Consider the following 115343-nt stretch of genomic DNA (forward strand, 5'->3'; position numbering starts at 1 on the left):
AGAGTCTTTAAAATTGAACGATCCAATTAATTCAAAATAATTGTTTATTAGTTCTTCATTAATAGAATTAGTCGTTAAATCTGTAAAATTAAGATCTGGTAAACCGTACCAATTATAAAGATTTCTTTCAGAATTTAAGGTTACTTTCCAATCGAAATAACGGTCTTGCTGCTTGTAGAAAGCGCCAATATCTAAGTTTGAAAAATTACTGTTAAGCACTGAGTTTTTAACATTGTCTAGAGATGTTAAATATTTTGCATTAAAACCAAACTCGTTTTCAAAGCGAGTACTATAATGTAAATTGGTTTCTAAATATGGTGTGTTGTAATTACCATATCCGGCTGCTAAATAATTTTGGTAAACTCTTTCTTTTATACCAACATTAATTCCTTTTACAACACCACTTTTAGGAATAAAAGTAGAGGCAACAGGAGCAGAAAAAATAGTGTATGCTAGTTTTTTCTTTTCATTGTTTTTAAGCAATTTTATTGTTGGGTTTTTATTAATCTTTTTAGCATCTGCAATTTTAGGGTTGTATTTTGTAACAATATTTACAACTTCTGTTTTTACGGTGTCTATAGCTTGTTCTTTTTTTTGAGCGTTTAAACTTAAAAAAGAAAAATAGAGTAGAAATAATGTGAAACCTTTTTTCATTATTTTTTATTGTTTTTAGTAGTGTTATCCTCTTTTATAGGAGTTACGGAATTATTAGTTTTGGCTTCGTTTTCTTTAATTATTTTTAATTCTTGTTTGGCTTCTTCAACAATGTCTTTAAATTGAGTAAAGTTTTTAATAATGTTTTCTAAAACAAAAGTAGCTTGATAAACATCTTTTAATCCATAATAATTTTTCCCCATTATAATATAGCTTTTTACGGCCCAATATTTATAAGAAGAATAGTTTGCTATTAAATTTTGAACAGTTTTATTAGAGTCTGCATATTCTTTTTGTTGATTTTTAAAGTATGCATTATAATACAATGCTTCTGCTTTTAATTCGCCAGAAGCCTTACTCTCTAATTCTGTATAATATTCTTCAGCAGTGTAAAAATCTTTGTTTATAAAAGAAGCACGAGCAATAATTATTTTTGCATCATTTTCTAGCTGGTCGTTTAATTTATCTTTAGCAAGAATTTTTTTAGCGTATGTTATTGCTTGTTCATAGGCTTTTGTTTCATAATACCCTTTCATTAAATTACTTTGGGCAAATAAAACATTTTCTGTTGTATAAGCTTCTAGTTCTAATCTGTCTAATATTTGGATTGCATTTTCAAACTCATTTTTTTCAAGAAATATTTGAGCTAATTTAGCCAGTGAATCTTCACTATATTCATTTTGTCCTTCTTCTAATACATTTTGATAATAAGGAATTGCTTTGTCAAATTGTTTTTCTTTAAATAAAATATCTGCCAAGTAATAATTTGCTTTTAGTTTGTGTATTCCTTCAGGAAAAGAAATTGTGTATTTAGAAATCGCTCTAATAATTTCATTACCATCTTTTGCTTCAAAATATTTTTTTTCTGCTACTGCAAAAGTGGTGTTGTCTAAATCGGAATTTGTAATGTTTATAAATTTTAAACCAGAAACCCAACTAACATAATCATTTAAATTGCCATTATCAATATAAATATTTCTGGCATTTGCAACAGCTTCAAAGGCATCTGGAGAATTAGGAAATTGACTGGTAGTTTTTTTGAATTTTTCTAAAGCTTTTTCATTCTCATTTTCACTATAATACAATAATCCTTGACGGACTAAAGCTTTTGGTAAAAAAACACTGTTTGGGTGTTTCTCAATTAACCTTTCATAGGCTAAATGTGCTTTTTTATTATCTTTTATTATAGTATATGTGTTTGCGAGCTGAAATAAGGCGTCATCTTTTAAATTAGAAATTTGGTATTCATTTACAACATTGGTAAGCGCTTTTATTTTAGCTTGGTTATCTTCAATAAAACCATAACTCATTCCTATTTGATATTGGGCGTAATCTGCATCTGCACCATAAGTTTTAACTACGTTAGCGTAGGTTGTAATTGCTTTTTTATAATTTCTAAGAGCAAAATAACTATCTCCTAAACGGATAAAAGCATCGTCTTTAATCTCTTTTTCTATAGATTCTTTTTTTATAAAATTTTCGAAAGATACAGTAGCATTTTCATAGTCTTTTAGTGTAAAATAGCTATAACCAATGTTGTAGTCTAGTAGTTTAAATTCGCCACCTTCTATTTTTAATTCCTTTTTTAACGCCGTAAATTTAGTGAGTGCTTCTTTTGTATTATCTAAACGATAAAGAGTTTCGGCTTCCCAATATTTAGATTTTTCATTAATAGATACGTCTGTTGCTTTTTTGCCTTCTACAAAGAAAGGTAACGCTTCTTTTAATTTTTGATCATTAAATAATTGAATACCTCTATATAGAGAAACTTCTGAAATTAAAGAATTATTTTTTATAGATTTTTTTTGACTTAAAAATGCTAAAGCCCCATTATAATCTTGTTGATGTAAGAATGAAGAAATAACTAAGTCATTAATTTCTTCGTATGCTTTAGATTTTGGATAAGCTTTTAAGTAATCTTGCAAAACTTCTGCAACGCTCTTAAAAGGATTACCTGCTTCATAACTTAATTTTGCATAATTTAAAGCGGCATCTTGTTTAATATTTGTATCAAAATCCATTTCAGAAGCTGTTTTAAAAGCATTTAGAGCTTCCGTTTTTTTATCTAAATTAAGGTAACACTCTCCTAAATGGTAATAGGCGTTTTGAGCAACAAAGTTATTCTCATCAATAATTTTATTAAAATTACTAATGGCATTTTCAAAATCGTTTTGTTTGTAATACGCAAATCCTAATTGATAATAATCTGTATTATTCCATTTTCCTTTTTTACCTGTATACCCTTTTAAATAAGGAATTGCTTCACTATATTGTTTTAAATTAAAATAGCTCTCACCAATTATTTTAGAAATTTCTGATCTATCTTTTTTCTTAAATGTATTCATTAGTTTTTTACCAACGGTAATACAACGTTCAAACTTACCGGCCTGAAAACTAATGTCTAATAAATAGTAAGAAATCTCTACGCGATAGGTTTCATTATCTGCAATTTCTTTAAACGTAGATTCTGCAATTTCATAATCTTCTAATTTGTAAGCAATGTATCCATAATAATATCTAGAATCATTACCATACTTAGCATCATTAATTAATGGAAGAAATTTTTCTTTAGCTAAAGTTAAATTTTTGGTTACTACATAAGCGTATCCCATTTTAAAATTTAGTTCTTTTCTATCTTCTTTAGAAAGTTGATCTGCATTCACTTTTTTGTACCATTTAAGAGCATAAGCAGCTTTTTTATTGGCAAAATAATAACTAGCAACTGTAAAAAAGGCCTTGTTTTTTTTACTGCTATTAGGATTTTCTTCAATAAAAGTTAGTACTTTTTTATCTGCTTCTGGTTGTTTTAATCGTACAGCACACATGGCATCATAATAGGCGGCATCTGCTTTTAAATTAGAACTTACGGTTGCGGTTTTGTTTATAGAAATAAAACTAGCTTGCGCGGCAGCATACGCTTTGTCATTAAATAACTTTATGGCATTATTATATTTTGTAAAAATATTTGTGTCTACAATTGTTTGTTGGCTAAAACCTGCAAAAGCAACTAAAAAAAAGAAACAAGTAATAAAACGTTTTTTTATAAAAATAAACTTCATATAATTATTTTTGATACTTAAAATGAATAACGAACATATTTTAATTTTGTTTGATGGAGGAAGAAATATTATGAAAATATTTTGAATCAAAAGTAAGAATTGTTTGTAATTCATAGTATAAAATCGTTCAAAACTTTTAAGTTTGTAGAAACAAGTTTTTTTATGGAAAAACCAGTCTTATTTTTAGAAAACGCAGATATATATCAAAGAGAAAATTTGGTGTTGTCTAAAGTTAATCTTTCGATACAAAAAGGAGAATTTTATTATTTAATTGGTAAAACAGGAAGTGGGAAAAGTAGCTTAATGAAAACGCTATATGGCGATTTAAAGCTGCAAAAAGGTGCTGGAAGTATTGTGGATTTCGATTTAAAATCGATTAAAGAAAAAGACATCCCTTTTTTAAGACGAAAAATAGGAATTGTTTTTCAGGACTTTAAATTGTTAAGTGATCGTAATGTTTTTGGTAATTTAGAGTTTGTATTAAAAGCGACTGGTTGGAAAGATAAAACTAAAATTAAGGAGAAAATTGATGCCGTATTAGATAAAGTAGGCATGAAAGCACATTCTTTTAAGAAAACGTATGAACTTTCTGGAGGAGAACAACAAAGAATAGCCATTGCTAGAGCGTTGTTAAATGATCCGGAATTAATTTTAGCAGATGAGCCTACAGGTAATTTAGACCCAAAAACTTCTTTAGAGGTAATGGAACTTTTAAATGACATTCATAAAAGTGGTAAAACCATTTTAATGGCAACGCATGATTACCAATTAATTGTAAAGTTTAAGCAAAAAACGTTAAAGTGTGAAGGTGGAGAGTTGTTTGAAGTAGCTCAAAAAGCCACTGTTTAGATTATAATCTTATAATATTGAAAAAAAAAAATAAAGTTTTTGTAGCTGTAACTAATGATATTTCAACAGATTATAGGGTGCATAAAATATGCAGTTATCTTATTAAATTAGGTTTCGATGTTGTTGTGTATGGTAGAGTTTTACCAAATACAATTACTGTAAAAAGAGCGTATACAATTATTAGAAAAAAACATTTTTTTAATAATAATTTTTTATTTTATGCAGAGTATAATATAAGACTTTTTTTTTATATCTTATTTAGAAAATTTAATTATATAGTATCTAATGATTTAGATACTTTACCTGCTTGTTTTTTTACTAGCAAGTTAAAAAATATTGATTTAGTTTATGATAGTCACGAGCTTTTTTCTGAAGGACCAGAATTACAAGGTAGAGCATTTGTGCAGAATTTTTGGAGAAAATTAGAAGATTTTTTTTTACCGAGAATAAAAAAATCTTATACCGTTAGTCAATCTATAGCCGATTTTTATGATAAAAAATATCAGAATAAAATGGGTGTTATTAAAAATGTTCCTTTAATGAATGCTTACTCTAATTTAAAAGAAGTAAAGTTTCCAACAGATAAAAGGACTATTCTGTACCAAGGAGTTTTAAATCCTGGTAGGGGAATTAAACCAATGATTAAGGCTTTAAAATATATAGATAACTTAGATTTAGTTATTATTGGTTATGGCAAAGTAGAACAAGAATTAAGAATGTTTGTTGCTAAAGAAAAAATGGATGAGAGAGTTCATTTTTTAGGTAGAATAGATAGAGGTAAGCTTATTAATTATACGAAGTTAGCAACTTTGGGTATGGTTTTAGAAGAGCCTTTAGGTTTAAGTTTTACGTATTCTTTACCAAATAAATTATTCGATTTTATTCATGCAGAAATTCCTATTATTGCGGGTAATATGCCAGAAATATCAAGAATTATAAATGAATATAAAGTTGGTGTTACAGTAGAAGATTATTCTCCAGAAAAAATAGCTAGCAAAATTAATGAAGTATTAAACGATGCCGCTTTATTAAGCTCTATAAAAAAACATCAACAAGAAACAAAAGAAATACTTTGTTGGGAGATAGAATCTAAAAAATTAGATAATTACTTTAAATAAATAGATATCAAACCGAAAATATCCATAATAATACCAGTTTTAAATAATCTTAAAGGATTAAAAAAAACGGTAAAAAGTATTCAAAATCAATCTTTAAATAATTTTGAAGTTTGGATTATTGATGGTGGCTCTAAAACTAAAACTCAAGAATATTTAAAAACATTAAGACCACCTTTTAACTATATTTCTGAGAAAGATAAAGGGATTTATAATGCTATGAACAAAGGTGTTCTTAGATCTAAAGGAAAATGGTTGTATTTTTTAGGAAGTGGAGATTTATTAGCTTCTAATTGGGTTATAGAAAATTTATCAAAAGAATTGGACCTTAAATTTGATTTAATAATTGGTGAAATTAGTTACTGTTTTAAAACAATTAGTAAAAATTTTAAATCGAAATGGTCTTCTATAATGTGGGTGAAAAATACGGTTCATCATCAATCTATATTTTATAATAAAACTATTTTTAACGAAAATTTATATAACACAAATTATAAAATTTTGTCTGATTATGATTTTAATTTAAGCTTATTTGCTAACAAAAGTAAAGTTAAAACCGTATCTACTGTTATTGCTTTATGTGAACCTTATGGTGTTTCTAAAAACTATAATTGGTCATTATATAAAGAAGAAATACTCTTAAAAACAAATAATTCTATTATTTTTTTAAAACCAATATTTTCAATTATTGCTTTACTTAAATTTTTAATTAGAAAAATTGCTGGTTAGAGGATATTTGTTTATTTAAAAAAGTCAAATTTTGTGTACTACCAATACTTTAAGAACAGTGTTTTTTTAACTTAAGCATCTTATTAAAACAATTTCGAATCCATTTTTTTGTAACGTACAGCAAACTTTATCAACACGTTTATCTGTTGATAAATCATTTGTAACAGTAACTATTATTTTTTTCAATGTTTAGCTTGTAATAAAAAACAAAAATATACTTTTAATTTTTTAATAGATTTTAAATTATAGTAAAAAAGAAAAGTAAAAGGCAAATTTGTATAATTGATATTCTACAAAATCTATAAATAAAAATTAAGAGATTTATATTAATTATTTTGGCAAGATCTTCTTAATGTCTTCACCTAGTATTTTTGTAAATATCTCAGCTCCTTTTTTATTTAAATGTTGCGAATTATAGAAATAGTCGGTAGAATATACAAGGAAATTAGTTGAATAATCAATAAATGGTACATCATATTTTTTAGAAATGCTGGTGTAGTATGAAATAATATCATCTTGATTTTTGATATACTTGTTGTATTTATAATAGGTAGGAGGGTAGATAAGTAAAATATTTATTTTATTCTTTTTACATTCAGCAATATAATTTTCAAATATTTTCATAGTTTCAGCATCCATTTTTATTACTGTCCCATTCTTATGGGTACTTGTAAATTTATCAAAAGAATCAGTCCATTTTATATCTTGTTCAAAATAGCCTTTATATCCAGTTGGTTTTCTTAATTCCAAACCAAAAAAACTAAAAAAGCCATCCATAATATTAAAAGGACTTCCAGTATATTTGAAAAATGGAATATTATAATCTAAAAATGAAATTCCTTTATATTTTTTAGCTACTTTTTTAACCATATCCATATCTAAATAGGGCGTGAATGCCATATTTCCGGATATTTTTTCATTTTTAAACATATCAAAATCACCTACTAATTGAATCACTGTTTTTGGTTTCTTGTTATATTTTAAATAAAGGTCATATTGCAATTTTTGATCAATAAAACCTGCTCCTGCTATTCCAAAGTTGTAAGAATTTACATTTAAAATAGAATCTATTAAGAAAGGTGATATTTGAAATAAGGCAATAGAACTTCCATTAATTATTAAATCAGAATTTAACTCACTATTGTATATTTTGGTTAAATTATTAAATGTATGAAAATGACTCTTTCTTAATCCTTTTGTAGCCGTATAGTCTAATAAATATAAAATGGAGATTATTATTAAGCAAAATAAAACCGTTTTCCCGATAAATTTTTTCATTTAATTTTTTGTTTAAAATTGAAAATAAATAAAATCTTGTTTTCCTCCCGCAAATATCATTATTGATATTATGATGATAATATAGATAGCCCAACGACTATATTTATTGCTGGTTTTTTCTAATTGAGATATAGCATATTCTTTTTCTCTACCAAACCATTCAATCAACATAAATATAATTATAAAAAAAATGATTGTAATAATTACACCTAGGTCGTGATGATTAAACTTTGGTATCGTAAAAAGGGAACTTGAAAAAATTTTGGAAAAATAGCTCCAAGATTGATTGATGTTGTCTGCTCTAAAAATTATCAAACTTAAAGTCCAAAGTAAAAAAGTTACATTAATTTTAAAAAAATCTTTTAATGATGGTATCCCATATTTATTCACTATTAATTTTTTCTTTTTAAAAATAGTACCTGTAAGAATTAAAGGGATAAAAAGTAAACCATGGTAAAGGCCATAAATAACAAATATCCAATTAGCTCCATGCCACAAACCAACTAACATAAAATTAATAATTATAGCTAGAATTATACCCCAATTACCAAAAGAACGAAACTTAAAATTTAATGGCATAAAAACATAATCTGTTAACCATGATGTTAAAGAGATATGCCAATTTCTCCAAAACTCTGCAATATTTCTTGAAAAATATGGATAATTAAAGTTTTTAGTAATTTGGAAACCTAGAATTTTACCAACTCCAATAGCCATATGTGAGTACCCAGAAAAGTCTGTGTATATTTGATAACTATATAGAATTGCCATAAACAATAACATACTTCCTGATTGGTTAGGGATATCGCCCCAAACTCCATTAATATATACGGCCAAGTTATCTGCTATGACTACTTTTTGAAACAGACCCCAAAGTATTTGACGACAACCATCTACAACAAGGTTGTAATTAAACGTTCGTTTACCTACAAGTTGAGGAATAAAATTATTAGGTCTGTCTATTGGGCCAGACAAAATTGTAGGAAAAAAGGCTACATAAGTTGCAAAGATTACAAAATCTTTGGTTGGTTCAATTTGTCCTCTATGTACCTCAATAATATAACTAATAAGCTTAAAAGTGAAGAAGCTTATACCGAGAGGCATAATAATGTTGAAAGTTCCAATGTTTGATTTTAAACCGATAACGCTTAAAACAGACGAAAATGAATCAATAAAAAAATTGAAATACTTGAAATAAAATAAAAGTCCAACACATAATACTATCCCTAAAGTTGCTAATCTTGAAGACTTCTTTTCATTTTCTTCTGAGGTATATATTGCAATACCCAAAAAATAAATAAGTATGGTTGCAATTAAGAGGATTGGAATAATTTTCCAATTTACATATCCATAAAAGAAATAACTTGCTAGAAGTAGTAACCAATTTTGGTATTTGGTGCTCTCTTTAAAAACAAAATAATATATAAAAAATACAGCAACAAAAAATATTATAAAAGTGAGAGAATTAAATATCATACCCTAATTATTCTGTTTTTAGTACTAGAAGATCTATCATATCTCCAACATTCTTCATTTTGTTTAAGTCTCTTAATTTAAACTTAATATTAAAAGTATTCTCCACTTCAACAATTAGTAACATGTGGCTTAAAGAATCCCAATTATCAACATCATTTGCCGTCATTGTCATATTAATTTCTAATTTGTCATCTTCAAAAACTTTTTTGAAGATAGCTTCAACTTCTTGTGTTATTTTATTCTTATTCATTATTTATTTTTCTTTAATTAGTAATAGCAACAATGTAGAGGGATTCTAGATTTTATTTTGTTTAAAATTAAGTGTATTGTTGAATCCTCATTTAACTCTTTGTAATGCTTATTCCTTATACAGAGAACAGCTTCGTGTCTTTTAAGAAGTTTCCATCTGTATAATCTAGTATCATTTTTAAATACTAATACACTGAAATTTATAGTGTAAGTTCATAATATTCATTATTTTATTAATAATTTTAATTTAAGTCTATCAATTTTTCCATTCGAGTTTAATGGAAATTGATTCAAAAAATATAGTTTCGAAGGGAGCATATAAGGAGGCAATTTAGTTGACAAATAATTTTTTACATCATCACTAGACATTTCTGTACTTTCTATAAACAATGCAAGTTCTGTATTGCCCATTTTATTAGTAAAGGATGCTGCTACTGCATTTACTCCGTTAAAATAATCTCTAACCTTATATTCTATTTCTCCAAGTTCTATTCTATATCCTTGTATTTTTACTTGGTGATCAATTCTTCCATATAATAAAATATCTCCATCATGATCAAAATAACAAGAATCTCCAGTTCTATAAAACCTTAATTCCTTATCACTGTTTTTTATTTTTATAAATGAATCTTTATTCTTTTCATCATTTTTCCAGTAACCCGGTGTAATTTGTTTTCCGGCTATACATAATTCGCCTTTTATTCCAGGCTTTTTCGTAATATCACCATCAACAAGAATTACAGCCTCTAAACCTTTCATGACTTTACCAATAGAATACATTCCGTTTAAAGTTTTATTGCTAGCATCCTTAAGAATCTCATAATACGTACTATATATAGTAGCTTCCGTTGGTCCATAAAAATTAAATAATTGTGCATTTGGCACACATAGTTTCCATTCATCTACTAATTCTACTGGGGAAGCTTCTGCCGTAAGAATATTATATCTCATACTAGGTATTTCAATTTCATCAAAATAAGGTCTAAGATATCTTAACATAGAAGGAGCCATAGCACCAAATGTAATTTTATGATCTTCTAATAGTCCGTATACATAGCTGAATTTTATTTGATCATGGGGTATGGTATATGTACAAGCTCCTTTAGTTAGTGGAACTAAGAAAGACTGTACAGAAACATCAAATGTTAAATCAAAAGCTTGTAAACATCTATCTTTTTCGGTAATATCAAATCCTATTTCAAAAAAAGATTTCATAAAAGCACCTACATTTTCTCGGGTAATAGAAACACCTTTAGGTTTCCCGGTACTTCCAGAGGTAAATAAGATATATGCTAATTCACTATCTCCTATTTTATTTATTTCTAAATTATATTTAATAAATACTAAACCGGTTGTGTTTATTTTCCGAAACCCTTCATATTTGCTATCCGATGAAGAGTCTAATATGAAGCTTATTTCTGCTTGACTAATTATTTCGAGATTCCTTTCAATTGGTTGATTAGGATGAAGAGGCACATATGCCAAACCCTCTAACCAAACTGCAAATATTGAGGCATACGTTTCTAAATCGTCATTTACAACGATACCTATATTTTTAGAAACAATTTTTTGTTTTTGTAAACTATCTCTAATTTTAGAAATTGTTTTAGCAAAGTATTCATATGTAAAAAACACTTCATTTATACAGAATGCATTTAAATCTTTATGAATCTGACTAATGAATGGCTCTATTACATAGTCATTAAAAATCATTTGCACCAGATCTTCTTTGTCTTTTTGCATATATTTTGTTTTCTATTAGGTGTAGCATTTTCTGTTAAGTTTGCTTTAAAATAGTTTAACTTATTGCGTTAGGTTACTGAATGAAGGGGGAGTTTTTTAATAGGGGGATATATTATCTTATTAAGGAGGTCGTAATTTTGTCAGTTAGGGATTTCTGAATAAAATTCAAAATTTCGCAAAAATACAAGAACCTTTAGATAAATCAAATCTAGTAAATTTTTTAATACTATGTTAATTTTACCTTTTTTTTTATATAAAAAAAAGGTGCGTTTATACAATTTTTATATCTGAGTTAAAAGTATCTTTAATTTTTATTCGTTTTTGAATATAGTGCTATAGAAGGATTTGTGAATAAGAATTTATTAAATTTATATTGATGAAGTATTCCTATTGCTAAGTACTTTATAAACAATTAAAGACTGAAATACATTTGTTAAACTGTATTAATAATTTACTGGGAGGTTTATTATTTTATTTATAAAATATTCTAAATAAGAGTATAAATTATAAGTTTAGATTTAGATCATAAAAAATAAAACCCGTAAATCATTGATTTACAGGTTTTTAAGTGGAGACGCCGAGAATCGAACTCGGGTCCAAACAAGCAGCCAAAAAGCTTTCTACATACTTAGTTCTTTCTTGGTTTTCGACCAAAAGCTGATTAAGAACAATCTGCTTTTAGCTTATCTTCTTTAGTTTCAGAAATTTGCCGAAGCTTCAAATTTCCTATATTTACTTTTACGATATCCAAAAGTGAAACGCCGTAAATCAGGGCTTTCCGTGGACATAAAGCTTGCACACCTAGTGTGCCGAGGCCAATCCTACTATAGTTCGGATTAAGCAGCTAAAGCGTAGTTATCTTCGCCGTTTAAAAAGTTGAAATTAGGTTTTACGAGTGTTATTTCATAACTCGGTATGCTTACAAATTCACTGTCCTCGCTGTCAAAACCAGTCGTCCCCGTTTTAATAGTTTGGGCGTTACCACGTAAAAAAACGTGGTCAGGCTTTCCGTTATATCTTTTTTAATTGAAAAAATTAAAAAAGGATGTCACTTCAATCCTTAACGCGGTCTGCAAAAGTATAAAAAATACTGTTGCTTATCATCATAAATTCTAATATCTTCGAGCAAATATTATACCAATCCTGCTAAACTAGTTTTAGTAGGCCTAAAAACCTTAATATTATGAAGTTTGGCATTATCAAAGAACGTAAAAATCCACCAGATAGAAGAGTTGTTTTTTCACCAGAAAAGCTACAAGAGTTTAAAGAAAAGTATCCAGAAGCCTCGATTAAGGTGGAGTCTTCAGATATAAGAGTATTCTCGGATGCAGCTTATAAAGCAGCAGGATTAGAAGTTACTGAAAATGTGTCAGATTGCGATGTTTTGTTTGGCGTAAAAGAAGTGCCAATTAATGCATTAATCAATAATAAAAAATACTTTTTCTTTAGTCATACCATTAAGAAACAGCCTTATAATAGAGAGTTGTTATTGGCTATTTTAGAAAAAAATATAGAATTATACGATCATGAAACCATCGTAAAAGAAAACGGATTGCGCTTAATCGGTTTTGGGCGTTATGCCGGTATTGTTGGTGCTTACAATGGTTTTAGAGCTATTGGTTTAACAAACGAAACTTTTAATTTACCAAAAGCAGAACATTTAGACAGTCAGCAAGAATTGATAGCCGAACTAAAGAAAATAAAGTTACCCAATCTTAAAATACTTCTAACAGGAAACGGAAAAGTTGCCTACGGAGCAAAAGAAATGTTAGATGCCATGAGTATTAAAGAAGTTTCTGTAAATGATTATTTAAATAATTCGTTTAACGAGCCTGTATATTGTTTGGCAGATGTGTTAGATTATAACAAACGCAAAGACGGACAAACACTAGATAATTTCGATTTTTATGATCATCCAGAAAAGTATGAGTCAGATTTTATGCGTTTTGCAAAAGTATCCGATTTCTTTATTGCGGGACATTTTTATGGCAATGGAGCACCTTATTTATTTACCAGAGAAGATGCAAAATCAGCAGATTTCAATATAAAATATGTAGCAGATATTTCTTGTGATGTAGACGGTCCTGTGGCATCAACATTAAAAGCATCTACCATTGCAGACCCTATTTATGGGTACAATCCTCAAACGGAAGCTGAGGTAGATTATAAAGACAAAGATGTAATTGTGGTAATGGCAGTAGATAATTTACCTTGTGAGTTGCCAAAAGATGCAAGTGAAGGTTTTGGAGAAATGTTTTTAGAAAATGTAATTCCTGCTTTTTTTAATGATGACAAAGACGGCGTTTTACAACGTGCAAAAATGACAGAAAATGGAAAACTAACAGAACGTTTTTCTTATTTACAAGATTATGTTGATGGGGTAGAATAGGGGGTAAGTTTAACGTTTCAAGACTTCAAGTTTCTGGTTTCAAGTGTTTCCTAGAGCGCAGTCTAGAGGTTTAATTCAATTACAAAATAATGTTACAAGACAGACAGTTTCTAATAGATTTAGCAAAAATGAAAATGCCTTTTGGTAAATATCAAGGCAGATATTTAATTAATTTACCAGAACATTATATTGTTTGGTACAAAAACAAAGGGTTTCCTAACGGTAAATTAGGGAAACAAATGGAGTTGGTTTATGAACTTCAATTAAATGGTTTAGAAGATATTATTAGAAAAATTCAACAAGATTTTACTTAATAAATGATTATATTTGGTAGGAAACTGTCTCACTTCTACAGTTTCCTTCAAAAAAGTGGATATTCAACAATTATTAAATAACGAGATATTTACAAAAACCACTTCCATATTATTTCTTTTTGTAATTATTTACGCGTTGGTGAAAATTTCACAAAAAGCAACTTTTAAAATTGCAAAAGACAACAGTGCTAAATACAAGTTTAAAAAGCTCATAAATTTTATTGGGTATCTCTTTTTTGTTTTCGGAATTTTATACATTTTTAATGCAAAACTTTCAGGTTTAGGTACAGCGTTAGGTGTTGCAGGTGCTGGTATTGCGTTTGCATTACAAGAAGTAATTGTAAGTATTGCAGGTTATGTAACCGTTTTTTCTAGTAATTTTTATAAAGTTGGAGATCGTGTTAAATTAGGTGGTACAAAAGGAGATGTTATAGATATTGGTCTGCTAAGAACTACTTTAATGGAAATAGGAGACTGGGTAAATGGCGATTTATATAACGGAAAAATGGTAAGAGTTGCCAATAGTTTTGTTTTTAAAGAACCTGTTTATAATTACTCGGGCGATTTTCCTTTTCTGTGGGATGAAATTACGATTCCGATAAAAACAAATGGCGATTATAAATTTGCGAAAGATACTTTTACTAGAATTTTAGAAGAGGAAGTAGGAGATTTTGCAAAAACGTCTCAAGTGGCTTGGAATAAAATGATAGGAACTTATAGCATAGAAAATGCCAGTGTAACACCTATGGTTTCTATGTCTTTTGATGAAAACTGGATTACTTTCACCTTGCGTTATGCGGTAGATTACAAATCTAGAAGAGGTACAAAATCTGTACTATTTGATAAAATTTTATCAGCAATTAAGGAATCTAAAGGTAGAGTGGAAGTAGCCTCTGCGGCTATTGAAATAACAGCTTTTCCAAAGAAATAAATTATAAGTTAAGCATAAATATTGCTGATGTAAAAATTAGGGTTAACTTTTAGATTATTAAAATTCAATTTTAGATTCAAACGGAAGTGACCATTTTGAAGCTCTCCCAATAGCCGGAGCAAGCGTAGCAAATACTTCTGTTTTTTTAGAGAAGTGAGAGCTCCTATTTGTTAATTTACCAAGTTTTAAACTCATCGGTACTTCAAATAATTCTTTTTTAGACCTAGCAGTTATCATCTTTATTTCTTTTCCTAGGTATTCATCTTTTCTATCTTTAGATATTGGTACTACTTTGCTTTCATCCCAATTAGAAATAATAAGAGGAGCGTCTAATTCTCCATGAACTTCATAAGCAAATAAATGTAAACAATACTCCATTTTTAGTTGCAAGTCTATATCATGGAATTCAATATCTATAAGCACTGTAAAATCATTATTGTCATCATTAACAACAATTACTTCTGGTATAGAAACTAGTTTTACGGATAAAATTTTTGCCATTGTAAAATTTTTAATAGAGTTATAATAATTCTCAGTTATTCTTTGGTTAAAATGAGTTTGTTCTATTCCTTTTAAATTTAACAGACATTAAAACACCTACTAAAATACCAATAGAAAAACTACCTATAATCACCAACACTCTAGATATTGAAACCTTCCAAAATAAAAAGTTCACATCGGTTGTTGCTGCATTCTGCAAAGAGAAAACAACGATTAAAACAATAAAAAGGAACGAAATAATATTTTTTAACTTCATAAGATTAATGTATTTGACTCATATATACAACACATTAAAATGGAAAAAGTCACTTTTTGCTACAGTTTATAAGTGAGGTAATTAGCTGTAAAAATGAGAAATAAAAGTGTATCTTAATATCCTTAAAATTTGCCAATGGGATATCGCTTTTTTTTTACTTAAAAAGTGACTTTTTAAAATTCTTAGTGTTCTAACTATAAAGACAAACTTAGATGAATGTAGCGTCGTATAAAAAATTATCCGATGATGAAATTATTAAAATCATATGTGATTCTAATAACTCTCTAGTTTTTGGTGTTTTGTATGATCGGTATTCTCAAATTGTTTACAATAAGTGCTTGGGATTTACTAAAGATAAAGATGATGCTAAAGATTTAACGCAAGAAGTTTTTATAAAACTTTTTTTCAAACTAAAAGACTATCAGTCTCAATCTAAGTTTAAAGCTTGGTTGTATGTGTTTGTCTATAATATTTGTATAAACTATGTTAATAGAGATAAGCATCATAATCAATTAAAATCTAAAGCACCTGTTTACGAATTAGAATCTCTAGCAGTAGAAGAGGTAAGTGATTCTGTTGTTTTTGAATTAAAAGTAGAAGCGTTAGATAAATTGTTAATGCAAATAAGTCCAGAAGATAAAACGATATTATTATTAAAATACCAAGATGAGCTTACGGTTAGTGAGCTTTCTAAGGTATACGGTATTGGTGAAAGTGCTATTAAAATGAGGATAAAAAGAGCAAAAGAAAAGTTAGTGAAATTAAAGAATTTAAACGACTGATATAAAATGGAAAACCCTTTTAAAAAATTATGGAAACCTTACCATGAAGTTCCTGAAGAAATAAAGAGTGAGGTGAAAAACGAAATAGCTTTACGTTTGTTGTTTAGTGATTTGGCGAATTTATTTACGGTTAATTATGGAGAAGCTGCAAAAAGTATTATAGAAAGAAAACCAACTACTAAAAAAACGAAAAATGGATAAATTAAACGCGTGGAAAGAAATATCAATAAATTCTTTTAATAATTTGTTTGATGTAATTACAGATTTATTGCCTAATATTATTGGTGCTATTTTTATCCTTTTTCTTGGATGGTTGATCAACAAAATGATTGCTTTCTTTTTAAAGAAAATTTTAAAGTTGATAAAAATTGATCAGTTATCAGATAGAATTAATCAAAAAGGAGTTTTAGGGAGAGAAATTAAGAATTTAAATATTTCTAAAATAATACTACTTTTTATAAAGGTTACCCTTTTCTTAGTAACCATAACTTTAGCTTTCGAAATTTTAGAATTACAAACCATTTCTACTGTAATTGGTAATTTGCTTTTATACTTGCCAAAATTATTTGGAGCAATTGTATTGTTTATATTAGGTTTATATATTGCTAACTTTATTAAAAGTTCTTTAAACAATGTCTTTGATTCTTTTGATATTATGGGAGGTAATATTATAGGTAATTTGGTGTTTTATGTAATTGTTACCATTGTTACTGTTGCAGCCATTAATCAGGCAGGTGTAGATACCAGTATTATTTCTAACAACTTAACTGTTATTTTGTTTATTGTGTTAACTTCTATAGGTTTGTCTCTTGCATTGGGCTCTAAAGAGGTAATTAGTCAGCTAATGAGAGCTTTTTATGTAAGAAAGAAATATAATATTGGTCAGAAGATAAAAGTTAAAAATTACACAGGTTATATAGAATCAATTGATGGTATTTCTCTTACCTTAAATACTATGCCAAATAAGGTGGTTTTGCCTATATCAGAAATTGTTACCAATGATATTGAAGTACTAGATTAGAATATTTCTTATTATTTAAAACCAAAGAGAGTGCATTGCAAAATGCGCTCTCTTTGGTTTTATAATGGTTTTAAAGTGATATATAATATACTCTTGGTGAAGCTGTAAAATTAAAGAAACTTGCATACACCTGGTTTTTTCTTGCAGAGAATGTTATGCTCTATGTATTGATCAGTAAAAGAAGTAGAACTACTGCTGTATTTTTTTCTTTTTGAATATTCTAATGTTATAGTAAACCAGAGTTATGTTAATTTGTGTTATTTTGGATTAACTACTTATAGTCAAAAAATAATATTAGAATCAACCTAAAGGTGATAAAATGTAAGCATGTAACACTATCTTGTCAGATTGATTATCTAAAATCTTTGAATGCTTATTTTAAGGAAGTAAAAACCAGAAATAGTTTGATTTATACACAAAAAAGCTGTTCTTATAGAAGAACAGCTTTTTAGCTAATGGAGCTCAATATTTATAGGCTTTGAGCTTTAAAATCACCTTGTAAATTAGATTTAAGTTGTCTTATTCTACTTTACAAATGGCATTTTTAAAATAGAAAAAATTATATTTTTTCAAATCCTTCTGTTCTAGTACTACTTACTTCAGATGTGAATTTTGTAAAATCATCATGAAAAGTAATGTTTAATGATGTTGATGTACTAGACGTTTTATTTGGCGTTAATTCATAATCGTTATCACTAATATTTGTCCAAGTTCCACTTGTTACAGTGGCAGTTTTACAATCTTTAGAAGATGAACCTGCATACGTAGTTTCTGTGTAGTTTCCGTTTGAAGAAAACACATATTGAATCTGATTATCACAGATTATTTCCTCTGTTAATTGTCCATCTTGAACAAAGTAATCTAGTTTCCAAGTACCTACTAGGTCTTTAGAGCTAGAAGATATAGAATCATCATCTTTAGAACATCCTACGGCTAAAACTGTAATTAAGATTAAACTTGCTATGGTTATTAATTTTTTCATAATCGTATTATTTGTTAATTTATTTTTTAGTAGTTATTAAAATTTAAGTGTATATCCTATTGCAAATTGGTTGTATTCAAATGAATTACGTATTGTATAATCAAAATATAAGTTTTTATGTATAAATGGTAATTTAGCACCTAATACAACATTATAATATCCAGTGATTCCATCTACTAAGTCACCAAACCCAAGACCAGCACCTACGTAAGGTTCAAATTTTTCATTTTTAAGATTTATTGGATAAATCACATTTCCAGACACTGTCCAAGCATTCGCTTCACCAATTCCGTAATATGCTTCTGGTACAAACTCTAAATTTGTTTTACCAATAGCATAGTGTAATCTTAAACCTAAGTTAAAAGTAGAAGCACCTCCATAGTTAAATCCTGCAAGCAACGATGAGTTTTTGTATGTTAGTAAATTACCACCTTTTAAAGTTGAAATATTTGTTATTTCTCCCTTATCATTAATTGTAGAGACTACTGTTTTTCCATCATTATTTTGATTTGGAGAAACAATAACTGTTTTTCTATTGTTTGTTTGATCCTTTTTATCGTTAGATCCAATATTTTTATTTAAATCGTCTAATTTATTAAGAATTGTACTGTTCATATCTTGTACACGCTCATCTTTATTAGGTGTATTACTGTCTTGTGTATTATTATTAGTACCTTGTTTAGTGTTTATTTGTAATAATAATTTTTCTAATAATTCAATTCTATTGTTTAACTCCTCTATTTTTTGATCCTGTGGAGTTAAGTTATTCTCTAATTGTATAGATTTAGTTTCTTCTAATTTAGCAGGAATTGGGTTTTCGTTATCAATATTCTTAAGAATTCTATCTATTAGAGATTCAAATTCCACAGGTGTCATTTGAATTAATCTAGATTTTTCTTCTAACGGATTAGAAACAGTTGCTGTTTTAGGAGTAATAACTTCCTTATTAGTAGAAGTAATAGTGTCTACAGTAGTAAAAGGAGTAGCTGGTTGTTGAATTGTTTGTACTTGTACTTTTTCAACTTCTTTTACTTCGTTTAATGCTTCTTCAACTTGTTTTTTCTCTTCAAGAATTTCAACTGCTTTATCAACATCTTTGGTTTCGTAAGCTAATTTAAGATCTTTGTTTAGAGCATTAATTTTAGATTGATATTCTTTTTTAAGTTGATCAATCTTTTTATTATTTACTTCATCTTGTGCAGTTAATTCTCTGTCTAAATTTTCTTGATATACAGCACTAGGCGCTTTAGATTTTTTACCTAAAGTAAATTTAATTCCAGCATTGTAAAAGAAATGTGTTTGTATGTCATCTGTAGTAGCAATATCTTTTGCATCTTCTCCAGAAGTTATTATTGCTCTTGCAGCAGCTGTAATTAATACGTTTTTACCTAATGGAATATTTAGTCCTAAACCACCCATAGCAAATTCGCCACCTTCAACATTAGAAAAAAGACCACTTTCATTAGGAGCAGAAACGTAATTATCACTTGTACTTAAATAACCACCACCTAAAGTTAAGAAAGGAGTTACCCCATTTCCATCATTTAATCTAGCTCTAAACTCACCACCATACATTGCCATTTTGTCAAAGTTTGTAGAGATTTCTTCATTTTCGGTTGCTTGAAAATAGAAAGCTCTAATTCCAATATATTCATTTAAGTCTAAACCAGCATAAGCACCTAGCATATAGGTGTCTTTATATAAAGATTCTCCTGCAAAGTTTACGTAAGCAAGACTTGGTTCTATAACCCATTGTAGGCCTTTAAAACCTCCTTTAAAGTTTTGAAGATAAGCTTTGTCTAAATCAGATAAAGTTCCAGGTTTTCTTCCTCCTAAATAAAATTGTAAAGAACCTTGTGCAGACCAGTTAGATAAACGTTCACTACCAAAGTCTGCATCTGTTACTGCAAAATCTGCTTTATCTCCATTAGATAATAAACTTGCACCAGAATTAAATTTATAAGTTGTATTTTTTGCTTCTAAAGCAAAAACAATTCTTTTTGAAAGGTTAAATTTAACACCTAAACCTAGAGAAGCATATACTTGTTCGTAATCTCCACTAGTATCTAAATCTATATTTTGAACACCAGCACCTAATGTAAAGTAAGGCTTAATACCTTTTGTACCAAAGTTAGCTTTAAATTCACCACCATAACGAGATATAGTTACATCTTGGGCATCAAAAAGAGTAGGGTTAAAACCTGTAATACCAAAGTTACTGAAATCTGTTTTTTGATCTAAAGACTGTAAATAAATACCTCTAAGCTCTATAAACTCCCCAAAACCAAAACCTAATTTTCCACCAACCATTACATTGTCTTCCAATCCTGCTTTATCATCCCACCAAGTATATTCTGCGGCTGGAGATACGGTGAAACTGATATCTTTTACCTGAGCCTTACCTACGTATGCACATAGAATAAGAAGCATAGTTGTTAATTGTATTTTTTTCATTTTATTTCTTTATTAACTTTAATTAGTTATAGCTTTCAATATTATAAACACACTTTTTATCGGTAAGTCACATTTTTGTGTAAAATAATGTGTTTATAATGTGACTTATAGCAACTTTATTGTGTTTAATAAATAAGTGGTAGTTATTACTATTCTAATTTTTTAAAAAAGTCAAAAATGAATTCAGTAAAATATATTAGTGTTTCTTTTCTTCTGTTAGGATCTTTAACCATGAGTTATGGGCAACAGCATAGTACTACAGATTCTAAAGAGAGTATGGTGGTAATGAGTGAAGCCGATATTATATCTTTAACTAGTAAATTAAGGATTTACAAAAAAGAAAAAGCATTAAGAAAGAATGCTAAAATACAATTAACTAAAGTAAAGGATACTGTTTTGTTGAGTGGTAAAGCGTCTGATTTTGAATTAGATAAGTTAAGAAGTAAGATGGCACAATTAGAAAATCGCTTAAATAACCAAAATAATAGTAACCAAAATTCTAATACTACTGATTTACAATCTTCAGAATTAGGAAATCTTAGGTTAGAGGTTAGTCAATTAAGACTTGCATTATTGCAGCAACAATCTAGTAATGGTAAAAATAATATAGTTTATTTACCATCTTCTAATAATATTAAACCGATTGTACAACCTATTGTGCAACCAATTGTACAGCCTTTTTTACAACCTAAAAAAAATGTAAGAGAACAAACTTCTGTTAATTCTGTTATTGTACAGCAAAAACTAGATTCACTTTATGGCGTATTAGATGGTCTTAAACAACCAGAAAATAATAATTATACTAATAATTTTGATTCAATTAAATTAAGAATACAAGAGCTGAAAAACGAGATGGCTAAAAATAATGAGCTACCCACTACTTATGAGAACTTAGTTGCTAAGTATAAAAATTATACACAAGACATTTATTTTGCAGATAACTCAAAGGATTTAAATAGTAAATCTTTACAAGTGGTAGAAGATTTGTATGCTATTTTAGAGGTAAATGAAAATTTAGATGTACTGGTTAAAGGTTTTGCTAGTAATAAAGGCAATGCAATCTATAACGAAAACCTATCTATGCAACGTACAGAAGCCGTTAAGAAAGCTTTAATGTTAAGAGGAGTGCACCCAACTAGAGTGTTAACTCAATATCATGGTATTGACTATAGTACACAAAACAATTCTAAAGCAAGAAGGGCAGAGGTTTCTTTTTTGATAAGAAAATAATAGCAGTAAAGGCTAAGTGTAATTTGTACTTAGGATCTTTTTCTTTTCTGAATATATTTTTCGATAATTAAGATGGTGATAACTCCAAAAGTATAAGCTACTAAATCGCCAATACTAAAAGAAGTACCCATTATAATTTTTAGCATTTTTGAATATGCAGCGGGAAAGTTGTTTTGTAAATCTGATAGTTGTAGAAATTCAATCAAAAAAGACATAGCGAACGTTACTAAGATTGCTTTTTCTAGTGATATTTTAAGGATTGCTTTTATAAAGGTATATACTAACATAACTGCTAGATAATCGCCAATAGTATGTCTTAAAAAACCAGAAGAATACTTTGCAATGAGTATTTCTGTGATGAATAAGATTGAAAAATAGGTAAAATACTTTAGATTGAATTGTATCATGATTTTATTTTAATAAGAGCAAAGCCTCTAATAGTTAGAAGCTTTGTTCAAATGGTTCCATTTCTAATTATTTTCCCAATCTATTTTTCTTGAAGCATACATTACAGCTGCAAGAATTGTAAATAAGCCTATACTTCCCACTAATAACGCATAATTCTCTAGTTGAATAATAACAAAAATAAAGGTGTATAATGCTGTTAAAGAAACTCCAATAAAAACAGGGAACTTAATGTTTTTTAGGATAGATTTTGAGTATAAAGTAATCAATGTTACTACGGCTACTCCCGCAATTAAATATGCTTTTAAGTAACTACTATGTTCAGAAATGGAGATTAATAGTGTGTAAAACATCGTCAATGCAATACCAATCATTAAGTACTGAAACGGATGGATGTTTATCTTGCTCATAGATTGTATTAAAAAGAAAATTAAGAACGTTAGCCCAATCACTAAAAAGCCATATTTAGCAGAACGCTCGCTTTTTTGATATTCATCTACAGGAATTAAAAAATTTACACCAAAAGCATAGTTTTTTAAATTAGGAATACCGTTAAAGTATTGTTGAGAAAAGGGTCTGTTAATATCTAAAATTTTCCATTTTGCATTAAAACCTGTTTCCGTTATTTTATCTGAATTATGGGGTAAGTATTCTCCAATAAAATTAGCCGTTTTCCAATCAGAATTTATGGTTACATCGGTTTCTTGTCCTATCGGAATAAAACGAATCTGTTTGCTTCCTTTCATATGTATAGTCATAGAAAAAGGAGTTTCTTTTCCGTTAGGCGCATCTAAAAGTTGTAAATTATTACTCTCTAACTCGTTTAATTCTACATAATTGTTGTTGTATAATTTTTGCGAATTAGCATCTTTAAAATTCTTAGAGGTTAACTGATATTTATTTTTATTAAACTGAATTTCAAATAAGCTCGATGCCCCTTTTAAGTTAGAAGACTGCATAATAACCCTTGTTTTATTCCAAAGAATATCTTCATCTTTAATTTCTATTTCAGAAAAATCAGGTTTAGAAAAACTACCGTTTAGCGCAATGCTACTTTTGTAGACTGCAGTTTTATAGATTCCTCTGGTTTTTTCTTCTGGATTGATCGTCGAATTAATTACCAATTTTTGAGGAAAAAAATGGGCATATTTTATTTTTGTAACCGTTTCTTTCTGTACTTCTTTAGTTGTTGGATTTGTAATTGTTTTTTCGAAATAAGTTTTATATGGTACTTTTAAAATAGGACCATAAATCATCACTTCTTCTCCCCATTTTTGATTGATCTCACTCACAACTTCTTGTTGTCTTAACTTCCTTTCATTAATTAAACTTTTAATATAAGAAAGCGGAATCATCAAAACCACAATTAAAACTCCTACCATTAGCATTCTTGCCGTAATTGATGTTTTTGCCCATCTACCAAATTTTCCTTGTTGTTGATTGTTCGTTTCCATAGTTATTGAATTTTTATAATTTGTTGTTTTTATATTGATTAATTTTTGTTCCGATTACATAAACAAAAGAAGTTATGATACCAGAAAAAAGAAGTCCTGTTATAAATGAAAAATTTCTACCAGTATCTGAAATAACATTTCTCATGGCAATATTAAATTCAGGAGTGATTTCTGCTGTATTAAAGTTTCCATCTTTGTTTAAATCAAAACTTTGTAAAAGTATATTCGTGGAATAATGAGTATACGTTGCATTGCCAACAATGAGTAAATAGATGCAAAAAAATAGAATGACACTGATCCAAAACACTTTGTTTTTATCATTTATAAATAGTTTTTTCCTTTTATAAAAAAGTATTCCCAAAATTAGAATAGAGATTATTGTGGGAATAATTAAATGGTATGGTAAGCTTATTTCTTTCATGTTATTATGTTTTTAAAAGAACTTTGAAATTCAAAGTAAGTATGTAAAAAAATAGTTTTATTTGTTTTTAATTAATTTTTCTAGTGCTTCAATGTGTTTTTTAAACTCCATTCTTCCTAAATCGGTAGCCAAATATTTGGTGTTTGGTTTTCTGCCAATAAATTGTTTCTCTACTTTTATAAAATCGACTTTTTCTAATGCTTTTGTATGACTTGCTAAATTTCCATCTGTGGCACCTAATAATTCTTTTAAAGTATTAAAATCCGCATATTCATTCACCATTAAAACAGACATAATACCTAGTCGTATTCGATGATCAAAAGCTTTATTTATATTTAGAATAATATTTTTCAAAAGAACTTATTTAGGTTATAAAACTATTGTTTTCTGTCGTATTTAAAATACATAATTGTACCATAAATAATATGCATTACTCCAAAACCAATTACCCAAAACCAAAAACCGGAACCAGGATATAAAGCCGCTAGGAGGCCTAAAATTATTTCTGAATATCCTAAGTATTTTATATCACCTAAAGTATATTTTGATGCGCTTACTAGTGCCAATCCATAAAAAAGTAACATTAAAGCACCTGTACTGCCATACTTTTGTTGATTTAAAATAATGATAATGTATATAGCTCCAGTAACTAATGGGGTTATAAAGTTTAGTAACAATCTTTGGGTTAATGGATTCCAAATTTTTTCATTATTATGTTTCGCTTTTCTTGTGGTTAAAAAAATTGCGGTACCAACACTTAGAGCACCAACCAAAAGCAAGTCTATAAGAACCAACCGAAAAACTTCTCCATCTAAAATGAGGTAATTTCTTTCACTTTTTTCTACCAACCAATATGCGTAACCTGCACCAATTAAAGCGTAAATCCCTGCTAAAATACCAGACAAACCACTTAATGAAATAAATTTTGATGATTTACTCATTAAGTTTTTAATTTCTGATAGGTCTTTTAAATAATCTTTTTGACTCATTTCTTAAAGAACTTTGAATTGCAAAGTAAATTATAAAAATTATAGTACGCAATTAAAATTGTAAAAACTTTTAGAATCAGTTTAAAAAATAAAAAAGGATGTAAAATTACTGAAACATTATTTTGCTATAAATCCATATGTAACATGAACTATTGCAATAATAGATATCGCAGAAGACCAATAACTAGGGATTAAAAAGCATAAAACGCCTAAAAGAATACACAAACTTGCCAATACTAATAAGTCTTTACTTTCTTTATTTTTAAATAAAAACAAGAAAACACCATATAAAACTAGGAAAGTAGAAGTTAGGTAATTGATAAAGCCTAGATTCATTAAAATAATTAATATAGTAGTGATGATTATAATTCCAAGAATATATTTTTTAAAAGCAGCTTTTGTTTTTGCATTCCAAAGTTGATGTTGTAACTTTTTAGCATTCCTTTTTCCGAAAAAAAATAAGGTAAAAGAAGAAAGGAGAAAAACCAAAAATAAAATCGATATTACTATAGTTTTTATGCTCTCTGGAGACGTTTTTGCCAACGGACTTTCTTCAATAATAGTACTATCTAAAATTGTCTTTATAAAATGATTGCTTATAAAAAAGTAAGCTCCAATAAGGATACTTGTATATCCTTTTAAAGAGAAATTAATTTTAATATTATCGTTCATATAACTTTTATTTACCTGTAATTTTTTAACTTCCGCGAATATACAAAAATGAAACCTGCAGAAGAATACATTTTAAAGCAACAAGAACCTTTCAAATCCATTTTAATGCATTTGCAGATTTTAATTGAAACTAATTTCCCAGAAGTAGATTTACAATTTAAATGGAAAATGCCTTTTTATTATTTAGATGAAAAGCCATTTTGTTATTTAAATCCTTCAAAGAAAAAAGGGTATGTAGATGTAGGTTTTTGGGTTTCTGCTCATTTAACAAAATACAATGAGTATTTAATTTTAGAAAACAGAAAAGTTATAAAGTCCTTACGATATTGGACTATAGATGATATTAATGAAGAAATTTTACTATCAGTTTTAGAGGAAGCGCATCAACTTAAAGAAAAAGGGTTTTATAAGAGAAAATAATTTTAGAAAGGATTAAAAAATCCTACAAGATCAAAAAATGACCTTGCAGGATTTATGTAATTATTTTTTATGGATACTGAGTAAGCGCGTTAGGGATTGAACCTTTCGACTACGCTCAAGACAGGCTCAATGTTTGAGCTCTTTTTTGAGATGCTGATTTTTATCAGCACGAAGAAAAAGCGAGTAGTGAAAGCCTGTTAAAACGCCCAAAAAAACAGCTCTTTTATAAACTATTTACCGTTTTTCTAATAGCAACTAGATTAGTTAACAAACCTTCTAAATTGTCTAAATGTAGCATGTTTGCTCCATCACTTTTTGCATTTGCAGGATCAAAATGAGTTTCAATAAATAATCCATCCACGTTATTTACAATTCCGGCTCTAGCAATCGTTTCTATCATATCTGGTCTTCCGCCTGTAACACCTGCTTCTTGATTTGGTTGTTGTAAAGAGTGTGTAACATCTAAAATTGTAGGTGCAAATTTTCTCATTTCTGGTATTCCTCTAAAATCTACAATCATGTCTTGATAGCCAAACATGGTACCTCTATCGGTAATCCACGCTTTTTCAGAACCAGCATCTTTTACTTTTTGAACTGCATGTTTCATTGCTCCAGGACTCATAAATTGCCCTTTTTTAAGATTGACAACCTTACCCGTTTGTGCAGCAGCTACCACTAAGTCTGTCTGACGAACTAAAAAAGCAGGAATCTGTAAAACATCTACATATTCTGCGGCTTTTATAGCATCTGAAACTTCATGAATATCGGTAACAGTGGGTACATTAAAAGTCTCAGAAACTTTACGTAAAATTTTTAAGGCTTTTTCATCTCCAATTCCTGTAAAACTATCAATTCTACTTCTGTTTGCTTTCTTAAAACTTCCTTTAAAAATATAAGGAATTTCTAATTTATCTGTAATCGTAAGTACTTTTTCTGCAATTCTCATTGCCATTTCTTCACTCTCTATGGCACAAGGACCTGCAAGCAAAAAAAAGTTATTTGAGTTTAAGTGTTTTATGTTTGGTATTAGAGATAAATCCATTTTATATATTTTCAACAAAAATACGAAATAAATTTAGCTATATTTAAACTTTTAAAACTCAATTAGAATGAAGAAAATCAACTTAGTTTATGTCCTTTTATTTGCAATTATTTTTTCTTGTAAAGAAAGTGCAAAAGTAGTTAAAACGAATAAAAAGGTTGCAATTATAGATTCTATTACAGTAAAAAAACATCTTTATACCTTAGCGGCTGATAATATGGAAGGTAGAAAGACCGGAACTGCTGGAATTGAAATAGCCGCAAAATATATAGAAAATGAATTTAAAAGAATTGGGTTAGCTACTTATGATACTTTAAAAGATTACAGACAGACTTTTACATTTACATACAAAAGTTCTAAAAAAGAAATAACAACTAGTAATATTATTGGTGTTTTGGAAGGGAAATCTAAGAAAAATGAAATTGTAATTATTTCTGCGCATTACGATCATTTGGGTGTTAAAAGTAAAGAAGGGCAATTAGATAGTATTTATAATGGTGCTAATGATAATGCTTCTGGTGTAACCGGAGTTTTAGCTTTGGCAGAATATTTTAAAGAGAAAGCAAATAATGAAAGAACGATTCTTTTTGTTGCTTTTACTGGTGAAGAATTAGGCTTAATAGGTTCTACTTATTTTGGAAAAGGAATTGACGCTACTAAATTTGTAGCAGGTATTAATTTGGAAATGATAGGGAAAGTACCAAGTTTTGGTCCAAATACGGCGTGGTTAACAGGTTTTGAAAGATCTGATTTTGGTAAAATTATTCAGAAGAATTTAGAGGGAACCGGCTATCAACTATTTGCAGATCCGTATAAAAAGTTTAATTTGTTTTTTAGATCAGACAATGCTTCCTTGGCAAGATTAGGGGTGCCTTCTCATACTTTTTCTACAACACCAATAGATGTTGATAAAGATTATCATCAGGTTTCTGATGAAGTAGAAACTCTAGATATGGCTGTAATTACAGAAACGATTAAGGCTGTTGCAAAAGGAACTGAGAGTATTATTAGTGGAAAAGATACTCCTACGAGAGTTGTAATTAAAGAGAATAAATAAAATTTGTTATGAAGAAAGTACGATACTTCTTTTTGTTTTTATTGATGAGTTGCTCAACTTCTAAAGTAATTACAGATTATGATGATAATATGAATTTTAAGCAATACAAAACCTATGCTTTTTTTGATGATATTGGCGCAGGTTTAAATGAGTTTGATGTAAATAGAAGCGCAGACGCCATATTTTCAGAAATGGAATCACTTGGTTTTAAAGAAACAGAAACGCCTGATTTTTATATCAATTTAAAAGCAAAAACTACTGAAGCTAAAGTTACAAATACCATAGCAATTGGTTTAGGAAGTGGAGGTAGAAATGGTGGTTTAGGAGTTTCTGGCGGAATTCCGATTGGTGGAAAAAAGCTAGATGAAGAAATTACTTTAGAGTTTGTAGATGCTAAAACCAATGAATTATTTTGGGAAGGTATTTTAACATCTACCATAAAGGAGAAAAGAAATCCAGCAAAAAGAATACTTTATTTTAAAGAAATAGTGCATAAAATATTACAAAGTTATCCTCTCAAATAAATAATTAATGGCATTTAGTGAGTATTTAGTAGATAGAGTTTCTCAATTTTTAACTGAAAAGAGTATTGCTTTTATTACAAAAAAAATGATGGGAGGTTTATTATTTATGGTAGATGATAAAATGTATGTTGCTGTAATGAAAGAAGAAATTATGGCTCGTATTAATCCAAATATTTATGATGAATCTATAGAAAAGGAGGGGTGTAATAAAATGAATTTTACAGGAAAACCGATGAAAGGTTTTGTGTTTCTCTCTGAAGAAGCGGTAGATTTAGATGATGATTTAAACTATTGGTTGCAATTAGCTTTAGATTTTAATCCGCTTGCCAAAGCGAGTAAAAAAAGAAAATCCTCTAAAAATTAATTTAGAGGATTTTTTAATATAATAAATTTCCTATTTAGAATTGATATCTAACAGCTAAAGATATATCAGAATTTACACCGCTTAAGCCACCTGCAATACCTACTTCTGGTCTATAATCTAGAGATACTAAAATTGGTACATCAAAATTATATTCAATACCAACAACCCCAGCACCATAAATTCCGGTACCACTAGCAGAAACAATTCCACCACCAAAACCAGCGTACCAATTAAATTTATCTTCTAGATTCCAAACCCATTGATATAAACCAGTAGCTTTAAAATCAGCAAATTCGTTAGCTAAACCTAAATCTACTTCTAAACGGTTGTTGGCTCCTAATGCTTTTTGATAAGAGATTTCTCCACCCACTCCATTTCCTCCACTAAAACGAAGTCCAATTGCATTATCTGAAATGTCTTGAGCATTTACAGAAAATGCTCCTACTATTAAAAGACCAATAATTAAAAGTGTTTTTTTCATGTTTTTATGTGTTTTTTATTGAAGGTCAAAGTTATATTTATTAATTCATCTTTATGATCTTTATCTATTGAAATATGAACTCAAAAGATATTTTTACCAACAAAAAATAATTGCGTAAAAAACCCTTCTAATAGTTAAATTAGAAGGGTTATAAAGTAAAATTTATGTTTTAAAACTGATACCTAACTGCAATACCCATGTTAGATACTAGGCCATTTATATTGCCAGTAAAACCAACTTCTGGTCTGTAATCTAGGGCAACTATAATGGGTGCGTTAAAGTTATATTCTATTCCTATAACTCCGGCACCGTATATCCCTATTTTATTAACAGAAGCAATACCACCGCCAATACCTGCATACCAGTTAAATTGTTCTTCTATGCTCCAAAGCCATTGGTATAAACCTGTTGCTTTAAAGTCATTATACTCACTTCCAAAACCTAAATCGACTTCTAAACGATTGTTATTGTTTAATGATTTTTGATAAGAAATTTCTTCTCCGGTACCATTTCCGCCACCAATACGAATACCAATTGCGTGGTCGGATATATCTTGGGCATTTGATGTTAAACTTACTGCAAATATTAAATTTAGGGCTAATAATATTTTCTTCATTTTATGATATGTAATTAAATTAGGGATGCCCAAAATACAACCATTTAGCAAGTGAATCAAAATAAAAAGCTTGTTATTTAGCTAGGTAAAATGCTTAATTTTCATCCACAATAAGTCTTACTCCTTTAGAATGACTGCTAAATTCTGGAGCATACATACTTTGTATTGTTGTAATTCCGTTACTGAAATTCCCTGCATTATTAACTCTTACATCATATTCGAAAACATAAACGCCTTTAGGAAAACGATCAAAAAAGAAGTTTGTTGCAGCATCTTTAGTGCTTTCATAATAACCTATATTGTCTTGCCATTTATAGCTAGATAAAACATTTACAGGTTCTACACCAGAAGCTCTCATATCTTTCATATGGATGAATTCCATATCTCTATCACTTCGCAGTTCAATTCTTACCGTAATTAAATCGCCAACTTTTAACTTTGTGTTTTTTGTTATTTCCTGTAACTCTTTTCCTGTATCTGAATTTACTTTTAAGAATAATTTCTTATCCAATTTTAAAGGTGTTCCCGCAGAAGTGATTTTGTCTAAATCTTCAAAATATTGCCAATACAAACCTCCCCATGCAATTCCTTCTCCTTTCTTGTTGATGGTCACTTCTGCCATTTTTGGTGTAATTTCAGATCCATTCCAAGAAGTTTTAAAATATCCAGTTCCTGCTTCTACTTTTACATTATCCAACTTTGCTGGATTAATTTCATTGTCACCAACTTTTATAGCTACCATATCAGTTACACTTCGACTTCGCTCAGTACTGGCTTCAATCCAATTAGTTCCATTTAACAATAATGCATACACCGCTTCAGAAGTTGACTTGGTTGTATTCCAACTATTGGTTTGCTTGTTTTTTAGCAACCAAATTTTTAGGTTGTCAATGGTTTCTGTATTGTTTTCTATTTCAGAAAATGTTTCAATCATTAATGCTTGAGTTTCTATAGGAGCTTGATAATAATAGTAACCAGCAGCGTTTTCTTTCCAATACATTCCTAATTCATCAGAAGTAATTGAATTTTCTTTTAAGGATTTTAAAATCTGACTTGCAGTTATTTTTTCATCGCTTCTAAAAAGCGATAAAGCAATTTGTCCTTTTGCATATAAATTATAGTCATTCCAATAGGTAACAGTTTGATTTATGTAATAATCAACCGCTTTTTGCAAGTTGTTATTCATAGAAATGGAAGAATAAAAACTACGCATATATAAATACTGAATGGTAAAATAGGTCAGATTGTTTTTAGCCAAATAGTTGTCATAATCTTCTTTACCTTTTTTTTCTGTTTTGGCTTTCTGTTTAATTTCTTCTGCTCTTTCTATGAGTTTATTGTATTGTTCTAATAATTCTCCATCTAAATAATTAACAGATTTTTCTATTATTTTTTTAGTTGATGGTTCGAAATTTTCTACACCTAATTTTGATAAATGTCCAAAACCAGTTGCAATATGTTGTGTAATAAAATTACTTTCATATCGTCCGCCTTTAAACCAAGGAAATCCACCAGAATTCATCTGAATGTCTTCTAATTTATTGATGGCCTTTTCTTGCTCATTTTTCATCTTATTCAAGTCGAATAATAAAGCGATTCTCTTTTTTTGCTCGGTTTCAGATTGCGCATCTCTTAACCAAGGAGTTTCTTGAATTATCAATGATTTTAATTCTTGATTCTTCTCTAAATTAGATAATAAAGCATCAGAAGATTTCCAAGCATTAAATACTTTTTGAATTCTAGGATTAGAATTTGCGACAAAACTTGCCAAGGTATTTGCATAATATCTAGAGAAAACTTGTTCTGCACATTCATACGGATATTCCATTAAATATGGCAAAGATTGAATTGCATACCAAACTGGGTTTGACGTCATTTCTAAAGTCAATTTGTGGTTTTTTAAAGTAGAAGACGAGCCTGCACTGAGCGTAGACGAAGTGTTCTTTAATTTATCTAACGTAAAAGTCTTGGTTTCGTTAGATCTTACCCAGATTGGTAAAGTTTCTGTAACCAACATTCTGTTAGATAAAACAGGTAAAACATTTTGTTCACCATCAGAGAAATCACCAGCTTTAGCCACAATTTTATATTGTACCGCTTGCACCGTTTCTGGAATTGATAATTGCCAAGATACATTGGTATTTCCGTCTTTATTTACTGTAAAGTTTTTAGTAGAATTAGTGTTTTCTAAATCAATATTAATTTCTTTGTTTGTAATTGCGTCCGTTAACATTAATTTTGCGAAACCACTTAATTGGTTATTTGTTAAGTTGGTAATTTTTGCACTTAAAGTAATTTTATCTCCTTCACGTAAAAATCTTGGTGCATTTGGCACTATCATTAATTCTTTTTGCGTAACCGTTTCTAATGTTTTAGTTGCCGATTTTAAAGATTTAGTATGTGCTAGTAATTGTAATTTCCAACGTGTTAATGCTTCTGGCATTGTAAAAGAAAAACTGACTTGTCCGTTTTTATCTGTTCTTAATTGTGGAAAAAAGAAAGCGGTTTCTTTAAAGTTTTTTCGTGCTTCTATTTGTGATAATTGATTGTTTATAGCTTTTTTGGTATTAATTATAATTACGCCATTTAAACCTCTTTGTCCATATAAAGAAATGGCAGCAGCATCTTTTAGAATATCCATTTCTAAAATTTCATTAAGGTTTATACTTTCAACCTCTAATTTTGTCATTACTTTTCCATCAACCACATATAATGCCTCTGTAACGTTGTCTAAACTACCTATGCCTCTTATTAGAATATTTGCAGAGCCATTATCAACATTTATACCTGAAACTTGTCCTTGAAGAGCTTCTTCTAACTCAATTCCAGGAGCCATTTCGTTTGCTGTTTTTACACTCCATTTCATAACAGCGCCAGTCATGTCTTTTCTCTTCTGAGCTCCATAACCAATTACAACAACTTCGTCTAAAGAATTTAGGCTTTCCTTTAAGGCCACGTTAAGTATAGAAAAGTCTTCTACTTTTATATCTATATCATTAAAACCTAAATAATTAAACGTTAAAATATCTCCTTTTTTTATTTTAATGGAATAGTTTCCATCAAAGTCTGTTACTTTTCCTGTTAAACTACCTTTAACTGTAACATTAGCCCCTGGTATTGGTTCATTATATTTATCAGTTACAATTCCACTAATAGTACCATTAAATTTACCCGATTTTTTAAATATAGCTTTGAATTTTATGTTTTTTAATTTATTAGTTATATCTCTTAAATATTGTTGATTTGTCCACCTATTATTTAGCAAACTAAACCCAAACCAGTTATAAGTATCATAAGAAATAGAAGGAAAACCGTAATAGCTACGTTGATTATTTCTGATATTAAAATTAATATTTCCAAAACTATTACTAGCGTTACTTGTATTGTAAGAACTGTAAGTTGCTTTAGGTGTATTAGGATTAAATTGCCAATTATGCGTCTTAAATTGATCTAAAGAAGCATCGTACATAGAAGCTAAAACTTCCGCAGAAATTTTATCATCTTTGTCGTTTTTTATGGTGAAACTCCAAGTTTCATCTTGTCCTGGTTGTAATTTATCTCTAAAAATATTGGTTTCAATGGCTATTTTTGCTTGTTCTTCAATTACATTAATTAGCAAACTTCCACTTTTAAAATAATTGTAATTTACAAAGTGATATTTAACAGCAAAACCACCAATATCTTCTTTGTTAACCGGTATTTTTAGTGTTTTTGTTTTATTATTTAAATGAATTAAATGTGTTTCTATAATTTTATGATTCTTTTCAATTTGTACAATAACCGTTATGTCTTTTGATGCAGAACCAATAGTTACTTCTGCAATATTATTAACAGTATAAGAAGTTTTGTTGGTATTAATAACAAACAATTTATTGTCTGCAACTTTATTTTCTTTGGTATTAAAAAGAGAGAATTTTTGCTCATCTTTTACAGGGTTTCCAAATTTATCTTTACTTTCTAAAACGGCAATATATTGTCCGGAAAACCATTTTTTAATGTTTTTAAGTTGCAGTTCTTTTGATGTTTCTGTATCAAAATCACTTAAAAAAACCATTTCACCTTTTTTCCACTCTTTTTCATCAGCTTCATTTTCAGAATAAGGATCATTAGGAAACAGTTTTCTAAATTCAGTAATAGAAATATCTTGATAATCTGGCGAGTTCCACGGACTTTTTCTCAGCGGATTCTTTGGTGAAATTAATTTGTATATTTTAATGTTTCCTTTTGCAGGAACAAACTCGCCGTTTAAATTCTTGGTAGCAATAGTTAAAGTGGTTTCTTTTTGGTTTTTATCAATTTTATCATCTAAAGAAATAGTTGCTAATAAAGAATGGTAACCTACTTTAACATTGGTTGTAACGCTGTGGCTTTCTCCATTTACATCCGTAATATCTGCCGTAACTTCATACGTAAAAATGGGTAAATCTTCTTTAGAAACATTTTCATCTGGCATCGCTTTAAATATAATTTTAAAAGCACCATTTTCATCCGTTTTGCTTTCTCCGTGTGTAATTTCTTGCGGACTAGAAGTAGTATTTGGTCTTCTCCAATAATACCAACTCGGGTATTGTACTTTTCTGTGGACACGGTACACCACTTTTGCATCTGTAATATTTGCACCAGAAAAGGCTTTTGCAAAACCATTTACCGTAATAGAATCGTTAATTTTAAAACTTTCGGTAACGGGTTTAAATTGGGCTTCAAATTTTGGTCTTTTGTATTCTTCTACAGAAATGTGTGTTCTGCGAGTATGAAAATCATAATCTTTATTGTCATAAAATTTACTGTCATGCTCTGTACTTTCATTAATTTGGATACTAAATTTACCTGTTAAACCATTGCTAGGTAAAATAAACTCCCCTGCTACAGAACCAAACTCGTTGAGTATTAAATTAAGTGTTTTTACTTTTTGATTATTAACATCTCTTAAAATAATTTCTATATATTCATTTTTAAAAACTTCAGATTTTTTTCCTTGTTTTTTAATAACAATTGTTTTAAAATAAACGGTTTGTCCTGGTCTATAAATACTTCTATCTGTAAAAATAAAAGGGACAAGACTTTCTTCGACTTCTTCAATAGATTTTCTATTGTTTTTATGTAAATAAAAATTACCAAAACGGGCAAAATCAGTATCCGTTTTTACGGTGATTTCTACCTTACTATAATTAGTGTCGCTTTTAAAAGAAGCAAAACCATTTTTGTCTGTAATTAGTTTTCTATTGATAGATGAACCTCTGTTATTTTTTTTGCTTTTTAAATGAATCTCTGCATTTTTAATTGGTTTTCCGTTATTTCTATCAACAATTTGATAATTATGTTTGTTGTCAAAATTGTTTTCAATAATTGTTAAATTTGTTACTTGAAAAGAGGTAGTTCCAAAGAGTTCATTTTCTTTTAAAACAGTGTTTTCTGAAGTTATAATTAAGTAAGTTCCTTTATTAGCTTTAGGTACAATTACTTCGGTAGAATGTTGTAAGTAATCATTTTCGTTACGTAATTTTGAAGTCCAATTACTTACGTTTTCTAACGTATTTATTAATTTTATTTTTTCTTTTAATTGATAGACTTTGTTAAATTGATACAACTGCTTATTGGTTATTTTATAGACCTTAAAATTTAAAGTATCAATATTTTTATAGTTGATTAATAATCTAGAGTTTTTCTGAATTGGAATACTTTTTTCTGCCGTAATAAATAGTGTTTTTTCTAAAATTAGATTTTTAAGTATTGTGCCTTTTTTAGCACCTAAACTTTTTGGAAAACGTTTAATTATTGAATTGCAAATTTCTAAAGCTTCCTTATTTTTATACCTGTCTTTTTCGGCTGTGTTAGCAAGATAAGAATTGGCTTTGTTATTGTATGTTTTAGCAATTTCAAAAGCATATAAACCACTAGCTTCATTTGTTTTAGTTTTTTCTTTTGATGCTTTTAAGGTTGATACTAAAATTGCTTCTTTATCATTAAAAGTAGCATGATTATTTACAAAGTTTAATCTATGAATATCAATATCTACCAACGCGTCTAAATTGTTGTTTTTTAAATGAAACAGTATTAGTTCTTGATAAATTTTTAGGGCATTAAATTCTAAAGATAAAGTGTCTTTTGAAGTAATATTTAGTTTAGAAAAAGTGTTATAATTCCCTAAAAAATCAGGGTTATCAATACTGAATTTATAAGACGGTCTTGTAATAGAGGTTTCTGAAGATTTATAGAATTCTAAAGCATTGTTTGCAAGAAAATCATATAAAGTAGGTCTGTATGTTTTAGACTCTTTAGAGATTTGTAAAATATCTGAATAATCATAAACACCTGTTTTCTGCAGTTCTTCTGCATTCTCTAAAGAACTCTCAAAATGACAATGTATTTCTTTAAAAAGCGTTTCTAAACCCCAAGTTCTAAAATCGTTATTATCTACTTTATTTGCGGTTTTTGTTCGGTTGTAAAACTTGTATCGATTTACATTAAAATATTGCCAATATAAATTACCTAGTATGTTTTCTAACACGTTTTTTGTTGGAAATGTACTAGTAGCAATATGCTTTTTGAAATTTTCTATTACTTTTAATTGAGCATCTTCTTTTAGCGTTAATGAAAATTTACTTTTATAAAAAAGTGATTTAATTAGCTGAGGAGAATTATGTTCTTTCTCTGCCTCTGTGTAAATTTTGTCTACAATTTTTAAAGCAGACTGTGGTAAATTGTCTATTTCGAAACCTTCTACTTGTAACCAAAGGTTCTCAAAAGAGTTTTGGGCGTTAGAAATAGAAGCGAATGCTAGAATCATTATTAATGTTGATGTAATTTTTTTCATTATCATAAGATTTAATGCTGTAAAGCACGTTTAAATCGATTTTAAAAACAACCTAAAATTAGTTAACAGGGTGTTTTAGTGCGTAAAACTATTTTTAATTGAGTTTAGTTATAAAGATACTTTATATTGTGTAAAGCTTTTGTATTTTTACTTTTCTAAATTTTGTTCGATGAAAATTCACTTTATTGCTATTGGCGGAAGCGCCATGCACAACTTAGCAATTGCTTTACACCAAAAAGGATACCAAGTTTCTGGTTCTGATGATACAATTCACAATCCTTCTAAATCTCGATTAGAAAAATATGGTTTGTTACCAGAAGAATTTGGCTGGTTTCCAGAAAAAATAGGGTCTAACCTAGATGCAATTATTTTGGGAATGCATGCTAAAAAAGACAACCCAGAATTATTAAAAGCACAAGAATTAGGATTGAAAATTTATTCGTATCCTGAGTTTTTATACGAACAATCTAAAGATAAAACGCGAGTTGTTATTGGAGGTTCTCATGGAAAAACAACCATTACTTCTATGATTCTACATGTATTAAATTATCATGAAAAAGAAGTAGATTACATGGTTGGTGCACAACTAGAAGGTTTTGAAACCATGGTACATTTAACTGAAGAAAACGATTTTATTGTTTTAGAAGGTGATGAGTACTTGAGTTCGCCAATAGATATGAGACCAAAGTTTCATTTATACAAACCAAATATTGCGTTATTAAGCGGGATTGCTTGGGATCATATTAATGTTTTTCCAACATTTGAAGGGTATGTAGAGCAGTTTAAAATCTTTACAGATTCTATGGTAAACGGAGGAAGTATGGTTTATAATGAAGAAGATGCAATTGTAAAAGAGGTTGTAGAATCATCAGAAAATCATATTAAGAAGTATCCTTATACGACACCTAAACATTTTATTGAAAACGGAATTACCTATTTAGAAACATCAGAAGGAAACTTACCATTAGAGGTTTTTGGAAAACACAATCTTCAGAATTTAGCAGGAGCAAAGTGGATTTGCCAACACATGGGAATTGATGAAGATGATTTTTATGAGGCTATTGCTAGTTTTGCAGGAGCAAGTAAAAGATTAGAGAAAATTGTAGAAACTCCATCAACAGTAATTTTTAAAGACTTTGCACACTCACCAAGTAAAGTAGAGGCAACTACAAAAGCCGTAAAAGAACAGTATTCTGAGAGAACTGTTTTGGCTTGTTTAGAGTTACACACATATTCTAGTTTAAATGCTGAGTTTTTAGCAGAATATAAAGGAGCCTTAGATGCAGCTGACAAAGCGGTAGTGTTTTATTCTCCGCATGCCGTAAAAATTAAACAATTATCAGCAGTTACTGCGGAACAAATTGCAAATGCTTTTGAAAGAGATGATTTGGTTATTTATACGAATCCAGATGAATTTAAAGCATTCTTATTTAGTCAGAATTTAGAAAAATCAGCAGTAGTTTTAATGAGTTCGGGTAATTATGGAGGTTTAGATTTTGAAGAGGTTAAGGGGTTGGTTTAGTTTTTATGAAACCAAAATGTTTTAAATAAAATGGAACACTTTTAAAACGCCTAAATGTATATGATCGATACTCTTTATCAGTAAAAGAATATTGTAGAATTTTTAGCTTATCTTTTAATTTTATATAAGAATTAATTCGATTAATTTTTTTGATTTCCGCTTGGGAGTTTTCTAAAATTAAAAGGTAAGATTCTAAATATTTACAAGCTTCTTCATTTTTGATAAAAGTTAAACTCTTTGGTTGATTTAAAATTTCTGATGCAACAATTGCATAATTATTAAGATATTTCTCTAACTTTTTATTATTTAAAACTCTCTTTCTAGAGGTTGTTTTGTTAGCTAATAAGTAGCTGTCATAGACATTTCTTAAAGTAATTGTTTTAGAAAAATATAGATTATCATTAATCTGTTTTTGTAAAACGGTAATTAAAGATTGATTTTGAAAAGAAGCAACTGTAATTTTATTTACACTAAAAGAATCTTTTTTTAAAGTTTGGTAATCTAAATACTGAGTGTATGGCTTTTTTAAAACTTTGTTATGCACTTCTACAGCAGCAATACGGTTCTCTTTTACCATTTTAGGATAATGCCAATGAAAGTTCATGTAAACCTCATTTTTAGCGGAATACTTTTGGTCTTTTAAAAGCTGAATAGCTTTTTTAAAATCGGTATTAGAGAAAATAAAATCAATATCGCCCACCATTCTTTCGGCAATATCTTCGTATAATCCTTCAAGTAAGTTTCCTGTTCCTTTTAAGAAAATAGGAGTAATATTATTTGCTAATAAAAGAGTATTTATTTCTTTAGCCTGCTCAATAATTTGCTCATTTCTCTCTCTATTTAAATTAGTAATATGAATCATATAATTCACTAATTCTTCTGGTAAATAATGCAAGAAATTGGCTCTTTTAAGATTGCAATACAAAGCAGGGAATACAAAATGACCAGTACTTACTTTTACAACGGAATCCCAATCTATTTCTGTAGTTTTTAATTGTATTTCAATCTCTTGTTTGTTTTTTTCTTCCGAAGAAATTGTTAAACATTTAGCTACAAAAAAGAGTGTTTCTTTATAATTCATTTTTAAATATTTTCGAAACCGCTTTTATCATTTCTTCATTATTAGAGTAGGTTAGTTGGTAACAGTTTAAAGTACTAAACCAATCTAAAAATATTTGTGCATTTTCTTTTTTTGGAGAGATCCAAGAGTCTGGAATTAATTGCTGAAAAGCAGTTAATTTAGAAATTTTCTCACAAGTTAAATCAGCATCTTTTTCATATTTAATAAAGACCAAATCATTACATGGTAAATGATTAAAGTAATTAGTATTGTTGGGTTTTAAATATCGTACAACCTTGTTTAATCGGGTAAAGTTATATTCTGCGGATGTTTCTAATTCAGGATAAATAGGAAGCAACGTTTCTAAACTGTTTTGTTTGATGGATATGGATGCAGGAAAACTGTACACTTCTCTTTTTTCGATATCTATAGGTACAAAATCGTCTGCTAAACACGTAAAACCGTGTGCTTGTAATAGTGCTAATGAGGTACTTTTTCCGTTGCCTGAATCACCTAGAAATAAGATTGATTTCTTTTCATCGCTTACAGCGGATGCGTGAAAAACCCCCATCCATTTATCTTCTTCTTTCTGATGAATTTTCTGAATAAATTGCATAGAAAACTTTCCTTGAAAATAATGAATATCATTATGACTCCAAGCTCCTATTAGGTTTTTATCAACTATAAGAAAGATGAATTTATTGTTTATAAAAACATCAAATTCATAGTCAAATTTGGTGGTATCATTAATCACTAGATGAGCAAACTTTGGATGCACTAGAGAAAGCTCTTTTTCGCTTAAATAAGAAACTTTAAAAACAACGTTGTTAACTTTGTAATACTTTATAAATTCAAATGAAGTAGGCGTTTTAAGGTCTTTGTAATCTTGGAGTATTTCCGACTCAATATCATTTTTAGTTTCGTAGAATTTTTCTTCTAAATCGATAATAAAATCGATAGTACTATCTGCGGGCACTCCTAGTTTTTTAGATAAACCTTGTGCTATGTCATTAACAGATATGCCTTCATTTAACCTTTTTAAAATATCGGCTGTTTTATTTTCTAAAATTAGATATTCATTATTGTTTTCAAACCAAACAATAGTTTTATCTTCTGCTGTCTTGTATAAGAAATTTGATTGTTTTTTCATAAAGAATAAAAGTAGTTATTTTATTACTTATACAAAACAAAAATGCCTCAAAATTGAGGCGTTTGTTATTTAAAAATAATTATGGTTATCAAATATTTTTTTTAATAAAAGTATACCTTAAACTTAATTTTTACGCCAAAAGAAAGGGGTAAATAAAATTAGTACAGTAAAAAGTTCTAAACGACCAATAAGCATTAAAAAGGAACAAAACCATTTGGCGGCATCAGATAAATGCGCATAACTATTTACCGGACTCACACTTTCAATAGCAGGGCCAATGTTTCCTAAAGAAGAAGCGGCTGCACCTAGTGCAGACATAAAGTCTAACCCAAATAAAGTAAGTATTACAGAGGCCAAAACAAAAATAAGCATGTAAATAATAAAAAAAGATAATATATTAAATACAATAGTAGGTGGTACTGATTTTCCGTCTAATCTTACAGGTATAATGGCGTTTGGGTGTAAGGCTTTCTTAAATTCTAGAAAACTACTTTTAAGCATAACAATATGTCTTACTATTTTTATACCACCACTTGTAGATCCTGCAGAACCACCTGTAAAAAATAAAGCAAAGAAAATACCTGTGGCAAAGAAGTTCCACATAGTAAAATCTGCACTTACAAAGCCTGTTGTTGTTACTACAGAGATCACCATAAATAGAGAATGTCTGATAGCGCTTTCTACTTTTCCATAGACCATTGGATGTACTATGGTTGTTTGTAAATTTGGGTCTTGAAAAAAGATGATGATAATAGCTATTAACATCGAAACACCTATGATTCCAAAAAAGTAATATTTAAATTCTTCGCTTTCAAATACTCTACGAACTTTTCCTTTTAAGGCAAAATAAGTCAGTACAAAGTTTGTTCCTGCTACAAACATAAAAAATATAATAATGTATTGTACTAAAGGAAGGTTGTTATAGAAAGCTACACTAGTATTTTTTGTAGAAAAACCACCTGTACTCATTGTTGCCATGGCATGATTAATAGCGTCAAACCAAGTCATACCCGCAACTTTTAATAAAAAAAATTGAGCAAACGTTAGTGCTATATAAATTAAATACAGTCGTTTTGCCGTATCTGTAATTCTTGGGTGTAATTTATCTGCAGAAGGGCCTGGAGCTTCAGCCATAAAAAGTTGCATTCCTCCAATACCTAAAAGAGGTAAAATTGCAACAGTAAGAACGATTATTCCCATTCCTCCAATCCAATGCGTAGCACTTCGCCAAAATAAAATTCCTTTTGGCATGGACTCTATGTCTGTTAATATAGAAGAACCTGTGGTAGAATACCCAGAAATGGTTTCAAAAAAAGCATCTGCAACACTTGGTATGGTTCCAGAAAGTAAATAAGGTAACATGCCTGTAAGGGAGAGTATTAACCACCCTAAGGATACTATGAGGTATCCTTCTTTTTTTTTAATATTGGTACTTTTAGGTTTATTTAAAAAATAAAGTAAAAGCCCAATAATTATCGTTACAATTCCTGCATTTAAAATACCCCATTTAGCGTCTTCATTATGAAACACGCTAAACGGATACGCGATAAACATAAAAATTCCGTTTAATACTGCCGTAATACCTAAGAAACGAAATATTATTTTGGTGTTTAAACTACTGGTCATAATTATTTGAATAAACGCTCTACAGCAGTTATAGCCTCTGGCAAACAGAATACAATTACTTTATCACCAGTCTTAATCTGCATATTTCCATCAGGTAAAATTGCTTTTTTATCTCTAATAACACCACCAAAAACAGCCGCTCTTGGAACACGTAAATTTTTAATAGGAAATTCAGAAACTTTGGCACCTTCTTGAACCTCAAATTCAAAAACTTCGGCATCTACATTATGTAAATTGGCTAGATCTAAAATTTCACCTTTTCTAATATGTCTAAAAATGTTACTTGCTGCAAGTAATTTTTTGTTAATTAAAGATTGAATTCCAATGGTTTGAGAAATATCAATATAATCCATATTTTCAACTAAAGCCACCGTTTTTTTAACTCCTTTAGATTTTGCAACTAAACAAGACATAATATTGGTTTCAGAGTTTCCTGTAACTGCAATAAAAGCATCTGTTTCTCTAATGTTTTCTTCTTCTAATAGTTCTAAATCTCTTCCATCTCCATGAATAACTAAAGTATCGCTTAGTTGCTCTGCTAGGAACTCCGCTTTATCTTTTTTCTTTTCAATTAGTTTTACTCTAAAGTTATCTTTACAAAGCTTTCTTGCTGTTTTTTCTCCAATACTACCACCTCCAAGAATCATTACATTTTTAATATGAAGTCGCTTTTTACCTGTAATAGGATATAGATCTTTCATACTGTAATTAGGGACACAAAAATAGACTTGGTCGCCTATTTCATAAACAACATCTCCTCTAGGAATAATGGTTTGAGATTCTCCTTGTCTTTTAATGGCAATGGTTATAAAATCTACATCAGAAAATTTTTGTTTGGCCTCTTTAACTGTTAAATTTACAATGGGAGATTTATAGGTTAATGGCGTTCCTAACACATTAAAAATACCACTTTCAAAGGCTACAGTGTCATTAAAAGAAGATTGATTTAACAACATTTTAATTTCGTTTGCGGCTAATTCTTGCGGAGAAATCATAAAGTCTAAACCAAATTGGGTAAAGTCTACTTCACAATTATTTAGAAATTCTGGATTGTCTATTCTTGCAATTGTTTTTTTAACCCCTAAAGATTTACCAATCACAGAAATTGTAAAATTGGTATTCTGGCTATCGGTAACGGCAATTAATAAATCAGCAGAATCAATACCAATTTCTTTTAATAATTTTATGGATGTAGCATCTCCTTTTTTAGTAATAACGTCTAAATGACTGTTAAGATATTCTAGTTTTTCACCATCAAAATCTATGATATAGGTGTCTTGAGATTCGTAAGAAAGAAGTTTAGCTAAGTGAAAACCAACGTCTCCAGCTCCTGCTATGATAATTTTCATAAATTAAATATAGGGATAATGGGCAAATATAGAAAGAGTTTTCATGGAAAAGAGAAATAAAATAAAGTTTTCAGTTTTAATGAAAGTTGAAAATGAATTACAATTCATTTTTTTCTATAAAAAACTGATAAATATCTTTTTTTCTATAAAATAGAAACTTTAGATTTACCACTCAAAAATATAAAACACATTTTGTGAAATTAAATCATTTACGCTCATCAGTCCTTTTAAAAGCAAGTTTTTATTCAATCATATTTTTCTGTATTATTTCTTTTTCTTCTTGTGATAAAAAAGTTGAATACAAGGAAGTTACTAAAGATGATGGTGTTTTTCTTTCGGGTAAAATGATTCCTGATGATCATTTTTTAGGAGATCAAAAATGTAAAGAATGTCATCAAGATCAGTTTAAAAAATGGAAAGGATCAGATCATGATAAAGCCATGCAAATTGCAGATAGTGTTTCTGTTTTAGGTGATTTTAATAATAAAAAATTCGTAAGTCAAGGAGTTACTTCTCACTTCTACAAAAAGGATACGGATTTTTATGTAAATACAGAAGGACCAGATGGTGAAAATCATGATTATAAAATTGTTTATACTTTTGGTGTTACACCTTTGCAACAATTCATTGTGCAATTTCCTAATGGACATTATCAATGTTTAAGAACTGCATGGGATTCTGTTAAAAATAAATGGTTTGATTTATATCCAGATTTTAAGGTTGTGCACTCAGAATGGTTGCATTGGTCTAGAGGCGGTTTAAATTGGAATAATATGTGTGCCGACTGTCACTCTACAAATGTTCGTAAAAATTACGAAGAGAAAACGCATAGTTATGATACTAAGTTTGCAATTATTAATGTAAACTGTGAAGCTTGTCACGGGCCAGGAAAACAACATGTTGCCGATGTAGCTGAATTTGGTGAAAAATATGTTGCAAGCGGAACTTTTCAAATGACTACAGATACTGCACCAAGAGAATTGGTAGATGAATGTGCTCGTTGCCACATGAGAAGAGAGCAGTTTTCTGAGTTTTTTAATTTTGAAGGGACACTTTTAGATCATTATTATCCACAATTATTAGAAGCCCCTTTGTATCAAGCAGACGGCCAAATTTTAGATGAAGATTATGTGTATGGTTCTTTTTTACAGAGCAAGATGTATAATAATGATGTTACTTGTACGAATTGCCACGATGCACACACGTTAAAACTAAAGTTTGATGGAAATAAATTGTGTGCCCAATGTCATGCACCAGAAACATTTGATACACCAGAACATCATTTTCATCAACCAAATACAGATGGTGCAAAATGTATAAATTGCCACATGCCTGGTAGATTTTATATGGGAAATGATTTTAGAAGAGACCATAGTTTTAGAATACCTAGACCAGATTTAAGTGTTAAATACGGAACGCCAAATGCATGTGCAGGTTGTCATAAAGATAAAGACGATGTTTGGGCGGCCAAAAGCTTTAAAAAACTATTTGGAGAAGTAGATTCTATTCATTTTTCAGATAAATTAGCACCAGGAATTACCATGCAACCTAACGGACATGTGGGGTTAATTGAATTGATGCATGACAAACATCAACCAGAATTAGTAAGAGCTTCTGCCACAAAAGTATTGTCTAATTATAATGCGCAAAATTTTGTGCAAGATTATATTTCTCTTTTAAATGATGATTCTGCCTTAGTAAGAGGTGCTAGTGTAGATGTTTTAAGTAGTGTAAATAGCACAGACTATACGGCATATTTTTTACCACTTTTAGAAGATCCAAAAAGAAGTATTAGAATTAAAGCTTTTTATGGATTAGGAGGCGTAAAAGAAGCAGATATTCCTGAAGTTTACAAAGAGAGTTATGCTAAAGTAAAGAAAGAGTTCTACTTAAATTTAAAAACAAATGCAGATTTTGTAGGATCAAGAATGAAAAGAGGAGATTATTATTTGAAACAAGGTAATATGGCAAAAGCTATAGAAAGTTTTGAAAGTGCCTTGTCAATTGATAATATCAATAATCAAATCAGAATAAGTTTAGCTACATTATATTACAATAATAAAGAGTATAAGAAGGCAGAAGATGCTTTTAAGATTGTTATTGAACAAGAACCAAAATATGGGCCTGTTTATTATTCTTTAGCTTTAATGTATGCAGAATTAAATAGAGTAGATGAAGCAATTGTTCAGCTTAAGAAGGCATCGAAAATAATGCCAGATAATATTCGTGTTTATTATAATCTGGGTTTATTATATGATAAAAAGAAAGATTATAAAAATGGAGAAAAAGCCTTGGTTTCTGGTCTTAAGGTAGAAGGTACAAATGAAGGTTTATTGTATGCGTTGGCTTATTTATATTCTAAGTCTGATCAAAATGAAAAAGCGAAAAATATTGTACAAACATTAATTGATTTGTATCCAAACAATCAGCAATATAGAAATTTTTTAAATCAATTATAATGATTTTTTACTAGCTTTAGTTAGTGTTATTTAGCTTCTAATTTTAGAACTTATCAAAATAGTTAACTTTCAATTTTGTATTTTTATAAAAAAAGAAAATGGAAAAGTTAACTATTAAATCTTGGGCTTTAGATGATAGACCAAGAGAAAAACTGTTGGCAAAAGGAAAGGCAGCACTTTCTGATGCAGAATTAATAGCAATCCTTATTGGTTCTGGTAATAGACAAGAAAGCGCAGTAGCTCTTTCTAAAAGAATTTTACAAGCTGTAGATGGCAACATAAACGAGCTTGCAAAATTATCCGTAGAAAAATTAACAACATTTAAAGGCATAGGAGAAGCAAAGGCAATTGCTATTATTACGGCTTTAGAAATAGGAAAAAGACGGCAGTTAGAAATTGCCTTAGAAAAACCTAAGATTACCAGTAGTAAAGATGGTTTTAATGTAATGCAACCTGTTATAGGGGATTTAGAGCACGAAGAATTTTGGGTGTTGTTTTTAAATAATTCGAACAAAGTTTTAGCTAAAAGTCAGATAAGCAAAGGAGGTTTAACAGCTACTGTGGTAGATGTTAGATTGTTGTTTAAAAGAGCCTTAGAATTGGCATCTGTAGCAATGATTGTATGTCATAACCACCCTTCAGGGAAATTGCAACCTAGTAATGCCGATAAACAACTTACTCAAAAAATTAAAGAAGCAGGAAACACTTTAGATATAAAACTCTTAGATCATTTAATAATTACTGAAAAAGCGTATTTTAGCTTTGCAGATGAAGGGTACTTATAGTCTTCAGTAGACAGTTTTCAGTCAGTACATCACTGAATACTGAGGACTGAAAACTGCCAACTAAATAAAACATGATACTAGTTTACACACATAAAATTACACCGAGAGTTCGTTATATCTTTAAGCACATTCTTACAAGAACTTTATTAATTCCTGTAGATTTTACTTCTAAAGTTGAAGAATTTGTGGCTTTTAATGGGCCTAAAATGACCTATACAAAAACACCATTAGGGAATGAGTTTTTTGTAAAAAGTAACAGTTTATTATTTGAACAAGGTGTTAATGATATGGAGATTTCTATTCAAAAATGGGATGAAGTTCCTTGTTTCTTTAAAACCGGGCCAAAATCTTCTATTCCTTTTGATGTTTTTGCGGCAAGTTTCTATCTAATTACTAGATATGAGGAGTATTTACCACATGTAAAGGATATTCATGGACGTTATACTGCAGACCAAAGTTTAGCGTATAAGCATCGTTTTTTAGAAAAGCCAGTAGTAGATATTTGGGCGTATAAATTATTAGATGCTTTAAAAGAAAAGTTTCCAGATTATGAATATAAAAAACGTGAATACAAATTTATTTCTACGATAGATATAGATAATGCTTACGCTTATAAATATAAGAGTTTAGTAAGAAGCGTAGGTGGTTTTTTAAATGATTTAGTTCATTTAAGAATACTTAATGTTTGGAATCGCTTTGCTGTGACTTTTAATATTAAAAATGATCCTTTTGATACTTTTCATAGAATTTTAAAAGTTAGAAGAGAACAAGATGTTAAAACTATTTTTTTCTTTTTAATTGGAGATTATACTACTTTCGATACCAATGTCTCTGCATCTAAAAGAAAGTATAGATTACTAATTAAAGAAATGGTAGATTATGCCAAAGTTGGTTTGCATCCTTCTTATTTTACGATGAACAATGCTCCTTTATTAAAAAAAGAAAAACACAGATTAGAAGAAATTATTAATTCACCAATTCAAAGATCTAGACAACATTATTTACGCTTTAGTTTACCAGACACCTATCAAAATTTAATAGATTTAGAAGTAGAAGAAGATTATTCTATGGGGTATGCAAGCAATGTTGGTTTTAGGGCAAGTACATGTACTCCTTTTTATTTTTACGATTTAGATTTCGAAATTCAAACACCTTTAAAAGTATTTCCTTTTGCCTTAATGGATACTACTTTAAATGATTATATGAAACTAACTCCTAAACAATCTTTAGGTAGAATTAGAGATATAAAAAACGAAGTAAAAGCGGTTAATGGCTGTTTTATTACTTTATTTCATAATGAAAGTTTAAGTGATTATTTACGTTGGAAAGGTTGGAAAAGATTGTATGAATCTATGGTTAAAATAGCAGTTTCGTAATGATTCGATATGTTAAAAGGAAAGATTTAGAAGTAGTAAAATATGATGCTTGTATTGATAATTCTTTGCAGTCCAATATTTACGGATATTCTTGGTATTTAGATATTGTTGCAGATAATTGGGATGTTTTGGTTTTAGATGATTATAAAGCGGTAATGCCAATTCCTTGGAAAAAAAAGCTATTTATTAAATATGTGTATCCCCCTTTTTGGTTAATTCAATTAGGTGTTTATTCTATAGAGGTTGTAGATGAAAATGAATTTTTAATTGAATTGTTTAATGATTTTAAATTTGCAGAAACTAGAACAAATACCTACAATTCTTTTTCTATGTTTAAGGCTTATGAAAGAGAGAGTGAATTGCAGATTTTATTAATGGAAAATGATTATGCAGCTCTTTTTAATAACTATAGAAAAGATAGAAGAAAAGATGTAGCCAAAGCAAAAAAGTTAGATTTAATAGAGAAATGGAATGATAATTCTGAAGAGTTAATTGAACTTTTTAAAAATAATGTAGGTAAAAGAACTCCATATATTGTTGAGAGAGATTATGATGTTCTTAAAAAACTAATTACTATTTGTTTAGAAAAAAAGGTAGGAGAAATTCTTTCTATTTATGATAAAGATGATAATTTGGTGGCATCAGGTTTTTTTCTGAAATATAAAAAAAAGGTTACAATTTTGGTGTCATCTACAGATTTTAAAAACCGAAAAAATGGTGCGAATACTTTTTTAATTGACCGTGCAATTTATAAGTTTGAAAAGAATTTTAGTGTTTTTAACTTTGGAGGATCATCACTACAGACTATTGCAAAATATTTTTTAAGTTTTGGAGCTTCTACTTTAAAATATCCACAGATAAAATACAATAACCTACCTTTTTTATTAAAACTTTTTAAGAAGTAATATTGATGAACCTTTCAAATTGTTTGGGTATTTTTTTATTGAAAATTAATTTAGAAAAATCTTCTGAATAGCTCTTTTTTTCTTTAATTACTTTACAAGGATTCCCAACAGCAATAGAATTAGAAGGGATGTCTTTTACAACTACAGAGTTTGCTCCAATAATTACATTATTACCAATTTTTACTTCTGGTAAAATGGTAGTATTTGCACCAATCCAAACATTATCACCAATAATAATTGGATTCCCCTTTATATGATTTGTTAAATTATCACCATCATGATTAGAGGAAATAATAGAAACACCTGGAGCTAGTTCTATATTACTACCAAAAATAATTCCGTTACTCGCTTGAATGTAGTTGTGAATATTATCACCTGGATCACAAAGAATTCCTTTTGATATTTTTTCTGGAGAATGTACTTTTGAAGTAAAATGAACAGGCCATTTTACTTTTGGATTTAATCTAAATAGTTTCTGAGGTATTAAGTAATGAAAAAATAAAATATAATAACGTTGGTAACCATATTTAGGTCTGTAATATTCTGGATATAAAAAATTTATAATCCATCCAAAAAAGAAGAAATCTAGTTTTTTAAACATTATTTTTTACAAGCTGTTTTAAATGATTTAAAAAATAGGCGAGTAATACTAAATAACCTATTCCACCAAAAATAGCAAGAATTATAATTGTTATGGTAATATCTAAATAAAAATATCCAACATAAATTGCAATTATATTAATTACAAACAAATAACTATTAAAAATTAAACTTTCTAAATTTTTATTTAAAACCACAATTAAACTACTTATGGGGTTAAAAGAAGCTCTTGCAAAGATAAGTATAGATAGAATTAAAGTATAAGTTTTTAAGTTAAGCCATTTCTCACCTAAATACAGTTCTAAAATGTATAGTCCAATTGTATTTATTAGAACAAGAAACCCAAACATTATAATAAGATTTGTACGTACAATTCTTTTAGTAAGTTTATACAATTCATTTTTATTTTCTTTAAAAAGTTCAGAAGATTTTTGAAAGAAAACTTGAGAAATAGAAGTAGAAATTAGAGATAAGGGAGTTCCTAAAATTTTGATGCTAAAAAAGTAAACTCCTGCTTCTTTTGCTCCGAAGAAACTAAGGATTAAGATAGGCATTAAATTAGTTGCTAAACCATTAATAGTGTTAGAAGGTAGCAAATATTTTACAATGGAGGCATTAGAATTGATGCCTTTTCTTATTTTTCTAAAATTTGGTATAGAAAACTCACTTTTATTTCTGAATAAATAATAAACTAATAAAAGCAGTTGAGAAATTAAAAAACCAATGATTAAACCTAATAGATTATAAAAACTATAAAGTAACATTTGTAAGGCTACATTGCTAATTGTAAAAAAAACCCTGGCATTAGAAATGGTCGAAAATTCTTTTTTAAAGGTGAAAAAACTTTCGTTAACGAGGTTATATGCAAACAATAAGGCACCAACTATAGATATAAAAATAATATGTATAGAAAGTTTTTCTTCAAAAAAGTAATTTGATGTAAGAAGTAGAATAAGTATGATAACTATTGATAAAAATGGAATTAAAATCAATAAAAAATTATACCAATTTATACTTTCGTTTTTATCTTTAGCAATAATAATACATTTATCTAATTGTAATGTTGTAATTATAGATACAATACCAACAATACTTATAAAAACGCCAAAAAATCCATAGGCTTCTTCTCCATACATTTTTGCTAGAAAAACTGTTCCAATAACCGCTATAATTTGTGCAATTATAGTTCCTCTAAACATTATAAGAATGTTTTTATAAAAAAAAGATAATGGGTTTTTGTGTATTTTAGCTTTCAAATAGTTTCTTTGTTCAAATATAATGTAAATGAAAAATATACAACACGTCTTTTTCGATTTAGATCACACTTTATGGGATTTCGAAAAAAACTCAGATTTAGCTTTTCAGAAAGTTTTTACCAAACATAGTATTTTGGTAAGTATCGATTCTTTTTTAACTGTTTATAAACCTCTAAATTTTAAATATTGGAAATTATATAGAGAAGAAAAAGTAACTAAAGAAGAGTTAAGATATGGCAGATTAAAAAAAAGTTTTGATGCTTTAAATTATACAATTTCAGATGATTTAATAGATGAAATTGCTATAAATTATTTAGAATTTCTACCTCATTTTAATCATCTTTTTGATGGAACATTTGAGATTTTAGATTATTTAAAAAGAAAGTATACATTACATATTATTACCAATGGTTTTGACGAAGTACAGCATAAGAAAATGATGAGTTCTAATATATATCATTATTTTGATAAAATTATTACTTCAGAATCTGTAGGGGTTAAAAAACCAAATGCAAAAGTGTTTAACTATGCTTTAGAACTTGCAAATGCAGATAAAAGCAATTCAGTTATGATTGGCGATAATTTAGAGGCAGATATAGAAGGAGCTATAAATGTAGGGATGCAAGCTATTTATTGCAATTTTGAGAATAATTCATTTAATAACAATGAGTTAATTTCTGTAAAAACACTTTTAGAAATTAAACAATATCTTTAGCTTAAATAACGTTTTCTATTTAATATAAAGAAAAGTTAATTTATACAGAATAACCTAAAATATCATACAATTTAGCGATATTGCATCAGCAAATAATAGATCTCTTCAATGAGAAATTAATTTAATATTCAATTAAAATGATTAAAAAAATAATATGTAGTTTTTTGTTTTTAATAACAATATCAGCATTTAGTCAACAAGAAAAAATAAATAATTACAAATATGTAATTGTACCAGAACGTTTCGATTTTTTAAAGACTCCAGATCAATATCAAACAAGTTCTTTAACAAAGTTTCTTTTAAAGAAAAAAGGGTTTGATGTTTTTTTAAGTAATGAAAAATTACCTCAAGATTTAATGCTAAATAGATGCAAAGCATTAACTGCAATTGTTATTGATGATTCTAGCATGTTTACAGTTAAAAGTAAAATAGAAATGCAAGATTGTAATGGAAACGTTTTATATAGTTCTGAACTAGGTAAAAGTAAAGAGAAAGATTATAAAAAATCCTATCAAGAAGCTATTAGAGATGCTTATGATTCTATGGTAGATTTAGAGTATAATTATACTCCATTACAAGAAGAATCTATTAAAGATGCAGGTTTAGTGGTGGAAGAAGTATTGGCTGTTCAAAAAATGGTTTCTAAAGAAATTGCTGTTCCAAAAGGTAGTTTAGAGGTTTTGTATAGTCAAGCTAAAAAGAATGGTTTTCAGTTAGTAGATACTACTCCTGCAGTTGTTTTTCAGATTTTAAAAACAAATGTAAAAGATGTTTTTGTGATAAAAGATAAAAATGGAATTATCTACAAAAACGGTAATAACTGGGTAGCGGAATATTATGAAAATGAAGAATTAGTAATAAAACATTACGTTATTAAGTTTTAATAGTCCATAACAAATTTAAATTTAATAAAATTTGGTTTTTTAAAACCTCATTTTATAGTAAAAAAAGATGTCATCTGGAAATAATTTCTGATGACATCTTTTTTTTTGCAAATAATAAATCTATTATTATTTAATATTTATAACTGTCTTTCCATCTATTCTTTAAGGTTTCTCTAAATTGATTTTCTCTTGCGTTGTTGCCTGGTTCATATAATTTTGTTCCGGCTATTTCATCGGGTAAAAATTGTTGTTCTATAAAGTTATTTGGGTAGTTGTGCGAATATTTATATTCTTTACCATAATCTAAATCTTTCATTAATTTTGTAGGAGCATTTCTTAAATGAAGTGGAATAGATAAATCTCCTGTTTTTTGAACCAAACTTTGCGCTTCATTAATGGCCATATAAGAAGCATTACTTTTAGCGGAATTTGCTAAATAAATGGCACATTGACTTAATATAATTCTAGATTCTGGATGACCAATAACAGAAACTGCTTGAAAAGTATTATTTGCTAAAATTAATGCAGTTGGGTTGGCATTACCAATATCTTCCGAAGCTAAAATTAATAGCCTTCTAGCAATAAATTTTACATCTTCACCACCTTCAATCATTCTAGCCAACCAATAAACAGCGGCATTTGGGTCGCTACCTCGTATAGATTTTATAAAAGCAGAAATAATATCATAATGTTGCTCACCCGTTTTATCGTACCTAACGGTATTTTTCTGGATTTTTGCTAACACTAAATCATTAGTTATTTCAATTTCATCATCAGCAGAAACTAATAATTCGAAAATATTTAAAAGCTTTCTGGCATCTCCTCCAGAAACCTGTAACAATGCATCCGTTTCCTTTAAAATTATTTTTTTGGTTGATAAAAGGGCATCTTTTTCCATAGCTCTATGTAAAAGAGCAACAAGATCTGTTTTATCAAAAGAATTTAGAATATAAACCTGACAACGAGAGAGTAGGGCGGGAATCACCTCGAAACTAGGGTTTTCTGTAGTAGCACCAATTAATGTTACCCAACCTTTTTCTACAGCTCCTAAAAGAGAGTCTTGTTGAGATTTACTAAATCTATGAATTTCATCAATAAAAAGAATCGGATTTTTAACAGTGAATAAACCACCGCTTTTTTTAGCCTTTTCTATTATTTCTCTTACATCTTTTACACCAGAACTAATAGCACTTAAAGTATAAAATGGACGTTTAGATTCTGTAGCAATAATATTGGCAAGTGTGGTTTTACCAATTCCAGGAGGTCCCCATAAAATTAACGAAGGAATAATTCCTTTTTTAATTAAGTTGGTTAAAATACCCGTTTTACCTACTAAATGTTGCTGACTGATATAGTCTTCAAGAGTTTTAGGTCTAATTCTTTCTGCCAAAGGTTCATTCATTCAGTAAAAATAATAAAGATTTCTGACAGAAATTGTAAAAATCTAAATTGGTTCTATTTTTGTTATTTTTATGCTTGATGAAAGAACAGGATCAATTAAAAATATCTAAATCAATTTTCTTAATTCCGGTTGCATACATTGTAGCAATTTGGTTTATTTATTGGATTGAAATTCAATTTGATTTAAATTTTAATAAATACGGAGTTTATCCAAGGACTTTGGTGGGGTTTAGAGGTGTTTTCCTAACACATTTTATACATAGCAATGTTAGTCACCTTTTTAATAATTCTATTCCTTTATTTGTACTTTTAAGTAGTCTTTTTTATTTTTATAAAGATGTAGCGTATAAAGTATTACTTCTTGGTGGTTTTTTTACAGGTTTTCTAACTTGGTGTATTGCTAGAGAATCGTATCATATTGGAGCAAGTGGAATTGTATACCTCCTTTTTAGTTTTGTTTTTTTTAGTGGAATTATTAAAAGACACTATAGATTGGTGGCCTTATCTTTAATAATTATATTTCTTTACGGAAGCATGATTTGGTATGTGTTTCCTATAAAAGAAGGTATTTCTTGGGAAGGACATCTATCTGGTTTTCTAGTAGGTGTTATTTTTGCAATTCTTTATAGACATAAGGGAATTGTAAAAGAAGAGCATCAATTTACAGAAACAGAATTTGATACTTTGTTTGATGAACATGGTAATTTTGCTCCGCCAAGAATAGAGGGGGAGTTAGGTGATGAAAGAATTGAGGATAATTTATAGATTAAAATAAAAAATCACTTTGATAAAATGTATCATAGTGATTTTATTATTTTTGCTAACTGCTAACTGCTAACTGCTAACTGCTAACTGCTAACTGCTATTCTTTGTCTAACCGTTTCATATAAGAAAACACCGCAAGCTACAGATACATTTAAAGAAGCTATTTCTCCTAGCAAAGGTAATTTTGCTTTATAATCTACCATTTTTAAGATGGAAGGATTTACTCCTCTATGTTCAGATCCCATAATAATTGCCATGGGTTGTTTAAAATCAACATCATATATAGAATCTTCAGTTTTTTCAGTGGCAGCAACTGTTTTAATTTCTGATGCTTGTAATAAAAAGATAGCATCTTTAATGTGATCTACTTTACAAATAGGAATTTTAAAAGCGGCACCTGCTGAGGTTTTTATAGTTTCGGCATTTACGGGAGCACTTCCGTTTTTCTGAATAACAATTCCATTAACTCCAGAACATTCTGCCGTTCTAATAATGGCACCAAAATTACGTACATCAGATACTTGATCTAATAATAAAAATAAAGGAGTTTTTCCTTCTTCTACTGTTTTTTCAATCAATTCTTCTAAATCGTAAAACTCTACAGGAGATATTTGAGCAACAGCACCTTGATGATTACTGTTTTTAGATAATCTGTCTAATTTTTCTACAGGAACCATACTTGTAGTAAGGTTGTTTGTTTTAATTAACTTATTCAGTTCGTAAAACAATTCTCCTCTTAGTCCTTTTTGTAAGTATATTTTATTAATTGAAGAACCACTTTCTATGGCTTCAATTATGGCTCTAATACCAAAAATATTGGTAGTTGGTGTAGTTTCTGTTGTCATAGTGCAAAGGTATGTTAATTATTGAAAATATTAGACAAAAAAAAACCACCTCTTTAAGAGGTGGTTTAGATAATAGGTTTTAAACTAGATTAATGTTCATCTTCTGAGAACCCTGTTCTTTTATAACCTACAAGGTTGTATATCGTTGCTGAAGTATCATCAGAGAATGTTATATCTAAAGAGATTCCATCAGAAGTATTACCTCCAGAGGTAACCGCTGTTCCTTTACTAATGTTGGCATTAGTGATATCTATAGTTATTTTGTAACCTTCATAATCACTAGCTAAATCAGATCCACCAAATGATAAATCATTTGTATTTACTGGTGTTTTGGCTTTAAATTCCCAAAATGTTCCAAAATCTTCAATCCACATTTCTGTTCCGTCATCATTAGCTGTGTTATATGTACTAAGGTGGTAATAGTCTCCTGTTCCATTCACTTGTACAAACCAATCCCCTGCCATTTCAACTACAGATGTAGCTCCTGGATCAGGATCACCTCCTTCATCACATGATGTAAATCCTAGTATCAATGTTAAGAAAAGTGTTATTTTTAATATTTTAATATTTTTCATTTTATATTTTGTTTTTAATTAAAATTGAAGTTGTTCTAAATGTACTTCAAAAACATATGCTCCATCTCTCCAATCAGTTTTGAAATCAATTGTTTTAGCAGCAGCATCAACTGTAAATTCTAACATTTCTGCATCTCCACCAAATGTTTTTACATCAAAATCTTTATTTTCTATTGAAAAATCATTTGGCCCATTTACTTTAATTGTAGCTCCTGGGGCACCATAACCAGTACCAAGAACTCTTCCTAATTCGTACCATGCTCCAATACCATCTGAAATTTGATATATACCATCTGATTTTTTCCAAATCATTACATATTCCATATTCTGATATTGATCAGATGTTGTTCCGTTTCTTGAAACTGAAGAAACATAAACACCCGATAGATCAGTTACAAGGTCTCCCTTATCACCAATTATAATAGTTCTTCCTGAAGAAGCTAAAAAACCATCTTTATTTTCTGCTGAATAAGAAACAGTATAAATGTCTGAAACATCTTTACTAAAAGGTAACCCTCTGTATAGTCCCGCTGACATAGTTGTAGTTACTTCTACTGGTTGGCCTGCTTCTAAAGCTGTAGCACCAGGTTCTACGTATTCTGTTCCATTTTTCAATAAAACTTCCTGATCTCCTGATAATGTAAAAACTGCAAAGTTTGTTACTTCAGAGATGTCATAAGAATCATTCTCAACACAGCCATTAGCTATTAGTGCAACTGCTATTAGTGTTATATAAATTGATATTTTTTTCATTGTTTTATTTTTTTTTAATTAATTAGCCCACCAAACAGGTTCTGTAATCTTAATTATTTCTGGTGTATTAGTATTGTTAATAACTTCAGAATTTGGAAACTCTAAACGCTGAGGAAAAACATTACCTGTAGCACCATTAACAGAATATGTAAATCCAGTTGGATATCCTGTTCTGTTATGTTCAAAAAAGGATTCAAATCCATTACCAGGAAATGATGATATCCATTTTTGAGTTATAATTGCTTCCACTTTTTGTTCAAGTGTTCCTGCTGATGGATATTCATAAGCTCCTCCAGAAGCTATATAAATCGATCCATCTAGGCCCCATTTACTAAAATTTGCTAATACAGCTGCATCATATAATGCTTTTGCATTTGCGCCTGATTTGTATCTTAAATCGGCTTCTGCTTGTAAAAATAAGCTTTCTTCCTTACTAATAAAATAAACAGGAGTAGTTGGTGATAATTCTACCACAGATATACCAACAGGAGAAGCTGTGCTAGAATAATCTCCTTGTGCTAACGGAGCACCTGCGGCATAAAATGAATTTAACCTAGAATCTCCCTTATCTGAAAGATATGTATGCATAGTTGCACTAGCTCTTAGATTTGTGCTAGTATTTAATTGTCTTCTATCACTTTCATAAAGAGGATTACTATTATTAGGTAAGTCTACAAAATTATGCATTGATGCATCTTCTGCAAGAAAATTTGATAAACTTGCAGCTCCAGAAGCAACACTAGTTCTTGCTTTACTTTGTCTAAGAAGTATTTTTAGTTTTAATGTATTTGCAAATTGAACCCATTTAGTCATATCACCACCAAAAACAAAGTCATCATTTGAAGGAGTACTCCCTTGAGAAGTTGATAGGTTTTTTGATAGTGCGGTATCTAAATCTGCAATCATTAAATCATATACTTCCTCACCAGTATTAAATGTTGGTGTAAAGTTTGTTAAATCATTTGCTTCAGCATATGGTATTTGATCATACCAATCCGCTAAGATTTGAGAGCCATAACTTTCCAAAACGGTTGCTATTAAAAAATAGTTCCAGTTTTGTTGAATTAAAGCATTTCTTTTAATATTTCTAATATCACCTAATGCATCAAACATATTTGCCCATGGGCCATTAAAATTGGTAGAACCAATTTGATAAGCATCAATTGTTCTATATTGGTTTGCAGCATTACTCTGTGTAAAGAACTGTGACCACATTCCTCCAATTATTGCGAATTCAGCACCTTGAGCACCTGCTATTCCTGCAATACCTGCAGGTAATTGTGTAGCAAATTCAACCCCTTCAGGTGAAAGTAAATCTGGGTCTCTGTTTATATCTAACTGGTCATCACATGATGAAAATAAGATTAATAAACTTAATAGAGAATAAATTATTTTTTTCATTTTTATTATTTTTAATTATTTAAAAAGATACTTTAAAACTCATACCATAAGCTCTTTGTGCTGGGTTACCAGCAAACTCTCCGAATTCACTAGATAAATCACTACCATAAGTAGATACTTCAGGATCTACATAAGGGTTTTCATTTGGTGTCCATAAAGCAAGGTTTTTACCATAGAAAGTTACAGAAAACCTTGATACTCCCATTGCGTCTATTACAGAGCTTGGAAAATTATATGATAAAGAAAGATCTCTTAGCCTAGCAAAGGTTTTATCAATAGTATGGTTAGCTTCGTATGCAGGGTTACTTCCTGTACCAAAATAATCTGTTACTCCTCCAAAAGTTACTGGTGTAGAGTTTTCTGAATAAGTACCATCGTTGTTATCAATAACTGAGTTAGGTATAATAAATGGATTACGATCATTATATGTAGTAGAAATTGCACTACCTGTAAAATTAAGAAGTCTATTAGTATAAGAATACATTACACCACCTTTCTTGTAGTCCATACTAAAAGATAAAGTAAAGTTTTTATATTTAAAACTATTTTGTAATCCCATTACAAAATCTCTCTGAGACGTTCCAAGTTCTTTTTCTTCTGTTCCTAAAACTGGAAATCCTGTAGATGGATTTACAATAGTTTGACCTGAATCTGTTGTTTCAGCTCCTGCAAATCTAAATACTCCCAGTGGTCTACCAATTTCGGCATAAAGAGTTGTACCATAGGCACTTTGAATAGAAAGTCTATCAGCTCCTTTTAAATCGGTAACTTCATTTTTGTTTTTTGTAAAAGTATAAGTCATTTCCCAACTAAAATCATTTGTTTTTACTGGGTACCCACTTAATAATAATTCTATACCTTTATTAGATACGTCTGCAAAATTACCTGTTACTTGTGAATAACCTGTTGATCTTGGTAATACTCTATCAATTAATAAATCTTTGGTTTGTTTATCATAGTAAGCAGCATCGATTGATATTCTATTATTAAAGAATCTACCTTCTAATCCAACTTCATATTCAGTGGTAATCTCAGGTAATAGTGTATTGTTACCTAATTGACTTGACAATTCAAATGAATTTACACCATTTATAGGGAAAGTGATATTACCAAAATAAGCACCAGCATTAGCTTTCACCAAAGTTGATTCAGTATTGTATGGATCTGTATCATTTGCTACTTGTGCTAACCCTCCTCTTAATTTTAGAAATGATTCAGTATCATCTAAAACGATTCCACTTACAGAAACTGATGGGTAAAAATAAGAATTATTCTCAACAGGAAGTGTAGATGACCAATCATTCCTTGCAGTTGCAGTTAAAAATAAACGATTTTTATAAGATGCAGTTGCAGATGCAAATACCCCATAAGTTCTTCTTAATGTGTTGTTTTGAGTTATTACTGGAGGTACCGCACTATTAGATAATTCATAATAATTAGGAATATCTAATATTGAAATTGTTGATCCAAGATAATCTGTTGATCTTTGATTAAAAGTAGCTCCAAGTGTTGCAGCAATATTTAAATTATCATTTATGTCATTATCATAGTTAATAACACCATAAGTATCGTATTCAACTCTTTCAACTTGTGATTCACTAACACCTCCAACAACTTCATTTACAGCCAAAAGATCTTGTGCAGATCCTTCAGAATATTTAACCACTGCACCATGACTTTTTACTTTTTGGTTGGTTAAATCCATACTCATTTGCCAAATAGCAGTTAATTTTGGTGTCAATTTATATGAAAGATTCACATTTCCAAAAACTCTATTACTGTTTATTTTTGTTGAATTTTCGTTTAATGACCAATATGGGTTTTGTGCATACGGTGTATAAAACCAATCGTTTGTATTAAAAATATTACTTTGATCTTCCATGTCAACAATACTTATGTCTCTTGGGACTTGAAGTAATTCTTGCATGAATATTTTTCCTTGACCAGCATCATCACCACTTCCTGTATTTGTGGCATTTTGTGATTTTTTTATAAAGTTAATTGCAGTACGAATTTTAAATTTTTCGTTTCCTACTCCACCATTAAAACTTAATGCTTTTCTTTTATAAGAATCTGAATTGGTTGGTATTACTCCATCACTATCAGTGTCTGTAAATCCTAAAGAAAAGTCAGAGTTTGTACCTCCACCACTAATTCTAATAGAGTTTGTATAGGTTTCTCCAATGTCATATGCATCTTTTACATTATTTGGTAAAGCAGAATAAGGTTTTAATTGTTGAGAATCATTTACAATCTGTCCCCACACTCTATCTTTGTTATCATATGCAGGTCCCCAAGATCCATTTTCGTTAGAAGCTCCATTTCCACCTGTTGGTAGTCCAGATTCATTTGATCCAGCCCAACCTTGTCCAAAACTATTCTGTAAATGTGGTATTCTAGAAACCTCTGAAAATTCAACTGAACTATTAATGTCTACTTTTACTTTAGAGTTTGTTTTTCCTCTTTTTGTAGTAATAATAATAACACCTGTTGAACCTCTCGATCCGTAAATTGCAGTAGCAGAAGCGCCTTTTAAAACATTTATTGATGCAATATTATTAGGGTCTATATCATTTATACCAGTACCTCCATCAAAAGATCTACCTGAAGTAGAACCATTTGCAGAGTTGTTAATAGGTGAACCATCAACAATATATAAAGGAGCATTTGAACCTTTAATAGTACTAAATCCACGAATGATTACTTTTGTTGAAGAACCTGGTTGCGATGGAGACGTAATATCAACACCTGCAATTTTTCCAGATAAAGACTCAAAAGGATTGTTTGTTGTAACTTTAGTTAACTCTGCTGCTGTAACTATAGTTGCGGCGTAACCAGTAGATCTTTTTTGTCTTTTTTGTCCGAAAGCTGTAACAACAACTTCATCTAAAACACTAGCATCTTCTAACATTGTTACGTTAATAGAACTAGAATTAGCAACTTTTTTTGTAGTTACTTTGTAACCAAGATATCTAAAAACTAAAATGTCTCCAGATTTTGCATTGATACTATATTTACCATCAAAGTCTGTTTCTGTACCCTTTGCAGTACCTTTTATTAATACACTTACTCCTGGTAGAACCCCTGAATCATCAGAAACAGTACCGGAAATAGTTTTTGTTTGTGCAAACGAAATTTGCACGACTAACGCTAAGAGTAGCGTCAAAAATCCATTAAACTTTGTCTTCATTGTATAATTATTTGAATTAATTAACCCCAAAAATCTTAAATTAATCTTAATAAAACAATTTTTTAACACAAATACTTTGCAGTGTTGTATATTAAACTAACAATCTTATAGTTAATAAAGACGTTTTTTTATTCTTTTGGGGGGTATAGTGAGTGCTTTTTTGTTCTTTTTTTATTTATTGCGTTAGTTTTTTATTGATTTTTTATTTATTGCTCTTTTTAAAACGAATTCTGTTTTATTGATAAAATGAGTGAAAAAGAATTGATTTAGCTATAATTATTATGGGTATTATATTCTTAATCCTTTTTTAACCACTACTTCCTTTATTTTATTGATGCTCTTAGGTGAGGTTTAAAACTCTTTTTGAAGTGTGTTTTGGTGCAGAGGATTTATAAGGAAACGATTGCTTAGTTTTTTTTTACTAATATCAAATACAACGCAAAAAGAATGATGTAGTTTGTTCTATTAATTTCAAGTGTTATTTAATAATTTATTGGTGTTGTTTTAAAATCTTTATAGTATTAGATTGTTTTTAATAATAAAAATAGTTCCTGTTTATTTATTATTTTCTTAACACAATAAAAAAGAGACTGCCTTTTTAGACAGTCTCTTTAAAATTTATTAAAATAAGATTATTTCATTAGATAAATACTTAGTTTTTATCCCAAAATAATTTTTGTTCTGCTGTGTCTGAGCCAATGGCTGCAGAGGCAGAAGTATAGTTTGCTCTGTTTAATGTTTGTTCTATTACAGGATAAGTATATTTATTTGGGTATCCAGATAATGCATCAGATGGAGTTTTCATTTCTGGAAAATCTAAAAGTCTGATTGAAGTCCAAGCCTCAAAACCTCTATTGTATAAAGCTAACCATTTTTGAGTACCAATAACTTCTTTCCATGGCATTGCAGCAGTACTTGTTGCAATTGCTGTTAGGTAACTAACAGTTGGTTGAGCAAGGTATGTCGTTGCTTCAGCAGCAGTTCCACCCCAATTTAAAATTGAAGCTTCAATAGCAGTATTATAATGGCTTGCAGTAGTTCCTCCTACGGAGAAAGTTCTTGCGCTAGCTTCTGCTAAAAGAAATTCTACTTCTGCGTAATCTAAAATTACTCCTGGAGCATCTGCTGCTTCTACTTTTGCAGATACTTGTGTGTGTGATGCAAAGCCAGAGGTGCTACCAATTATTCCGCCTAGATAAACGGTTTGAGAAACGGTTTTATCAGCGTCATAGTTGTCTGAGAAAAAGTATTTCATTCTAGGGTCTGTTACAGTTACAGATCCTGGTACCACAGTTTTATCATCTTTACTATCTATAGTTCCATCCTCATTTGTGTCTTCCAAATACTCATATGATCTAGGTTGCATAATTTCTACAATTGTTTCAGCTGCAACAAAATCATGTCTGCCGCTTAAAACTAAATTAGCGTGTACAGGGTGCGTGTTAGGATCTGCTGGCAGATACTTAAAGTTAGCATTGTCTGCATTGCTTGTAAATACACCAGTTGCAACAGCAGATTCTACAGTGCTTTTTGCGAATGCATTATCTACGTCAGATAATAAAATACCCATTCTTAATTTTAATGAAGCTGCAAACTTTTTCCAGCTTGTAACATCACCTGCATAAATATTATCAGCGGTGTCAAAACTACCTTTAGAGGTGTCTAGTGCGCTAATTGCAGCAGTTAATCTTGTTACTAAGTCTTTATAAACTGTAAGACCGTTATCGTATTTAGGTAATAAATTGTCTATGTCTAAAGATTCAGAATAAGGAACATCACCAAAAGTTTCTACTAAAATACTATAAGTATATACTTTTAATATTTCTATTACTTGTAGTTTATTCGATTTTAGTTCGGCATCAGAAGCTAAAGGGTATGTTGTTGCTTCAATAACTTTAGCTGCTTCGTCCAAATCTTTTAATACATCTTTATAAAGAACACTCCATTGTGTACCAGGAATTGTACGAGTTACTTGATCGTAATTGCTTTCATCTGTATACGTAGTTTCCTGCAAGTACTGAGACCAAAGTTTGGTGTTATTATTGTTTACATTTAGATCAACTATTTGGTCTACTAAATTTTTCTGTGCTCCTGTAAATAAACTTTCTCCAGGAACGGCAGAAGGATCTTTTATGTTCTTGTTAAGACCTTCTAAATTGTCTGAACAAGATGTAATAATTACTGCCGCAATTAATATTAATATTTTTTTCATTTTTTTCATTTTTAAAATTGAAGTTTAACATTGAAACCGAAATCTCTTGTTGTAGGTAAAGAACCAACTGAGTAACCTTGTAAGTTACCTGCTCCTAAACCACCTTCAGGATCTTCATGAGGTGTGTTTTTATGGATTATCCATAAGTTAGTTCCAACAAAACTTACTGTTGCGTTAGATAAGAATGTTTTGTCTAAAACCTTTTGTGGGAAGTTAAAGGTAACTGCTAATTCACGTAATTTCACATAACTAGCGTCGTAAACAAAAGCTTTATTTGGTAAACCTCTTCTATAACCGAAAGCACCAAATCTATTAGCATCGATTCTAGTGGTATTTGTAGAACCATCAGCATTTACACCAGGGTTGATAAATCCACCTCCGTCTGCAATTGTGTTTCTTACAGGGTTTCCAAGATCATTTGTAAAAGCAGTTTCTGCATATAAACCAGTTGCAAGACCGTAATATTGATCTAAAGAAAATATACTTCCTCCTTTTTGAATGTCAATTAAGAAACTTAAAGAGAAGTTTTTGTATTGGAAATTATTAGAAATACCCATATTCCATTCTGGGTTAATGTCTCCAATTACTTGGTCTGATGTAGCAGTGGCAACATATTGTCCGTTAGATGCATCTACTACTTTTTCTCCATCTATATAAGTGTAATCACTTCCTTGAATAACTCCATAAGGTTGTCCAACTCTAGCATTTAAAGTAACACCTCCTTGAAAATCTCCTAATTGTAAGTTTTCGATACCGTCTACTAAAGAAACCACTGTGTTTTCATTTTTAGACCAGTTAACATTCATGTTCCAAGTAAAGTCTTCCGTTTTAATTGGGCTACCATAAAGAGAAAGTTCAATACCTTTATTTTCAATTTCACCAGCATTTAGTATCTTAGAAGTAAATCCTGTAGCTTTAGATACAGGTACACCAAAAATTTGGTCAACTGAATTATTTTTGTAATAAGCTGCATCAAAACCAACTCTGTTATCTAAAAATTTCATTTCTAAACCAAGTTCCATACTTTTTGTAGTTTCTGGTTTTAAATTTGGGTTTTTCTTAATGTTACCAACAGATGTGCTAGCACTACCTATAGGAGTGTTTACAACAAAACTATCATATAAGAAATCGAACTCAGCACTGTTACCAACTTCAGCATAATTTGCTCTCACTTTACCAAAGGAAATCCAATCTTTTTCTATTAATTTATTGAATACAAAACTTCCTGAAACAGATGGGTAACCAAAAGTACTATGGTCTGCAGGTAAAGTTGATGAATGGTCTCTTCTATACGTTGCGTCTAAAAACAACATGTTGTCATATCCTAAAGATCCACTAATATAAACACCGTCTACTCCAATTTTTTCTGCTCTTTCGTAAGGTAAGGGTAGGGCATTTACACTATTTTGTAATGAGTATAATTTAGGTACACTTAATCCACCTGCTGTAGATACATGAATTAAATTTAAGTCATTTCTTCTAATGTTAGTACCTAAGATACCTTTTAAGTTTACTTTATCGCTAATGTCTTTATTAAAATTAAACATTAAATCGTAGTTTGTTTCTGTGTTTTGAATATTTTTTCTAGCATAACCAGAATCTACATTTCCTCTACTAACGCCAAAACTACTTGCAACACTACCGTTTGCTCTTCTTTCTTCTTGTAATTCAGAATAAGTATCAGTTGCAATTCTACCGGTAACGCTTAACCAGTCTTTTAATTCATAAGTTAAAGAGATGTTACCAATAAAACGATTTCTTGAATCATTTTGGTAGTTTTCATATCTATTCCAATAAGGGTTATCCCAGAAAATAGGAGCAGAACCTGCGTCTGTAGTTGCGGGATTCCATGTTACGTTTCTTCCTGTTGCAAAATAAATATCTTTTTGTTGTTTAAGGTCAACATTTGTTTGCCACCATTGTTTAAAGTTGGCAACAACATTATCTCCATATCCAGTAGAGTTACGCCCTTTACCACCACTTTTAATATAGTTAGCGTAACTAGTAACAGTAAGTTTATCGTTTAATTTATAGTTACCACTAAAAGAAAAATTATGTTTTTTAATTGAACTGTTTGGCATTAAACCAGTTTGATCAAATTGTGTATAGTTTAATCTATAAGACCCTTCATCCATACTCTTGTCTAAAGAGATAGAATTCGTTATTGTTACTGGAGTTTCAAAGAAAGAAATTGGACCATTTGCAGCGTTAACCCATGGCGTTGATTTTTGGTAATTAGGAGAATCAGGGTCAAAAGAATCCCATTGGTAAACTAAGCTACCATCAAAAGGAGCTCCGTAAGAACCGTCTTCTGTATAAACAACAACTTGGTCATTGCTTCCGTTTCCGTTAATATCTTCTTCGTACCAATAACCACCTGGACCATCATAATAAGCACCATAACCTGCTCCGTATTTTGTTTGGTATTTGGCAAAAGTACTTTTATCTATTTGACCAAAAGACATTCCTGAATTAATAGTTACACCAATTCCTTTAGCATTTTTACCTTTTTTTGTGGTAATCATGATTACACCATTTGCAGCTCTAGACCCATATAATGCAGATGCAGCAGCCCCTTTAAGAATGTTTAAGGATTCTATATCATCTGGATTAATGTCTGATGCAGCATTACCGTAATCATAATACCCTCCATTTGCTTGTGCTTGACCAGCAGAGTTTGTGTTTGTGTTATTAATTGGTACACCGTCAATTACAAATAAAGCTTGATTACTACCAGTCATAGAAGCGTTACCTCTAATAACAACATTTGTAGATCCACCTAAGTTATTGTTCTTTTTAATCTGAACACCAGATGCTTTACCAGAAAGAGCATTTACGAAGTTACCACTTTTGTTAGTGGTTAATTCTTCTCCACCTACTTTTTGTGTAGAATACCCTAAAGACTTTTTGTCTCTAGATATACCTAATGCGGTGACAACAATTTCATCTAAAACACTCGAGTCTTCTATCATAGAGACATTAATAGTGCTTGAATTTGTAACCTTTTTCTGAATGGTTTTATATCCTACATAGCTAAAACTAAGCACATCGCCTTGTTTTAAGTTAATGGAATACTTTCCGTTAAAATCAGTTTGAGTTCCATTGTTTGTGCCCTCAATAGCGACACTTACTCCAGGTAGTGTACCAGATGAGTCTGATACAGTCCCAGAAACTTTTTTTTGTTGTGCAAACGAAATTTGCACGACCAACGCTAAGAATAGCGTTAAAATTCCATTAAACTTTGTCTTCATTGTATAATTATTTGAATTAATTAGAACCAAAAATCTTAAATTTATCTTAATAAAACAATTTTTTAACATAAATAGTTTGGATTTATGGTAGTATAAGTTGTGGTTTTTTTTGTTTTATCATCACTTTACTGAGTGTTTTTAGTTTTAAATAATTGACAATGTGTTATTTATGATTGTTGTTTGTTTTAGGGGTGCTTGTTTTTTTTATGTAAAATAAATTATTATATTTTTATTATTTTAGTCAAATCGTTAGTTTATTTAGAAATTTTGATCTTTTTCTCTGGTTCTAGTTGTGGAATATTTAATGATTTTAATGTTTTGGAATATTATTGATAATTGGGTTTTTTGTATTTTTCAAATCGTTTGTATTCTTACTTTTATTTCTGTTTCTTAATATTTGGGTAATGTATTAAAAGTGGTGTTTAAAAATAGTTTTTCCAGTTGATGATTAACTTAATATTTTTATAGTCAATATTTTGTTGGTTTGTTTTACCTACGGAAACATTAAGGTTAATTTGAGAATTATTTGTATTGAATAAATAACCCAATCCTAAACCTAATAGATTTTCGTTTTTAGAATTTAGCTTAATTCTTCCCAGGTCGGTTAAAGTGTATAAATATGATTTTTTAGATGTTAGGTATCTATATTCTATGTTAAAATAAGTGTAATTGTTGGTGAATATGCTTTGCTCATTAAACCCGCGTATGCTATTTGCTCCTCCAATTCTAAATAGTTCATTGTCTATAAATGTGTCTGAGTTTAAATAACCTGTTTTATTTTTGATAAAAATACTATTACGTATATTTAAATCCCATAGGTATGAAATGGTAGATTCTATTTTAAATTGATTTGTGGTGTTTTTATCTGTTGTTCTTTTACCATAGCTAGGATTTAGATCTACGTAAAATTTGTTGTTTAAAAAAAAATCATTTTTAGGTACGTTATATTTAAATTGAAATCCTAAAAAATAATTGCTATAACTCTCTATATTGTTTATTAGGTTTTCTTTTAGGTTCTCCGAGGTTTCAGAATTGTAAGTGAATGACAGTTCTGATTTAGAGTTAATGTGATACGCTATTCTGGCATCGAATTTTGAGTTTAGAAATGTAGAATCTTGTTTATAGATGTTAAAAGCCATTTCTGGACTAAATTTCGAGTTGAAAATATAGGGTATTTGGGTAGATAATTTTAATTCTTGTTTTTCTTCTCCAATACTATTCCAAAATAAGCCAAACTTTTCGCCTGTGTTTAGAATGTTATTTAGTTGTATGTCAATATTTCCATTAAATAATACGTCTCCATTTTCTTTAGAAGCAAAACTTACAATTCCATCAAAACTATTATTTGGATGTTTTCTTAAGTACATATATAATAAGGTAGAATCTTTTGTAAATAATATTTCTGGAGATTTAATTTCTTTAATGAAGTCTAAACTTTTTGTCGCTTCAGATATTTCTTTAATTTTTGTTTGATTGAAAACACTAGATGGTTTTATGTTGAAGTAATTTTTTAAATACGATTTCGGGAAATTAGCATACCCTTTAATGATCACTTTATTAATGGTTCTTTTTTTAGAAGGATTAATAATTAAATCAGCAAATAATGTTTTGTCTTTAATTATAATGTTTTTTAATTGTACTGTAGAAAATGATTTTCCTTCTTTATCTAGTTTCTTAGAAATATTGGAAAGGGTGGATGATAACTTTTCAATAGGAATAGTAACGGTGTTTTCCTTTTCTGTTGATGTTTTTAAATAATTTTTTGTTGTTTGGTTTATGCTAATAATGGCATTCTCTATCTTTTTGTTTAGGTTGATGGAGATAATGTATTTGTTTTTTGCTTTTTTTATGCTTTCTATGTTGCTTGTAAAATAACCTATGTTTTTTAAATATTCAGTTACTCTAACTATTTCTTTATTTATGGTAATAGTGTCTTTGTGAAGTTTTAGATAGTCAATTTTATTTAAAACTTTTTTTTCAATTTTATTTTTAGAAGTTAAATCTAAAGTGAATTCCTGAGCAAAGATTCCATTAATGGAGTATAAGGTGAGTAATATATATATATAATGAGTGGTTCTTTTTTTCAAAATGGATAAAATAATTGGTTCAAAAGTAATAGAAAATCACAAAATTCAATATAAAAATCATCATTAAGAAAAAATAACTTGCTGATACTTGAATAATTAGAAAAAAATTGTACATTTGCGGACTCTTAAAAAAGAGTAAAGGTTTAATTATAAACGAAAAACAGTAATAATTTAGTATGCCAACTATTCAACAATTAGTTCGTAAAGGAAGAACCAAAATAACTAAGAAGAGTAAATCGGCTGCTTTGTCGTCTTGTCCTCAAAGACGTGGAGTGTGTACTCGTGTTTATACTACAACACCAAAAAAACCTAATTCAGCAATGCGTAAAGTTGCCAGAGTTAGATTGACAAATGGTAATGAGATAAACGCATACATTCCAGGAGAAGGACATAACTTACAAGAGCACTCGATAGTATTAGTTAGAGGTGGAAGGGTAAAAGATTTACCAGGTGTTAAATATCACGTAGTACGTGGTGCATTAGATACAGCGGGAGTTGAGGGTAGAACCCAGAGACGTTCAAAGTATGGTGCAAAACGCCCAAAGAAGTAAGAGTTATCGGTAAAGAGTTGTAAAGCTTTTAGAGTAGTAGTTAATTGTTTGAGAATTTTCTTGAGTTTTTACTATTGTTTTAATGTTTTGTAGCGAAGAGCTAATAACAAATTAATTAACTTTTTTAATGTAAAGACATGAGAAAAAGAGCAGCAAAAAAAAGAGTCTTATTACCGGATCCAAAATTTAACGATCAGTTAGTAACACGTTTTGTGAATAACTTAATGTGGAGCGGTAAGAAGTCTGTGGCATTTAAAGTGTTTTATGACGCTTTAGAGCTAGTAGAAGAAAGAAAAGGAGAAGACGAAGAAAAATCGGCTTTAGAAATTTGGAAAGATGGTTTGTCAAATGTAATGCCTCACGTAGAAGTAAGATCTCGTCGTGTTGGTGGTGCAACATTCCAAATACCAATGCAAATTAGACCAGACCGTAAGGTGTCTATGGCTATTAAATGGATGATTTTATATACTCGTAAGAGAAATGAAAAAACCATGGCACAGCGTTTAGCAGCGGAAATTTTAGCAGCAGCTAAAGAAGAGGGTGCAGCAGTAAAAAAACGTACTGATACTCACAAAATGGCAGAGGCTAATAAAGCTTTCTCTCACTTTAGATTTTAATAGAGATGGCTAGAGATTTAAGATATACAAGAAATATAGGTATTGCCGCACATATTGATGCTGGTAAGACTACTACAACAGAGCGTGTGTTGTTCTATACGGGTGTTTCTCACAAGATTGGTGAGGTGCATGATGGAGCAGCTACAATGGACTGGATGGAGCAAGAGCAGGAAAGAGGTATTACAATTACTTCTGCTGCAACTACTTGTGAATGGCAATTTCCTATGGAAAACGCTAAAGTTCTTCCAGATACTAAAGATTACCATTTTAATATTATCGATACTCCAGGTCACGTTGATTTTACTGTAGAAGTAAATAGATCATTACGTGTCTTGGACGGTTTAGTTTTCTTATTTTCTGCAGTTGATGGTGTTGAGCCTCAATCAGAAACTAACTGGAGACTTGCTGATAATTATAAAGTGCCAAGAATTGGTTTTGTTAATAAGATGGACCGTCAAGGATCTGATTTTATGATGGTTTGTGACCAGGTAAAAACAATGTTAGGTTCTAATGCAGTTCCAATTGTTTTAAATATTGGTGATGAAGAGAACTTTAAAGGTATTGTAGATCTAGTTAAAAACAGAGCTATTATATGGCATGAAGAAGGAATGGGTGCAACATTTGATGTTGTAGATATTCCTGATGATTTAAAAGAAGAAGCGAAAGCATTACGTGCTAATCTTATTGAAGAAGTAGCTAGTTATGATGAAAATCTTTTAGAGAAATTCATGGAAGATGAAAATTCTATTACGGAAGATGAAGTGCATCATGCACTGAGAGCTGCTGTTATGGATATGGCTATCATTCCTATGATTTGTGGTTCTGCATTTAAAAATAAAGGTGTTCAGTTTCTTTTAGATGCTGTTTGTCGTTATTTACCTTCTCCTATGGATAAAGAAGGTATTGTAGGTATAAACCCAGATACAGAAGAAAAAGAATTACGTAAACCAAGTGTAGATGAGCCTTTTGCTGCTTTAGCATTTAAAATTGCAACAGACCCTTTTGTTGGTCGTTTAGCATTTTTTAGAGCATATTCTGGTCGTTTAGATGCTGGTTCTTATGTTTTAAATAACCGTTCAGGTAAAAAAGAACGTATTTCACGTATTTATCAAATGCATGCGAATAAGCAAAATGCAATTGATTATATCGAAGCTGGAGATATTGGTGCTGCTGTAGGTTTTAAATCTATTAAAACAGGAGATACTTTAACTGCTGAAAAATTCCCTCTTGTATTAGAGTCTATGGATTTTCCAGACCCAGTAATTGGTATTGCTGTTGAGCCTAAAACAAAAGCGGATGTAGATAAATTAGGAATTGGACTTGCTAAGTTAGCAGAAGAAGATCCTACTTTTACAGTACGTTCAGACGAAGCTTCAGGACAGACTATTATTTCTGGAATGGGCGAGTTACACTTAGATGTACTTGTAGATCGTTTAAGACGTGAGTTTAATGTTGAAGTAAATCAAGGTCAACCTCAAGTTGAATATAAAGAAGCTATTACTGCTGAAACAGATCATAGAGAAGTTTATAAAAAACAATCTGGTGGTCGTGGTAAATTTGCTGATATTGCATTTACAATAGGGCCTGCAGATGAAGGTGTTCAAGGATTACAATTCGATTCTGTTATTAAAGGTGGTAATGTTCCTAGAGAATTTGTTCCTTCTGTAGAGAAAGGATTCAGAGAAGCTATGAAGAATGGTCCTTTAGCTGGATACGAAATGGATTCAATGAAAGTTACTTTAAGAGATGGTTCTTTCCACGCAGTGGATTCTGATGCATTATCTTTTGAGTTAGCTGCAAGAATGGGGTATAAAGCTTCTGCAAAATCTGCAAAAGCAAAAATCATGGAGCCTTTAATGAAGGTAGAAGTGTTAACTCCTGAAGCAAACATGGGGGATATCGTTGGAGATTTAAATAGAAGAAGAGGTCAGGTTAACGACATGAGTGATCGTGCTGGATCTAAAGTTGTAAAAGCAATTGTTCCATTATCTGAAATGTTTGGATATGTAACAGCTTTAAGAACTATGTCTTCTGGTAGAGCAACATCTACAATGGAATTTTCACATTATGCAGAAACTCCTTCTAATGTATCGGAAGAAGTAATCGCAAAATCTAAAGGATAATCTACTTAATAATTACAAGATGAGTCAAAAAATTAGAATTAAATTAAAATCTTACGATTACAATTTAGTAGATAAATCTGCTGAAAAAATCGTTAAGACGGTAAAAAGTACTGGTGCTGTTGTAAACGGACCAATACCATTACCAACACATAAAAAGATTTTTACTGTTTTACGTTCTCCACACGTAAACAAAAAATCTAGAGAGCAATTTCAATTAGCTTCTTACAAAAGATTATTAGACATTTATAGTTCTTCTTCGAAAACTATTGATGCTTTAATGAAACTTGAGTTACCAAGCGGTGTTGAAGTAGAAATTAAAGTTTAATTAAACTTTAATGGTAGTTCTCACGAAAGTGAGGATCTCTAAAAAAAAGTAATTTTATATTAACTTTCGGTTTAATTTTGTTAAACCGAAAGTTTTTTATACTTTTGCAACCCGAAATAGAGTAGGGTGACGCTATTTTTTGAGTAAAATTAAGAAATAGTAACATGTCCAGAGCGTTTCGCGAAGGAAAAACGGAAAAAACAAAATCAGCGTTGAATTTGTTTGCGCTGTTTTTTTTGGTCGAAATTTAAAGGGCGAAAATGAAACAATTGTTTCAAAAAATAAATTATTAATATAGACGCGCTGGATAATTAAATCTATCGTCTAAAATTTTAACTAAATGTCTGGGTTAATAGGAAGAAAGATTGGGATGACCAGCTTATTCGATGAGAACGGGAAGAATATTCCTTGTACAGTAATCGAAGCGGGTCCTTGCGTTGTCACTCAGGTCAGAACCGAAGAGGTTGACGGCTATAGTGCGTTACAGCTTGGTTTCGATGACAAAAAAGCAAAAAGTTCTAACAAAGCGTTAGATGGCCACTTTAAAAAAGCTGGTACCACTGCTAAAAGAAAAGTTGTTGAATTTCAAGGATTTGAAGAGCAGTTTAAATTAGGAGATTCTATAACTGTAGATCACTTTGAAGAAGGCGAATTCGTTGATGTTTCTGGTGTATCTAAAGGTAAAGGTTTTCAAGGTGTTGTAAAACGTCATGGATTTGCTGGTGTAGGTCAAGCTACTCACGGTCAACATAACCGTTTAAGAGCTCCGGGTTCTATCGGTGCTGCGTCATATCCTGCAAGAGTATTCAAAGGAATGCGAATGGGAGGCCGTATGGGTGGAGATAAAGTGAAAGTACAAAACTTAAGAGTATTAAAAGTAGTTGCTGAAAAGAACTTACTTGTTGTTAAAGGAGCAGTTCCTGGACACAAAAATGCTTTTGTAACTATTCAGAAATAATGAAAGTAGCAGTTTTAGATATTACAGGAAAAGATACAGGTAGACAAGTTGAACTTTCTAGCGATGTATTTGGGATAGAGCCTAACGATCATGCAATTTATTTAGATGTAAAGCAGTATTTGGCAAATCAACGTCAAGGAACGCATAAGTCTAAAGAGAGAGCTGAAATTACAGGTTCTACAAGAAAGATAAAAAAACAAAAAGGAACTGGTACTGCAAGAGCAGGTTCTATCAAGTCTGGTGTTTTTAGAGGTGGTGGACGTATGTTCGGACCAAGACCAAGAAGTTATTCTTTTAAATTGAATAAGAACTTAAAGCGTTTAGCACGTAAGTCTGCTTTAAGTATTCAAGCAACAGATAAAAACTTGGTAGTGATAGAAGATTTTGACTTTGAAACACCAAAGACAAAGAACTTTACAAACTTATTAGATGCTTTAGCTTTAGATGCTAGAAAATCTTTATTTGTTTTAAATGGATTAAATACGAATGTGTATTTATCTTCTAGAAACTTAAAAGGTTCTACAGTAATTAACGCTTCAGATTTAAATACTTATGGTATTTTAAATGCAAGTAAGATCGTTATTACTGAAGGTTCTTTAGAAGGAATTAATACAATTTTAAATAAATAGGGATTCATAATGAGTATTTTAATAAAACCTATTATCACGGAAAAAGCAACTAATGATAGCGAATTATATAATCGTTTTACATTTGTTGTAGATAAGAAAGCTAATAAAGTTGAAATCAAGGGAGCTGTAGAAGCGGCTTATGGAGTTTCTATTTTAAGCGTTAAGACTTTAAACTATCCAATTCAAAGAAATACTAAGTTTACTAAAAAAGGTTTAGTAACAGGTATTAAAAGTGGATACAAGAAGGCTATCGTTCAAGTAGCAGAAGGAGAAAGCATTGATTTTTATAACAATCTTTAAGAAAAGACAAAAATGTCAGTTAGAAAATTAAAACCAATAACACCAGGTCAGCGTTTTAGAGTTGTAAATGGGTTCGACACCATAACAACTGATAAGCCGGAGAAAAGTTTACTTGCTCCGAAAAAACGATCTGGAGGTCGAAACAGTCAGGGAAGAATGACAACTCGTAATATAGGAGGTGGTCATAAACAAAGATACCGTATTATCGATTTTAAAAGAGAGAAAGCTGGTATTCCCGCAACAGTTAAAACTATAGAGTACGATCCAAATCGTACTGCATTTATTGCTTTACTTAGTTATGCTGATGGAGAAAAGCGTTATGTGATTGCACAAAACGGTTTAACAGTAGGTCAAACTATTGTAGCAGGTAGTGGGGTTGCTCCAGAAATTGGAAATGCAATGTCATTAAGCGAAATTCCTTTAGGAACTACAATATCTTGTATTGAATTACGTCCAGGTCAAGGAGCAGTTATGGCTCGTTCTGCAGGTTCTTTTGCACAATTAATGGCAAGAGATGGTAAGTACGCAACTGTAAAGTTACCTTCTGGTGAAACAAGATTAATCTTGTTAACGTGTATGGCAACTATTGGAGTTGTATCTAATTCAGATCATCAATTATTAGTATCTGGTAAAGCAGGTAGAAGAAGATGGTTAGGTAGAAGACCAAGAGTTAATGCAGTAAGAATGAATCCTGTCGATCACCCAATGGGTGGTGGTGAAGGTCGTGCTTCTGGAGGTCATCCAAGATCTAGAAATGGTATTCCTGCTAAAGGATTTAAAACTAGATCTAAGACTAAAGCTAGTAATAAGTACATTATTGAACGTAGAAAGAAATAATTAAGTTATGGCAAGATCATTAAAAAAAGGACCTTACATTCACTATAAATTAGAGAAAAAAGTGTTAGCTAATGTAGAAGCTGGAAACAAAACTGTAATCAAAACTTGGTCTAGAGCAAGTATGATTTCTCCAGATTTTGTTGGACAAACAATTGCTGTTCATAACGGACGTCAGTTTGTACCAGTTTATGTTACAGAAAACATGGTAGGGCATAAGTTAGGCGAATTTTCACCAACTCGTTCTTTTAGAGGACACGCTGGTGCAAAAAATAAAGGAAAAAAATAGTAGGATATGGGAGTTCGTAAAAAAAACATGGCAGATCAGTTAAAAGCAGATAGAAAGCAACGTGCTTTCGCGAAGCTTACTAACTGTCCTACATCACCGAGAAAAATGCGTTTAGTCGCAGATCAGATAAGAGGAGTAGAAGTTGAAAAAGCTTTAAAAATCTTAAAATTTAGCCCAAAAGAAGCTTCAATTAATTTAGAGAAATTGTTGTTGTCTGCAATTGCAAACTGGCAAGCTAAAAATGAAGAAGCGTCTATTGAAGAAGCTAAATTGTTTGTAAAAACAATTTGTGTTGATAGCGCAGGAATGTTAAAGAGATTAAGACCGGCTCCACAAGGGCGTGCTCATAGAATTCGTAAGCGTTCTAATCACGTGACTTTAGAGTTAGGTAGTAAAAATTTAAGCAATTAATTAAAGTAGAAATGGGACAAAAAACAAATCCAATAGGGAATCGTTTAGGAATCATCAGAGGTTGGGAATCTAACTGGTACGGTGGTAATGACTACGGAGATAAATTAGCTGAAGATTTTAAAATAAGACAGTATGTAAATGCTAGATTATTTAAAGCAAGTGTTTCTAGAGTAATTATAGAGCGTACTTTAAAACTTGTAACCGTTACTATCACAACTGCACGTCCAGGTATCATTATTGGTAAAGGAGGTCAAGAGGTAGACAAGTTAAAAGAAGAGCTTAAAAAAATTACAGGTAAAGAGGTTCAAATAAATATTTTTGAAATTAAACGTCCAGAATTAGATGCAAAATTAGTTGCAGTTAGTGTTGCTCGTCAAATTGAAAATAGAATTTCTTACAAGAGAGCTACTAAAATGGCTATTCAGGCTACTATGCGTATGAACGCTGAAGGAATTAAAATTCAAATTTCAGGTCGTTTAAATGGAGCTGAAATGGCACGTTCAGAACATTATAAAGAAGGAAGAATTCCACTTTCTACTTTTAGAGCTGATATTGATTATGCACTTGTAGAAGCACATACTCAATACGGAAGACTAGGTGTTAAAGTATGGATTATGAAGGGTGAGGTATATGGTAAAAGAGAATTGTCTCCATTAGTTGGTTTGTCTAAAAAACAAGGCGGTAATAAAGGTGGTGGTGATAGATCTAAACGTCAACAACCTCGTAGAAGAAAATAATTTTTAAAATTAGAAATTAAAAATGTTACAGCCAAAAAGAGTAAAATACCGTAAGGTACAGAAGTCGAAAGGAAATATGACTGGTATTTCTGGTAGAGGAAATCAACTTTCTAATGGAATGTTTGGTATCAAATCTTTAGACCAGAACTTATTAACTTCTCGTCAAATAGAAGCAGCTCGTATCGCGGCAACTCGTCATATGAAAAGAGAAGGGCAGTTATGGATTAAAGTATTTCCAGACAAGCCTATCACTAAGAAACCTTTAGAGGTACGTATGGGTAAGGGAAAAGGAGCACCAGATCATTTTGTTGCAGTTATTAAACCGGGTAGAATTTTGTTTGAAATTGGTGGAGTATCAATGGATGTGGCAAAAGAAGCTTTACGTTTAGCAGCTCAGAAACTTCCAGTAAAAACGAAGTTTGTAATAGCAAGAGATTTTGATATTAACGCATAATTCTAAATAAAATGAAACAATCTGAAGTAAAAGAATTATCTACAGCTGATCTTAATGAAAAGCTTGGAGCGTTGCAAAAGAATTATACTGATCTTAAAATGGCTCACGCAATCACTCCATTGGAGAATCCATTGCAATTGAGAGGTTTAAGAAGAACTGTAGCAAGAATTGCAACAGAATTAACAAAAAGAGAATTACAATAATTCTATAGTCAGTTTTAAAGATGGAAAAAAGAAATCTTAGAAAAGAGAGAATTGGTGTTGTTTCTAGTAACAAAATGGAAAAATCTATTGTTGTTGCTGAAACTAAGAGAGTAAAGCACCCAATGTACGGTAAATTCGTATTAAAGACGAAAAAGTATGTTGCACACGACGAACAGAATGATTGCAACGAAGGAGATACTGTTAGGATCATGGAAACAAGACCTATGAGTAAATCTAAACGTTGGAGATTAGTAGAAATCCTAGAAAGAGCTAAATAATATGTTACAGACAGAATCAAGATTAAAAGTCGCAGATAACACTGGAGCAAAAGAAGTTTTAGTGATTAGAGTTTTAGGAGGAACAAGAAAACGTTACGCAAGTATTGGAGACAAGATTGTAGTAGCTGTTAAATCTGCAACTCCAAACGGAACTGTAAAAAAAGGTCAAGTATCTAGAGCAGTTGTTGTAAGAACGAAAAAAGAAGTAAGACGTAAAGACGGATCATACATCAGATTTGATGATAACGCTTGTGTACTTTTAAATCCTACAGAGGAAATGAGAGGAACACGTGTATTTGGTCCTGTTGCTCGTGAGCTTCGTGAGAAACAATTCATGAAAATAGTATCATTAGCACCTGAAGTGCTTTAAATCATTATATAAGATGAAGAAGTTCAAATTAAAATCAGGAGATACTGTAAAAGTAATTGCAGGAGATCATAAAGGATCTGAAGGAAAGGTTTTACAAATCATTAAAGACAAGGATAGAGTTTTAGTAGAAGGTGTTAACTTAGTTTCTAAGCACACAAAACCTAGCGCTCAAAATCCTCAAGGTGGTATTGTAAAGAAAGAAGCTTCACTTCACATATCTAACTTAATGTTAGTTGAAGATGGTGTAGCTGTGAGAGTAGGTTATAAGGTTGATGGAGATACTAAGACTAGAGTCTCTAAAAAAACTAAAAAATAAGGATAATCATGAGTTACGTACCAAGATTAAAAGCAGAATACAAAGAAAGAGTAATAAAAGCTCTTACTGAAGAATTCAGTTACAAGAATGTAATGCAAGTACCTAAATTAGAAAAAATAGTTGTTTCTAAAGGTGTAGGTGCTGCAATTGCAGATAAGAAATTAATAGATTATGCTGTAGAAGAGTTGACTAAAATTACAGGTCAAAAAGCAGTTTCTACAATGTCTAAAAAAGATATCGCTGCATTTAAATTGCGTAAAGGGATGCCAATTGGTGTTAAAGTTACTTTACGTGGAGATAAAATGTATGAGTTTTTAGATAGATTAGTTACAGCTTCATTACCTCGTGTAAGAGACTTTAACGGTATAAAAGCTAATGGTTTTGATGGAAGAGGTAATTACAATTTAGGAATTACTGAACAAATCATCTACCCAGAGATTAATATTGATCAAGTTAAAAAGATTAGTGGAATGGATATTACTTTTGTAACATCTGCAGATACTGATAAAGAAGCAAAATCATTATTAGGAGAATTAGGTTTACCATTCAAAAAAAATTAAGAAATGGCTAAAGAATCAATGAAAGCGCGTGAGCGTAAGAGAGCAGCAACAGTTGCAAAATATGCAGAAAAGAGAAAAGCTTTAAAAGAAGCTGGAGACTATGAAGCTTTGCAAAAGTTACCAAAGAATGCTTCACCAGTTAGAATGCATAACAGATGTAAATTAACTGGTCGTCCAAAAGGATATATGAGACAATTTGGTTTATCTCGTGTTACTTTTAGAGAAATGGCAAATCAAGGGTTAATACCTGGTGTTAAAAAAGCATCTTGGTAGAAAATTTTAAATAAAGCTCAAATATAAAAATAGAATGTGTATCTTTGCACGCTCTATTTTTTTTGAGTATAAGAATTTTAACTGATTATAGGTTCATGTATCACAGAGTAATCTGTAGCATAAATAGAGATATTTGAAAACCGTAATCGCAATTTTAAATAAATATGTATACAGATCCAATCGCGGATTTTCTTACTAGAGTAAGAAATGCAATCGCAGCAGGACACAGAGTAGTGGAAATTCCGGCTTCAAATTTGAAGAAGGAAATGACTAAAATTTTGTTTGATCAAGGGTATATTTTAAGCTACCAGTTCAATGACGATAAAGTTCAGGGGACAATTAAGATAGCTTTAAAATACGAAAGAGACACAAAAGAGTCAGTAATTAGAAAAATTCAACGTATCAGTACACCAGGTTTACGTAAATATGTTGGCTCTACAGAGATGCCAAGAGTATTAAACGGACTTGGAATTGCTATTGTTTCTACATCTAGAGGTGTAATGACAAACAAAAAAGCACGTCAAGAAAATGTTGGAGGAGAAGTTTTATGTTACGTTTATTAATCTAAGGAAATGAGTAGAATAGGAAAAAATCCCGTTAGCATTTCACAAGGTGTAGATGTAAACATAAAAGACAATGTTGTAACCGTTAAAGGAAAATTAGGTGAGTTAACTCAGACTATTTCTAATGGTATTACAATTAAGATTGAAGATGGAACTATCACATTAGATAGAGCATCTGAAAGTAAAGACCATAAAGCACAACATGGTTTAATGAGAGCTTTGATCGCAAATATGATTGAAGGTGTAAGTAAAGGTTGGACTAAAGATTTAGAATTGGTAGGTGTAGGTTATAGAGCATCTAATCAAGGACAAAAATTAGATTTAGCTTTAGGTTTCTCTCATAATATTGTTTTAGAAATAGCTCCAGAAGTTAAAATTGAAACAATATCTGAGAAAGGGAAAAACCCGATCATTAAATTATCTTCATTTGACAAACAATTAGTTGGTCAAATTGCTGCAAAGATTCGTTCTTTCAGAGCTCCAGAGCCTTATAAAGGTAAAGGTGTTAAGTTTGTTGGTGAAATATTAAGAAGAAAAGCAGGTAAATCTGCATAATATATAACATTATGGCATTATCAAAGCTTCAAAGAAGAGCTAGAATTAAGCGTAGAATTAGAAAGATTATTTCTGGTACAGCTGTTAAACCAAGGTTAACGGTTTATAGAAGTAACAAGGAAATTTACGCTCAATTGGTAGACGATGTAAACGGAGTAACATTAGCTTCAGTTTCATCTAGAAATAAAGAAATAAAAGCAGATACTAAATCAGATGCTGCAATGGCTGTTGGAAAAGCAATCGCTGAGAAAGCAACTAAAGCTGGTATAGAAACAGTATCTTTTGATAGAAACGGATATTTATATCACGGTAGAGTTAAAGTATTAGCAGACGCTGCAAGAGAAGCTGGTTTAAAATTTTAAGAAATTATGCAAGGATATAAAAACGTAGAAAGAGTTAAGCCTAGTGGGTTAGATCTTGTAGATAGATTAGTTGGTGTACAACGTGTTACTAAAGTAACAAAAGGTGGTAGAGCATTTGGTTTCTCTGCAATTGTTGTTGTAGGAGACGGAAGTGGTGTTGTTGGTCATGGATTAGGTAAATCTAAGGATGTTGCATCTGCTATTGCTAAAGCAATTGAAGATGCTAAGAAAAACTTAGTAAGAATTCCTATTTTAGAAGCAACTTTACCTCATGAACAAAAAGGTAAATTTGGTGGAGCTAAAGTATTTTTAAAGCCTGCATCTCATGGTACAGGAGTTATAGCCGGTGGTGCTGTAAGACACGTATTAGAGGCTGTAGGTATACATGATGTATTATCAAAATCTCAAGGATCTTCAAATCCTCATAATGTAGTAAAAGCAACTTTTGATGCTTTATTACAATTAAGAAGTGCAGCATCTATTGCTAAACAAAGAGGGATTTCTTTAGAGAAAGTATTTAACGGATAAACCTAAGAACGATGGCAAGAATTAAAGTTACACAAGTAAAAAGTCAAATCGGACGTCTACAAAGTCAAAAAAGAACTTTAGAGGCATTAGGTTTACGTAAAATGCACCAAACTGTAGAGCATGAGGCTACGCCTTCTATAGTTGGTATGGTAAATACAGTTAAACACTTAGTTTCTTTCGAAGAAATTAAATAAGACATATAGAAAAATGAGTTTACATAATTTAACACCAGCAGAAGGTTCCATTAAAAAAGGAAAAAGAATTGCAAGAGGTGAAGGATCTGGAAAAGGTGGTACCGCTACAAGAGGACACAACGGACAGAAATCTCGTTCTGGTTATTCTAAAAAGATTGGTTTTGAAGGTGGGCAAATGCCACTTCAAAGACGTGTACCAAAATTTGGTTTCACAAACATTAATCGTATTGAATATCAAGGTATCAATTTAGATAAATTACAATCTTTAGTAGATAGTGGAAAGATAACAGATACAGTAGATTTAGATTCTTTAATAGCTAATAGATTAGCAAGAAAAAACGACTTAATAAAAATATTAGGTGGTGGAGAATTAAAGGCTAAATTAAATATTACTGTACATAAATTTACAGCATCAGCAAAAGCAGCTATTGAAGCGGCTGGAGGAGAAGCTGTTACTTTATAACATCCCGTAAATGATGAAATTAATAAATAGATTAAAAGAAATTTTCAGTATTGAGGAGTTGAAAAATAAAATTCTTCTTACTATCGGTTTAATTGCTGTATATCGTTTTATGGCGGCTGTTCCTTTACCTGGAATAGATCCCTTACAACTTACAGCTTTAAAAGAAAGTACTTCTGGAGGTCTTTTAGGTTTATTAAATGCATTTACAGGAGGAGCATTTGCTAGAGCGTCAGTAATGGCACTTGGTATTATGCCTTATATTTCAGCATCTATTGTAGTTCAGTTAATGGGAATTGCGGTTCCTTATTTACAAAAACTACAAAAAGATGGAGAAAGTGGACGTAAAAAAATTACACAAATAACTAGATGGTTAACGATAGGTATTACTTTGGTTCAAGCACCAACGTATATTACGGCTATTAAAACGCAATTTGGTTTAGGACCAGAGGCTTTTTTAGTAACTGGACCTACTTTTTGGATATCATCTATTATCATTTTAACTGCAGGAACGGTTTTTGCTATGTGGTTGGGAGAGCGTATTACAGACAAAGGTGTTGGTAATGGTATATCATTATTAATAACAGTAGGTATTTTAGCTAAATTTCCAGCAGCATTTTTACAAGAGTTTGTTGCAAAAACAACAAATGCAGGTGCGGGTGGTATTATGATGGTTTTAATAGAAATCATTGTTTGGTTTGTAGTAATTTTATTAACTGTGCTATTAGTTACTGCTGTTCGAAAGATCGCGGTGCAATATGCTAGAAGAACAGTTGTGGGAAATGTACAAAATGTTGCAGGTTCAAGAGATTATATTCCTTTGAAATTAAATGCAGCAGGTGTAATGCCAATTATCTTTGCACAAGCAATTATGTTTTTACCAGTTGCTTTAGCTCAGAGATTTCCAGCAATTGCTAGTTTACAAGATATGAATGGTTTATGGTACAATGTTATTTTTGCATTGTTAATTGTCATCTTTAGTTATTTCTATACTGCTATTACTATTCCTACGAATAAAATGGCAGATGATTTAAAAAGAAGTGGTGGTTTTATACCAGGAATTAGACCAGGAAAAGACACAGCAGATAGATTAGATTCTGTTTTATCTAGAATAACGTTTCCAGGATCGTTGTTTTTAGCGGCATTATCAATCTTACCATCAATTGTAGTTCAGTTTGGAGTACAACATAGTTGGGCCATGTTTTTTGGTGGAACATCATTAATAATTATGGTTGGGGTTGCAATTGATACGTTGCAACAAATTAATTCGTATTTGTTAAATCGTCATTATGATGGTTTAATGAAAGCGGGGAATAGCAACAGAAAATCGAATAAATAATATGGCTAAACAATCAGCAATTCAACAAGACGGAACAATTACAGAAGCATTATCTAATGCGATGTTTCGTGTAGAATTAGAAAACGGACATATTGTTACGGCTCACATTTCAGGTAAAATGCGTATGCATTATATTAAATTATTACCAGGAGATAAGGTGAAATTAGAAATGAGCCCATACGATTTATCAAAGGCAAGAATTACTTACAGATACTAAAAAAACAAAACAGATGAAAGTTAGAGCATCAGTTAAAAAAAGAAGTGCCGACTGCAAAATAGTTCGCAGAAAAGGTAGATTATACGTGATTAATAAACAAAATCCTAGATTTAAACAAAGACAAGGGTAATGGCAAGAATAGCAGGTATTGATATTCCAAAGAATAAAAGAGGTGTTATCGCATTAACTTACATCTTTGGTATAGGAAGCAGCAGAGCTCAAAAAGTTCTAGCAGAAGCAAAAGTAGATGAGAGCATTAAAGTTCAAGATTGGACAGATGATCAAATCGCAGCAATTAGAGAACAAGTAGGATCTTTCACTATTGAAGGAGAATTACGTTCTGAGGTACAGTTAAACATCAAACGTTTGATGGATATCGGTTGTCAAAGAGGAATTCGTCATAGACTTGGTCTTCCATTAAGAGGACAAAGAACTAAGAATAACTCTCGTACAAGAAAAGGTAAGAGAAAAACTGTAGCTAACAAGAAAAAATAAGTTAGATAAAGTAATCAAGATCTAATAATAGTATTTACTATAAGGTTAGAAAACTAAATTACTAAAACTGAAAAATTATGGCAAAAGCAAGTTCAAAAAAGCGTAAGGTAATAATTGATGCTATTGGAGAGGCGCACGTAACTGCATCTTTTAACAACATCATTATTTCTTTAACAAATAAAAAAGGAGACGTTATTTCTTGGTCATCTGCAGGTAAAATGGGTTTTAGAGGTTCTAAAAAGAATACTCCATATGCAGCTCAATTAGCAGCAGAAGATTGTGCAAATGTTGCAAAAGAAGCAGGTTTACGTAAAGTAAAAGTTTATGTAAAAGGACCAGGTAATGGTAGAGAATCTGCAATTAGATCACTTCATAATGCAGGTATCGAAGTAACAGAAATTATTGATGTTACACCAATTCCTCATAATGGATGTCGTCCACCTAAGAGAAGAAGAGTATAATTAAATATTTTAATTTGATGGGAATAAGATTATCGAAGGAGAAAGCCTTAATTCATAATCCCTATCTATAACAACAAAAGAAATGGCAAGATATACAGGACCAAAAACTAAAATTGCTCGTAAATTTGGCGAGGCAATTTTTGGAGAAGATAAAAACTTCGAAAAAAGAAACTTTCCTCCAGGACAGCATGGAAATGCAAGAAGAAGAGGAAAAAAATCTGAATATGCAACTCAATTAATGGAGAAGCAAAAAGCGAAATATACTTATGGTATTTTAGAGCGTCAATTCAGTAACTTGTTTAAACAAGCACAAGCTGCTTCGGGTATTACAGGTGAAATTTTATTACAATTATGTGAATCTCGTTTAGATAACGTGGTTTATAGAATGGGTGTTTCTAATTCTAGAAGTGGAGCTCGTCAATTAGTTTCTCACAGACATATTACTGTTAATGGTGAAATCGTTAATATTCCTTCTTATAGTTTACAAGATGGAGATGTTGTTGCTGTAAGAGAAAAATCTAAATCTTTGGTAGCTATCGAAAATGCATTAGCTTCTAATAGCAATGTTTTTGAATGGTTAACTTGGAACACGGATACTAAAACTGGAACTTTTGTAAAAGCACCAGAAAGATTACAGATTCCAGAAAACATTAAAGAACAATTAATCGTAGAATTATATTCTAAGTAATCAATTAATCATATTGAAATTCGGCCAAAGGGTTTATAAATATTTCTTCACATTTATAAACCGCGCAACCGGATAACAATTAAAACGAAGAAAATGGCAATTTTAAATTTTCAAAAACCAGATAAAGTTATAATGATTGAATCTACTGATTTTAAAGGTAGATTTGAGTTTAGACCTTTAGAACCAGGTTTTGGTTTAACCGTAGGAAATGCTTTAAGAAGAGTACTTTTATCTTCTTTAGAAGGATTTGCTATTACATCATTAAGAATTGATGGTGTAGAGCATGAGTTTTCAACAGTTCCTGGAGTTGTAGAAGATGTTACAGAAATTATTTTAAACTTAAAACAAGTTCGTTTTAAGAAACAAATAGAAGAAACTGATAGAGAAACTGTATCTGTTTCATTATCAGGTCAAGAGCAATTAACTGCTGGAGATTTACAGAAATTTATCTCTGGTTTTCAAATTTTGAATCCAGATTTAGTAATCTGTAATATGGATAAATCTGTAAAATTAAATGCAGAAATTACTATAGAAAAAGGTAGAGGATTTGTACCTGCAGAAGAAAATAAAAAGGCTTCAGCACCAATAGGAACAATCTTTACAGATTCTATATACACACCAATTAAGAATGTAAAATATGCAATCGAAAATTATCGTGTAGAACAAAAAACGGATTATGAAAAATTAGTTTTCGATATAGATACTGATGGATCAATAAATCCTAAAGAGGCATTAACTGAGGCTGCAAAAATATTAATTCACCACTTTATGTTATTCTCTGATGAGCGTATCACTTTAGAGGCTGATGAAATTGCACAAACAGAAACGTATGATGAAGAATCATTACACATGCGTCAGTTATTAAAAACTAGATTAATCGACATGGATTTATCTGTAAGAGCTTTAAATTGTTTAAAGGCTGCAGAAGTAGATACATTAGGAGATTTAGTTTCTTTTAACAAAAGTGATTTAATGAAATTTAGAAACTTTGGTAAAAAATCATTAACAGAACTAGAAGAATTAGTTATTGTTAAAGGTTTAAGTTTTGGAATGGATTTAACAAAATACAAATTAGATAGAGATTAATTTTTCATAATTTGCTCCTCATAGTGAGTTGATGCAAGATGAAATAATAAAACAAAGGTCATGAGACACGGAAAAAAGCATAATCATTTAGGAAGAACTACTTCACACAGAAAGGCAATGTTAGCTAATATGACATGTTCTTTAATAGAACATAAACGTATTAACACTACAGTGGCAAAAGCAAAAGCATTAAGAGTTTTTGCAGAACCATTAATAACAAAGTCTAAAAGTGATACTACTCACAACAGACGTGTTGTATTTTCTCACTTACGTGATAAATATGCAGTTACAGAATTATTCAAAGAAATTTCTGTAAAAGTAGCAGATAGACCAGGAGGTTATCTTCGTATTATTAAGTTAGGAAATCGTCAAGGAGATAATGCTCCTATGGCAATGGTAGAATTAGTTGATTACAACGAAATTTACAATCCTAATGGTAAAAAAGCTAAGAAAACTACACGTAGAGGAAGAAGCAAAAAAGCGGATGCTCCACAAGTAGAAGGAACGGCAACAGAAGAAAAATCTGAAGAATAAAAAATGAAAATTTTTTAAATTATATAAAAGGGATAAGCGTTTACGTTTATCCCTTTTTTTTATATTTTTGCATTAAGAAACACAACAACTATCAATGAAATATCAAACACGAAAAAAGGCGCTTGTTTTATTAGCAGATGGAACAATTTTTTATGGTAAATCCGTAGGAATAGAAGGAACATCAACTGGTGAAATCTGTTTCAATACAGGAATGACAGGTTATCAAGAAATATTTACTGATCCATCTTATTTTGGTCAGTTAATGGTGGCAACAAATGCTCATATTGGTAATTACGGGGTAAATGATAATGAAGTAGAATCTGACGGAATTAAAATTTCTGGTTTAATTTGTAGAAATTTTAGTTTTACACATTCTAGAGTTGATTCTAATGGAAGCTTAAAAGATTGGTTTACAAAACATAATCTTGTGGCTATTTCTGATGTTGATACCAGAGCATTAGTAGCATATATTAGAGACAATGGTGCAATGAATGCAATTATTTCTACTGATGTAGAAAATATTGATGCTTTAAAGAAACAATTAGCATCTGTACCAAGTATGGAAGGATTAGAATTGGCTTCTAAAGTATCTACTAAAGAATCTTATTTTGTTGGTGATGAGAATGCAGAAATTAGAATTTCTGCTTTAGACATTGGAATTAAAAAGAATATTTTAAGAAACTTGGCAAAAAGAGGGGCTTATATTAAAGTATTTCCATTCAATGCTAAGTTTGAAGATTTATTAGATTTTAATCCTGATGGTTATTTTATCTCTAATGGACCTGGAGATCCAGAACCATTAATTGAAGCACAAGAACTAGCACAAGAAATTATCAAAAGAAATTTACCTTTGTTTGGTATCTGTCTAGGACACCAAGTAATTGCTTTGGCTAATGGAATTTCTACTTATAAAATGCATAATGGTCATAGAGGAATTAATCATCCTGTTAAAAACTTATTGACGGGTAAAGGAGAAATTACTTCACAAAATCATGGTTTTGCTATTAATAGAGAAGAAACAGAAGCTAATGACAATGTAGAAATTACACATGTTCATTTAAATGATCATACAGTAGCTGGAATTCGTATAAAAGATAAGAATGCGTTTTCTGTTCAATATCACCCAGAAGCAAGTCCAGGACCACATGATTCTGAATATTTATTTGATCAATTTATTGAAAATATTATAGCAGCAAAAAAAGTTTTGTCTTAGTTTATAGGTTATATGTAGTAGCTTTAATGTTGATGAACAATTGTTAAAGTATCTATAACTTTTAAATATTATTTTTGAGTTGTGACGTAAAAATCACATTCTTTTTCATATCAATTTTCCCACTCATTTTATGAGTGGGTTTTTTATTTTATCTAGAATTATTTTAGCAAACGTTTTCGTAATTAATTGGGCTCAAATTATTAAATACATAAGACATTTCGTAATTTAGCCAAAGCAAGTAAAAAGATTTTAAATTAATTAAATAATAAATAAAATGAGCATTATAATTAGCGTTCACGCACGTCAAATTTTTGATTCAAGAGGTAATCCAACAGTAGAAGTAGATGTTACTACAGAAAATGGTATTTTAGGTAGAGCGGCAGTTCCTTCTGGAGCTTCTACAGGAGAGCATGAAGCTGTAGAATTACGTGATGGTGGAAAAGATTACATGGGAAAAGGTGTTTTAAAAGCAGTTTTTAATGTAAATAATATTATTGCACCAGAGTTATTAGGTACTTCTGTTTTTGAACAGAATGCTATTGATCAATTAATGATTGATTTAGATGGTACTCCAAATAAATCTAAATTAGGAGCTAACGCTATTTTAGGAGTTTCTTTAGCTGCTGCTAAAGCTGCTGCGAATGAGTTAGGTATGCCTTTATATAGATATGTAGGTGGTGTTTCTGCTAATACTTTACCATTACCAATGATGAATATCATTAATGGTGGTTCTCATTCAGATGCTCCTATTGCATTTCAAGAATTTATGATTATGCCAGTTCAGGCAGAAACTTTTTCTCAAGCATTAAAAATGGGATCTGAAATTTTCCATAACTTAAAGAAAGTTTTACATGACAGAGGTTTATCTACTGCTGTAGGTGATGAAGGTGGTTTTGCACCAACTTTAGACGGAACAGAAGATGCTATCGAAACAATTGCATTAGCGGTTAAAAATGCTGGTTATGTTTTTGGTGAACAAGTAAAAATTGCATTAGACTGTGCTTCTGCAGAGTTTTATGTTGATGGTAAATACGATTATACTAAATTTGAAGGAGATAAAGGTGTTATCCGTACTAGTAAAGAACAAGCTGATTATTTAGCAGAATTAGCTTCTAAATATCCAATTATTTCTATTGAAGATGGAATGGATGAAAATGACTGGGATGGAACAAAATATCTTACTGAATTAATTGGAGATAAAGTTCAATTAGTAGGTGATGATTTATTTGTTACTAATGTAGAGCGCTTAGCTAAAGGAATTGAAAACGGAATAGCAAATTCAATTTTAATTAAAGTAAACCAAATTGGTAGTTTAACAGAAACTATTGCAGCTGTTAATATGGCTAAAAATGCTGGTTATACAACAGTAATGTCTCACAGATCTGGTGAAACAGAAGATAATACTATTGCAGATTTAGCAGTAGCTTTAAATTGTGGACAAATAAAAACTGGTTCTGCTTCTCGTTCTGATAGAATGGCAAAATACAACCAATTATTACGTATTGAAGAAGAATTAGGAGCAACTGCTTATTTTCCAGGAGAAAAGGCTTTTAATTTATAAATAAATATTTTTTTTAAAAATAATTGAACCTCATAAGAAATTATGAGGTTTTTTTTGCAGTATTCTTACATAAATTAAGATTATCTTAAAATATCTAAAATCTATTAGAACAACCTTTTAAAATGTCTTAAAATTTGGTATCTTCGTCAAACTTAACAATACTAAAAAATCATCATTAATGTCAGATATAGCTAAATTAACAATTGGAGAAGATTCATATGAATTTCCACTTATAAAGGGAACAGAAAATGAGGTTGCCATAGATATTAAAACCCTAAGAAGTGCAACTAATGGAGTAATAACTATTGATCCTGGATTTAAGAACACAGGTTCTTGTGAAAGTGCTGTTACTTTTTTAGATGGAGAAAAAGGGATTTTACGATATAGAGGTTATTCAATAGAAGAATTAGCAGAAAAAGCAGACTTTTTAGAAGTTTCTTACGCTTTAATATTTGGAAACTTACCTAATAAAGAACAATTAGATAAATTTCAGAATGACATTAGAGATCATTCTTTAGTAGATGATGATATTAGAAAGATTATGGAAGCATTTCCAAAAACTGCGCACCCTATGGGAGTTATATCTTCTTTAACAAGTGCGTTAACTGCTTTTAACCCTTCTTCTGTAAATGTTGAGTCTAGAGAGGATATGTATAATGCTATTGTACGTATTATGGCTAAATTCCCTGTTTTGGTGTCTTGGACAATGCGTAAGAAAAAAGGGATGCATTTAAATTATGGAAAAAAATCTTTAGGGTATGTAGAGAACTTGATGTTTATGATGTTTAAACAACCTAACGAAGATTTTATCATTAATCCAATTGTTAAAGATGCATTAGATAAGTTGTTAATTTTACATGCAGACCATGAGCAAAACTGTTCTACATCTACAGTAAGAATTGTGGGTTCTTCTAAAGCGGGGTTATTCCCTTCTCTTTCTGCTGGGATTTCTGCACTTTGGGGTCCATTACATGGTGGGGCTAATCAAGCAGTTTTAGAAATGTTAGAAGCTATAAAAGCGGATGGAGGAGATACTAAAAAATACATGGCAAAAGCAAAGGATAAAGAAGATTCTTTCCGTTTAATGGGCTTTGGTCATAGAGTTTATAAGAATTTTGATCCAAGAGCTAAAATTATTAAAGCTGCAGCAGATGAACTTTTAAATGATTTAGGTGTTGAAGACCCTATTTTAGATATTGCAAGAGCCTTAGAGGAAGAAGCTTTAAGTGATCCTTATTTTGTGGAAAGAAAATTATATCCGAACGTAGATTTTTATTCTGGTATTATCTACAGAGCTATGGGAATCCCTACTGAAATGTTTACAGTAATGTTTGCTTTAGGACGTTTACCTGGTTGGATTGCTCAATGGAAAGAAATGCGTCTTAATAAAGAACCAATAGGTAGACCACGTCAAATTTATACAGGTGAAAATTACAGACCATTTGTTGGTATAGAAAAAAGATAAATTTTATTACATTTACAAAATCAAAGCTTCATAAATTTATGAAGCTTTTTTTATCCATTTTATCTATGTTAAAATTAAATATCAATAACGAAACATCACGATTAAGAGCTGTAATTTTAGGAACTGCCAAAAGTAATGGAGGCATACCTAGGTTAGAAGATTGTTATGATCCTAAAAGTATTAAACATGTTTTGGCAGGTACTTATCCGAAAGAATCTGAAATGATTGAGGAGATGGAAATGCTCGCAAAAGTTTTTAAAAAGTATGATGTACAGGTATTTCGACCAGATATAATTGAAGACTATAATCAAATATTTTCTAGAGATATAGCCTTTGTAATTGAAGACACTTTTATTGAAGCAAATATCCTTCCAGAAAGAGAAAAAGAGTATAAGGCTATAGGTAAAGTGATCTCACAAATTAATAAAGAAAATGTAGTTGTTTTACCTAAGGAATGTCATATAGAAGGTGGTGATGTAATGCCTTGGAATGAGTATATTTTTATAGGTACTTATTCTGGAAGTGATTATGCTGATTATATTACTGCTCGTACAAATATAGATGCTGTAATTGCACTTCAAGAATTATTTCCTCAAAAGAAGGTTAAATCTTTTGAACTAAGAAAATCAAATACCAATGCAAAAGAAAACGCATTGCATTTAGACTGTTGTTTTCAACCCATCGGTAAAGACAAAGCTATTCTTCATAAAAATGGTTTTTTAATTGAAAGAGAATATGAATGGTTGGTTAATTTTTTCGGAGAGGAAAATATTTTCGAAATTACCAAAGAAGAAATGTATAATATGAATAGTAATATTTTTTCTATTTCTGAAGAAGTTATTGTTTCTGAAAAAAACTTTACCCGATTAAATACTTGGTTAAGAGAAAATGGTTTTACAGTAGAAGAAGTAAGTTATGCAGAAATAGCGAAACAAGAAGGATTGCTTAGGTGTTCTACATTGCCTTTAATTAGGGATTAAACCAGAAGTCCTAAAAGTATTTTTGCTAGATTTGGTTAAAAGATATTTAGATGGTTTATAAGTAGGTGATTTTTTAGTTTAATATGTTGAATCTATATTTTTTGAAGAATATCTGATATATAATAGGATTATTTTTTTTCGAGTTTTATTGTTTTGTTTAGGTACATCTTAAAGATTTTTATTTAGATAAAAGATAAATAATTATAAATTTTGTGAGCAACTTTAAATCTTAGTAAACTTCTAACAAATTCCATTTCGTCATTCTTTTTAAAGTGTCTATCTTTATCGGTTGTAATTAGTCACTTATTTAATGGAACTCTACAAAGAAAATCAACTTAAAGTATACAACTCTTTATCAAAGAAAAAAGAGAATTTTAAAACCATAACAGACGGATACGTAGGTATGTATGTTTGTGGTCCAACCGTTTATAGCAACGCGCATTTAGGTAATGTTAGAACCTTTATGTTTTTTGATGTTGTGTATCGTTATTTATTGCATTTAGGTTATAAAGTACGTTATGTGCGTAATATTACAGATGCGGGGCATTTAGAAAATGATGCAGATGAAGGGGAAGATAAAATTGCAAGAAAAGCACGTTTAGAACAAATTGAACCAATGGAAGTTGTACAACGTTACACGGTAGATTTTCATGATGTTTTAAAAAACTATAATTTTTTACCACCAAGTATAGAGCCAACAGCAACAGGACATATTGTAGAACAGATAGAAATGATTAAAGAAATCATAGAAAAAGGTTTTGCATACGAAGTAAATGGTTCTGTCTATTTTGATGTACACGAGTACAATAAAAAAGAAAATTACGGAATCCTATCTGGAAGAAAAGTAGAAGATTTATTAAATAATACAAGAACTTTAGACGGGCAATCAGACAAGAAAAACCCACAAGATTTTGCACTTTGGAAAAAAGCAGATGAACGTCATATTATGCGTTGGCCTTCTCCTTGGTCAGACGGTTTTCCGGGTTGGCATTTAGAGTGTTCTGTAATGAGTACAAAATATTTAGGCGAAAGTTTTGATATACATGGTGGTGGAATGGATTTAAAATTTCCGCATCACGAATGTGAAATTGCACAATCTAAAACATGTAGCGGTGTAACGCCTGTAAATTACTGGATGCACACAAATATGCTTTCTTTAAACGGTCAAAGAATGGCAAAATCTACAGGTAATTTTATTTTACCAAATGAAATTTTATCTGGAGAAAATAACATTTTACCAAAACCATTTTCTGCAAGTGTGGTTCGTTTCTTTAATATGCAGGCCAATTATAGAAGTATTTTAGATTTTTCTGGTGATGCTTTAGAAGCGTCAGAAAAAGGACATTCTAAATTAATGGAAGCTGTAAATTTCTTAGAAAAAATTGAAGCAGGTAAAACATCTACTTTCAATGTTCAGGAATGGAAAAAAGCTTGTTATGCTGCTATGAACGATGATTTTAACACGCCAATGTTAATTCCGCAATTATTTGAAGCTGTAAAAGTGATCAATCAAATAAAAGAGCATAAAGCAAGTTTAACTGCAGATGATTTAACTGAATTTAAAACAACAATGAATGCATTTGTATTTGATGTTTTAGGGTTGATGAATGAAAATTCTCAAGACAATTCAGAAAAAATAAATGGAGTTGTAGAATTGCTAATAAAGTTAAGAAAAGAAGCAAGAGAAAATAAAGATTGGGCATTGTCAGACCAAATTAGAGATGAACTAATTGCATTAGGAATTCAATTAAAAGATGGTAAAGAAGGTACCACATTTTTAATCAATTAAAAAGAAAATTACGAATTACAAATTATGAATTTTCAAGTTTTTGAGTGTGATTGTCATTTCGAAAGAGGAACGATTGAGAAATCTCAGAATCAAGATGTATTCATTTAATTTTTAATAAATAATCATTGAAAAAAATACTTTCATATCCATTTATATTGCTAGTTCGCTTTTACCAAGTGGCAATTTCTCCATTTACACCAGCAACTTGTAGATACAGTCCCACGTGTTCACATTACACAATTGAGGCTTTACAAAAACATGGATTGTTTTCGGGAGGTTGGTTGGCATTAAAAAGAATTTTTAGTTGTCATCCTTGGGGAGGAAGTGGTTATGATCCGGTACCGGATAAAAAGGAAGAATAAAAATATTGTCATCTCGAGCGCAGTCGAGAGATTTTTTAATAGTACATTTTTAACGAGGTCTCTACTGCGCTCGACCAGACATAGAATAAAAAAATATGAGCTTTTTAGCAATTACATGGAATCCTTCAATAGGAATAGATTTAGGTTTTTTTACCGTTCGTTGGTACAGTTTAATGTTTGTAGCAGCATTTTTATTGGGGTTAAGACTAATGAAAAAAATCTATGTTGAAGATAAAATTCCTGAAGAAAAGTTAGATGTATTATTTATGTATGTCTTTGTTTCTATGCTTGTTGGTATGCGTTTAGGGGATGTGTTCTTTTATAGTTGGGACTATTATCAGAACCATTTATTAGAAATATTTTTACCGATAAAAGAAAGTGCAACAGATTCTTTATTCGGAATTATAAAAGGTTGGAAATTTACAGGTTTTACAGGTTTTGCAAGTCATGGAGCTGCAATTGGTATTCCAATAGCTTTATATTTTTATGCAAAAAAACACTTACAAAAACCTTGGTTGTTTATCTTAGATAGATTAGCAATTATGGTTGCTTTAGGAGGTTTCTTTATCCGTTTTGGAAACTTTTTTAATTCAGAAATTTATGGAAAAGCAACAGGTTCTAGCTTTGGAGTCATTTTTAAAGCAGCAGGAGAAACAGTACCAAGACACCCAACACAATTATATGAAGCATTTAGTTACTTAGTATTGTTTTTTGTAATGTGGCATTTATATTGGAAAACGGATAAAAAGAAACAAACAGGATATCTTTTTGGTCTTTTTATGGTAGTACTTTGGTCACTACGTTTCTTTATTGAATTCTTAAAAGAAGCACAAGTAGACGGTAGAGAAGATTGGGTATTTAACTCCTTAAATACAGGACAAGTATTAAGTATACCACTCGTTCTAATTGGTGTTTGGCTAATGTTTAGAAAGGTTAAATAATTTTATTTTATTATTATTTAATCTTTTAGTAAAATTAACCTCTTTTTTGTAAGTTTACTGTTCAGTTATTCAAAACCCTAATAAGTTTAACTCAACTATGAAATTTTTAATTTGCTTATTCTTTCTATTTGCATTTTTGCAAATGCCTTTACATGCACAAAGTTTATCCTATTCAGGTCCTAACCATTTCGATATTACAAAAGTCGATTTTGTAAGAGCTACAAACGGTATAACTTCATACGAAACAACGCCTAATGGAATGGCGTTTGGAGACGGAGGAACAAAGTTTTATACAGTTGGTTCTAGTGGGAATTTTGTTAGTCAATTTAACCTAACTATACCTTACGATTTATCTACAATGTCTCATTTAGATAAATACTTTTTTATAGCATCGAGTGTAGAAAGTAATCCACAAGATGTAACTTTTAACACATCTGGCTCTAAAATGTATATTACAGGAGAAGATGATGAGGATATTACAGAGTTTGATTTATCTATAAATTGGGATGTTTCTTCTGCCACAATTAATGACACTTTTAATATTTCGGCAGCTATATTTTCTTATGACGGCTCTTCTGCAACAAGGCCTCATGGTATTACTTTTAATAATGATGGTTCTAAGTTATATGTATTAGAAAGAGATACAGATAAAGTGTATGAATTTAATTTAAGCCCTGCTTTTGATGTTTCTACTGCAACAACAGGTGTTGTCGCTGAATTAGACGTTTCCGGACAAGAAACAAATCCTAGAGGTCTTGCATTTAATAATGATGGAAGTGAACTTTATGTTATTGGGATGACTGGTGATGATATAAATACTTACACATTTACATCAGGTAATGAATTTAATTTATCTTTTGCAACTTATTCCTCTAACTACTCAATACAAGCGAATGAAACAGCACCACAAGAAGTAATTTTTAATGATATTGGTTCTAAGTTTTATGTTGTTGGTAGAGTTGGTGCAGATGTAGATGAATATACGCTATCTGCTAATTTCGATTTTACATCTACAGTAACTTATTTAGATAGTTATAAGTTAGAAACAATAGAAAAAACAACACATGATGTATTATTTAATACAGATGGAACTAAGATGTATGTTGCAGGAGATGATTTAAATTCAGTGTCACAGTTTTCCTTATCTACTCCGTATGATATTTCAACAATAATTTTTGAGGATGCTTTATCTATTAGTACAGAAGAAACTTTTATTAGAGGTATACAATTTAACAATACTGGAAATAGGTTTTACATTATAGGTTCTCAATCTGATGATTTAGAAGAGTATGCTGTTTCTACACCTTTTGATTTATCTTCTACAGTTACTCATTTAGATAGTTATAATGTAAATGTAGATGATTCAAATCCATCTAGTTTTACTTTTAATAATGATGGTAGTCTGTTGTTTGTTGTAGGAAACAGTACAGATAGAGTAATTGTTTATTCACTTTCTACTAATTATGATTTATCAGGTATTGCATCTGGTCCTTTAGGTAGTTTTTCTGTTAATGCAGATGATGATACACCTACAGGTTTATCTTTTAATAATGATGGAACAAAGTTTTTTATTACAGGTGATCAAAAGAACAAAGTTTTTGAATATACTTTAATTACTCCATTCGATTTAATAACCAGAACACCGATTTTAACAAACGAATATTTAATATCTTCAATAGAAAATAGTCCAACAGGCATTACATTTAATAATTCAGGGGCTAAAATGTATATAGTCGGTTTCGAAAATGATAATGTTAATGAGTTTAATTTAACAAAAGGTTTTTTACCAGAAGTTGCAATAACAAACAACGGAACATTAAGTACTTCTAATCCTTTAGTTGTAAGTATTAGCGGTGATACTTTTGCTGATATAGACGGAGATGGTTTATTAGATGAAACTACAGAATTTACAATTACAAATTTACCAGATGGATTAACACCTATTTTTACATTATCTAATGGAGATACCGTGGCGACACTTTCTTTTACAGGAGTCGCAAAATCTCATTTAGATACGGATGATGTGGCAGATTTAGTTTTTAATTTTACAGATGCAGCTTTTACATCATCTAGTGCAGCAATAGTTACTAACGCAGTAGCATTTTCAGGTTTTGTTGGTGTCAATTTTATAAGTTGTTATAATGATATTATTTATAATGGAACTTCTTGGTCTGGAGGGAGTGGTGCAAATGGACAACCAACAATTGCAGATGCTACAAAAGGAGTTCGTATTCAATCTGACGTTACTTTAACAGAAGATGTAGATTGTTTTTGTTTAAATATAGAGTCTGGTAATACTTTATCTGTAGCAGCTGATTTAGAATTAAATGTTTCAGGATCTTTAGAGTTAATAGGAGATTTAAGACTTTTAGGAACCGCTCAATTAAAACAAACACATACGGGTGTTAAAAATGCATCTGGTGCCGGAAATCTTTATAAAGATGTAAAAGGTAATTTAAAAAACGTTTACCAATCAAGTTACTGGTCGTCACCAGTAACAACAAACGGAGAAACATATAATATTAAAGGCATTTTAAAAGACGGAACAACTCCTTTAACAGAGACCAATACACCTTTAGATATTAATTTTTCTGCAGATTTTGACGGAGATTACACTACCTCTCCAATAACACTAAGTACAAGGTGGTTGGCTAAATTTGTAAACAGTGGCGATTGGACAAGACAGATAAATGAATCTACAGCATTATTAAACCCTGTAGAAGGTTTTAATAAAAAAAGTACAGGAAATCCAGCTGGTCAAAATTATACATTGGTGGGTAGACCAAATGATGGGGAATATACCAGTGAAATAGCTGGAACTGGTGCATTGAGTCTCTTAGGAAACCCGTATCCATCGCCAATAAAAGCAGATACGTTTATTTCTGATAATGCAGGGGTTATTGTTGGTACGCTTTATTTTTATGACTCAGGAGATGATACATCTCATTATACAGGAGAATATTTGGGCGGTTATGCTACGAGAACTTCAGGTGTTGGAGCTCCGGCTTCTGGCCTAGGAGGAGTAAGAACTAAAACTCCAAAACAAAATATAGATATAGGACAAGGATTTTTTGTAGAAGCATCTGCTACTGGTCGAACTATCAATTTTAACAACGCACAAAGAGTTTTTGATATTGATGGTTCATCAACAGAAGTATATCATAAAAATAACTCAGTTGCAAAGAAAAAATCTTTCCCTATTTTAAGAATAGGTTTTGAGTTCTTGTTAACAGACCAAACGTATCACAGACAAGTAAGTGTAGGTCTTAGAGGACTTACGGCTGAATATGAAGATGGTTATGAAGCAGAAATGTGGGATTATAAATCTACAGATATGGCGTTAAAAATTGAAAACAAAGATTTTCCCTATGCAATTACAGGTATAGAAGATTTTGATAAATCTTTAATAATTCCTTTAAAAGTGCAAACTAATTTAAATAGAGATGTTACTTTTAAGATAGATAATATGACAGATATAGACTCTGATGTTTATTTATATGATAGTGCAACAAAAAGTTATGTTGATATTACTTCGGGTAGTACAATAGTAAATCTAGATGCAGGTGTTTATGATGATCGTTTTTTTATCACTTTTAATCAAACTGTTCTAGGTTTAGATATAAGTGAAATAAATAAATTTACAGTTAAAAATCAGAATAAGCAACTTGTTATTTCATCAAAAGAAATATTCGATGAAATTTATATTTATAATTTATTAGGCCAAAATGTTGCTTTTAAAAAGAATTCTTTAAAAAAATCTGAGATTAAAATAAGTATTGCAAATATTAAGAAAGGAATTTACATTGTATCAGGAAAAAGTTCTAAAGGGAATTTTACGCGAAAAATTAATATAAACTAAATTTTATTAATTGGTTTGCTAATTGTAATTTCGCCGATGTATGAGTAAATTAAAACAACGTTGGGGAGTAAATAGTAATTGGTCTATTATAGCAATCATTTTAGTTTTTTCTATAAACGGTTCTTTTGCTACTTGGGTGGCAAAACCTTTAACTAGTTTTTTAGGGTTATCTCAAGAAACAACAAACCCTTGGGTATTTTGGCCTTTAAGAATTCTATTGATTTTTCCTATTTACCAAGCAACACTTCCTATTGTAGGTTGGTGTTTTGGACAGTTTAAATTCTTTTGGGCTTTTGAGAAAAAGTTTTTAAGCAGACTAGGTTTAGGATTTTTATTTAAAAAAGAAAATTAAGACGATATAATTTCTTTTACTTCTTCCTTATTAATAACATAACTGTAAAACCACATTATTGTAAATGTTGGTATCACATCTAAAAAAGGGAGTGCTTCCTCAATAAAACTAAATATAGCAGCCATTTTTCCTTGCTTTCCTTTATACATTTTAGTCATTATATATCCAGATAAAGGAGCCCAAATAACATCTATAAAAGGTATTGGAATGATACCAATAATATCTAATACAATGCTTAAAATTAATTTTTTGTATTTCTTAGTCATACTTATTTTTTAGTAAAATAAATCAAAATTCTTGCCAAATACGACTTATTTAAAAGCGAAATTAATAAATTTGTTAAAATTAAATTTTTCTCGGTGGATTTTAATGTTTTCAAAAATAAAATAGTCCAATTTAAAACAATTGAATTAGGTGGTTTAGAGGCTCAATTTAAATTAGCACCTAAAATGCGCTTAAAATTTGATGCTGATAAAATTATAGCGAATAATCCAAGAAAAGCAGCAGTGTTGGCGTTGTTTTATCCCAATAGAAAAAATGAAACTTGTTTTTTACTAACACAAAGGGCTAGTTATAAAGGTGCACATTCTGCACAAATAAGTTTTCCCGGAGGGAAGTTAGATAAAACAGACAGAGATCTTGAAAATACAGCATTAAGAGAAACTTTTGAGGAAGTAGGAGTTGCTGAGGCATCTATAGAAATAATTAGAGAATTAACAGATGTGTATATTCCGCCAAGTAATTTTTTAGCAACCCCATTTTTAGGTTTTACAAATGAACGACCTAATTTTATTTTAAATTATGAAGTAGAGCAAACGATAGAGGTTTTATTAAGAGATTTGCTAAATGAAACCAATATAAGCTCTGTAAATATGAATACCTCTTATATGGATAATATAGAAGTACCTTGCTTTAAATTAGAAGATTATATTGTGTGGGGAGCAACGGCTATGATGCTTTCAGAAATTAAAGAACTCTTAAAATAGCTTCTTTCTTATTTGTTTTGTAAGTTTGTTAATCTAACTAAAACTAATTAATAATGCCTTTATTTAAAAGGAATCCATTTGGCCATATTTTATTGTTAAAAAAATGGCTTATCAGAATTTTCGGAATTGTATCTCACGGTAGATATCATAAATTCAATAATTTACATATTGAAGGATCTGAGAACCTTAAAAATTTACCAGATTCAGGGGTCTTATTTATTTCTAATCACCAAACTTATTTTGCGGACGTAGCAGCTATGTATCATGTTTTTAATGCTTCTTTAAGTGGTAGAGACGATTCTATAAAAAATATTGGCTATATCTGGAAACCTAAATTAAATGTATATTTTGTTGCGGCAGGTGAGACCATGAGATCTGGTATTTTACCTAAAATATTTGCTTACATGGGGTCTGTTTCTATAGAAAGAACATGGCGTAGTGCTGGTAAAGATGTAAAAAGACAAGTTAAAAACTCAGACATTTCTAATATTGGTAAAGCCATAAAAGATGGTTGGGTAATTACATTTCCACAAGGTACAACTACACCCTTTAGGCCAATTAGAAGAGGTACTGCACATATTATTAAAACTTATAAGCCAGTTGTAGTGCCTATTGTTATTGATGGTTTTAGACGTTCTTTTGATAAAAAAGGATTAAGTATTAAGAAACGTAATGTTTTACAATCTATGGTAATTAAAGAGCCATTAGAAATAGATTACGAAAATGAAAGTATTGCAGAAATTGTAACTAAGATAGAATTTGCTATTGAACAACATCCGTCATTTTTAAAAGTTTTATCTGTAAAAGAATTAGAAGAATTAACAAAAGAAGAAGAAGCCTTAAATAAGAAAAGAGCTTTTTGGAGTTGATCATTTGATTCAGAAAATAATATTAAACCTCGACATTTCGAGGTTTTTTTATGCAAAACAAAATAATTTTCAAGTTTTATGGTTTAATCAATTAGCTTCTTTTTTAGACTTCTAAAAGCGTTTACAATAACCTCATAAAAACTATATAGATAAACCCTAATTAAGCTGTATATTTGCAGTCAGAAAAAAACGATATGCGTACAAAAACCATCAAAAAAAATAAGATTAACGTAGTTACTTTAGGGTGTTCTAAAAATATTTACGATTCTGAGGTGTTAATGGGACAATTAAAAGCCAACGGAAAAGAGGTTGTTCATGAAGATGAAAATGATGATGGAAATATTGTCGTTATTAATACTTGTGGATTTATAGGTAAGGCTAAAGAGGAATCTATAGATACTATTTTGCATTATGCCAAAAGAAAAGAAGCGGGTGAAATTGATAAGGTTTTTGTTTCTGGATGTTTAAGTGAACGCTATAAACCAGATTTAGAGGCAGAAATAAAAAATGTAGATCAATATTTTGGTACGCACGATTTACCAAACTTATTGCAAGCTTTAGAAGCAGATTATAAACACGAATTAATCGGAGAACGTTTAACAACAACTCCAAAACATTATGCATATTTAAAAATTGCAGAAGGTTGCGATAGACCTTGTTCTTTTTGTGCAATTCCTTTGATGAGAGGAAAACATGTTTCAACTCCTATTGAAGATATTGTTACAGAAGCAACAAAGTTAGCGGCAAAAGGAATTAAAGAAGTAATGTTAATCGCGCAAGATTTAACATATTACGGATTAGATATTTATAAAAAACGTTCTTTAGCGCAATTGTTAGAAGCATTGGCTAAAGTAGAGGGAATTGAATGGATTAGAATGCATTATGCTTTTCCTACAGGTTTTCCTATGGATGTTTTAGAAGTGATGAAACGTGAACCTAAAGTATGTAATTACTTAGACATTCCGTTACAACATATTAACACAGAGTTGTTAAAGTCTATGAAACGTGGTACAACTCATGAAAAAACAACTGCTTTAATTCATAAATTTAGAGAAGCTGTGCCAGAAATGGCAATTAGAACGACACTAATTGTTGGGTATCCTGGGGAAACAGAAGAAATGTTTCAAGAGTTAAAAGATTGGATTGAAGAAATGCGTTTTGAACGTATGGGTGCTTTCGAATATTCTCATGAAGAAAATACAGGAGCTTATGTTTTAGAAGATGATGTACCTGCAGAAGTAAAGTTTCAAAGAGTCAATGAGATTATGGAAATTCAATCTCAAATTTCTTGGGAATTGAATCAAGAAAAAATAGGAAAAACATTTAGATGTTTATTCGACAGAAAAGATGGTGAGTTTTTCTACGGAAGAACAGAATCTGATTCGCCAGACGTTGATAACGATGTTATTGTAGATGCCAAAGAACATTATATTAAAATTGGTGAATTTATAGATATTAAAATCCACGAAGCCGGAGATTATGATTTATACGGAACGCCAACTGTTAAGCAAGAAAAGCCTGTTTCTTTAAATCAAAAGAGAAAATAATAAATAAAAAGTAAAAAAAACCACTCGTTAGAGTGGTTTTTTTATGGTTTAAAATAAAGTGATGTTACTTTAATTTATCAGAATTTAATAAGAAAACAGCATTGGCAACAAATAGTTTTCCGTTTTGCCAGAAAGATCTAAACAAAGGATTGTCTACCATATAAATAATACTTCCGCTACCTATTTGTTCTTCTGCAAATAAAATAGATTTCGGTACATTTTTCACCGCTTTACTACCTGCATAACCAGATACGTTTTTAGCTTCTTTATCAAAATAAGCAACGTTATTACCGTCTTTTAAATATTCGTAAGAAGTACTGCCTAATTTTAATGAAAAATATTCTTTTCCATATCCAAAAGCTAACGGATGCGTATTGTCTAAAGTACTTTTAAAGATACTACCTGTAATTAAATTAGCAACATCTTTACGCTCTTTAGCTGCGTAAGGAGTAAGGTCTGCATCTTTAATTTTATCTCCAGATATTTTCTTCTTTAAAGAGAATTCCTTTTTATCAGCAAAACTATTTAAGGCATTTCCAATGGCAATTAAAGTTCCTCCAGAACGTGTCCATTTTTTTACTTTCTCTAAAGTAGTTTTTGTTAAGACCTTACTATAAGCACCATTCGGAATGATAATAACATCATATTTAGAATAGTCTAAAAATCCAAAGTTTTCCGTATTTACATTCGTTATTGGGTATTGTAATTGTGTTTCAAAGAAATGCCAAATCTCGCCAAAACTTAATGACGAAGTTCCTTTACCAGATAAAACGGCAATTTTTTGATGGTTGATTGGTTTCACAGAATAAGAACCAAAATCGACTCCAGAAGAAACAAAACCAGTTTTTACAGCAGCTAATTCTCTTTGGTGTTTATTTGCAATGGAGATTAACTTAGTATCAAAAGCAGTATCTCTATTGTCATTTCTTAGAATAATAAGAGTTCCTCTTTTATATGATTTTCCTGCGATAGAAAAAGGTTTCTCAGAAAAACGAGGCGTAATATTAGCTTGTAATAAAGCGCCTAAAAAAGTAGCATCGTCTAAACTATTCCATTTAGAAATATAGGCATACGCATTTTTATCAATAGCATTTGTAATAACGTTTGTGGTTTTACTAGTACTAGAACTTACTTTAGTTTTAGAAGCAATTGCTTTAAATCCGTGTGCATACGGTAAAGACCAAGCAGTAATATCATACGTTAAAGAATCTACTAATTTTACTTTAGGTTCAAAAAGAACTTTTACCATTTTTCCTTTTGGCTGATTGGTATGTATTACTAAATCAGTAGAAGAGATAGCCATTTTTCCTTCTTTTTGGGTAGTATAATCATATCCTTTTACAATTCCGCTTTTAGTGTTTTCATATAGAATTTCATGCGTATCTAATAAAGCTTTTAAGCGATTCGTTTTGTCTTGATTCTCATTTTTTAAAACATAACTCTTGTATTCTAAAGAATTGTTATCAAAGAATTTTCTGAACTCAGTATTTAATTTTTCTGCATTTTTAGATGAAATTTCTACAGTAGACAAACCAGTAGTTAGATGATGAATTGCTCTGTCTTTTAAGGTTAACACTTCTCCTTCATCCGTTTTAATTCCTAAACCAGCCATTCCATGACCTGCTTGTTCATATGTCATACCAATAGCGCCCATGTAAGTTGGGTAGGTATCTCCGTAGCTTGGGTATAATAAATCGAAACTTTCTTTTGTAAAATACAGCCAACCTTCTTGGTCAAAATACTTCGCATTATTTTTTCCTACTTCAGTTTGAAATTCTCGTTGCCAATCAGAAATAACTTCATGAAAAGGTTCTGCTGCAGGTGCAAAATAATAAGGACTATTAATATATTGTTCATGGAAATCTACATGTACTTGTGGCATCCATTTATTATACATTTTTATGCGTTGCGCAGATTCTACTTGTGTTGCCCAAGCCCAATCTCTATTTAAATCGAATAAATAATGATTGGGTCTTCCTCCTGGCCAAGGTTCTGCATGTTCTTTTGCATCTTGGTTAATATTAAAAGGCGTACTTTTTACTTGGTTGTACCAATTTACATATCTATCTCGTCCATCTGGGTTTACAGCAGGATCTATAATAACAATCGTGTTTTCTAAATAAGCTTTCTTTTTAGTAACCAACTCGTAAAGCGTTAACATGGCAGCTTCTGTGCTAGAAGCTTCGTTTCCATGAACGTTGTAACTTAACCAAACAATGGCTTTGTTGTTTTTAGAATTTCCAGAAATGATACCTGTTTGAACAAGATTATTTTTTCTAATACTTTCTAAATTTTTAATATTTTCTTCGGATGAAATATAACTTAAATACAAAGGTCTGTGCTCATTTGTTTCTCCGTATTTTTCTAATTTAACATTCGGCAAAGTGCTGCTTACGTATTTAAAATAGTCTACTACTTTATGATGTCTTGTAAAGCGAGCTCCAATTTCATAGCCTAAAAATTCTGAAGGAGATTGTAGTGTTTGTGAAAATACACTTCCAATGGTTAAGAAAGCACTAATAAGTAATAGTTTAAGCTTCATATAAGTTGATTTTAAAACCAAAAGTAAGGAATATTTTATTTTATAATTCTATGCGTTTTTAGATTTTTGTTAAAAATTTGTTAGATTAATTTCAAGTTTTCGACAAAGATTTAAAATATTCGTATTTTTAACAAAAATTAATCAAACTACATGAACGCTATATCAGACTCTGATTGTTGTCTAAATTGTGTTATTCCTAATTAAATATGAAAATAACACAAATTCCATTTAAAAAAACAGGTTTTTTCTCTAAAACAATGATTGATTATTTAGAGAAGAATGAAGAAATACAACCATTTTATAACAACTTTCCAGATATTTCTGGTTTTCATAATCAGATAGAAGAAAAGCAAAAATCTTTTAGGTTGCAATCTAGATTAGTTTTGGTAGATGCTTTAAAAAATCAGTATAAAGGCTTTCATATTTCAGAGAAAACCAATGAATATATAGATAGTTTAAAGAAGCAAAATACATTTACAGTAACTACGGGGCATCAATTAAATTTGTTTACTGGGCCTTTGTATTTCTTATATAAAATTCTTTCTACCATTAATTTGTGCGAAGAATTAGCAGAGAAATTTCCTGAACAAAATTTTGTTCCAATTTATTGGATGGCAACAGAAGATCATGATTTTGAAGAAATTAATTATTTTAATTTCGACGGAAAAAAAGTAATGTGGAACAGAGAAGATGGTGGAGCAGTAGGAAGGTTTTCTACAGAAGGATTAGCTGCTGTTTTTGATGTTTTTTCTGAACATTTAGGGCATTCTAAAAATGCGGAATTTCTTAAAAAACTGTTTTCAGATGGTTATTTAAAGCATAATAATCTGGCGGATGCTACGCGTTATATTGCAAATGAATTGTTTAGTGATTATGGTTTGGTTATTTTAGATGGTGATGATGCTAGTTTAAAACAATTATTTAACCCAATTGTAAAAGAAGAATTAGAAAATGGAACTTCTTTTAAAGCCGTTTCTAAAACGATTGCAGATTTAGAAAAATTGTATAAAATTCAAGTAAACCCTAGAGAAATTAATTTATTTTATTTGGGTGATGATTTTAGAGAACGTATTCTTTTTGAAGACGGAATTTACAAAGTAAACAATACCGAAATTACTTTTTCGAAAACTGAAATTTTAAAAGAGGTTGATGAAAACCCAAAATCGTTTTCTCCAAATGTAATTATGAGACCTTTATATCAAGAGGTTATTTTGCCTAACCTTTGCTATTTAGGTGGAGGAGGAGAGATGGCGTATTGGTTAGAATTAAAAGATTATTTTGAAGAAGTAACTATTCCATTTCCTATTTTATTGTTACGTAATTCTGTGCAAGTAGTTTCTGAAAAACAGGCAAATAAATTAGAAAGACTAAATATTTCTTTAGAAGAATTATTTTTAGATCAATATGATTTATTGTCTCAAAAAGTGATAGAAAATTCTGATATTAAAGTAAACTTTGATGAAAAAATTCAGTTTTTAGAAAATCAATTTATAGAACTAAAAGAAGTAGCTAAACAAACAGATGTTTCTTTTGTGAATGCTGTAAATGCACAAGAAAGAAAGCAAATTAAAGGATTAGAGAATTTGCGAAAACGTTTGTTAAAAGCAGAGAAAAAAAGACAAAACGATTTAGTTGATAGAATTACGCAACTTCAAAATGAAATTTTACCAAACCAAAGTTTAGAAGAACGTCAACGTAACTTTTCTGAATACTATTTGGCGTATGGTTCATCATTTGTAAAAGCATTAAAAGGTGCTTTAAAACCGTTGCAATTAGAGTTTACAATTTTGGAGTTGTAATAATAACGCCGAGATTCACGGAGAAATTTAGTGGGGAAACACTGAGTTATTTTTAAAACTTAGATATTAAATAGTTTACTGTCATTTCGATATGAGTTTTTTTAAACGATTAAGAAATCTCATATACAATAACAAACTATTTTAAACTTAGCATCTAATTTCAATCAAGTTTATCTAATATAACTTACTTTTGACACACTGTTATAATTAGTAAAATTTGTGTAAACTCTTTACACTATAATTACACCAAATACAATGAAAGAAAAAGGCTTACATCCAAAAAATAAATTCAACAAAGGCTATAATTTTGATGAATTAAATGTTATAAATCCAGCATTAAAAGAGTTTGTGGCTAAAAACCAATATGGCACAGTGACCATAGATTTTTCAAATCCGGATGCTGTAAAAGAATTGAATAAAGCCTTATTATTTTCTTTCGATAAAATTACTACTTGGAATTTTGGTGATAACAACTTATGTCCACCAATTCCTGGTCGTTTAGATTATATTCATCATTTAGCAGATTTGCTTTCAGAAGAAAAAGATATTAAAATATTAGATATTGGTACAGGTGCTACAGGTATTTACCCTTTATTAGGTATTGCAGAATACAATTGGAATTTTGTGGCAACAGACATCGATTTAGATTCTTTAGATACTGTGCAAGATATTATAGACGATAATAATTTTACGGATAATATTGAACTACGTCAGCAATTGAACGAAGAGCAAATTTTAAAAGGAATCTTAAAAGATACCGATTCTTTTTCTGCAACCATGTGTAATCCTCCTTTCTACAAATCGGCAGAAGAAGCACAAGGAGCCAATGGTAGAAAATCTAGAAACTTAGGAAATAACGCAGTAAGAAACTTTGCAGGAAACAACAATGAACTTTGGTACATTGGTGGCGAGAAAGCATTTTTACATAATTATTTATACGAAAGCTCTTTGTTTCCTAAAAGTAGTAAATGGTTTACAAGTTTAGTTTCTAAGAAAGAAAACGTAAAGAGTTTAGAAAAATCTTCGGCAAAGTTAGGAGCTGTTGAGTTTAAAATTATTCCAATGCACCAAGGAAATAAAGTAACCAGAATTGTTGCTTGGAGATTTTAATCGCAGGGGGTAGCTTAGGATTTAATTTACGAAGATTTACCTTCTAAATGAAAAATATTTGTTTTGGAAGCAGTCCTCGTATTTGGGATTAAGGTTGTTGATTAAAACCAGTTCCATTTTGTAAACTAAAAAACATACATTATAAAAAAGGCTCAATCAACATATGTTGATTGAGCCTTTTTTATGAAATAAACAATATCTAATTTTCGAATCTATTTGAAATCGTCTGAGATCTCTCAATAGCTAAAAATACATTTGGTAATATAATCCAAAATGTCATTCCGAATGAGGAACGAAGAGGAATCTATTTATTTAAAGCTCTCTGTGAATCTCTGTGAAATTTCTCAAAGGATCTCTGTGTAATAATTAATTAAAAACTATATCTTCAATTTTATATTTTTTACAAACAAAATGTAAAATAGTATAGACTAACATGTGCACAAAAACCAAAGAGATAAAAGCATATAAAGGAACTCCTAATATTTGATAAGGCCAATAATACGTCCAAACACCTAAATAGATTGTAATTACTTCTCCAAAAGCAGGAAGAATTAATGCCAATAATATAGCTAAAATTATTTTGTTTTTAGAAGTTTTATTTTTTAAAATAGGAATTAATCTACCTTCTAATTCATATAAAAAGTGAAAAGCCAGCATCCAAGCAAAGGGTAACCAAAGAGGTAACTCTCTTTCAACTTCATGATATTCCCAATAGCCATTAGAAACCGCCCAATATTCACCAGAAACACCAATAATTGCAATTAAAAACATTCCAAAAAGTAAAACCCAATTTTTATTATTTTTTGGTACTAGGATTGTTTTGTTGACATGGTGTATTATTCTTATGATTAATATTACAGCTACAATTGCATCATATTTTTTTAATATTCCAATAAATACTCCAGCGATTATAAGTTTTAAAATTGCTTTTAAGATTTCTGAAAAAAACTTTTTTTTGTTGGTGATCAAAATTCTATGATTTTTTTTAAATTTATGGTATTTTTTATCATACAGATTAAAAGACACATAATAGGTGAGAAGAAAATAAATACTAAAAATAGTAAGAAATTTGAAACCGAAATTTAAAGTTAAAAAACCTTGAACACTTTCTATGGCTTGAAAGACAATATTGAAAGGAATTGTAAAATATAGGCTTTGTAGAATTGAATATTTAACTCTATTATCTCTTTTTGTTTCCTAATATTTTATAAAATTTTCGTTCTTTTTTAGATTGTTTTCTTTTGGATTCATGTCTTATATTTATAAGATTTCAAATATAAAAAAAACCGAAGGAAATTCCTTCGGTTTTTAAAACTCAATTTTTTGTAATTTCCTATAAATTAGGAATCACTAATTCCTGACCAATTTGAATAGCGTCTGGGTTTTTTAAGATGTTTGTATTAGCTTCAAAAATAGCATTGTATTTTCCAGATTTACCATAATACTTTTTAGATATTTTACCTAAAGTTTCTCCTTTTACAACGGTATGATTTGCAAAAACAGAAGTATCTGCAACTTCAATATTTGCCATAATGTCTGTTGGGCTTTCGCCACCAATTTCCTTTATTTTATCCCAAAGAAGGTTTTTTTCATATTGATTCTTTGCTGTTCCTGTTACGTGTAAAATACCATTTTCTTCTTTTACATCACCATTTGCAATAGCTAACTGTTCTCCTAAATCTAATACACCTTTATATTTTGCTTTCATACTATTTCTTTTAATTAATTGTTTATGATTTAAAAGTACAAAAAAACCGTAGCATTTAGCTACGGTTTTCGTTGAATGTAATATTCTGTATGTCGAAATTCTTCGTTTAAACGAGAAACGACCAATAATTTTAATTATTATAAATGTATCACTTCATCATAAGCATCTGCAACAGCTTCCATAACTGCTTCACTCATGGTTGGGTGAGGGTGAATTGTTTTTAACACTTCATGACCTGTAGTTTCTAATTTACGTCCTAAAACTGCCTCAGCAATCATATCAGTAACACCAGCACCAATCATGTGGCATCCTAACCATTCTCCGTATTTTGCATCAAAAATAACTTTTACAAATCCATCAGGAGTTCCAGCTGCTTTTGCTTTACCAGATGCTGAAAAAGGAAATTTACCAACTTTTAATTCGTAACCAGCTTCTTTAGCTTTTGCTTCCGTCATACCAACAGATGCAATTTCTGGAGTAGCATATGTACAACCAGGAACGTTACCGTAATCGATTGGTTCTGTATGTAAACCAGCTAATTTCTCGACACAAGTAATTCCTTCTGCAGAAGCAACGTGTGCCAAAGCTTGACCCGGAACTACATCTCCAATAGCATAATAACCAGGTATGTTTGTTTGGTAAAAATCGTTTACTAAAATTTTATCTCTGTCAACAATAATTCCAACATCTTCTAAACCAATATTTTCTATGTTAGATTTAATTCCAACTGCAGATAATAAGATATCAGCAGTTAAAGTTTCTTCTCCTTTTTTAGTTTTAACCGTTGCAACAACGCCTTCACCAGAAGTATCAACAGATTCTACAGAAGAATTTGTCATTACTTTAATTCCAGATTTTTTAATAGAACGTTCAAATTGTTTAGAAACATCAATATCTTCTACCGGTACAACGTTTGGCATAAACTCTACAATAGTAACCTCAGTTCCCATAGAGTTATAAAAATGAGCAAACTCAACACCAATTGCCCCAGAACCTACAATAATCATAGATTTAGGTTGGCTTGGTAAATTCATTGCTTGTCTGTAACCAATTACTTTTTTACCATCTTGCGGTAAGTTTGGTAATTCTCTAGAACGAGCACCTGTTGCAATAATAATATTGTCTGCGCTGTATTCTGTTACGGTACCATCAGCAGCAGTAACATCTACTTTTTTACCTGTTTTAATTTTACCAAAACCGTCAATAATATCAATTTTGTTTTTCTTCATTAAAAAAGCAACACCTTTGCTCATTCCATCAGCAACACCACGACTTCTTTTAATTACAGCTTCAAAATCTTTATCAATAGCTTCAGCCTTTAAACCATATTGGTCTACATGTTTTAAATAATCGTAAACCTGTGCAGATTTTAACAATGCTTTTGTAGGTATACATCCCCAGTTTAAACAAATCCCACCTAAGTGTTCTTTCTCTACAATGGCAACTTTAAAGCCTAATTGAGAAGCTCTAATTCCTGTTACATAACCTCCAGGACCACTTCCAATAATAATGATATCGTATTTCATAATTGTATATTTAACTTTTTATTTCTTTGTTTGGGCGTTTTAACAGGCTTTCCGTTATATCTTTTTTGAAAAAACAAAAAAGGATGTCACTTCAATCCTTAACGCATGCTAATTTACTAACTTTTATGTTTATAGCCAATGCTAGTATTAACTAATTTACATTCTCTCCGGAACCTGAATTCCTAACAATAAAAAGGCAGATTTTATGGTTTCAGCAACTTTTTTAGACAATTGTACTCTAAAAACTTTTTTATTTAGATCTTGTTCTCCTAATATATGTACATTCTGATAAAAAGAATTAAATTCCTTTACCAAATCGTATGTGTAATTTGCAATAATTGCTGGTGAATAATTGGCAGCAGCTTGTTGTACAGTTTCAGGGTACAATTCTAATTGTTTTAACAATTCTTTCTCCTTTTCATGTAATTCAATAGTAAGAGGTTGCGAGTAATCAAAATCTGCTTTTCTAATAATAGACTGAATTCTAGCGTACGTATACTGAATAAAAGGACCTGTATTTCCCTGGAAATCTACAGAAGATTTTGGGTCGAACAAAATTCTCTTTTTAGGATCTACTTTTAAAATAAAGTATTTTAAAGCACCTAAACCAATCGTTTCGTATAACTCGTTTTTCTCTTTATCAGAATACCCATCTAATTTCCCTAATTCTTCAGAAATTTCTTTGGCCGTTGCCGTCATTTCATCCATTAAATCATCTGCATCTACAACCGTACCTTCTCTAGATTTCATTTTTCCAGAAGGTAAATCAACCATTCCGTAACTTAAATGATGCAATTGTTTTGCCCAATCAAATCCTAATTTTTTCAAGATTAAGAATAATACTTGAAAATGATAATCTTGTTCATTTCCTACCGTATACACCATACCACCAACGTCTGCATAATCTTTTACACGTTGTATAGCAGTACCTATATCTTGTGTCATATAAACAGCTGTACCGTCAGATCGTAACACAATTTTTTCGTCTAAACCATCTTCGGTTAAATCACACCAAACAGAACCGTCTTCTTTTTTATAGAAAACACCTTTTTCTAAACCTTGTGCAACTACATCTTTTCCTAATAAATAGGTGTTACTTTCATAATATAAAGTGTCAAAATCTACACCCATACTTTTGTAAGTAACTTCAAAACCTTTGTAAACCCAAGAGTTCATTTCTTTCCATAGAGCAACAACTTCTGCATCTCCAGCTTCCCACTTCAACAACATTTGTTGTGCCTCTACAAATAACGGAGCTTCTTTTTTAGCTTCGTCTTCCGTTTTTCCTTCCGCAATTAATTGCGCAATTTCTTTTTTATATTCTTGGTCGAATTTTACGTAGTAATTACCCACCAATTTATCACCTTTTAAACCGGTGTTTTCTGGAGTTTCTTTTTGTCCATCACTCCCATTGGGAGCGAATTTTTCCCAGGCCAACATAGATTTACAAATATGAATACCTCTGTCGTTAATAATCTGTGTTTTATATACTTTTTTACCTGCAGCTTTAATAATTTCTGCTACAGAATAACCTAATAAATTATTACGAACATGGCCTAAGTGTAAAGGTTTATTGGTGTTTGGAGAAGAATATTCTACCATTACTGCTTTTTCATCCGCCTTTGGCGAAACCATACCATAATTAGCGTTTGAGTATATTGAGTTGAAGAAATTTGTATAAAAACTATCGTCAATAACTAGGTTTAAGAAACCTTTTACTACGTTGTAATTAGTGATTTCAGCAACGTTTTCTACAACGTATTTACCTAAATCTTCCCCAATTTGTACAGGGTTTCCTTTTTTGTAGCGTAATAATGGGAATACTACTACTGTAATATCTCCTTCAAATTCTTTTCTCGTTGCCTGAAATTCTACAGTTGGAATTTCGGTATTGTATAATGCTAAAAAACCTTCTTTTACTTTGGTTTCTATACTATTTTGAATGCTCATATGGTATTGAAAATTGAAATGCAAAATTACATATTTTATTTGTTTTTTAGAACGATTTTTGGTCAAGAATAATTGTATTTTTGCATAATGGAAAAACGTCTAGCACAACTACCAAAATTAGCAGAAGAAGCTAAAAAAGAAAGTCTAAAATATTTTGCGAATGTAAAAAAAAGAGTCCCTAAAAACTTTGATTATGTGGTGCAAGAATTGCACGATAAAGAGTTTGAAAAGACAGATTGTTTAGCTTGCGGAAATTGTTGTAAAACAACAAGTCCTATTTTTACGGATAAAGATGTAGAGCGTATTTCTAAGCATTTAAAAATGAAAGTTGCTGCTTTTACAAATCAGTATTTAGAAAGAGACGAAGACGATTTTATGGTGTTAAAAACGGCGCCATGTTCTTTCTTAGATGAATCTGATAATACCTGTTTTATTTATGATGTTCGCCCAAAAGCATGTGCCGAATATCCTCATACAAATAGAAAAAAGTTTATCAATATTTCTGAATTGACAGTTGCAAATACTGCTATTTGTCCGGCAGCGTATTCTATTGTAGAAGCATTAAAAAAAGCAGTACCAATGGTTTCTAAAGTAAAGAAGAGAAGGAGCTAAGTAGTACCTTTGTTAAAGATATCTAAAAATACATTTCAAATAAATTTTGGCACAGAACTTGCTTTTATAGAGTTGAAGACAGCGTAGTTAACTGTTTTCATTTTATAATTTATTTGAATTAGTTGATTTAAAAAAACCATCTCAAGCGAGATGGTTTTTTATTTTTGTATCAATTCAATAGCTTTTGTAATTTCCGTTTGAGGCAATTTACAAGCCCCAAAATTACAAACGTAAATGTAGGTTTCATCCGTTACATATTTATCCTTTAATAAAGGAACACTCTCATTTTCTTTTGTAGAACCTACAATAATAACATTCGGAATGTAGTTCTCTTGAAATTCATTTTTAAGAACGGATGCTTTAGCACCAACAACTGCCACTTCATAAAAAGGTCTGGTATAATTGGTCATCAGGTTTAACCAATTACTATAGCTAGAAGGACTTTTTAAAACATCATCTTTCATATTGTGAAGCATCTGATTTGAAATTTTGTTATAATTAGTATCAGAATAATAAAGGCTTAATTTAAACAGACAATTTGCCAAAATAGAATTGGGAGAAGCTATTACGTTATCATCAACTTTTACTTTTCTTGATATTAATTTTTGATCTTTATTTGACGTAAAGTAAAACATATTGTTTTCTTTATTCAAATAGTTTTCTAAAGTAAAGTCCATTAATTTTTTGGATGCTGTTAACCATTTTTCATCAAGGGTAACTTCATACAAATTGATAAAAGCATCTATTAAAGTAGCATAATCTTCGGAATAGGCATTAATAGTACTTTTTCCGTTTTTGTAATTTCTGTAAAGGTTTCCGTTTTTTTGTAATTGATTCTTTAAGATAAAGTTAGCATTTTTAAGCGCTATTTTTAAATAATCTTCGTTTTTTAAAGCTTTATAAGCATCTGTATATCCTTTTATCATTAAGGCATTCCAAGAAGTTAAAACCTTATCATCTAAATTTGGTTGTACTTTTTGTTTTCTAGCTTTTTTAAGAATTGTTTTCCAATTTTTTACTTTTG

Annotated in this window: 111 protein-coding genes and 1 other RNA gene (2 of these 112 cut by a window edge); 69 read left to right on the top strand and 43 right to left on the bottom strand. The window is 30.2% G+C overall.

What is annotated here, in order from left to right; translation table 11 throughout:
- Positions 1–654: the beginning of a TonB-dependent receptor gene (locus MPF19_RS09475; RefSeq protein ID WP_249987989.1), read on the bottom strand. Its footprint begins 1110 nt before the window's first position; only the first 654 of its 1764 coding nucleotides appear in the window; its start codon is at positions 652–654; its stop codon lies beyond the left edge, outside the window.
- Positions 654–3713 carry a tetratricopeptide repeat protein gene (locus MPF19_RS09480; RefSeq protein ID WP_249987991.1) on the bottom strand — a complete coding sequence of 1020 codons (3060 nt, stop codon included), beginning with the start codon at positions 3711–3713 and terminating at the stop codon, positions 654–656. The genes MPF19_RS09475 and MPF19_RS09480 overlap by 1 nt, the downstream gene beginning before the upstream one ends.
- Before the next feature lie 162 nt (positions 3714–3875).
- On the opposite strand from MPF19_RS09480, the gene MPF19_RS09485 reads away from it, so the two are divergent.
- From MPF19_RS09485 to MPF19_RS09495, 3 genes are read left to right on the top strand one after another with little or no spacing between them, the layout of a single operon-like run.
- Positions 3876–4562, top strand: coding sequence for a cell division ATP-binding protein FtsE (locus MPF19_RS09485; protein ID WP_203391987.1), 687 nt, complete (start codon positions 3876–3878; stop codon positions 4560–4562).
- A 17-nt stretch (positions 4563–4579) separates the two neighbouring features.
- Positions 4580–5680: a glycosyltransferase gene (locus MPF19_RS09490; RefSeq protein WP_249987992.1), complete on the top strand. Its 1101-nt coding sequence runs from the start codon at positions 4580–4582 to the stop codon at positions 5678–5680.
- Positions 5681–5710: 30 nt separating this feature from the next.
- On the top strand, positions 5711–6406 hold the full coding sequence (locus tag MPF19_RS09495) for a glycosyltransferase (protein ID WP_302850209.1): 696 nt from the start codon (positions 5711–5713) through the stop codon (positions 6404–6406).
- A gap of 330 nt (positions 6407–6736) precedes the next feature.
- Here the strand turns inward: MPF19_RS09495 and MPF19_RS09500 are convergent, their stop codons facing one another.
- From MPF19_RS09500 to ssrA, 5 genes are all read right to left on the bottom strand, one after another.
- Positions 6737–7684 carry an SGNH/GDSL hydrolase family protein gene (locus MPF19_RS09500; protein WP_249987994.1) on the bottom strand — a complete coding sequence of 316 codons (948 nt, stop codon included), beginning with the start codon at positions 7682–7684 and terminating at the stop codon, positions 6737–6739.
- A 12-nt stretch (positions 7685–7696) separates the two neighbouring features.
- Entirely contained in the window at positions 7697–8788 is a 1092-nt protein-coding gene (locus MPF19_RS09505) for an MBOAT family O-acyltransferase (protein WP_249987996.1), read from the bottom strand.
- A gap of 379 nt (positions 8789–9167) precedes the next feature.
- Complete coding sequence (locus MPF19_RS09510; protein ID WP_249987998.1) at positions 9168–9410, bottom strand: acyl carrier protein; 243 nt, start codon at positions 9408–9410, stop codon at positions 9168–9170.
- Positions 9411–9634: 224 nt separating this feature from the next.
- A complete protein-coding gene (locus MPF19_RS09515) occupies positions 9635–11152 on the bottom strand; it encodes an amino acid adenylation domain-containing protein (RefSeq protein WP_249988000.1) in 1518 nt (505 codons plus the stop codon).
- Between the two features lie 566 nt (positions 11153–11718).
- Positions 11719–12112: a transfer-messenger RNA gene (ssrA, locus tag MPF19_RS09520) on the bottom strand.
- A 223-nt stretch (positions 12113–12335) separates the two neighbouring features.
- On the opposite strand from ssrA, the gene MPF19_RS09525 reads away from it, so the two are divergent.
- The 3 genes from MPF19_RS09525 (at position 12336) to MPF19_RS09535 (ending at position 14786) form a co-directional block, all read left to right on the top strand.
- A complete protein-coding gene (locus MPF19_RS09525) occupies positions 12336–13541 on the top strand; it encodes an NAD(P)-dependent oxidoreductase (protein ID WP_249988002.1) in 1206 nt (401 codons plus the stop codon).
- A gap of 89 nt (positions 13542–13630) precedes the next feature.
- Entirely contained in the window at positions 13631–13855 is a 225-nt protein-coding gene (locus MPF19_RS09530; RefSeq protein ID WP_203391994.1) for a DUF3820 family protein, read from the top strand.
- A 55-nt stretch (positions 13856–13910) separates the two neighbouring features.
- Positions 13911–14786, top strand: coding sequence for a mechanosensitive ion channel family protein (locus MPF19_RS09535; protein WP_249988004.1), 876 nt, complete (start codon positions 13911–13913; stop codon positions 14784–14786).
- A 57-nt stretch (positions 14787–14843) separates the two neighbouring features.
- On the opposite strand, the gene MPF19_RS09540 is transcribed toward MPF19_RS09535, so the two are convergent.
- Positions 14844–15287, bottom strand: coding sequence for a hypothetical protein (locus tag MPF19_RS09540; protein ID WP_203391996.1), 444 nt, complete (start codon positions 15285–15287; stop codon positions 14844–14846).
- Between the two features lie 46 nt (positions 15288–15333).
- Positions 15334–15543, bottom strand: coding sequence for a lipopolysaccharide assembly protein LapA domain-containing protein (locus tag MPF19_RS09545; protein ID WP_203391997.1), 210 nt, complete (start codon positions 15541–15543; stop codon positions 15334–15336).
- Positions 15544–15755: 212 nt separating this feature from the next.
- Here MPF19_RS09545 and MPF19_RS09550 point away from each other — a divergent pair, with 212 nt between their 5' ends.
- Genes MPF19_RS09550 through MPF19_RS09560 form a run of 3 tightly spaced genes read left to right on the top strand, consistent with a single transcriptional unit; the run spans position 15756 to position 17346 of the window.
- Positions 15756–16325, top strand: coding sequence for an RNA polymerase sigma factor (locus tag MPF19_RS09550; protein WP_249988006.1), 570 nt, complete (start codon positions 15756–15758; stop codon positions 16323–16325).
- A gap of 6 nt (positions 16326–16331) precedes the next feature.
- Complete coding sequence (locus MPF19_RS09555; RefSeq protein WP_249988008.1) at positions 16332–16526, top strand: hypothetical protein; 195 nt, start codon at positions 16332–16334, stop codon at positions 16524–16526.
- A complete protein-coding gene (locus MPF19_RS09560) occupies positions 16519–17346 on the top strand; it encodes a mechanosensitive ion channel family protein (protein ID WP_249988010.1) in 828 nt (275 codons plus the stop codon). The genes MPF19_RS09555 and MPF19_RS09560 overlap by 8 nt, the downstream gene beginning before the upstream one ends.
- Before the next feature lie 559 nt (positions 17347–17905).
- Here the strand turns inward: MPF19_RS09560 and MPF19_RS09565 are convergent.
- Both MPF19_RS09565 and MPF19_RS09570 read right to left on the bottom strand, forming a co-directional pair.
- A complete protein-coding gene (locus MPF19_RS09565; protein ID WP_249988011.1) occupies positions 17906–18328 on the bottom strand; it encodes a lipocalin-like domain-containing protein in 423 nt (140 codons plus the stop codon).
- A gap of 36 nt (positions 18329–18364) precedes the next feature.
- The gene (locus tag MPF19_RS09570; protein WP_249988013.1) at positions 18365–20782 is read right to left on the bottom strand and encodes a synaptonemal complex protein 1; all 2418 of its coding nucleotides are present in this window, start codon (positions 20780–20782) and stop codon (positions 18365–18367) included.
- Positions 20783–20959: 177 nt separating this feature from the next.
- Here MPF19_RS09570 and MPF19_RS09575 point away from each other — a divergent pair, with 177 nt between their 5' ends.
- Positions 20960–22012 carry an OmpA family protein gene (locus MPF19_RS09575; RefSeq protein ID WP_249988015.1) on the top strand — a complete coding sequence of 351 codons (1053 nt, stop codon included), beginning with the start codon at positions 20960–20962 and terminating at the stop codon, positions 22010–22012.
- A gap of 29 nt (positions 22013–22041) precedes the next feature.
- On the opposite strand, the gene MPF19_RS09580 is transcribed toward MPF19_RS09575, so the two are convergent.
- The 6 genes from MPF19_RS09580 to MPF19_RS09605 form a co-directional block, all read right to left on the bottom strand.
- Positions 22042–22419, bottom strand: coding sequence for a ribosomal maturation YjgA family protein (locus MPF19_RS09580; protein ID WP_249988016.1), 378 nt, complete (start codon positions 22417–22419; stop codon positions 22042–22044).
- Between the two features lie 63 nt (positions 22420–22482).
- On the bottom strand, positions 22483–23871 hold the full coding sequence (creD, locus tag MPF19_RS09585; protein ID WP_249988018.1) for a cell envelope integrity protein CreD: 1389 nt from the start codon (positions 23869–23871) through the stop codon (positions 22483–22485).
- Between the two features lie 13 nt (positions 23872–23884).
- Positions 23885–24292 (bottom strand): hypothetical protein, encoded by a 408-nt coding sequence (locus MPF19_RS09590; RefSeq protein ID WP_203392006.1) that lies wholly within the window; start codon positions 24290–24292, stop codon positions 23885–23887.
- A gap of 57 nt (positions 24293–24349) precedes the next feature.
- A complete protein-coding gene (locus MPF19_RS09595) occupies positions 24350–24646 on the bottom strand; it encodes a winged helix-turn-helix domain-containing protein (protein ID WP_203392007.1) in 297 nt (98 codons plus the stop codon).
- A 23-nt stretch (positions 24647–24669) separates the two neighbouring features.
- Positions 24670–25281 (bottom strand): hypothetical protein, encoded by a 612-nt coding sequence (locus MPF19_RS09600; protein ID WP_249988020.1) that lies wholly within the window; start codon positions 25279–25281, stop codon positions 24670–24672.
- Positions 25282–25398: 117 nt separating this feature from the next.
- Positions 25399–25953, bottom strand: a complete 555-nt coding sequence (locus MPF19_RS09605) for a hypothetical protein (RefSeq protein ID WP_249988022.1) — start codon at positions 25951–25953, stop codon at positions 25399–25401.
- A gap of 48 nt (positions 25954–26001) precedes the next feature.
- Between MPF19_RS09605 and MPF19_RS09610 the strand changes: the two genes are divergently transcribed.
- Positions 26002–26373: a DUF1801 domain-containing protein gene (locus MPF19_RS09610; RefSeq protein WP_203392010.1), complete on the top strand. Its 372-nt coding sequence runs from the start codon at positions 26002–26004 to the stop codon at positions 26371–26373.
- Positions 26374–26596: 223 nt separating this feature from the next.
- On the opposite strand, the gene kdsA is transcribed toward MPF19_RS09610, so the two are convergent.
- The gene (kdsA, locus tag MPF19_RS09615) at positions 26597–27415 is read right to left on the bottom strand and encodes a 3-deoxy-8-phosphooctulonate synthase (protein WP_249988024.1); all 819 of its coding nucleotides are present in this window, start codon (positions 27413–27415) and stop codon (positions 26597–26599) included.
- Positions 27416–27482: 67 nt separating this feature from the next.
- Between kdsA and MPF19_RS09620 the strand changes: the two genes are divergently transcribed.
- The 3 genes from MPF19_RS09620 to MPF19_RS09630 are packed head-to-tail and all read left to right on the top strand — an operon-like array spanning position 27483 to position 29360.
- Positions 27483–28472 carry a M28 family peptidase gene (locus MPF19_RS09620; RefSeq protein ID WP_249988025.1) on the top strand — a complete coding sequence of 330 codons (990 nt, stop codon included), beginning with the start codon at positions 27483–27485 and terminating at the stop codon, positions 28470–28472.
- Positions 28473–28480: 8 nt separating this feature from the next.
- A complete protein-coding gene (locus MPF19_RS09625) occupies positions 28481–28996 on the top strand; it encodes a DUF4136 domain-containing protein (RefSeq protein ID WP_249988028.1) in 516 nt (171 codons plus the stop codon).
- A gap of 7 nt (positions 28997–29003) precedes the next feature.
- On the top strand, positions 29004–29360 hold the full coding sequence (locus MPF19_RS09630; protein WP_249988030.1) for a TfoX/Sxy family protein: 357 nt from the start codon (positions 29004–29006) through the stop codon (positions 29358–29360).
- Between the two features lie 34 nt (positions 29361–29394).
- Here MPF19_RS09630 and MPF19_RS09635 read toward each other — a convergent pair whose 3' ends face one another.
- The 3 genes from MPF19_RS09635 to MPF19_RS09645 all read right to left on the bottom strand — a co-directional run bounded on the left by MPF19_RS09635 (position 29395) and on the right by MPF19_RS09645 (position 37271).
- A complete protein-coding gene (locus MPF19_RS09635; RefSeq protein ID WP_249988032.1) occupies positions 29395–29841 on the bottom strand; it encodes a hypothetical protein in 447 nt (148 codons plus the stop codon).
- Between the two features lie 169 nt (positions 29842–30010).
- Positions 30011–30457, bottom strand: a complete 447-nt coding sequence (locus MPF19_RS09640; RefSeq protein WP_249988034.1) for a hypothetical protein — start codon at positions 30455–30457, stop codon at positions 30011–30013.
- 94 nt (positions 30458–30551) lie between these two features.
- On the bottom strand, positions 30552–37271 hold the full coding sequence (locus tag MPF19_RS09645; protein ID WP_249988036.1) for an alpha-2-macroglobulin family protein: 6720 nt from the start codon (positions 37269–37271) through the stop codon (positions 30552–30554).
- A gap of 169 nt (positions 37272–37440) precedes the next feature.
- Here MPF19_RS09645 and MPF19_RS09650 point away from each other — a divergent pair, with 169 nt between their 5' ends.
- Entirely contained in the window at positions 37441–38793 is a 1353-nt protein-coding gene (locus MPF19_RS09650) for a UDP-N-acetylmuramate--L-alanine ligase (RefSeq protein WP_249988038.1), read from the top strand.
- On the opposite strand, the gene MPF19_RS09655 is transcribed toward MPF19_RS09650, so the two are convergent.
- From MPF19_RS09655 to trkA, 4 genes are all read right to left on the bottom strand, one after another.
- Positions 38777–39874, bottom strand: coding sequence for a nucleotidyltransferase family protein (locus MPF19_RS09655; RefSeq protein ID WP_249988040.1), 1098 nt, complete (start codon positions 39872–39874; stop codon positions 38777–38779). The two genes, MPF19_RS09650 and MPF19_RS09655, sit on opposite strands and share 17 nt — an antisense overlap.
- Positions 39864–41003: a phosphoenolpyruvate carboxykinase (ATP) gene (locus MPF19_RS09660; RefSeq protein WP_203392020.1), complete on the bottom strand. Its 1140-nt coding sequence runs from the start codon at positions 41001–41003 to the stop codon at positions 39864–39866. Before MPF19_RS09660 ends, MPF19_RS09655 begins: the two co-directional genes overlap by 11 nt.
- Positions 41004–41126: 123 nt before the next feature.
- Positions 41127–42629, bottom strand: coding sequence for a TrkH family potassium uptake protein (locus tag MPF19_RS09665; protein ID WP_249988042.1), 1503 nt, complete (start codon positions 42627–42629; stop codon positions 41127–41129).
- Positions 42630–42631: 2 nt separating this feature from the next.
- Positions 42632–43978 carry a Trk system potassium transporter TrkA gene (gene trkA, locus MPF19_RS09670; RefSeq protein ID WP_203392022.1) on the bottom strand — a complete coding sequence of 449 codons (1347 nt, stop codon included), beginning with the start codon at positions 43976–43978 and terminating at the stop codon, positions 42632–42634.
- Between the two features lie 194 nt (positions 43979–44172).
- On the opposite strand from trkA, the gene MPF19_RS09675 reads away from it, so the two are divergent.
- The 4 genes from MPF19_RS09675 to MPF19_RS09690 all read left to right on the top strand — a co-directional run bounded on the left by MPF19_RS09675 (position 44173) and on the right by MPF19_RS09690 (position 49503).
- Complete coding sequence (locus MPF19_RS09675) at positions 44173–46437, top strand: tetratricopeptide repeat protein (protein WP_249988044.1); 2265 nt, start codon at positions 44173–44175, stop codon at positions 46435–46437.
- Positions 46438–46535: 98 nt separating this feature from the next.
- Positions 46536–47222, top strand: a complete 687-nt coding sequence (gene radC, locus MPF19_RS09680) for a RadC family protein (RefSeq protein WP_203392023.1) — start codon at positions 46536–46538, stop codon at positions 47220–47222.
- A gap of 71 nt (positions 47223–47293) precedes the next feature.
- On the top strand, positions 47294–48598 hold the full coding sequence (locus MPF19_RS09685) for a polysaccharide deacetylase family protein (protein ID WP_203392024.1): 1305 nt from the start codon (positions 47294–47296) through the stop codon (positions 48596–48598).
- On the top strand, positions 48598–49503 hold the full coding sequence (locus MPF19_RS09690; protein WP_249988045.1) for a hypothetical protein: 906 nt from the start codon (positions 48598–48600) through the stop codon (positions 49501–49503). Before MPF19_RS09685 ends, MPF19_RS09690 begins: the two co-directional genes overlap by 1 nt.
- On the opposite strand, the gene MPF19_RS09695 is transcribed toward MPF19_RS09690, so the two are convergent.
- Positions 49493–50104, bottom strand: coding sequence for a DapH/DapD/GlmU-related protein (locus MPF19_RS09695; protein ID WP_203392026.1), 612 nt, complete (start codon positions 50102–50104; stop codon positions 49493–49495). The two genes, MPF19_RS09690 and MPF19_RS09695, sit on opposite strands and share 11 nt — an antisense overlap.
- Positions 50097–51302 carry an oligosaccharide flippase family protein gene (locus MPF19_RS09700; protein WP_249988047.1) on the bottom strand — a complete coding sequence of 402 codons (1206 nt, stop codon included), beginning with the start codon at positions 51300–51302 and terminating at the stop codon, positions 50097–50099. Before MPF19_RS09700 ends, MPF19_RS09695 begins: the two co-directional genes overlap by 8 nt.
- Positions 51303–51387: 85 nt before the next feature.
- On the opposite strand from MPF19_RS09700, the gene MPF19_RS09705 reads away from it, so the two are divergent.
- Positions 51388–52074 carry a YjjG family noncanonical pyrimidine nucleotidase gene (locus tag MPF19_RS09705; RefSeq protein WP_203392028.1) on the top strand — a complete coding sequence of 229 codons (687 nt, stop codon included), beginning with the start codon at positions 51388–51390 and terminating at the stop codon, positions 52072–52074.
- Positions 52075–52211: 137 nt separating this feature from the next.
- Complete coding sequence (locus MPF19_RS09710) at positions 52212–52958, top strand: hypothetical protein (protein WP_249988049.1); 747 nt, start codon at positions 52212–52214, stop codon at positions 52956–52958.
- A gap of 130 nt (positions 52959–53088) precedes the next feature.
- Here the strand turns inward: MPF19_RS09710 and MPF19_RS09715 are convergent, their stop codons facing one another.
- Positions 53089–54360, bottom strand: a complete 1272-nt coding sequence (locus MPF19_RS09715; RefSeq protein ID WP_249988051.1) for a replication-associated recombination protein A — start codon at positions 54358–54360, stop codon at positions 53089–53091.
- Between the two features lie 77 nt (positions 54361–54437).
- Here MPF19_RS09715 and MPF19_RS09720 point away from each other — a divergent pair, with 77 nt between their 5' ends.
- On the top strand, positions 54438–55124 hold the full coding sequence (locus tag MPF19_RS09720; protein ID WP_249988053.1) for a rhomboid family intramembrane serine protease: 687 nt from the start codon (positions 54438–54440) through the stop codon (positions 55122–55124).
- Positions 55125–55207: 83 nt separating this feature from the next.
- Here the strand turns inward: MPF19_RS09720 and rlmB are convergent, their stop codons facing one another.
- From rlmB to MPF19_RS09760, 8 genes are all read right to left on the bottom strand, one after another.
- On the bottom strand, positions 55208–55969 hold the full coding sequence (rlmB, locus tag MPF19_RS09725; RefSeq protein WP_249988054.1) for a 23S rRNA (guanosine(2251)-2'-O)-methyltransferase RlmB: 762 nt from the start codon (positions 55967–55969) through the stop codon (positions 55208–55210).
- Between the two features lie 89 nt (positions 55970–56058).
- Positions 56059–56544: a lipid-binding protein gene (locus tag MPF19_RS09730; RefSeq protein ID WP_249988056.1), complete on the bottom strand. Its 486-nt coding sequence runs from the start codon at positions 56542–56544 to the stop codon at positions 56059–56061.
- A gap of 18 nt (positions 56545–56562) precedes the next feature.
- Positions 56563–57297 (bottom strand): BT_2262 family domain-containing protein, encoded by a 735-nt coding sequence (locus MPF19_RS09735; RefSeq protein ID WP_249988058.1) that lies wholly within the window; start codon positions 57295–57297, stop codon positions 56563–56565.
- A gap of 18 nt (positions 57298–57315) precedes the next feature.
- The gene (locus tag MPF19_RS09740) at positions 57316–58698 is read right to left on the bottom strand and encodes a SusD/RagB family nutrient-binding outer membrane lipoprotein (protein ID WP_249988060.1); all 1383 of its coding nucleotides are present in this window, start codon (positions 58696–58698) and stop codon (positions 57316–57318) included.
- Positions 58699–58717: 19 nt separating this feature from the next.
- Positions 58718–61888 (bottom strand): SusC/RagA family TonB-linked outer membrane protein, encoded by a 3171-nt coding sequence (locus MPF19_RS09745; RefSeq protein WP_249988062.1) that lies wholly within the window; start codon positions 61886–61888, stop codon positions 58718–58720.
- A 652-nt stretch (positions 61889–62540) separates the two neighbouring features.
- A complete protein-coding gene (locus MPF19_RS09750; protein ID WP_249988063.1) occupies positions 62541–64100 on the bottom strand; it encodes a SusD/RagB family nutrient-binding outer membrane lipoprotein in 1560 nt (519 codons plus the stop codon).
- Positions 64101–64111: 11 nt separating this feature from the next.
- Positions 64112–67351 (bottom strand): SusC/RagA family TonB-linked outer membrane protein, encoded by a 3240-nt coding sequence (locus tag MPF19_RS09755; RefSeq protein ID WP_249988065.1) that lies wholly within the window; start codon positions 67349–67351, stop codon positions 64112–64114.
- 422 nt (positions 67352–67773) lie between these two features.
- Positions 67774–69438 carry a ShlB/FhaC/HecB family hemolysin secretion/activation protein gene (locus MPF19_RS09760; protein ID WP_249988067.1) on the bottom strand — a complete coding sequence of 555 codons (1665 nt, stop codon included), beginning with the start codon at positions 69436–69438 and terminating at the stop codon, positions 67774–67776.
- Positions 69439–69614: 176 nt separating this feature from the next.
- On the opposite strand from MPF19_RS09760, the gene rpsL reads away from it, so the two are divergent.
- The 41 genes from rpsL (at position 69615) to MPF19_RS09965 (ending at position 99670) form a co-directional block, all read left to right on the top strand.
- Entirely contained in the window at positions 69615–69989 is a 375-nt protein-coding gene (gene rpsL / locus MPF19_RS09765) for a 30S ribosomal protein S12 (protein WP_018943587.1), read from the top strand.
- 137 nt (positions 69990–70126) lie between these two features.
- Positions 70127–70606, top strand: a complete 480-nt coding sequence (gene rpsG, locus MPF19_RS09770) for a 30S ribosomal protein S7 (protein WP_087522435.1) — start codon at positions 70127–70129, stop codon at positions 70604–70606.
- Positions 70607–70611: 5 nt separating this feature from the next.
- Positions 70612–72729, top strand: coding sequence for an elongation factor G (gene fusA, locus MPF19_RS09775; protein WP_203392040.1), 2118 nt, complete (start codon positions 70612–70614; stop codon positions 72727–72729).
- A gap of 19 nt (positions 72730–72748) precedes the next feature.
- Entirely contained in the window at positions 72749–73054 is a 306-nt protein-coding gene (rpsJ, locus tag MPF19_RS09780; protein ID WP_004568745.1) for a 30S ribosomal protein S10, read from the top strand.
- Between the two features lie 340 nt (positions 73055–73394).
- Positions 73395–74012 (top strand): 50S ribosomal protein L3, encoded by a 618-nt coding sequence (gene rplC, locus MPF19_RS09785; protein WP_203392041.1) that lies wholly within the window; start codon positions 73395–73397, stop codon positions 74010–74012.
- Entirely contained in the window at positions 74012–74641 is a 630-nt protein-coding gene (gene rplD / locus MPF19_RS09790) for a 50S ribosomal protein L4 (protein ID WP_203392042.1), read from the top strand. Before rplC ends, rplD begins: the two co-directional genes overlap by 1 nt.
- A gap of 9 nt (positions 74642–74650) precedes the next feature.
- A complete protein-coding gene (rplW, locus tag MPF19_RS09795; protein WP_203392043.1) occupies positions 74651–74941 on the top strand; it encodes a 50S ribosomal protein L23 in 291 nt (96 codons plus the stop codon).
- 12 nt (positions 74942–74953) lie between these two features.
- Positions 74954–75778 (top strand): 50S ribosomal protein L2, encoded by an 825-nt coding sequence (gene rplB, locus MPF19_RS09800; RefSeq protein ID WP_249988070.1) that lies wholly within the window; start codon positions 74954–74956, stop codon positions 75776–75778.
- A 7-nt stretch (positions 75779–75785) separates the two neighbouring features.
- Positions 75786–76064, top strand: coding sequence for a 30S ribosomal protein S19 (rpsS, locus tag MPF19_RS09805; RefSeq protein ID WP_109403430.1), 279 nt, complete (start codon positions 75786–75788; stop codon positions 76062–76064).
- A gap of 6 nt (positions 76065–76070) precedes the next feature.
- On the top strand, positions 76071–76475 hold the full coding sequence (rplV, locus tag MPF19_RS09810) for a 50S ribosomal protein L22 (protein ID WP_203392045.1): 405 nt from the start codon (positions 76071–76073) through the stop codon (positions 76473–76475).
- 11 nt (positions 76476–76486) lie between these two features.
- Positions 76487–77212, top strand: a complete 726-nt coding sequence (rpsC, locus tag MPF19_RS09815; protein ID WP_158841427.1) for a 30S ribosomal protein S3 — start codon at positions 76487–76489, stop codon at positions 77210–77212.
- A 22-nt stretch (positions 77213–77234) separates the two neighbouring features.
- Positions 77235–77666, top strand: coding sequence for a 50S ribosomal protein L16 (gene rplP / locus MPF19_RS09820; RefSeq protein ID WP_203392046.1), 432 nt, complete (start codon positions 77235–77237; stop codon positions 77664–77666).
- An 11-nt stretch (positions 77667–77677) separates the two neighbouring features.
- Positions 77678–77869, top strand: coding sequence for a 50S ribosomal protein L29 (rpmC, locus tag MPF19_RS09825; protein ID WP_203392047.1), 192 nt, complete (start codon positions 77678–77680; stop codon positions 77867–77869).
- A gap of 20 nt (positions 77870–77889) precedes the next feature.
- Positions 77890–78147: a 30S ribosomal protein S17 gene (gene rpsQ, locus MPF19_RS09830; RefSeq protein WP_065320234.1), complete on the top strand. Its 258-nt coding sequence runs from the start codon at positions 77890–77892 to the stop codon at positions 78145–78147.
- Between the two features lies 1 nt (position 78148).
- Positions 78149–78517: a 50S ribosomal protein L14 gene (rplN, locus tag MPF19_RS09835; protein WP_068451523.1), complete on the top strand. Its 369-nt coding sequence runs from the start codon at positions 78149–78151 to the stop codon at positions 78515–78517.
- A 13-nt stretch (positions 78518–78530) separates the two neighbouring features.
- Positions 78531–78833 (top strand): 50S ribosomal protein L24, encoded by a 303-nt coding sequence (rplX, locus tag MPF19_RS09840; RefSeq protein WP_203392048.1) that lies wholly within the window; start codon positions 78531–78533, stop codon positions 78831–78833.
- Between the two features lie 8 nt (positions 78834–78841).
- On the top strand, positions 78842–79393 hold the full coding sequence (gene rplE, locus MPF19_RS09845) for a 50S ribosomal protein L5 (protein WP_203392049.1): 552 nt from the start codon (positions 78842–78844) through the stop codon (positions 79391–79393).
- A gap of 3 nt (positions 79394–79396) precedes the next feature.
- Positions 79397–79666: a 30S ribosomal protein S14 gene (gene rpsN / locus MPF19_RS09850; RefSeq protein WP_203392050.1), complete on the top strand. Its 270-nt coding sequence runs from the start codon at positions 79397–79399 to the stop codon at positions 79664–79666.
- A gap of 164 nt (positions 79667–79830) precedes the next feature.
- Positions 79831–80229 carry a 30S ribosomal protein S8 gene (gene rpsH / locus MPF19_RS09855; RefSeq protein ID WP_203392051.1) on the top strand — a complete coding sequence of 133 codons (399 nt, stop codon included), beginning with the start codon at positions 79831–79833 and terminating at the stop codon, positions 80227–80229.
- Positions 80230–80238: 9 nt separating this feature from the next.
- Entirely contained in the window at positions 80239–80784 is a 546-nt protein-coding gene (gene rplF / locus MPF19_RS09860; RefSeq protein WP_203392052.1) for a 50S ribosomal protein L6, read from the top strand.
- Between the two features lie 11 nt (positions 80785–80795).
- A complete protein-coding gene (rplR, locus tag MPF19_RS09865; RefSeq protein WP_249988071.1) occupies positions 80796–81146 on the top strand; it encodes a 50S ribosomal protein L18 in 351 nt (116 codons plus the stop codon).
- 3 nt (positions 81147–81149) lie between these two features.
- Positions 81150–81674, top strand: a complete 525-nt coding sequence (gene rpsE, locus MPF19_RS09870; protein ID WP_203392104.1) for a 30S ribosomal protein S5 — start codon at positions 81150–81152, stop codon at positions 81672–81674.
- A gap of 11 nt (positions 81675–81685) precedes the next feature.
- Complete coding sequence (gene rpmD, locus MPF19_RS09875) at positions 81686–81868, top strand: 50S ribosomal protein L30 (RefSeq protein ID WP_068451547.1); 183 nt, start codon at positions 81686–81688, stop codon at positions 81866–81868.
- 13 nt (positions 81869–81881) lie between these two features.
- Positions 81882–82331 carry a 50S ribosomal protein L15 gene (gene rplO / locus MPF19_RS09880; RefSeq protein WP_203392054.1) on the top strand — a complete coding sequence of 150 codons (450 nt, stop codon included), beginning with the start codon at positions 81882–81884 and terminating at the stop codon, positions 82329–82331.
- Between the two features lie 13 nt (positions 82332–82344).
- Positions 82345–83667, top strand: a complete 1323-nt coding sequence (secY, locus tag MPF19_RS09885; RefSeq protein ID WP_203392105.1) for a preprotein translocase subunit SecY — start codon at positions 82345–82347, stop codon at positions 83665–83667.
- 1 nt (position 83668) lies between these two features.
- Positions 83669–83884, top strand: coding sequence for a translation initiation factor IF-1 (gene infA, locus MPF19_RS09890; RefSeq protein WP_004568721.1), 216 nt, complete (start codon positions 83669–83671; stop codon positions 83882–83884).
- Between the two features lie 13 nt (positions 83885–83897).
- Positions 83898–84014 carry a type B 50S ribosomal protein L36 gene (ykgO, locus tag MPF19_RS09895; RefSeq protein WP_004568720.1) on the top strand — a complete coding sequence of 39 codons (117 nt, stop codon included), beginning with the start codon at positions 83898–83900 and terminating at the stop codon, positions 84012–84014.
- Positions 84014–84379, top strand: coding sequence for a 30S ribosomal protein S13 (rpsM, locus tag MPF19_RS09900; RefSeq protein ID WP_105050458.1), 366 nt, complete (start codon positions 84014–84016; stop codon positions 84377–84379). Before ykgO ends, rpsM begins: the two co-directional genes overlap by 1 nt.
- A 77-nt stretch (positions 84380–84456) precedes the next feature.
- Entirely contained in the window at positions 84457–84840 is a 384-nt protein-coding gene (rpsK, locus tag MPF19_RS09905) for a 30S ribosomal protein S11 (protein ID WP_249988073.1), read from the top strand.
- 82 nt (positions 84841–84922) lie between these two features.
- Positions 84923–85528 (top strand): 30S ribosomal protein S4, encoded by a 606-nt coding sequence (gene rpsD / locus MPF19_RS09910; RefSeq protein WP_203392056.1) that lies wholly within the window; start codon positions 84923–84925, stop codon positions 85526–85528.
- A 93-nt stretch (positions 85529–85621) separates the two neighbouring features.
- The gene (locus tag MPF19_RS09915) at positions 85622–86614 is read left to right on the top strand and encodes a DNA-directed RNA polymerase subunit alpha (RefSeq protein WP_203392057.1); all 993 of its coding nucleotides are present in this window, start codon (positions 85622–85624) and stop codon (positions 86612–86614) included.
- A 60-nt stretch (positions 86615–86674) separates the two neighbouring features.
- Positions 86675–87148: a 50S ribosomal protein L17 gene (rplQ, locus tag MPF19_RS09920; RefSeq protein ID WP_068451564.1), complete on the top strand. Its 474-nt coding sequence runs from the start codon at positions 86675–86677 to the stop codon at positions 87146–87148.
- Between the two features lie 94 nt (positions 87149–87242).
- Positions 87243–88361 carry a glutamine-hydrolyzing carbamoyl-phosphate synthase small subunit gene (carA, locus tag MPF19_RS09925; RefSeq protein WP_249988075.1) on the top strand — a complete coding sequence of 373 codons (1119 nt, stop codon included), beginning with the start codon at positions 87243–87245 and terminating at the stop codon, positions 88359–88361.
- A 274-nt stretch (positions 88362–88635) separates the two neighbouring features.
- Positions 88636–89922 (top strand): phosphopyruvate hydratase, encoded by a 1287-nt coding sequence (gene eno / locus MPF19_RS09930; RefSeq protein WP_249988077.1) that lies wholly within the window; start codon positions 88636–88638, stop codon positions 89920–89922.
- 178 nt (positions 89923–90100) lie between these two features.
- A complete protein-coding gene (locus tag MPF19_RS09935; RefSeq protein ID WP_203392060.1) occupies positions 90101–91387 on the top strand; it encodes a citrate synthase in 1287 nt (428 codons plus the stop codon).
- 65 nt (positions 91388–91452) lie between these two features.
- Complete coding sequence (locus MPF19_RS09940; RefSeq protein ID WP_249988136.1) at positions 91453–92367, top strand: dimethylarginine dimethylaminohydrolase family protein; 915 nt, start codon at positions 91453–91455, stop codon at positions 92365–92367.
- A gap of 310 nt (positions 92368–92677) precedes the next feature.
- Positions 92678–94156: a cysteine--tRNA ligase gene (gene cysS / locus MPF19_RS09945; protein ID WP_249988079.1), complete on the top strand. Its 1479-nt coding sequence runs from the start codon at positions 92678–92680 to the stop codon at positions 94154–94156.
- Positions 94157–94281: 125 nt separating this feature from the next.
- Positions 94282–94518, top strand: a complete 237-nt coding sequence (yidD, locus tag MPF19_RS09950; RefSeq protein ID WP_249988081.1) for a membrane protein insertion efficiency factor YidD — start codon at positions 94282–94284, stop codon at positions 94516–94518.
- Between the two features lie 95 nt (positions 94519–94613).
- Complete coding sequence (lgt, locus tag MPF19_RS09955; RefSeq protein WP_249988083.1) at positions 94614–95459, top strand: prolipoprotein diacylglyceryl transferase; 846 nt, start codon at positions 94614–94616, stop codon at positions 95457–95459.
- Positions 95460–95556: 97 nt separating this feature from the next.
- A complete protein-coding gene (locus MPF19_RS09960) occupies positions 95557–99318 on the top strand; it encodes a DUF8693 domain-containing protein (RefSeq protein WP_249988085.1) in 3762 nt (1253 codons plus the stop codon).
- Between the two features lie 40 nt (positions 99319–99358).
- Entirely contained in the window at positions 99359–99670 is a 312-nt protein-coding gene (locus MPF19_RS09965) for a DUF6787 family protein (RefSeq protein WP_203392064.1), read from the top strand.
- On the opposite strand, the gene MPF19_RS09970 is transcribed toward MPF19_RS09965, so the two are convergent.
- Positions 99667–99936, bottom strand: coding sequence for a hypothetical protein (locus MPF19_RS09970; RefSeq protein WP_249988087.1), 270 nt, complete (start codon positions 99934–99936; stop codon positions 99667–99669). The genes MPF19_RS09965 and MPF19_RS09970 overlap by 4 nt on opposite strands.
- A 93-nt stretch (positions 99937–100029) precedes the next feature.
- On the opposite strand from MPF19_RS09970, the gene MPF19_RS09975 reads away from it, so the two are divergent.
- From MPF19_RS09975 to rimO, 3 genes are all read left to right on the top strand, one after another.
- Positions 100030–100656, top strand: a complete 627-nt coding sequence (locus MPF19_RS09975; protein ID WP_249988088.1) for an NUDIX hydrolase — start codon at positions 100030–100032, stop codon at positions 100654–100656.
- Between the two features lie 53 nt (positions 100657–100709).
- A complete protein-coding gene (locus MPF19_RS09980) occupies positions 100710–101525 on the top strand; it encodes a lysophospholipid acyltransferase family protein (RefSeq protein ID WP_249988091.1) in 816 nt (271 codons plus the stop codon).
- A gap of 194 nt (positions 101526–101719) precedes the next feature.
- Positions 101720–103072 (top strand): 30S ribosomal protein S12 methylthiotransferase RimO, encoded by a 1353-nt coding sequence (rimO, locus tag MPF19_RS09985; protein WP_249988093.1) that lies wholly within the window; start codon positions 101720–101722, stop codon positions 103070–103072.
- 64 nt (positions 103073–103136) lie between these two features.
- Here the strand turns inward: rimO and MPF19_RS09990 are convergent, their stop codons facing one another.
- Positions 103137–105614, bottom strand: coding sequence for a M14 family metallopeptidase (locus tag MPF19_RS09990; protein ID WP_249988095.1), 2478 nt, complete (start codon positions 105612–105614; stop codon positions 103137–103139).
- A gap of 206 nt (positions 105615–105820) precedes the next feature.
- Between MPF19_RS09990 and bshC the strand changes: the two genes are divergently transcribed.
- Together bshC and rlmF are read left to right on the top strand one after the other, a co-directional pair.
- The gene (bshC, locus tag MPF19_RS09995) at positions 105821–107413 is read left to right on the top strand and encodes a bacillithiol biosynthesis cysteine-adding enzyme BshC (RefSeq protein ID WP_249988096.1); all 1593 of its coding nucleotides are present in this window, start codon (positions 105821–105823) and stop codon (positions 107411–107413) included.
- Between the two features lie 255 nt (positions 107414–107668).
- Positions 107669–108523 (top strand): 23S rRNA (adenine(1618)-N(6))-methyltransferase RlmF, encoded by an 855-nt coding sequence (gene rlmF / locus MPF19_RS10000; protein WP_249988098.1) that lies wholly within the window; start codon positions 107669–107671, stop codon positions 108521–108523.
- A 366-nt stretch (positions 108524–108889) separates the two neighbouring features.
- Here the strand turns inward: rlmF and MPF19_RS10005 are convergent, their stop codons facing one another.
- From MPF19_RS10005 to argS, 4 genes are all read right to left on the bottom strand, one after another.
- Positions 108890–109492, bottom strand: a complete 603-nt coding sequence (locus tag MPF19_RS10005) for a hypothetical protein (protein WP_203392107.1) — start codon at positions 109490–109492, stop codon at positions 108890–108892.
- 364 nt (positions 109493–109856) lie between these two features.
- Complete coding sequence (locus tag MPF19_RS10010; RefSeq protein WP_249988100.1) at positions 109857–110231, bottom strand: LysM peptidoglycan-binding domain-containing protein; 375 nt, start codon at positions 110229–110231, stop codon at positions 109857–109859.
- A 137-nt stretch (positions 110232–110368) separates the two neighbouring features.
- Complete coding sequence (gene lpdA, locus MPF19_RS10015; protein ID WP_249988102.1) at positions 110369–111757, bottom strand: dihydrolipoyl dehydrogenase; 1389 nt, start codon at positions 111755–111757, stop codon at positions 110369–110371.
- 156 nt (positions 111758–111913) lie between these two features.
- Positions 111914–113707: an arginine--tRNA ligase gene (argS, locus tag MPF19_RS10020; RefSeq protein WP_249988104.1), complete on the bottom strand. Its 1794-nt coding sequence runs from the start codon at positions 113705–113707 to the stop codon at positions 111914–111916.
- Positions 113708–113794: 87 nt separating this feature from the next.
- Between argS and MPF19_RS10025 the strand changes: the two genes are divergently transcribed.
- Positions 113795–114319 carry a YkgJ family cysteine cluster protein gene (locus tag MPF19_RS10025; protein ID WP_249988106.1) on the top strand — a complete coding sequence of 175 codons (525 nt, stop codon included), beginning with the start codon at positions 113795–113797 and terminating at the stop codon, positions 114317–114319.
- A 158-nt stretch (positions 114320–114477) separates the two neighbouring features.
- On the opposite strand, the gene MPF19_RS10030 is transcribed toward MPF19_RS10025, so the two are convergent.
- Positions 114478–115343, bottom strand: partial view of a thioredoxin domain-containing protein gene (locus tag MPF19_RS10030; RefSeq protein ID WP_249988108.1) — the 3' end only. Its footprint extends 1234 nt past the window's final position; 866 of the gene's 2100 nt are visible here — the last part of the coding sequence; its start codon lies off the right edge, out of view; its stop codon occupies positions 114478–114480.

The organism is Polaribacter sp. Z014 (genome assembly GCF_023555435.1).
Taxonomy (GTDB): Bacteria; Bacteroidota; Bacteroidia; order Flavobacteriales; family Flavobacteriaceae; genus Polaribacter.

What these genes read in the sequence shown, in the direction of transcription:
- MPF19_RS09605 (WP_249988022.1), bottom strand. Translation starts at nt 25,953, where the DNA reads ATGAACGATAATATTAAAATTAATTTCTCTTTAAAAGGATATACAAGT.
- MPF19_RS09645 (WP_249988036.1), bottom strand. Translation starts at nt 37,271, where the DNA reads ATGAAAAAAATTACATCAACATTAATAATGATTCTAGCATTCGCTTCT.
- MPF19_RS09720 (WP_249988053.1), top strand. Translation starts at nt 54,438, where the DNA reads ATGAAAGAACAGGATCAATTAAAAATATCTAAATCAATTTTCTTAATT.
- rplN (WP_068451523.1), top strand. Translation starts at nt 78,149, where the DNA reads ATGTTACAGACAGAATCAAGATTAAAAGTCGCAGATAACACTGGAGCA.
- rplE (WP_203392049.1), top strand. Translation starts at nt 78,842, where the DNA reads ATGAGTTACGTACCAAGATTAAAAGCAGAATACAAAGAAAGAGTAATA.
- MPF19_RS09940 (WP_249988136.1), top strand. Translation starts at nt 91,453, where the DNA reads ATGTTAAAATTAAATATCAATAACGAAACATCACGATTAAGAGCTGTA.
- rlmF (WP_249988098.1), top strand. Translation starts at nt 107,669, where the DNA reads ATGAAAGAAAAAGGCTTACATCCAAAAAATAAATTCAACAAAGGCTAT.
- rpmD (WP_068451547.1), top strand. Translation starts at nt 81,686, where the DNA reads ATGGCAAGAATTAAAGTTACACAAGTAAAAAGTCAAATCGGACGTCTA.
- MPF19_RS09530 (WP_203391994.1), top strand. Translation starts at nt 13,631, where the DNA reads ATGTTACAAGACAGACAGTTTCTAATAGATTTAGCAAAAATGAAAATG.
- MPF19_RS09660 (WP_203392020.1), bottom strand. Translation starts at nt 41,003, where the DNA reads ATGAAAAAACAATCAAATTTCTTATACAAGACAGCAGAAGATAAAACT.
- MPF19_RS09510 (WP_249987998.1), bottom strand. Translation starts at nt 9,410, where the DNA reads ATGAATAAGAATAAAATAACACAAGAAGTTGAAGCTATCTTCAAAAAA.
- radC (WP_203392023.1), top strand. Translation starts at nt 46,536, where the DNA reads ATGGAAAAGTTAACTATTAAATCTTGGGCTTTAGATGATAGACCAAGA.
- MPF19_RS09570 (WP_249988013.1), bottom strand. Translation starts at nt 20,782, where the DNA reads ATGAAAAAAATACAATTAACAACTATGCTTCTTATTCTATGTGCATAC.
- rpsM (WP_105050458.1), top strand. Translation starts at nt 84,014, where the DNA reads ATGGCAAGAATAGCAGGTATTGATATTCCAAAGAATAAAAGAGGTGTT.
- MPF19_RS09620 (WP_249988025.1), top strand. Translation starts at nt 27,483, where the DNA reads ATGAAGAAAATCAACTTAGTTTATGTCCTTTTATTTGCAATTATTTTT.
- MPF19_RS09715 (WP_249988051.1), bottom strand. Translation starts at nt 54,360, where the DNA reads ATGAATGAACCTTTGGCAGAAAGAATTAGACCTAAAACTCTTGAAGAC.
- MPF19_RS09600 (WP_249988020.1), bottom strand. Translation starts at nt 25,281, where the DNA reads ATGAGTCAAAAAGATTATTTAAAAGACCTATCAGAAATTAAAAACTTA.
- trkA (WP_203392022.1), bottom strand. Translation starts at nt 43,978, where the DNA reads ATGAAAATTATCATAGCAGGAGCTGGAGACGTTGGTTTTCACTTAGCT.
- MPF19_RS09700 (WP_249988047.1), bottom strand. Translation starts at nt 51,302, where the DNA reads ATGTTTAGAGGAACTATAATTGCACAAATTATAGCGGTTATTGGAACA.
- rpsD (WP_203392056.1), top strand. Translation starts at nt 84,923, where the DNA reads ATGGCAAGATATACAGGACCAAAAACTAAAATTGCTCGTAAATTTGGC.
- rplQ (WP_068451564.1), top strand. Translation starts at nt 86,675, where the DNA reads ATGAGACACGGAAAAAAGCATAATCATTTAGGAAGAACTACTTCACAC.
- rlmB (WP_249988054.1), bottom strand. Translation starts at nt 55,969, where the DNA reads ATGACAACAGAAACTACACCAACTACCAATATTTTTGGTATTAGAGCC.
- MPF19_RS09980 (WP_249988091.1), top strand. Translation starts at nt 100,710, where the DNA reads ATGCCTTTATTTAAAAGGAATCCATTTGGCCATATTTTATTGTTAAAA.
- MPF19_RS09640 (WP_249988034.1), bottom strand. Translation starts at nt 30,457, where the DNA reads ATGAAGAAAATATTATTAGCCCTAAATTTAATATTTGCAGTAAGTTTA.
- MPF19_RS09710 (WP_249988049.1), top strand. Translation starts at nt 52,212, where the DNA reads ATGATTAAAAAAATAATATGTAGTTTTTTGTTTTTAATAACAATATCA.
- cysS (WP_249988079.1), top strand. Translation starts at nt 92,678, where the DNA reads ATGGAACTCTACAAAGAAAATCAACTTAAAGTATACAACTCTTTATCA.
- MPF19_RS09540 (WP_203391996.1), bottom strand. Translation starts at nt 15,287, where the DNA reads ATGGCAAAAATTTTATCCGTAAAACTAGTTTCTATACCAGAAGTAATT.
- MPF19_RS09685 (WP_203392024.1), top strand. Translation starts at nt 47,294, where the DNA reads ATGATACTAGTTTACACACATAAAATTACACCGAGAGTTCGTTATATC.
- carA (WP_249988075.1), top strand. Translation starts at nt 87,243, where the DNA reads ATGAAATATCAAACACGAAAAAAGGCGCTTGTTTTATTAGCAGATGGA.
- MPF19_RS09505 (WP_249987996.1), bottom strand. Translation starts at nt 8,788, where the DNA reads ATGCCTCTCGGTATAAGCTTCTTCACTTTTAAGCTTATTAGTTATATT.
- rpsK (WP_249988073.1), top strand. Translation starts at nt 84,457, where the DNA reads ATGGCAAAAGCAAGTTCAAAAAAGCGTAAGGTAATAATTGATGCTATT.
- MPF19_RS09960 (WP_249988085.1), top strand. Translation starts at nt 95,557, where the DNA reads ATGAAATTTTTAATTTGCTTATTCTTTCTATTTGCATTTTTGCAAATG.
- MPF19_RS09575 (WP_249988015.1), top strand. Translation starts at nt 20,960, where the DNA reads ATGAATTCAGTAAAATATATTAGTGTTTCTTTTCTTCTGTTAGGATCT.
- rplX (WP_203392048.1), top strand. Translation starts at nt 78,531, where the DNA reads ATGAAGAAGTTCAAATTAAAATCAGGAGATACTGTAAAAGTAATTGCA.
- MPF19_RS10025 (WP_249988106.1), top strand. Translation starts at nt 113,795, where the DNA reads ATGGAAAAACGTCTAGCACAACTACCAAAATTAGCAGAAGAAGCTAAA.
- MPF19_RS09650 (WP_249988038.1), top strand. Translation starts at nt 37,441, where the DNA reads ATGAAAATTCACTTTATTGCTATTGGCGGAAGCGCCATGCACAACTTA.
- rplW (WP_203392043.1), top strand. Translation starts at nt 74,651, where the DNA reads ATGAGTATTTTAATAAAACCTATTATCACGGAAAAAGCAACTAATGAT.
- secY (WP_203392105.1), top strand. Translation starts at nt 82,345, where the DNA reads ATGAAATTAATAAATAGATTAAAAGAAATTTTCAGTATTGAGGAGTTG.
- MPF19_RS09580 (WP_249988016.1), bottom strand. Translation starts at nt 22,419, where the DNA reads ATGATACAATTCAATCTAAAGTATTTTACCTATTTTTCAATCTTATTC.
- rpsS (WP_109403430.1), top strand. Translation starts at nt 75,786, where the DNA reads ATGGCAAGATCATTAAAAAAAGGACCTTACATTCACTATAAATTAGAG.
- MPF19_RS10010 (WP_249988100.1), bottom strand. Translation starts at nt 110,231, where the DNA reads ATGAAAGCAAAATATAAAGGTGTATTAGATTTAGGAGAACAGTTAGCT.
- rpsH (WP_203392051.1), top strand. Translation starts at nt 79,831, where the DNA reads ATGTATACAGATCCAATCGCGGATTTTCTTACTAGAGTAAGAAATGCA.
- rplR (WP_249988071.1), top strand. Translation starts at nt 80,796, where the DNA reads ATGGCATTATCAAAGCTTCAAAGAAGAGCTAGAATTAAGCGTAGAATT.
- rpsQ (WP_065320234.1), top strand. Translation starts at nt 77,890, where the DNA reads ATGGAAAAAAGAAATCTTAGAAAAGAGAGAATTGGTGTTGTTTCTAGT.
- rplF (WP_203392052.1), top strand. Translation starts at nt 80,239, where the DNA reads ATGAGTAGAATAGGAAAAAATCCCGTTAGCATTTCACAAGGTGTAGAT.
- MPF19_RS09970 (WP_249988087.1), bottom strand. Translation starts at nt 99,936, where the DNA reads ATGACTAAGAAATACAAAAAATTAATTTTAAGCATTGTATTAGATATT.
- rplD (WP_203392042.1), top strand. Translation starts at nt 74,012, where the DNA reads ATGAAAGTAGCAGTTTTAGATATTACAGGAAAAGATACAGGTAGACAA.
- MPF19_RS09485 (WP_203391987.1), top strand. Translation starts at nt 3,876, where the DNA reads ATGGAAAAACCAGTCTTATTTTTAGAAAACGCAGATATATATCAAAGA.
- MPF19_RS09545 (WP_203391997.1), bottom strand. Translation starts at nt 15,543, where the DNA reads ATGAAGTTAAAAAATATTATTTCGTTCCTTTTTATTGTTTTAATCGTT.
- MPF19_RS09655 (WP_249988040.1), bottom strand. Translation starts at nt 39,874, where the DNA reads ATGAATTATAAAGAAACACTCTTTTTTGTAGCTAAATGTTTAACAATT.
- MPF19_RS09515 (WP_249988000.1), bottom strand. Translation starts at nt 11,152, where the DNA reads ATGCAAAAAGACAAAGAAGATCTGGTGCAAATGATTTTTAATGACTAT.
- MPF19_RS09730 (WP_249988056.1), bottom strand. Translation starts at nt 56,544, where the DNA reads ATGAAAAATATTAAAATATTAAAAATAACACTTTTCTTAACATTGATA.
- bshC (WP_249988096.1), top strand. Translation starts at nt 105,821, where the DNA reads ATGAAAATAACACAAATTCCATTTAAAAAAACAGGTTTTTTCTCTAAA.
- MPF19_RS09525 (WP_249988002.1), top strand. Translation starts at nt 12,336, where the DNA reads ATGAAGTTTGGCATTATCAAAGAACGTAAAAATCCACCAGATAGAAGA.
- MPF19_RS09480 (WP_249987991.1), bottom strand. Translation starts at nt 3,713, where the DNA reads ATGAAGTTTATTTTTATAAAAAAACGTTTTATTACTTGTTTCTTTTTT.
- MPF19_RS09690 (WP_249988045.1), top strand. Translation starts at nt 48,598, where the DNA reads ATGATTCGATATGTTAAAAGGAAAGATTTAGAAGTAGTAAAATATGAT.
- rpmC (WP_203392047.1), top strand. Translation starts at nt 77,678, where the DNA reads ATGAAACAATCTGAAGTAAAAGAATTATCTACAGCTGATCTTAATGAA.
- MPF19_RS09755 (WP_249988065.1), bottom strand. Translation starts at nt 67,351, where the DNA reads ATGAAGACAAAGTTTAATGGAATTTTAACGCTATTCTTAGCGTTGGTC.
- MPF19_RS09915 (WP_203392057.1), top strand. Translation starts at nt 85,622, where the DNA reads ATGGCAATTTTAAATTTTCAAAAACCAGATAAAGTTATAATGATTGAA.
- rpsC (WP_158841427.1), top strand. Translation starts at nt 76,487, where the DNA reads ATGGGACAAAAAACAAATCCAATAGGGAATCGTTTAGGAATCATCAGA.
- rimO (WP_249988093.1), top strand. Translation starts at nt 101,720, where the DNA reads ATGCGTACAAAAACCATCAAAAAAAATAAGATTAACGTAGTTACTTTA.
- rpsN (WP_203392050.1), top strand. Translation starts at nt 79,397, where the DNA reads ATGGCTAAAGAATCAATGAAAGCGCGTGAGCGTAAGAGAGCAGCAACA.
- lpdA (WP_249988102.1), bottom strand. Translation starts at nt 111,757, where the DNA reads ATGAAATACGATATCATTATTATTGGAAGTGGTCCTGGAGGTTATGTA.
- kdsA (WP_249988024.1), bottom strand. Translation starts at nt 27,415, where the DNA reads ATGGATTTATCTCTAATACCAAACATAAAACACTTAAACTCAAATAAC.
- MPF19_RS09750 (WP_249988063.1), bottom strand. Translation starts at nt 64,100, where the DNA reads ATGAAAAAAATATTAATATTAATTGCGGCAGTAATTATTACATCTTGT.
- MPF19_RS09630 (WP_249988030.1), top strand. Translation starts at nt 29,004, where the DNA reads ATGGCATTTAGTGAGTATTTAGTAGATAGAGTTTCTCAATTTTTAACT.
- rpsL (WP_018943587.1), top strand. Translation starts at nt 69,615, where the DNA reads ATGCCAACTATTCAACAATTAGTTCGTAAAGGAAGAACCAAAATAACT.
- rplB (WP_249988070.1), top strand. Translation starts at nt 74,954, where the DNA reads ATGTCAGTTAGAAAATTAAAACCAATAACACCAGGTCAGCGTTTTAGA.
- rplO (WP_203392054.1), top strand. Translation starts at nt 81,882, where the DNA reads ATGAGTTTACATAATTTAACACCAGCAGAAGGTTCCATTAAAAAAGGA.
- infA (WP_004568721.1), top strand. Translation starts at nt 83,669, where the DNA reads ATGGCTAAACAATCAGCAATTCAACAAGACGGAACAATTACAGAAGCA.
- MPF19_RS09990 (WP_249988095.1), bottom strand. Translation starts at nt 105,614, where the DNA reads ATGAAGCTTAAACTATTACTTATTAGTGCTTTCTTAACCATTGGAAGT.
- MPF19_RS09590 (WP_203392006.1), bottom strand. Translation starts at nt 24,292, where the DNA reads ATGAAAGAAATAAGCTTACCATACCATTTAATTATTCCCACAATAATC.
- rplC (WP_203392041.1), top strand. Translation starts at nt 73,395, where the DNA reads ATGTCTGGGTTAATAGGAAGAAAGATTGGGATGACCAGCTTATTCGAT.
- argS (WP_249988104.1), bottom strand. Translation starts at nt 113,707, where the DNA reads ATGAGCATTCAAAATAGTATAGAAACCAAAGTAAAAGAAGGTTTTTTA.
- MPF19_RS09560 (WP_249988010.1), top strand. Translation starts at nt 16,519, where the DNA reads ATGGATAAATTAAACGCGTGGAAAGAAATATCAATAAATTCTTTTAAT.
- MPF19_RS09705 (WP_203392028.1), top strand. Translation starts at nt 51,388, where the DNA reads ATGAAAAATATACAACACGTCTTTTTCGATTTAGATCACACTTTATGG.
- MPF19_RS09550 (WP_249988006.1), top strand. Translation starts at nt 15,756, where the DNA reads ATGAATGTAGCGTCGTATAAAAAATTATCCGATGATGAAATTATTAAA.
- MPF19_RS09555 (WP_249988008.1), top strand. Translation starts at nt 16,332, where the DNA reads ATGGAAAACCCTTTTAAAAAATTATGGAAACCTTACCATGAAGTTCCT.
- MPF19_RS09745 (WP_249988062.1), bottom strand. Translation starts at nt 61,888, where the DNA reads ATGAAGACAAAGTTTAATGGATTTTTGACGCTACTCTTAGCGTTAGTC.
- eno (WP_249988077.1), top strand. Translation starts at nt 88,636, where the DNA reads ATGAGCATTATAATTAGCGTTCACGCACGTCAAATTTTTGATTCAAGA.
- MPF19_RS09695 (WP_203392026.1), bottom strand. Translation starts at nt 50,104, where the DNA reads ATGTTTAAAAAACTAGATTTCTTCTTTTTTGGATGGATTATAAATTTT.
- MPF19_RS09500 (WP_249987994.1), bottom strand. Translation starts at nt 7,684, where the DNA reads ATGAAAAAATTTATCGGGAAAACGGTTTTATTTTGCTTAATAATAATC.
- rpsG (WP_087522435.1), top strand. Translation starts at nt 70,127, where the DNA reads ATGAGAAAAAGAGCAGCAAAAAAAAGAGTCTTATTACCGGATCCAAAA.
- fusA (WP_203392040.1), top strand. Translation starts at nt 70,612, where the DNA reads ATGGCTAGAGATTTAAGATATACAAGAAATATAGGTATTGCCGCACAT.
- MPF19_RS09735 (WP_249988058.1), bottom strand. Translation starts at nt 57,297, where the DNA reads ATGAAAAAAATATCAATTTATATAACACTAATAGCAGTTGCACTAATA.
- MPF19_RS09610 (WP_203392010.1), top strand. Translation starts at nt 26,002, where the DNA reads ATGAAACCTGCAGAAGAATACATTTTAAAGCAACAAGAACCTTTCAAA.
- MPF19_RS09665 (WP_249988042.1), bottom strand. Translation starts at nt 42,629, where the DNA reads ATGACCAGTAGTTTAAACACCAAAATAATATTTCGTTTCTTAGGTATT.
- MPF19_RS09635 (WP_249988032.1), bottom strand. Translation starts at nt 29,841, where the DNA reads ATGAAAAAAACACTTTTAATTATTGGTCTTTTAATAGTAGGAGCATTT.
- ykgO (WP_004568720.1), top strand. Translation starts at nt 83,898, where the DNA reads ATGAAAGTTAGAGCATCAGTTAAAAAAAGAAGTGCCGACTGCAAAATA.
- creD (WP_249988018.1), bottom strand. Translation starts at nt 23,871, where the DNA reads ATGGAAACGAACAATCAACAACAAGGAAAATTTGGTAGATGGGCAAAA.
- MPF19_RS09965 (WP_203392064.1), top strand. Translation starts at nt 99,359, where the DNA reads ATGAGTAAATTAAAACAACGTTGGGGAGTAAATAGTAATTGGTCTATT.
- MPF19_RS09740 (WP_249988060.1), bottom strand. Translation starts at nt 58,698, where the DNA reads ATGAAAAAAATAATTTATTCTCTATTAAGTTTATTAATCTTATTTTCA.
- rpsJ (WP_004568745.1), top strand. Translation starts at nt 72,749, where the DNA reads ATGAGTCAAAAAATTAGAATTAAATTAAAATCTTACGATTACAATTTA.
- lgt (WP_249988083.1), top strand. Translation starts at nt 94,614, where the DNA reads ATGAGCTTTTTAGCAATTACATGGAATCCTTCAATAGGAATAGATTTA.
- rplP (WP_203392046.1), top strand. Translation starts at nt 77,235, where the DNA reads ATGTTACAGCCAAAAAGAGTAAAATACCGTAAGGTACAGAAGTCGAAA.
- MPF19_RS09625 (WP_249988028.1), top strand. Translation starts at nt 28,481, where the DNA reads ATGAAGAAAGTACGATACTTCTTTTTGTTTTTATTGATGAGTTGCTCA.
- rplV (WP_203392045.1), top strand. Translation starts at nt 76,071, where the DNA reads ATGGGAGTTCGTAAAAAAAACATGGCAGATCAGTTAAAAGCAGATAGA.
- MPF19_RS09935 (WP_203392060.1), top strand. Translation starts at nt 90,101, where the DNA reads ATGTCAGATATAGCTAAATTAACAATTGGAGAAGATTCATATGAATTT.
- MPF19_RS09565 (WP_249988011.1), bottom strand. Translation starts at nt 18,328, where the DNA reads ATGAAAAAATTAATAACCATAGCAAGTTTAATCTTAATTACAGTTTTA.